Here is a 115343-nt window from a genome sequence, read left to right as displayed (position 1 = left end):
ATGAGCGCGGCCAGCGTTGAAATCAGAATGACCGCCGAAGTGATCGCGGCCGGGCGGCGATACAGTTCCGCCAGCATGAATGGGCCGGTGCCGGTGGGAAGCGCGGCCAGCAGCGTTGCCATGATGGCAAGCTGGGTTGGCACACCTAACAGCATGGCGATGAAGAACGTCAGCGCCGGATGCAGGATCAGCTTCACCGCGCTGAGCGCTACGGCAGCGCCGGTCTCAGCGCGCGTGACAGGGCGCGGGCCGGCCAGAAACAATCCGATGACAACGAGCGCGGCAGGGCTGGCAGCGCCACCCAGCAGCTTCAGAAATGTTTCCGCAGGCTGCGGCACTGCCAGGCCGGTGGCGTTGTAAAGCGCTCCGGCGACCGGCGCGATCAACAGCGGATTGCGGACCAGCGCACCACCCACCTTCAGCGCCAGCCGCAATGGATGGGGCTCGCGCTGACTGCCGATCTCGATCAGCACGATGGAGGAGGCAAACAGCACGCAGACGGTGATGATTGAGGCAATGGTGACCGGCACCAGGCTGTCGGGCCCGTAGACCATGAGAAACAGCGGAAAGCCCATGTAAGCGGTGTTGGAATAGGAGCCGAGCAGGCCGTCAATACCGCCATCGGCTAAAGGCCGCCGCAGCAGCAGACTGATGCCGACGCTGGCATAAAAGACGATGCCGCAGGAAAGCCCGAAGGCAAGCACGAACCCCGGCTGATACAGCTGCTGCCAGCTTGCGTGCGCCATCACGTCAAACAGCAGCGCGGGCAGGGCCAGATAGACGACGAACTTGTTGATCTCGGAAACCGCCGCAGCGCCGATGGACCCGCCGCGCCGCGCGATGAACCCGCACAGGATGAGCGCGAAAATGGGGGCGACGATGGCGAGCAGGGATAGCAAGGCGATGTCCGGTTGGGGATGTCGGTTCAGGACGACTCTAAAACGAGCTGGGGTGAGAACCAATGCGTCGTCCTGCGCAGCGCCAATAGCGACATTGCGGACGCCGATGATTGCTCCGATTGCAGCAGATTCACCCGACTTGGGTTAGGCCATAGAAGGCTAGAACCGATTTAGCAAAAGAGAAACGACGATAACCGGTTATCTTGCAACGTGCCTGGCGGTTTTGCCGATCGACGCCATGTCGTCGCTGGACCCGCGTCGCGAGCGGTCCTAAATCATCACAAATGTGATACGTCCCCGACGACACCCTTGAAGCAAGCGCGAGCAGAACCCCGTGCCATCCACCCTCAAGATTGCCCTCGCCCAGGCCAACGCCACCGTCGGCGATATCGATGGCAACATCGACGCCATGCGCAGGATGCGGGAACGCGCCGCTGGGATGGGCGCCGATGTCGTGGTGTTTCCCGAACTGTTCGTCACCGGATATCCGCCGGAAGATCTGGTTTTGAAGCCCGCTTTCGTCGCGGCAGCCAAGCACAGCGTCGAGCAGTTCGCTGCCAGCATGGGCGATGGCCCTGCAGTTCTCACGGGCACGGTTTGGCCGCATGAAGGCAAGGTCTACAACGCCGTTGTGCTGATCGATAACGGCGCTGTCGAAGCGGTGCGTTTCAAGGTCGATCTGCCGAACTACGGTGTGTTCGATGAAAAGCGGGTGTTTGCCGCTGGCCCGATGCCGGGACCGGTCAACGTGCGCGGTGTGCGCATCGGTGTGCCGATCTGCGAGGACATCTGGGGGCCGGACGTTGTGGAATGTCTGGCGGAAACCGGCGCGGAAATTCTCATCTCGCCGAACGGTTCACCGTTCGACTGGAAAAAGCCCGATGTGCGCATGAACATTGTTGTCAGCCGTGTCGTCGAGAGCGGTTTGCCGATTGCGTATGTCAATCTTGTCGGCGGGCAGGACGAGCTTGTATTCGATGGCGGATCGTTCGTTCTCAACGCCGACAAATCGCTCGGCGTGCAGCTGCCTGAGTGGGAAGAGGCACTGGTGCTGACAACGTGGCACCGCGAAGATGATGGCTGGCGCTGCGCAGCGGGTGAGTGTGCGGCACTGGAAACCGATGCCGGCGCCGCATACCGCGCGTGCGTGCTTGGCTTGCGCGACTACGTCGACAAGAGCGGCTTTCCCGGTGTGCTGCTCGGCCTTTCCGGCGGCATAGACAGCGCCCTCGTGGCGGCAATGGCCGTTGATGCGCTGGGGCCTGCGCGTGTGCGCGCCGTGATGCTGCCCTACCGTTACACCTCGCAGGAAAGTCTGCGCGATGCCGAAGCGTGCGCGAAGGCGCTGGGCATCGATTACACGGTGCTGCCGATTGAGGATGGCGTTGCAGGTGTTACTGCAAGCCTTGCACCGCTGCTTGCGGGCACCAACGCCGATGTCACCGAAGAGAACCTGCAATCGCGGGTGCGCGGCACGATGCTGATGGCGCTGTCGAACAAGTTCGGCAGCATGGTCGTCACCACCGGCAACAAGTCGGAGATGGCGGTCGGCTACGCGACGCTCTACGGCGACATGAACGGCGGCTTCAATCCGATCAAGGATCTTTATAAAACTGAGGTCTATCGCCTGTCGCGCTGGCGCAATGAAAACCTGCCGAAAGGCGCATTGGGGCCGGCGGGTGAGGTGATCCCCGAAGCGATCATCATCAAGGTGCCGAGTGCGGAATTGCGGCCGAATCAGACCGATCAGGATTCGCTGCCGCCCTATGATGCGCTGGACGATATTCTCATTTGCCTGGTCGAAAACGAGATGCCACTGGCTGACATTATTGCACGTGGCCATGCGCCCCAAATCGTGCAGCGCATCGAGCGGCTGGTGTATCTGGCGGAATACAAGCGGCGGCAGTCAGCACCGGGCGTGAAAATTTCATCGCGCAACTTCGGTCGTGATCGCCGCTACCCGATCATCAATCGCTTCCGCGAAGGCGCTTAAGGTCATCGCATTGCACGTTTCATTATGTTGGCCCTGTAACACTTCTGCACAGGCCTACACTTCTGCACAGGAAGCTGCTCGGTTTGTCAATTTGGTGACGGGAAAACCAAGGCTGACCGGGGCGCCCGACCATTGAGATCAGCTCTCAATATCAGCTCAGAAAACCAGCCCGGTATTGCGGCGTGGTGGATGGAGGCGGTTGTGAGCTGGAATTTGAAGCCCGTGCGTAATGCTGCGGTAGGGGGTATCGCGGTTGTGGCGCTTGGCGCCGGGGCGGCGGCTCGAGCAGACAATACCGATCAGCTTGAAGCGCAGCTTCGCATTATGCAGGATCAGATCCGGCATCTTCAGCAGCAGATCGAAGAGAACCGGGCTGAGACTCGAGCGCGGGCGCAGGCAGACGCCGAAAAGCAGGCCGCGAAGAAAAAAGATGACCTTGACCTGAAGGTGAAGTGGAAGGGCGCGCCCGAGCTGTCCAGCAAGGACGGAAAATATAAGATGAAGGTGCGCGGGCGCCTCAACGTCGATTACAACGCCATCAATCAGGATCAGGCTATTACCAATTCGCCTGATGTCAGCGCCGCCGAACTGCGCCGTGCCCGCCTTGGCGTTGAAGGTGTCATCGCCGAAGACACCAAGTACAAGTTCGAAGTCGATTTCGCGAGCGATACGACGGCGGTGAAGGACGCTTATTTCGAATACACCGGCTGGGGGCCGGACTTCCGTCTGCGCGTCGGCAACTTCAAGACCTTCAACTCGCTTGAGCACATCATGAGCGCGAACTTCATCGAGTTCATGGAGCGCGCCGCGTTCGTCGAGGCGTTTGGCCTCGACCGCCACGTCGGCATCGGCGCAATCTATGCACGCGAGAACTTTACGCTTTCCGCCGGTTTGTTCGGTCCGACAGTGTCCAATCAGGTTGATTGGCATCAGGATGTTAAACTGGGATCAGCGCGTGTTACGGTCGCTCCCATCAATGAGGAAGGGCACGTGCTGCATCTGGCGGCGAGCTGGCGCCAGCGCCACGGTGCGCAGGAATTGCGTACGAATATCGCGCCGCTCAATGACCAGTTCTTCACCTATCGCGCCCGCGGCGCCAATCTGCACCTTGCCAACCGCTTCATTGCCACGCCGGTGATTTTCGACCGCGATACGTTCTGGGGTCTTGAGGCGGCGTATGTGTGGGGGCCGTGGTCGATCCAGGGCGAATACGCGCAGTTGCATGGCGATGTAGCGCCGCTGTTCGCGGGGCAGGATCCCACCTATACCGGCGGATATGTCGAAGTGAGCTGGTTCCTGACCAGCGAGACGCGACCCTACAAGGAAGGCGAGTTTGTCCGCCAGCAGGTGCTCAATCCGGTGAACGAGGGCGGGCACGGCGCCTGGCAGCTCGTAGCACGATATGACACGCTGAACCTGAAGGACAACGCCACGACGATTGCGGCGTGCGTGACTTGCGGCATCCAGAATACGTGGCAGGCAGGTGTCAACTGGTGGTTGAACGACTACACGCGTGTGATGTTGAACTACGGTGAATCATCGATCGGTGGCGGGTTCCTCGCTGGCGCCAATCGCAACGACGATGCCAAGATCAAGGGCTTCGGTTCACGCCTGCAAATCGACTGGTAAACCGCTTCACGACTTCCGAACTTCGCGAAGCCCCTGGGTGACAGCAATGATAGCTTCGGGGCTTTTTGTGTGCGGTCAGTTGTGCCTTCAGCGCGCTAGGCCCGCAGACCGCCGCGAGCCCTTTGCTGGCATGCAGCCGGGGCCGAGCTCTGGGCCGCCTTAAACCACCTGTTGAATTTCCATCACAGCCAAGCCGGCATCGGCGTTCGCCGCCGCGTTCCATTATAGCGAACGCATTGAAATAGAACCAAAAAACCTATCATCATCGGATTTTTCATAAGCTCTGCATTTCTTGTTGGTTCGGTTTGATCCAGCCGCTGACTAATTCTCAGCTTCCCGACTTGGGGTCAGGCAAGCAGAGGATAGAGCGATGAAGTTGACGATCACGCGCCGGCAGGTGATTGCGCTGGCAGTTGCAGCGGGGCTGGCGAGCGGTGCCGTTGTGGCCAATGCGGCGGAGAAGTCGCTGCTCAATGTTTCCTATGATCCGACGCGCGAACTTTATCAGCAGTTCAATGCGGAGTTCGTCAAGCACTGGAAGGAAAAGACCGGCGAGACGGTCAAGATCAACCAGTCACATGGCGGCGCTGGAAAGCAGGCCCGCGCGGTGATCGACGGCCTTGAGGCTGACGTCGTTACGCTTGCTCTTGCCTATGACATCGATGCGATTGCTGAGAAGACCGGGAAGTTCCCGCAGGACTGGCAGACGCGCTTGCCGAACAACTCCTCACCCTACACCTCGACCATCGTGTTCCTCGTGCGCAAGGGCAATCCCAAGGACATCAAGAATTGGGATGATCTGGCGAAGCCGGGTATCGGCGTCATCACACCAAATCCGAAAACGTCGGGCGGTGCGCGCTGGAATTATCTCGCAGCGTGGGCCTTCGCTTTGCAGCAGCCCGGCGGCAATGAAGAGAAGGCCAAGGAGTTCGTCTCCGCTGTGTTCAAGAATGTGCCGGTGCTCGACTCTGGCGCCCGTGGTTCAACCACGACGTTCGTGGAACGCAATATCGGCGACGTGCTTCTGGCGTGGGAAAACGAGGCATTTCTCGCCATCAACGAGCTTGGTCCTGACAAGTTCGAGATCGTAGTTCCCTCCCTTTCCATTCTCGCCGAGCCACCTGTGACGCTGGTCGATGAGAATGCGAAGAAGCACGGCACGACTGAGCTGGCGCAGGAGTATCTGAACTTCCTGTACTCCCCGGTGGGGCAGAAGCTGGCGGCCAAGAACTATTACCGCCCGTCAAAGCCGGAGCTGGCCGACCCTGAGGACATCAAGCGTTTTCCGGAAGTGAATCTCATCACCATCGATGACGTGTTCGGCGGCTGGCAGAAGGCGCAGAAGGATCACTTCAACGACGGTGGTCTGTTCGACCAGATCTACGGTCGGAGCTGACGAGATCACTCCATCTGCGGAGCGGTGTGAATGCACCGCTCCGCAGGTCCGTGAAGATCACACGCACGCTAGCTATTCGTCAGCATACGCAGATATCAGCAGACGCAAATAGTGGAGCAGGACCATGACCACGTATCTCATCGTTCCAGGTCTTCACGGCAGTGGCACTGACCATTGGCAAACGTGGCTTGAAGCGCGCCTGCCGAATGTTGAGCGCGTGCATCAGGCGGATTGGGGAACGCCAAATCTGGAATTGTGGTCGGCACGGGTGCGCGCTGCCATCGATCGCGCGGATGGTCCGGTTGTTCTGGTGGCGCATAGCTTCGGTTGCCTCGCTTCGGTCGAGGCTGCGGCGCAAAGGCCGGACCGCGTAGGCGCATTGATGCTTGTCGCACCGGCAGATCCCGAACGGTTTGATGTCGGCGTGTTCCTTCAGGATGGGCGGCTGCGCGCACCATCGGTCGTTGTTGCCAGCACCAATGATCCCTGGATGTCATTTGATGGCGCGGCCCATTGGGCTTCGGCATGGGGCGCCGAACTGATCAATCTTGGCCCGGCTGGACACATAAATGCTGCCGCCGGTTTTGGCGCGTGGCCGCGTGGGCTCAAAATTCTGGCGGACCTGCGCAATCGCGTTTCGCCATCGGCACCCAGATCTATTCGTCGCGACGCTGTGGCCTGCGCAATAGGGCAGTGAACGGAGCATCGCCGGTAGCAAGGTGGGACTGTCTGGGGAAAGGGGGGAGCAGGTCAGTTAGGGGAGTGAGTTGATATTCGGCGGCGTGTGTTTCGCGCCGCCTTACGGTTTTTAGTTGCGTAGCGTAGCTTAGGAGTAAGCGTAATGTATGGGGGAGTATCAGGCGGGGGTAGCTTGCGGGCTATCCTGGTCTCGGTGGGTTTATTAGCGGCGGCAGTCCCGGCATGGTCAGCCGATCTCGGGGGGGATTGCTGCTCGGATCTTGAAGAACGCGTGGCCGAGCTGGAAGCGACGACGGCACGCAAGGGCAACCGCAAGGTTTCGCTCGAAGTCTCCGGACACATCAACGAGGGCGTGTTGTTCTGGGACGACGGTTGGGAGAGCAACGCTTATGTTGTCACCAACGACAACTCGCGCTCCCGTTTCCGCTTCCGCGGTAAGGCCAAGATCAACAGCGATTGGGAGGCGGGTTATCGCCTTGAGATCGGTGTGCGTTCGAGCAACTCGAAGCGCTTCACCCAGAGCGGCACGGTGGCCGCAGCCTTTGATTTGCGCGACTCCCATTGGTACGTGAAGAGCAAGACCTACGGCACTGTCGCGGTTGGTCTGCAGAGCACGGCAACCGATGGCATCACGGAAATCAATCAGGCGCAGACGCGTGATTTCGCCAAGTATTCCGATATCGAAGATACCGGACTGGGTCTCAATCTGCGTCGTAGAGATGGTGCGTTGGCTACATCAACCGCGGGTGGTGCCAGCGCGTATTCCTATTATACGTTGCTGGGCGGCTATGGCGATCAGCCGGGCGATGGTGAAAAGCGCTTCAATGGTGTGAGGTATACGACGCCGGAAATTTCCGGCTTCACCGCTTCAGCCTTCTGGGGCCAGGACGACTACTGGGATATCTCGCTGGCATATTCGGGCGAGCATGCGGGCTTCAAGATTGAAGCCGGGCTCGGCTACGGCGAAATCACCGATGGCACCCAGACACAGACTGCATGCGCTTCAATCGGCGGTGTTGTTGTCGGCAGCAACTCTGATGCGAAGTGCAGTCAGTTCGGCGGCTCGGTCAGTGTTCTGCACACGGACACCGGTCTTTATGCCAACTTCGCTGCCGGCATTAAGAAAGACGATCTGATCAACCAGACAAATCTGTTCGCGTTGCGCAATGCAAATGACGAGCAAACGTTCTGGGCGGCTGAGGTCGGCATCGAAAGAAAGTGGAACTCGCTGGGTAAGACGACCGTCTACGGTCAATATTACCACTACGAGGGTGGCGCCAGCAGCCGACGTATCGCCGGTGCTTTCGCAGGCACCGCAAATGCTGCGGCAGTGGTGGAGACTGGGGTTGAATCCTACGGCTTCGGTCTGGCGCAAGGCATCGATGCAGCGGCCCTGACGCTTTATCTTTCGTACCGCCATGTCGAAGGTGAACTCGGCGTGGTCAACACCGATGGCGCTGGCAGGGCAGTGGCCGGTGCCGCATCGGGCGTGCCGCTGGAAGACCTGAACCTAGTGTTTGCCGGTGGCATCATCAAGTTCTGAAGCACCAGCAACATCAGAACACGAAAGAGAGCCCCTCGGGGCTCTCTTTTTGTATGCGCGTGCCGGTTACTCTATCGGCAGCAGGTTGTCGTGTAGTGTTCGCTATATGCGCAAATGTGAAAAAGAAATCGGAAATTGATTGTTCGTTGCAGGGGCTCGGCTGGCTAGTTGTGGAGATGGGAGCGGGGGCAACGAATTGGAAACCTCCTCGTCGGGGCTGCTTTTGTAGAGCGGCTTGCCGCGATGGAGCGGTATTTTCAACGGCGCAACCTGTTCCGCTTAGGCAACGTAGACTGAGGGTGAAATGCCTGGCGTCCGATCTCCTAGAGTACTGCCCGGCTTCGGCCTATCGGTTGGTTTTACGGTTTTCTACCTGTCGCTGATCGTTCTGGTGCCACTTAGCGCGGTGTTCATCAAAAGCGCTGAATTGAGCCCCTCCGAGTTCTGGTCGGTGGTGACAGCGCCGCGTGTGCTGGCTTCGTATCGGCTGAGTTTCGGCGCGTCCCTGTTGGCCGCTGCAATCAATGTCGTGTTCGGCTTGCTGCTGGCGTGGACGCTGGTGCGCTACAGTTTTCCAGGCAAGCGGATCGTCGATGCGCTGATTGATCTGCCGTTTGCGCTACCGACGGCCGTTGCTGGTATCGCGCTAACCGCGATTTACGCTGGTAACGGCATGGTTGGTAAATACCTTGAGCCACTGGGCATCAAGGTCGCCTACACCCCACTGGGTGTGGTTGTGGCGCTGATCTTCATCGGCGTGCCGTTCGTGGTGCGTACGGTTCAGCCGGTGCTTGAAGACCTCGACGTCGAGTTTGAAGAGGCCGCGGCATCACTGGGTGCAACACGTTGGCAGACTGTACGCCGCGTTGTTCTACCCATGTTGGCGCCGGCGCTTCTGACAGGCTTCGCCATGGCATTCGCGCGCGCCGTCGGCGAGTACGGATCGGTGATCTTCATTGCCGGTAACATGCCGATGGTTTCGGAAATCACGCCGCTCATCATCATCACCAAGCTTGAGCAGTACGACTATGTCGGGGCCACAGCTGTGGCAGCGGTCATGCTGATCGTGTCGTTCGCACTGCTGCTGATCATCAATGGTTTGCAGGCATGGACAGCCCGCAATAATCGGAGTGGACGTTGATGGCCGGGGTTGCTTCACACGCTTTCGGTTCCAGCGCGCACGCCGCGCGGTTCGAAAGAAATCCGGCTGCTCGCGAGCCTGCGGCCGTCAAGTGGCTCATCATAACAGTCTCGATGCTGTTCTTCGCGGCGTTCCTGCTGTTGCCGTTATACGCCGTGTTTTCGGAGGCGCTGCGTAAGGGTTGGCAGGCGTATTGGGAAGCACTGGTCGAACCGGACGCGGTGGCATCCATGCGTTTGACGCTGCTTGCGGCCGCAATCGCGGTGCCCCTCAATCTGGTGTTCGGCATCGCTGCGGCGTGGGCAATCGCGAAGCACGATTTTCGCGGCAAGCACGTGCTCATCACGCTGATCGACTTGCCGTTCTCGGTGTCGCCGGTCATCGCGGGTCTCGTTTATATTCTCGTGTTTGGCGCGCAGGGCTGGTTCGGACCGTGGCTGTCGGAGCACGATATCAAGATCGTGTTCGCAGTGCCCGGCATCATCCTAGCGACCATCTTCGTCACGGTTCCGTTCGTTGCGCGCGAACTCATACCGCTGATGCAGGCGCAGGGCCGGGAAGAGGAAGAGGCGGCGTTGGTGCTTGGCGCAACCGGATGGCAGACGTTCTTCCGCGTGACATTGCCGAACATCAAGTGGGGCCTGCTGTATGGCGTCATCCTGTGTAATGCGCGTGCGATGGGCGAGTTCGGTGCGGTGTCGGTTGTTTCGGGTCACATCCGCGGACAGACGAATACCATGCCGCTACAGGTAGAAATTCTCTACAATGAATATAACTTTGCTGCGGCTTTCGCGGTGGCGTCTCTGCTGGCTTTGCTGGCGCTGGTGACGCTGGTCATCAAGACCGTGATTGAGTGGCGACTTGGACGCGAACCACATCCGATTGGGGCACCATGAGCATCAGAGTTGAAAATATCCAGCGATCCTTCGGTGCATTCAAGGCGCTTGACGGTGTAACGCTCGATTTTCCCACCGGCGAACTCGTCGCTTTGCTGGGCCCGTCCGGCTGCGGAAAAACGACGCTGCTGCGCATCATTGCCGGCCTCGACTTTGCCGACAGCGGCCGCATTCTGCTCGACGGCGAGGACGCTTCGTCAACGCATGTGCGCGAACGTAAGGTCGGGTTCGTGTTTCAGCACTACGCGCTGTTCCGGCACATGACCGTGTTCGAGAATGTCGCCTTCGGTCTGCGCGTGAAGCGCAAAGACCGGCCGGCAGATAAAGTCATCCGTGCCAAGGTGACGGAGCTTTTGAAGCTTGTGCAACTCGACTGGCTGGCGGACCGCTATCCTTCGCAGCTTTCGGGCGGCCAGCGCCAGCGTATCGCCTTGGCGCGCGCACTTGCGGTTGGTCCGAGCGTGCTGTTGCTCGACGAGCCGTTCGGCGCGCTCGATGCCAAGGTTCGTAAAGAGCTGCGGCGCTGGCTGCGCCGCTTGCATGACGAATTGCACATCACGTCAATCTTTGTGACGCATGATCAGGAAGAAGCACTGGAGCTCGCCGACAGGGTTGTGGTGATGAACCGAGGCAAGGTCGAACAGGTTGGGGCTGCCGAGGACGTTTATTCGAACCCGGCGACGCCGTTTGTCTATGAGTTCCTGGGCGCGGTGAACGAGTTCCGTGGCAATGTCGTGGGTGAAGGGCTGCAAGTCGGCACCGACGTCATTCCCCAGGTTGGGCGCGGCTTTGGCAACGGGCAGCAGGTCGTCGGTTTTGCGCGTCCGCACGAGCTGGATATTGTGGTCGATCATGCAAACACGAACATCGGTGTGCCCGCACGTGTGAGCCGTATTTTGAGCTTCGGACCTGTGGCGCGGATCGAGTTGTCCCGATTGAACGGTGGTGGACAGACGACTGAGCAACAGTATGAGGTTCAATTGCCGGCACAGCGCTTGGCGGAACTTCAGTTGACAACCGGGCAAGCCGTGCGCCTCTTGAGCAGCCGCTTGCGTCTATTCGATCAAGGATCAGTGAAGTGAACTTTCAGCAGCTACGCATCATTCGCGAAGCAGTACGACGCAACTTCAATCTTACCGAAGTGGCCAACGCGCTTTACACGTCGCAATCCGGTGTAAGTCGCCACATCAAGGATCTCGAAGACGAACTGGGCGTTGAGCTGTTTGTCCGGCGCGGCAAGCGGCTGATCGGGCTGACGGGGCCGGGGCAGGAGCTGGTTCCGATTGTGGAACGACTGCTGCTCGACACCAAGAACATCAAGCGGCTTGCGGACCAGTTTTCGAAAACGGACAGCGGCGATTTGACGATCGCCACAACGCATACGCAAGCGCGTTATGCCTTGCCGCCGGTTGTGGTGCAGTTCAAAAAAGCGTTTCCGAACGTGCGCCTGATCCTGCATCAGGCCAGCCCGAAGGAAATCCTGTCCATGCTGATGGACGGCAGCGCTGACATCGGCGTTGCAACGGAGGCGCTTGAGGACAAACCTGAGATTGCAGCATTCCCGTACTATTCGTGGGAGCATGCGGTGATCGTTCCGCCGGGGCATCCGCTGACGCAGGCCAACCCATTGACGCTGGCAGCGATCGCAGAGTGGCCGATCATCACCTACGATGCTGGCTTCACTGGCCGTTCGCACATCGACGCTGCGTTCGATGCCGCAGGCCTTGAGCCCGACATCGTGATGACCGCGCTCGACGCTGACGTGATCAAGACCTACGTCGAGCTGGAACTTGGCGTCGGTATCATTGCGTCGATGGCCCACGACAAGGGCAGGGATTCTGTCTCGCTGTTGTCGGCCGATGGGCTGTTCGCGCGTAACACGTCGCGCATTGCCGTGCGTCGCGGCCGTTACCTGCGCGGCTTCGCCTACAAGTTCATCGAGCTGTGCTCGCCTGAACTGACCGAGCCGGTGGTGCGCGCCAAGCTCAACCCCAAAGATGCCGCCGAGCTTGCATATTGATAATGGTTTCGTCCGGGACCCGGCCGTTGCCGGGTTTCGGGCGGCTCAGCCACGCTTGTGTGCGAGGCGCCAACACGCGCGTGCACGCAGGACGCCTGCAACCCAAGCGATCGGCCAAGCGACCGGTAAGAAACGCATCGGATGTGCGGCAGGTTCAACCGAGGCGCATGGCCCCCGATAGAATCCTCGCTCGATAGCCCTACAGCGCGCGCAGATAAATCGTGTTTACGGAATGCCGGTCCATCGTGACAATTCGGCAACCGGTACGCTAATTGCGCGCATATACAGCGCTTGTCGACCAGTTAGCCAGTCGGTGCGACAGCCTCCGGCGATCGGATGTGCTACTCGAGCACCTACGACTAACTTGACAAAAATAGTCATATATTGTGTTGAACAGTTGTGCTGGATTGCCAGCACGTTCGACGGTGCACGTTGAGTTCAAAGTGATGCGCGTTATGGCGTCATGGGGGAAGCAACGATCCTCACCGGTTTTTCCCATGATGAGGGAAGGGCGCGATGCAAGAGGACGATATTCGGTGGGGCGTTTTTATCAACCACCGGGGGCCGCTCGTTGATTACGCAGCACCGATTGTTGGTTCGCGCGATATCGCCGAGGACGTGGTGCAGGATGCGTTTCTGCGTATTTCTTCGGCGGGTGTGCGTGCGTGCAACAGAGAACAGGTCCTGGCATACCTCTATCGCATCGTGCGCAATCTCTCGTTTGATCTGATCCGGCGGCGACAGATCGAGCAGAAGCATGTTCAGGCGGATGCGCCGTACTGGGTGCAACCGCAAACCGCTGCAAATCCGGAAGAAGCGGCGGTGCTTGCCGACGAAATGAGGATTGTGGCTGAAATTCTGGCGGATCTTCCGTTGGAGGTCCGCATTGCGGTCGAGATGCACCGGTTCGGGCAGTTCACGCTGGAAGATATTGCGCGGCATCTGGGGATTTCGGTGCCGAACGCCCATCGGTATGTGAAAATGGCGATGTTGAAGATCGCCACCCGGCTCGAAAACACACGGAGCTGATGCCTGGCAGCCGTCAGGCAGTGAATAAAATTCCATGCAGATCGTCTCTATCAGGCACATTGATGCGCTGCCGATCCGATTCGGCGCCATGCTTGCAACGAAACGACGAGACCGATCTTGAGCGAGGACGACAAACAGGATCCATTGCTGGAGGATGCGATCGATTGGTTGCTGCGTTTGCAGGACAAACCAAACGACGCAGCGTTGCGGCGCGCTTTCGCACAATGGTTGGCCCAATCTCCCGCGCATGCCGATGCCTGGCAGCAGGCCAGCCGGGGCTGGGATGCGCTAGGCAGTGCGCCGCCCGCTTATGATCATCTCTGGCGAGGCGCCCAGGCCGCAAAAAACCTCCCCGTCCGGGTCGAGGCAACATCGGCGCGACACGCGCGGCGTTGGCGCGGGCGCATGGCGCTCGGTATCGCCGCTGCCGCCTGCGCCGCAGTGCTGGCCGTGTTCGTGCTGCCGGTGGTGTCGCTGCATATGCGGGCCGACTACATGACCGCAACCGGCGAGACCCGTACGATACAGCTGGAGGACGGCAGCACAGTTACGCTTGCGGCGGGCAGTGCGATGGCGACCCGTTTTTCCAGCGGCGAACGGTTGGTGGACCTGCTGGCCGGTGAAGCCTTCTTTGATGTCGATCCCGATGCGGCGCGGCCGTTTGTTGTCAACACGGGCGATGTGAAAGTCCGTGTTGTGGGCACGGCATTCAATCTGCGGCTTTCGTCGCGGACGGCAACCGTTGAGCTTGAGCGCGGTGCAGTTGAGGTGCAACTCGACCAGAACGGACGGCGCGCTGACGAGCTGCTTAAGCCCGGCAACATGATGGTTGTCGATCTCAGCACCGGAGCAACGGTGAGGCGCGAGATTGCACCGGAAGACATCGGCGCGTGGCGAGATGGAAAGCTGTTCGTGCAGGATGCAACGATCGGTGAGGTGATCGAGCTGCTGCAACGCTATCAATCCGCATGGATCGCTGTGCCCGACCCAACACTGGCCGATCAACCGGTCACAGGTCTTTACGATCTATCGGATCCCGATCGAGCTCTGCGGGCGCTGCTGCAGCCCTATGGCGGACAGGTGCGACAGTTGTCGCCTTACCTGAAATTTGCAACGCGCTTCTGAGCAGCGCGGCCGTGCGTGACATGCGCGCGTAAAAAAATCGTTCCGCCCGTGTAAAAAAAATCCGAGCTCTTCGTCTTTGCCGTAACAGCGCGTGTGTGCTTGCGCGCTGAAGTAAACGCGGTGAGTGAGTTCGTACATGCGTATGAGTAAGCGTAGAATTGGACTGATTCTACATAGTTTGACGACGACCGCCATGATGGGGCTGATGCCGGTGGTCGTTGCGCCCCATTCTTCGTATGCGCAATCGTCGACCGTTGACGGCAACGCGCGCAATTTCAACATTCCAGCGCAACCGCTAGCTTCAGCGCTCAATGCGTTCGGACGGCAATCCGGATTTCAGGTGACGTCCGCTGCTGCGGCTGTGCGCGGTGTAACATCGCGTTCGGTCAGCGGCACGTTTACGCCCCAGGACGCGCTTTCGCAGTTGCTGGAAGGCACAGGCATCTCGTTCACTTTCAACGGTGATGGCACTGTGCTTATCGGCGGTCAGGTTTCGACGGGAAACGATGGCGCTTCCGTTGATGGTGCCATTGCGCTGGATACGATTGATGTTTCCGGCGGCGCGGAAGGTGGCTCCAGCGGCGATGCGCCCTATGAAACCGCAGCGCCCGTGAGCACGACCACCGCGGAAAACCTGCAGGTTCGCTACGGCGGCGACGTGAACCAGGCGATGCGTAACACGCCTGGCACGTTCACCCGGCAGGGCGGTTCGCAGCCGGCATACTCCGTCAATATTCGCGGCATGAGCGGCTATGGCCGCGTCAACAGTCTGATCGACGGCGTGCCGCAGACATTTCGCAACGCTGCGGGCCACGGTGCTTACGGCGGCACGTATCTTTACATGCACCCGGAGTTCATTTCCGGCATCGACGTCACGCGCGGCGTCGTTGCTGGTGCGCATGGATCTGGAACACTGAGCGGCGCTGCGAATTTCAGCTCGCTCGGCGTCAATGACGTTCTTGCTCCGGGTGAGGATCTGGGCGGGCTGACACGCTGGAAAGTTGGCTCCAACGGCTGGAACTGGTCCGGTCTCGCCGCGGCAGGTGCGCGTCACACGAGCGAAGATGGCGGTGAAATCAGCTTCATCACTGCGTGGGCGATGACCGAAACCGAAAACTATCGCAACGGTGACGGCGATTTCATGCGGGTGAATGTCGATGGTGCCCGCGCGCCGGCGCAGAACAGCCCGGGCTCACGGCTTGCAAAACTGCAAATCAAGCCGAACGACACCCACAACTTCAATTTCGGCTATCTGAAGTACGAGAACGAGTTCACTAACTCGTATTACGATTGGCTGATCGACAACAACACCTACTACATGAATTACGCGCTGACGCCGGGCAACAATCTCGTCGATGCGCGGGTAAACCTCTACTACAATCAGACCAACCTGCTGTACGAGCCGAACAGCACCAGCAGCAGCTATCGTGGGCGCACGACAGAAGCGTTGGGCTGGGGCGGCGACTTCAGCAACACAAGCCGTTTCGCGTTGTCGGATGAGCTGGGGCTCAAGCTCTTTTACGGCGCCTCCTACAACATGGACGATTACAGCGTGACCTATCGCGGCGCCAACGCGCCCGGAACGCTGGAGAAGGCGAGCGGTTTTGCCGACGGTACGCTGTCGTGGGGCATGTTCGATTTCATCGGCGGCCTGCGCTACGACCGCTACGACCTTGCAGGCATACGCCAGGAGCGCACGCAGGGCACGGGCGGTGGCTGGCTTGAGGAATGCCCTGCCGGTCCCACGAACTGCCCGGCGGAAGACGTCGAGAAAACCGGCAGCCAGTGGAATCCGAAGGGCACGATCGCGGCGAAGCCGTTCGATTGGCTGCAGCTGTATGGCACCTATGCGCATACGTTCCGGCCGCCGACCGCGCAGGAAGCGTTCTGGGGATTGGTGCCGTTCTATGACGATGTGGGCTCCGGCATTTTCAACAATCTCGGACTGCTGCCGGAGAGCAGCAAAGGCTGGGATATCGGCGCCAATTTCACCTGGAACAACGTGCTGCGCCGTGATGACCGCTTTCGCATGAAGGTCGGATATTTCCGCAACCATATCGAGAATTACATCACCAACGATCTGGTTGATATCGATCGTCGTGCGGGCACGGGTGTTTTGTATCAGACGTCGGCAGTCTGGGTGAACGTGCCCGGCATCACGACGATGAGCGGCATCGAAATAGAAGGCGGCTACGACGCTGGCATCGCGTATGCCAACTTCTCCTTCACCGCATCGGAAACCAATCTTCCGCACGGTTGGGGCATGGGTTCCGACATCGGCAACGGCGATATCGACATGCTGCCGGACAACTATGGCATGCTCGATCTCGGCGTGCGGCTTCTCGATCGCAAGCTGACGCTGGGCGGCAAGGTTCGATACACCGGCGGCAGTTCCTTCCGTCGCGTGATCGATGGCGAATACTACGACGTGCCGGCCTATGCGTTGCTGGATCTCTATGGAACGTACAGTTTCAGCAACTACAGCAAGGTGTTTTTCTCGGTCGAGAATCTGACCAACAAGCTTTACGGACTGGCGTTGAGCGGCGACGGCCTTTCAACCGATTACACGCGTGTCAATCCAACAGGCCGCGGCCTGACGTTCATCGCTGGCTTCGAGACCAAGCTCGGTCATCCACTCGACATTTCCGGAGCGGGCAGCATCTGGGAGGCGTTCTCGAACTCTCGCGGCGCGGCAGCAGATACCTATGACTGGAGCGGCGCCTACACCGGTTTGAGCATCGGCCACAACTGGAGCAATACTGCGGCCGATTTTTCGTTCACGCAGCCACGCCCGCTGAGTTCATCAATCAACTCTAGCATCGAGACTCTCAAGGGTGGTTTCTTCGCCGGCTATAATCAGCAGTTTCAGAACAACCTCGTTGTCGGCATGGAAGCCGATGTCAATGTCGGTGCATTCGGCGGCGGCGGGCCGGATCGATTCTATTCCTACTATTACAACGCCAGCAATTACCTGCGGGGCATGATCACGACGCATCAGGACTTCTCTGCAGGCCTGCGTGCCCGCGCAGGACTGGCGTTCGGGCGCTATCTGCCATACGTCACGGCCGGCATCACCGTTTCGCGTTACTCGCATGAGGAAATAACGCGGTTTGAGAAGGGCCAATACACGAGCGCGACACCCGTGCCGTTCGGCGGCGGCAAGGACGTGCTTGTTGGAATGACATTCGGCGGCGGCCTTGAGCATGCGCTAACCGACCATGTGACGTTCCGAACCGAGTATCGCTACAGCGACATCGACAGCCTGAAAAGTTTCTCATCGAACGGTGTCGAGTACGACATTGAAACAGGCCCGTCGCACGATCTCGGCTTCGGCGTCAGCTACAAATTCTGACAACTGAACAATGGTGGTTCCTTGCATGGAATCGCCGCCCACCACGCATGTGAAATCCGCGGAGCTACAAGCTCCAGCATCGAGAGTTCAGTAAAGGTAGAGTTCCATGTCTCGCGTTTCATTCAACAACGTAGCTGTATCCACCAACAACGTCGCTGCGGGCTTTCGCCTGAGCAGCTTCCGGCGCGCCTTGCTGTTGAGCGCAGCCACGGCATTGACGTTATCGTCAGCGCAGGCGGCGACCTGGACCGGTGGCGCCGGCAATGATGACTGGTTCAATCCGAACAACTGGCGCAGCTACAGCGGCAATCCGATCAGCCCGTCCGCTGAAGCTGCGATCATCGATAATGGCGCCAGCGTCATGATCAACGGACAGAATGGGTCAACGTCACAGCTCAATCTCACCAAGGGTAAGCTGACCATCATGGGCGGCAGCGTGTTTACGCTGACCAGCAACAACATTCGTCTGGCTGAGTATGGTGGCGGCGAGGCAACGCTGATCGTTACTGGAACCGGAACATCCGTGACGATGAACTCCACCATGCATATCGGCGGCCGCGATGGTGGTAACGCGCTGCTGCAATTGGCCGATGGCGCGTCACTGAAAGCAAACACGCTTTCCATCGGTGCCGAAACTGCCGGCAGCTCTGTCTTCGCTATCGGTGGTGTCGAGGGGGCAGCGGCGGCAGGTACCGGCACGCTGACGCTTGCCAGTTACGGTAGCGTGCTGTTCAACGGCAAGGGCACTGTTGTTTTCAATCACACTGGCACTGACTACCAGTTCGGCACGGCCTTCGCCTCACAGGGCCTTCTCGCTGACGATTCACAATCCGTGATCCGGCATATTGCTGGCACGACGACGTTTAGTGCTGACAGCGCGCGCTTCAGAGGTGGCACGGAGGTTTCTGGCGGCACACTTTACGTCGACGGTGCTCTGGGCGGCACGATGGACGTCAGCGGCACCGGTACGCTGGCTGGCACCGGTACGGTCGGCAGATCGACACAGGCAACATCCGGCGGCACGGTTGAACTGCTCCGCACTACGACGATCGGCAACGGCGGCACGCTGGCTCCGGGCGGAACCACCACCATCGGAACCATGAACGTCGCGGGCGATCTCAATTTTGAAGACGGATCGAATTATCGCGTGCGCATCGCCGAAGACGGTGTGAGCGACAAGACCGTCGTCGGCGGTAACCTGTCGATCGACAGCGGCGCGAACGTTCAGGTCGCATATGACAGCGGCATCACCTATCAGAGCGGCTGGAAATACAACATTCTTGAGTACGGCGGCACGCTGACCGGCCAGTTCGCGGCGATCCAGGATTCGATCCTGCTCAGCTATGCGCTCGATTACAGCGAAGCAGGTAAGGTCGGCCTTAAAATTTCGCTGGCCGGTGAGAACGGTGGCGGCGTTGTGGGTGACTGGTTTACGCCGGAAACATGGACTGACGGCATCGTTCCAGACGCGACGCACACGGCAGTCATAGACCGTGACCGCGACATCGTCGTTGATGGACGCACCGACGCGGTCACGCAGAACATTGCATTCGGCACCGCGGATGGCGGCGGTACGCTGACCATCAAGAACGGCGGCAAGCTGCAGGCTGGCGGCCAGCACATCTTCGGCGACTACTATTACGCCTACCTCGGCAATCACGTGGATGGGCCGGCGCAGATCTTCGTGCAGGGCGCCGGTTCGACGTTGTCCTTTATCAATCCGGCCAACGACAAGTCGGTGCCGGTTGTGTACGTCGGCTATCGTACAGGCAGTTCGATGACCATCTCGGCCGGTGGTAAAGTCATCGACGCCGAGAGCGTCTACTTCGACAATCACGGCGCTTCATCGACGATGCTCACGATTACGGGCGCGGGATCCGAGCTGGCGCTTTCGGGAACCGGCACATCGCCGGGAACTGTGGGCATCAAGCAGGCGCGCATTGCAAACGGCGGCCGGATCGACACCAAGGGCGGAACGATCACCGTCGGCCGCTCCGCCATCGGCGAGCATTGGATGGAGGTAGATGGCCAGACAACCACGGTGGATGCGGGAACGCTTTCCATCGCGCGCGCCAGTCCGCCTGTTGGTGGTGAAATGCATGCGCACGTGACCGTATCAAACGGCGCGACTGTAACGGCAACCAAAGTTGACATCGCGAGTGGATTTGCGAGCTCCAACAGCACCAACACATTTGGCACATTGAACATCGGCGCCGCCGCGGGTGAAGCAGCAAAGGCTGCGGGCAAGATCGTGATTGCGCCCGATGCCAACCCCGCCAACTATTCCGGTCTGACTTTCGGGCAGGGCACAGGTGCGCTTGTGTTCAATCACACAAACCAGAATTATGATTTCGCGGCCAACATCCGAAAGGATGGCGTGCCGGGCAGCGCAAGCATCCAGCATCTTGCCGGCAACACAACCTATAGCGGCGATGGTTCTGCATTCGTTGGCACAACGACGGTGAGCGGCGGCACACTACTGGTAACCAACAATCTTGCCAGCACGTTTGCTGTTTCGGGAACCGGCATTCTCGGCGGAACAGGCACGATTGGTTCCGCAGCGGCGGGCACCGAAGCCAATCCGGTTGCAGCTTCGCTTGTTACCATCGGCAACGGCGGCACGCTAGCGCCAGGTCTTTCTGCGACGATGGGCACATTGAATGTTGCCGGTGATCTGGCGTTCGAGGCAGGGTCGACATATCGGATGCGCATCGCGGAAGAAGGCGTCAACGATAGCGTCAGCGTTGGTGGCGACGTCACAATTGCGCAAGGCGCGAAGATGACGGTTGCCTACGGCAGCGGCATCACCTTCGCTGACGGCTGGAAATATCAGGTGCTCAGCTATGGCGGCGCGCTGACCGGTAGCTTCGACGACATTCAGGATTCGGTGCTGCTCGCCTATACGCTGACGCATAAGGAGGATGACAAGGCGCTGGAGTTGGCCATTGCGCTGGTTGACGACGGTTCGGAGCCGTCCGGTCCCGATCCAGATGCAACATTGAAGCCCTTCGGCAAAACCGCCAATCAGATTGCAACCGCGGGCGCGCTCGATTCACTTGGCCAGTCGAATGCGCTTTGGCTTGCTGCTGCCAGCACGCCCGATGAAGAAACCGTGCGCAAGGCATTCGATCAGCTTTCGGGTGCACAGCACGTCTCAACCCGTGCCGCCTTTGTGCAAGACAGCCGCCTTGTTCGTGAGGCCATCAATAACCGGCTGCGGTCCGACGATCTTCACACCAAACGCGACGGTGGCGAGCGGGCATCGTTTTGGGCTAGCGGGTTTGGTTCATGGGGTGAAACGGAAGGCAGCAATGGCATCGACACCGTTGACCGCACGGTAGGGGGCTTCCTGGTTGGTGCCGATGCGCCCACCGTCGACATCTGGCGCATGGGCGTGCTGGGCGGTTACAGCAATTCATCCTTCAACACCGCGCTTTCCGGCACCAAGGCCGATACGTTCCACTTCGGTGGCTATGCTGGCGCGCACTGGGAGAAGCTGGCGTTTCGCTCCGGCGTACATACGCGTGGCATGACGTTTCCAGCCAGCGCGGGGTCGGTTTCGGCACGGTGTTAGGTGACTTCGCCGAGACGCTGAAGGGCGAATACAATGGCCACTCGCTGCAGGCTTTCGGCGAGCTTTCCTATAGCTTCGACGTCGCCCGCGGTATGACCATCGATCCTTACGCCAACTTCGCCCATGTGCAGGTCATCACCAACGCATTCACCGAGGCCGGCGGACTGGCCGCGTTATCGGTGGCCCGCGATACGCTGAACACGTCATTCTCGACCATCGGCATGCGCTTTGCTTCGGCCTTGACCCTTGGCGGTGCGACGGCGGTGGTACGCGGCGGCATCGGCTGGCAACACGCTTTCGGTGACGTTGCACTGCATTCGGTGCACACGTTCGCGGCCGGTGGCGATGACTTCACCGTGGCGGGCACGCCGATTGCGCAGGATGCAGCCGTGGTGGAGGCCGGGCTTGACCTCAAGCTTACGGCGGCTGCTTCTGCAGGCGTATCATACAGTGGGCAGTTCGGCGATCGCACGACTGACAACAGCTTCAATGCGCGGCTGAAGGTCGGCTTCTAAAATCGCGAAAACCGTTGCCGCCGTCGAACGCTCCGATGGCGGCAACGGTCTCATGACTATCTGCGTGGCAATAGCTAAGTGGGCAGTCGGCTGACCGTTAATACCTAGAGAGCAATCCCTGCCGCCACGCCGCTGGCCCACGCCCATTGAAAATTGTAACCACCGAGCCAACCCGTTACGTCCACGGCTTCGCCGATTGCGTACAGCCCCCGGACATTCTTGGCTTCCATCGTCTGCGATGACAATTCATCGGTGCTGATCCCGCCGGCCGTAACCTCAGCTTTGGCAAAGCCTTCTGTGCCGTTGGGACGAAACCGCCAGTCAGAAAGCTGCCGCTGAACGGCTTCAAGAACCCGGTCGGGGCTGTTCGCCAGCTCTCCACCAAGTCCGATGCGTTCATCCAGAGCCTCAGCAAGACGCGCTGGCAAAGTATGCGCCAGCACCGAGCGCAACGCGGAACGGGGGTGCGTGCGCTTTGCGTCGACGAGCCGAGCTGATCCGGGTGGCAGAAAGTCGATTCCGATCTCCTCGCCTTGCTTCCAATACGAAGATATTTGCAGGATGGCTGGGCCGGACAAACCTCGGTGAGTGAACAGCGCAGCTTCGTGAAATTCGACCTTGCCGCAACGTGCAACGACATCGGTAGCGACGCCGGACAGCGACTTGAACAGGGCTTCGTCGCTGCCAAGCGTCAACGGTACGAGCGCGGGTCTGGGTTCAACGACCGTGAGGCCGAACTTGCGGGCGATGTCATAGGCAAATCCAGTCGCGCCCATTTTCGGAATGGACGGACCGCCCGTGGCGATAACGAGTGCGGGCGCGGTCACCATCTCATCGCCGCAGTTAATGCGGTAAACGCCGTCGGCATGTTCGAGCTTGCTTACTTGGCGCCCCAACCGCAGCTCCACGTGCCCTCTTGCGCATTCGTGCAGCAGCATGGCGACGATCTGTTTGGCGGAGCCGTCGCAAAACAGCTGACCCAGCGTCTTCTCGTGCCAGGCGATGTGATGGCGCTCGACCAGCTCGACAAAATCTTCGGGGCGAAAGCGTCGTAGCGCCGACTTGGCAAAGTGCCGGTTGGCGGAAATGAAGCGCTCCGGCGACGTGTGCAGATTGGTAAAATTGCAGCGGCCGCCGCCAGAAATGAGGATTTTCTTCCCGGCCTCATTGGCATGGTCGATCAGCAGAACGGAGCGTCCGCGCTGGCCTGCGGTGGACGCGCACATCATCCCGGCCGCGCCGGCGCCGATCACGATCGCATCATAGTTTCTGGGTGGTGTCTGGCTCACGAACCGAGCTTGCCTCATTGCTTTTGCGAGTGGCTAAGGCAAATCCGTGCGGCAAGCCCACGGATCGTCCGCCTCTTTGATAAACCTACACGCTGTTGGGGTGCGGTCATACGCGCCTGAAGAAGGCGTGGAGATAACAGAGCTACAGGACATTGGAGAAGGGCGGAAATCACCGCGGCGGGAGCGTCGATTGCCACGATCTGCTCCATCGACGATCCGCTTCGTGACCACGCCCGAGAATGGTCAGAGTACCCATATAGAGCGCAGTTTTTATTTACACAACCAGGGTGACGAGCGCTCATCAAACCATCGGCCGCTTCGACCGGTCTGCCTCGAATAACGGATATGATTGGCGGCGGCTGCAATAGCCCGCAGACGCAGCAATCGCAAAAGCACCATTGCGATTGGCCATCGCATGTACGCACAAGCTTTTCATGTTGACGACGAAGCAGTGAAGGGCAGGGCGGGCACTCGGCGTTTTGAGATATCGACGGCGCGTCGATATCGGACCTTGACTTCAGCAGGCATTCTGACCGAGCTCAGGATAATGTATAACAGTCAGTGGACTGTGTGAATTTTGCGACGATACTGATTATAACGCTTTGGTGCCGCTAATCGCAGATCTGCGCGTTTGGCGAATCACTGATGCTGTTCTGTGTTCAGATCAGTTGGAGTTCGCTCCATGGCGCACGATGACGTCCAGTGCTCTAGCCACGTTCATAGCACGCCCAGCTAGCGCGTCAGGCACACTGATGCGATGCACAGCGCCGCATTCCCAGCTTTCATCGGCATGGCCGGACACTGTTTTCCGAGAGGAACGGTCATGATGCGTTCATGGCATACGCACGGCTGTGCAGTTTCGATCATCGCGATGCTCGCAGCAATGCAGGCGTCCGGCACGCAAGCGCAGCAGGTCAAGGCCGACACGGGTCAGAATCTAACGGCCAATGGCCTCATTGATACAAGTCCGGCGACGGCAAGCGCAGGATACGCCCTATGGGCACTCAATGGTGGCACGATTGTCACCGACGGATTGTTGACCGCGATAACAAGCGGAGGTCATGCGCATGCCGTCTATTCAGAATTGGGCGGAAGCATCATGCTCAATCAGCCGGGCTCAACGGTTACCACTTCGGGCGATGATGCAGACGCGCTTTTTGCATTTACCGGCGCAAGTATCACAGCAGACGCGGTGACGGTTAGCACTTCGGGGCAACGAGCTTTCGCAGCCATAGCGCTGAATTCTGGTTCGACCGTCATGCTTGGCAACGGGGTGGTGATCACCACAACCGGAATCGGCGCAGACGGTCTCTATGCTTTTAATGGCGGGCAGATCACAGGCAATTCGATTACGGTGAACACTTCAGGCGCAGGTGCATACGGCGCGCGCGCAGCAGATGCCGGCTCGCTTATAGCATTGAGCAACGGGACCCAGATCACCACCACAGGTGACAGCACCTATGGCCTGTTTGCTTCTTTGGGCAGCACGATTGCCGCCGATGGCGGCGCAGTTCGCACAACCGGTCTTGGGGCACACGCGGCCGTTGCATCCGATGCTGCTGTCATGGTCTTGCAGAGCGTTGAGATCGAGACTGGAAACGATAACGCGTATGGATTGAACGCAACGTCTGGCGGGCTCGTCACCGTTTATGGGGGTCAGGTGAGCACGGCGGGTGGGTTGGCTTTCGCTATTCGTTCAGCGGGAGACAATACGGTTGTTTCGACGTATGACGCCGAAATCTCTACCCAGAGCGACGGCAGCCATGCGCTGCATGCGGAAACAGGTGGAACAGTCAGTGCGGCAGGCGGCACCATAAATACAGCCGGCATCGATGCCCACGGCGCATGGTCCTCAGGCGTGGGCGCGGTTGCTTCGGTATCGGGCGTCGAGGTGTCCACCCAGGGTGTCGGCGCACATGGCCTGCATGCTGAAACAGATGGCCACGTCGCCGCGCAGGGCGGTACCACCGTTAGTACTGCGGGTGCCAACGCCCATGGCGCGTGGGCATCGGGGGCAAATACGATTACGTCGCTGCAGGGCGTTGAGGTGTCCACCCAGGGTGTCGGCGCGCATGGCCTGCATGCCGAAACAGGCGGCTTAGTACTCACTGACGACAGCACCATCAGTACTGTGGGAAATAGCGCCCATGGTGCGTGGGCGTCGGATGCCGGTTCGCTTGTTTCTCTGGAGCGCGCTCAAGTCTCCACCCAAGGCGACGGTGCCCACGGTGCGCATGCGGAAACAGGCGGAAGGGTGAACGTCAACGCAAACAGCGCCATCAGCACTGTAGGCACTAACGCCTACGGAGCCCACGCGGTCGGTTCCAGTTCGGCGATTTCTATCCTCGATGGTACACAGATCACCACTTCGGGTGGCAGTGCATATGGCCTCCATGCTTTGAACTCCGGTGAGATCTTGGCCGATGGTGTCACGGTCAGCACCTCGGGCTCTGGATCGGACGGCGCACGGGCTGAAGGTTCGGGCAGCAAAGTGACACTTCTGAACGGAACAGACATCATCACTACGGGGAGCGGCAATGGCCTTCATGCTTTTGACGCCGGCGAGATCGTGGCCGATGCAGTTACGGTCAACACCTCGAGTTCAGGCAATGGCTATGGCGCTTATGCGTTTGGAAGCGACAGCCTGATCACGCTGACAAACGGTACGCAGGTTACGACCTCAGGTGACAGCTCCTCAGCACTTTATGCGTTGAACGGTGGCAGCATAGTAGCCGACGCCGTTGTCGCTCGCACATCAGGCGATTTTTCGACCGCAGCCAGCGCAGGATTTGGCAGCAACATTACGTTGCGGAACGGCACTCAGATCTCGACGACTGGATATGGCGCGTCTGGTCTTTTTGTAATGAGTTCCACAGCCCAAGTTTTAGGTGGCTCTTCCATCGTGACAAGCGGCGGTGAAGCAGCGGCGATAGCTCTTTACGATGCAAGTGTAACGATCGCGGACGCCACGATAGCCACATCTGGAGCGAACTCTGCAGCCGTTTATGCTGTTGGTCCCGATCCAAGTAGCATCACCATAACCGACAGCACTGTGACAGCGGCTGACGGTGCCGGTTTCAATGTTACTGGCGGGACGTTGCAAGCGTCCCTCACAAGCTCGACGGTGACCGGTGGCAACGAGTTGCTGAATGTCGGCGCCGCAGCGACTTTGGGCATCGACGCGACGGGATCGACACTGAACGGTTCAGCAACCACGGCAGCTGGCGGCGTCTCCATTGTCGCTCTTACCAACTCGCGCTGGAACGTAACGGGCGATTCCAACATCTCATTTCTGGATAACGCTGCGGGCAGCCTTGTGCAGTTCACGCCGCCGGGTTCGAGCGCGGGACCGTTCAAAACCTTGACGGTCAACGATTACCTCGGCGCGGGCGGCACGCTTGGTGTCAATACACATCTTGGCAGCGATGGATCGTCATCCGATAGGCTGGTGATCGATGGCGGCAACGCGATTGGCACCTCGTTGCTGTCGGTCAATAACGTCGGCGGTGGTGGTGATCTCACGCGGTTGGACGGCATTCTCATTGTTGACGCACTTAACGGAGCGACGGTGCCAGGCTTGTTCGCGCTGGCCGGCCCCGTCGTCGCCGGTCCGTATGAATATTCGCTCTACCGCGGCGGTGAGAACGGTGCCAATCCCGATAATTGGTACCTGCGTTCAGAGCTCGATTGCGCGCTGGATCCATCAGCACCGGTGTGTGGCGACGACATCCCTGATTGGCGGCAGGAAACCTCGCTCTATGCAGCCGTGCCGGCGATGACGCTGCTCTATGGCCGTCTGATGCTGGACACACTGCACGAACGGCGCGGTACGGCGGTCAGTTCATACGCTGAAGGCGCACCAAATGCAGCGTGGGCGCGTGTGATCGGCCAGCATGGGGATCGCGACGGCGGTAAGGGTGGCATCTACGGCGCCGGCCCGAAGTACGACTATGACTTCTGGGCCTTCCAGGGCGGTATGGATCTTTATCGCGACGGCGATGTCGGGACATCACGCAATCATGCCGGTGCGTTCTTCGCCATTGGTCACGGCTCCGGCGATGTGCGGCACATCGGCGATGGCAAGGCGGGCGAGAACAGCTTCATGGCGTACTCATGGGGCGTTTACTGGACCCACTACACACCTGAGAACGCCTACGTCGACGCGCTGCTGTTAGGATCGTGGTACGATATTGACGCTAAGTCCAACCGCATCCCGAAGATGAAAACAGATGGCGGCGCCTTCGGTGCATCACTCGAAGGTGGCTATCCGGTTTACACCGGACCCGGCGGCTTCAGCATCGAGCCACAGGCGCAGCTCGCCTATCAGACCGTCAACCTCAGCAACGGATCCGATGTCGCCGCACAGGTGCACTTCGGTAACGTCAATTCACTGGTGGGGCGTGTGGGTGTGCGCTTTGCGCAGGACTTCGGCACCCCGACCTGGCTGACCGGAGCACCATCTACCTTCACCGCATGGGTGCGACCCAACTTCTGGTATGAGTTCCTCGGCGATCCAAAGACGAAGTTCTCGTCTGCCACCGGCTTCATTCCGTTCGCGGCTGACATGGGCGGCACCACGTTCGAGATCAACACCGGCTTTTCCACCGACATCGGCGACGGCGCGGCCATCTATGCCAACGCATCCTATCTCGTCGGCATCGGCGAACATGCAGACGGCAACGCCTACGACGGCAAACTCGGCGTCAAAGTCGCTTGGTGAGCCGGAGAGACAATCGCCCTGACGCTTCGAGAGGATAAGCGGACGCCGCGGCTCGAAGTTGCCGACGAGCGCTGCCGCCGCGATGATCCCGTAGTTCGCGACCAACGTCTTCAGCAAAAGACAAGGCTACCTGAGACGGCAGAAATCTCAAATGCCGCCGAAGCTGCCAGTCCATTTTCGGGATCATCCTCCGCGCCTCAACCGAACGGTTGAGGCAGCGCGCCCGCGAACCTGAGAAGATCGCAGGCAGCGAGATGTCAGGTCTGGCGGAGGGTTGGAATGCAGGTGTCCCGATGGATGGCTCCGGTTGGAGCCGCGGTCGTAGTCGCATTTTCAACTTTCGTGATGAGTGGCAGCTCCCCCGCCGAAACCGTTGGCGAAGCGCCGGCTACTGCCGCGATTAAGGCAGGCGATGTTGCCGTCACCGGCTTTTCCGGCACGGTGCTGGCCAGCGACAAGCTTCCCCCAGGCGTTGATCCTCTGGATCGAACCTTCATCGACGTGAGCGCGCCATCCTTGCGCATTTTCGATGCATCGAGCCTCAACGGCACGCTCGCCGGCCAGTTGGTCAATGCGCCGTTGCGACTGGCTGTGCCTGCCAAGGACATTGGTCAGGTCTTCGCGCTGGCAATCGATCCGAGCGACAACGGCGGCCCACCACGCATCTTTGCGGCAGCAACGTCCGCCTTCGGCCTGCGCATCGTTGGTGGGGGGCGCGCCGCCGACGGGCACCCGAACCGTTTGAAGGCTGGCACACCTGACGCGACCTTCATGGAGGGGCAGTTCGGCAGCCTGTCCAGCAATAGCCCTGGAGCGATCTACAAGATCGACGGCGCAACTGGCGCTGTCTCGTTGTTAGCCGACACCGCTTTTTCCGGCATCCCCAACACGGGACCAGGCATCGGCGGATTGGCGTACGACCGCAAAACGCGCACGCTCTATGCGTCCGACCTCGACACCGGCCTGATCCATCGCTTCAGCCTTGAATACAACGCCGCCGATCTCGGACAATACGACCACGGAGTTACCGGACTGCGCGCGGCTGGCAAGGAAGCAGTGTCAGACGATGGCAAGCGCCTTGAAATCATGAGCAACGCGTTCAAGGCGGACGATCCCGCAACTTGGGGCTTCACCCAGACCGCGCGTCGCATCAATGCGCTGGCCGTGCACGACGGTCGCCTCTATTACGCCGTCGCTGAAGGCCCTGAGATATGGTCCGTCGGCCTAAGTGGCGGCGCTTTCCTCGGCGACCCGAGGTTGGAGGTTACGGTTGATGCGGCCAAGCCGTTTCCCGTCACCAGCATCGCCTTTGACGCCACCGGGCGGATGTTGCTCGCGCAGCGCAGCCCGGTGCAAAACCCCTACGATTACGGCAGCTTCACCGAACCCGGCGCGCAGGTGCTGCGATACGTGCAGGAGACACCAGACGACCCCGGCACGCCCGGGTTATGGAGCAAGGTTCCCGCTATCTACGCCATAGGCACCGCCGATGACAGCAATGCAGCCAGCGGCGGCGTCAGCCTGCAATACGGCTACAAGCCCGACGGCTTCCTTGACCTCAACACCTGCTCCGCCACCGTGGCGGCCACCGGCGACACGCTTGCAGGCATCGCCAGCGGCGTGCAGTTCAACGCCTTGGAGTTGGTGCGCCCGGCGAACGTCCCACCGACGCAGAGCGCATTTCTCGATTACACTACGGCACAAGATGACTCCGCCATTCGCGGTCACGTCGGCGCCGTGGCGGCACTGTTGCTATGTGGCGTCGACGCAGGGTTTCCGCCCATCGCCGAAGGCGGCCCACCGGTCGAGGGTGGCGGCGCATTTCCTCCGGTTGCGGAGGGCGGCACCGAAGGAGGTGGCGGCGGAACGTTCCCACCGGTCGAGGATAGCGGCGGGGGTGGTACGACTGCCGATGGGGGCGGTGGCGAAACCTTTCCTCCTGTCGAGGGCGGCGGCGGCACGACCGATCCTAACGCGCCCAATCTCGCGCCGACCAAAACCCAGACCTGCAAGCTGGTCGCGGCCGACAAGGCCGAGTGCGAATACCTCATCAACCTCGCCAACACCTCGCTAGTGCCGTTCGTTGCCAACGACGTGATCTTCGAGGACCGCTTCTCGGTTGCACCGCAGTCATTCGATATCGGCTTTTCAGCCAACAAGACGGCAACGGGATTCACGACAGAGCCGAATACTTTCGGGGCGACGACGATCCCGCCTGGCCCGCAGGACTTCAGCAACCAGATCAAAGCCACCTTTGCGGTTCCGCCCGGCGGCCTCACGGTCGAAAACTGCATTACCGTGAAGCCCGGCAAGGGCGGCGAACCGGCAAGGCCGGACCTTGCGAAAGCCCAGGAGCCGCCGCCGCTCCCCGATCTTCCCGCCAGCACGAGTAACGGATTTGATCGTGCCGTCGCCATCTCTGGCGTGCCCCAGTGCATCCAGCGCGGTTCGGTGCGCGATTGCTCGTGGATCGTGACGCTTTCCAATTCTGGAACAGTGCCGGTCGGCGCCAACTTCTCCGTCACGATAGCCGGAACCAATCCGGGTCTGGGTGCCGGTCCCGGCGTCGCTACGAACCAGGAAGGAAACACGACGCACTTTACAACTGCGCCCCAACTGCCACCGAAAGGGCAGAGGAGTTTTGAAGTGCGGGGGACGTTCCCTGCCGAGCCTGCGGGGCCGATCACAGCTACTGCAACTGTCAGCAACGGGGACGCCGCGGACGTCAATGCCGCTAACAATGCCGCATCGGCAGCGTCCGGCACGGCCGCGCCTCAGGTCGTTCCATCGACCGGCGTGACAAGCGAAGACGCCAATCCCGACGATAACACCTCGTGTATCGCGTGGAATTCCAACACGCCCGACGATCAGGGTACGCCAACGAACGAGCCGACGCTTCCCCCGCCCGTTGTGGACGAGCAGCCCGAGCCATCCGTGGCCGGACAGCTCTCCCTGCTGAAAACGGGCGTGGCCTGCCAGGCCAAGAAAGCCTGCACGTTCACGTTCGCGATCAAGAACACATCTGCCAACGACTTCGACGGCGACGTTGAGTTCGACGATTCCATCACTGGCGATGGTGCCATCTTCGGCGCGACTGCGATCACACCGGCGCCTGCTGCGCCATGGTCGTGCGCCAAGAACGGACAGGGCTTCAAATGCGCGGCGAAACTGAAGATCGCGGCCAATGGCGCCGCTCCGCCGTTGAGCCTCACGTTCGATCTCGGCGCCGGGATTGGCGCCGTGAAAGAAGTGAAGAACTGCGCCACGTTGAAGGGTGCTGCGGCTGCATCGTGCGCCACGCTCCCGCTTGAACCGGAGCCGAACCCAGCCGGAGGACAGCCGAAGCTCACCATCACCAAGACGGGCCCCGCCGAATGCTCCGACCTCGGGGGCTGCAACTTCACCATCGCAATCAAGAATGAAGGCGATGCCCCGTTCAACGGCCCGGTCGTCGTCAACGAGGAACTGACGCTCGACGGCAAGGCCGCGCCCGAGGCCGTCCTCGTTCCCAACCAGACCTGGACGTGCACGCCGGGAGGCAAATCCACCTGCACCAGCATTCCGGCAATGATCATCGGCCCGCAGGGGACGGCGACGCTGAGACTGCGCACCGTCTTCAGTAAGCAGACCGGTGCCAAGGTGATGCAGAACTGCGCCAGCGTTGTCGGTGCAGCGGCGAAGTCGTGCGTCTCCGTCAATCTTCTTCAGGGTCCCAAGCTCGTTCTGAAAAAGGAGCGCGTCGACAGCGTTTGCGATCCCACCTGCACGTTCCGCGTCACGGCTACGAACGTTGGCAACCAGACGATCAAGGGGCCGATCAAGATCGTCGACTTCCCCAGAAACATAAAGAACGACTTCGGCCTCACGGATATCAAGGCCGAAGTTGTCTCCGCGACTATGGTCGCCTCGGTGGCCAAGGTCTCGTGCAACAAGCCCGGAAACATCTGGTGCGATATCAACTCTGACTTGCCGCCCGGGGTTTCCACGACATTCGACCTAACGACGACGGTCGGTCTCATGGAATTCACCGGCGAGAACTGTGTGCTGCCGCGCGACCAGATCGCCGGCACGGTGCCGGCGGTCTGCACCGCGATGTCGGGCCAGCGAGCCGCAGGACCCAATCTCGCCATCGAGAAGCGGAACTTCGGCACGTCGAAACAAGGCGTGGACCACTGCGAGCTGAAGGGGGAATGCCTCTTCATCATCCGGGTGACGAACACCGGGAAGAGCGATTTCGTCGGGCCTATCAAAATAAATGACACCATCTCACTGGGCGCACCGGAACTCCTCCAGGAGGGGCCGGGCGGCAACGTGGGATGGAACTGCACGAAGGCTGGGGCGGGCGGCATTGGCGCCGCCTCTATCGACTGCACCATCCCAGGTGCACCCAACCCGCTTAAACCGGGCACGTTCGTCCCCTTGGCCCCCGGCAAGTTCATCGAGCTTGGAATTTCCGTAAAGCCCGGAAAGAGCTGGAAAGACAGCAATATTCTCAAGAACTGCGCCGAGCTTGTCGGCGCCCCGCCCAACATGGGCCCGATCAAGAGCTGCGCCTCGCAGAAGCTCGATCCGTTTAAGGTAAAGGTTACAAAAACCGGCGACCAGTCATGTCAGCCCGGTAGCGAATGCCGCTTTGAACTCGACATTTTCAACGACGAGCAAATCGTCCACGACGATCCCGTGACCGTGACGGATAAACTGTCAGGACTGTCGTCGGCGCAGATCGTATCCATCACTCCGGCAGCTGGCGCAGATCCGTTCCCGTGCACGCCCGCACCGACGCATGTCCCATTTACATGCACGGGCCACATGAATCTGACACCCGGTGAGCACAACAAATACGTCATGATCGTGCGGCTGCCCGCGGATGCGAGCGCAACATCGTTCTCCAACTGCGCGACGGTGGGTAGCACTGATACGTTAGGTGCTGCATCCGAGCCGGCTTGCCACAGCGTGCAGCTCGCCCCGCCCGATCAGCCGTTCAGCCTCAAGATTGATAAGACGGGCCCAGCCACCTGCGCACCCGGAAGCGAATGCGTCTTCAATCTCACGCTGACCAACACGGGACGGGCTGAGCACAAAGGCGCAGTGACACTCACCGATGGCCTATCCGGCATAGATTCCATGCCCATCGTGTCGGCTGCTCCGTCACTGCCGTGCACACAGCAGCCGCAGGCCATTCCGTTCAACTGCAGGACCGGTGACGACTTCACGTTGCCGGCCGGGGCCGCGCGCAAATTCACCATCACGGCGCGTGTTCCGCGCAGCGCCGACACCTTCACCAATTGCGCATTCGTCGCCGGTGGGAAGGCCTCGGCACGTGATGGTGCCCAACCGTCATCGTCATGCGTGACGGTGAGGTCGCCTGAAAAAGCCGAACCAACCAAGCCAGAATGCAAGGGCGGAATGATGCTGACGGACGACGGCCTTTGCGCCTGTCCTTCTGGCACCACGTGGAACGGTCGCAATTGCATCACCCGCGATCCAACGCCTCAACCCGTATGCAAGGGTGCACGCCCCATCGGCGTCTTCCCGAACTGCTGCCCACGCGGCACGCACTTCGAGCGCGGTGCCTGCCGCCCTGACAAGTCTGATGACGGCAAGCCGGACGGCGGTGCAAGCGGCGTCATACTCCCGCCGACGGTTTGCGATGGCGCACGCCCGATCGGCAATTGGCCTAACTGCTGTCCGCGCGGCACACACTTCCGACGCGGCGCATGCCGGCCAGACAAAGACGACGCTGGAAAAGACGGCGGCGGTTCAAGCGGCACCAAGCCACCGCCGGCCGTCTGCGAAGGCGCGCGTCCGATCGGCAACTGGCCGAACTGCTGTCCGCGTGGCACGCACTTCCGCCGTGGCGCATGCCGCCCCGACAAGACCGATGACGGCAAGCCAGACGGCGGCGCAAGCGGCATCAAGCTGCCGGTTTGTGAAGGCGCACGCCCGATCGGTAACTGGCCGAACTGCTGTCCGCGTGGCACGCACTTCCGACGCGGCGCATGCCGGCCCGACAAGCCCGATGACGGCAAGCCAGACGGCGGCGCAAGCGGCATCAAGCTGCCGGTTTGTGAAGGCGCACGTCCGATCGGTAACTGGCCGAACTGCTGTCCGCGCGGCACACACTTCCGACGCGGCGCATGCCGGCCCGACAAACCAGATGGCGGCAAGGAAGACGGTGGCTCAAGCGGCACCAAACCCGGCTGTCCGATGGGCATGACCGGCACGCCGCCGAACTGTTGCCCACCCGGAACTCGCTTTCAGAATGGCACGTGTGTGAAGCCTACGATCAAATGCCCACCCGGAACACACTTGTCCCGCTCCGGGCAATGCGTGCCCAACGCAGAGCCAACACCCACGCCTTCCAAGACAGAGGAGCCGAAGAAGGCCAGATGCTCCGGTGGTAGCCGCGGGACGCCGCCCAATTGCTACTGCATCCCACCATCGAAATTCCTTGGCGGGCGGTGCCGCTATATTCCGATCCCTGGACCTTCGAAGAACGAAAGCGACAAGATCATCGTGAGGTGATGCAATCATCTCATCGCAAAATCATTGAGCCGCGCGCAGCGGTCCCTGCGCGGCTCAATGGCATGGTGACTTTGCTCATCTCCGTTGTAAGGCCTTGCAAAATTCAGCCTTGCGGTACGTGGCCACTGCTGCCATTTCCCTTCTCATCAACTGGCCGGGCGTGCGAATATCATCCGGTCCGCGCCATTCGCGATGGGGTTTTGATCCGTGCTTCAGGCTTGGCTTTCGATTGGTTTTGTCGTCCTTATTGCCGTTCTTTTGCTCGCCTTCATTCTGTGGCGCAGGGACAATCACATCGTTGCTGTCGCCGCGCTGCTTGTTGGTGTTCCGCTCTGGTTTGCGTGGGAGTACGCGCGTCCGACGTGGACGACGGGCGTCGTCACCGGAACTGAAGTACGCCGCAGCGATCCCGATGCCCGCGGCAACACCACCGACGTCCAATACATTTACATGCGCAACCGGTCCGACCGCGGGATGGAGCTGACCAACGAAGATTCCTGGTGGTGGCTGAAGCGGAACAGCGAGCGCATTTTCAATGATGCCAAGACCGCCGACACGCGCCAGACTGAAATGACTGTGATGTGGAACCGGTGGCGCTCCACGCTCTTCAGCTGGTATCCGAACGTGATCGCCATCGGTCCGGCCGGTTCGTGGCCGTTCTGGTCGTTGCGCACAATCGGCTTCTACAGCGTCTCGATCGCTCTTTGGCTCGCGTACTTCTACGGCTTTGTCTGGCTAACCCGGTCGCGCTCACCGGAGGAGTGAGTGAGCGTTCGTGCCGGCTCATGCCGCCATTGGTGAGGTTTCAACATGCGCATTGTACTCGCTGTCCTCGTCCTTGCTGGCCTTTTCGGCAGCGGCGCACTTGCCGAACCAACAGCTTGCGAACTCGTTTCCGCCGCCGACATGAGCACCGTTCTTGGCAGTGCGGTCGGCGCTGTGGCCGATGATCGGGGCGGGCAGACCAAGTGCACCTATGAAACCGCTGGCGGCGAACTGGGTGCTCCTTACGCTGAGGTGCAGTTGAACTGGGGCGACGGCGAAGCTGGTATGAAAGGTGCGGGCATCATGGAATCGGAACTCGGACCTGCCATGGGAGACCTTGCAGGTCTTGGCGATCAGGCTACGACGGTCGGTCCGATGATCCTGATCCGGAGAGGCGATGACCTGATCACGCTCGTGATCTCCGGCATTCCCGACAACACGACCGCGGCCAGGAGTATCTACGGTTTGATCGATGCGGGACTGACTAAGGCTGCGGCGCCCTGATGAGCCACTAGCCAGCGTGGCTTGCGAATAGGCAGATCGGGGCCGTAGCCATCGACCCCACATGGGCATGGCGCTTGCACGCTTGGATGGCTGTAGCGCGCGCCTCCGTTACCGCTTGCGGCAAATCCTGCTTGAGCACCGCTGGCTCAGCGACCAGTGCTGTTGCACATATCGGCGCGCGGACTATAGGTCAGCAGCAATGCAACTAGACAAAACAAACAACGTTCACGGATCATTATCGACGAGCTACGGCTCGTCGGATGCATTGCGGCGTGAAAACAGCGTAATTAGGATTGCAGCTTCTTTACAAGCAACGTCGACTGTTAGAGCACAAGCATCATAGCGGCGAATTTGGAGCAGATATTCCTTGAGCGAAATTGAAGCGCTCTCGTCGACCATCGAGAGCCTCTATGATGCGGCAGTGGATCAAGATCGCTGGGCGCATGCGCTGGAGAAAGCCACTCTTTTCGTGAAGGGAACGGCCGCCAATCTTTTTTGGCAGGATGCGGCTACGAACGAAGCGATCACGTTCCACTCTTGGGGATGCGATCCCGTCTACGAACAGCTCTATTTCGAAAAATACGCGGGCCTCAATCCATTTTTTCCGGCGTTGGCGTTCGTCGAGGTAGGCCGAGCGGTGGCGGCGGAAGACCTGCTTTCGCACGAGGAGTTCCGCCAGACGCGCTTCTTCAAGGAGTGGGTTGAGCCACAGGGTTTGATCGACGTCCTTGGGGTAAATCTCGAGCGCACTGCTACAAGCACTGCGTTTTTCTCCATTCGCCGCAGCAAGGAAGATGGCATCGTCGACCTTGCAGCGCGGCAGCGATGCGCGCTCATCGCTCCGCACATTCGTCGGGCAGTGTCGATCGGCAAGGTGGTGCAGAACGCGAAGTCGGTGCGTGGCATGCTGAGAGCGGCGCTGGAGCAGGTGCCGGCAGCCGTGGTGTTCGTTGCTGCGAACGGGCAGATCGTGTTCGCCAATCAGGCCGCAGAGGACATGCTTAAATCTAGGCAGATCCTGATCACACGCCGCGGCGTGGTCGGCGTCACGAGCCAGGCGGCGGACAAGCATCTGCGTGCGGCTCTCGCAGCGGCCGCGCGCGGTGATGCGGCACTCGGCCTGAAAGGCATCGACATCCCGCTGGTGGACGCGGAGGGCCGCCACTATCTGGCGAACGTGCTCTCCATCGTCTCCGAAGCTCGGCGGGTGGCTGATGCAGGCGAGGCAGTTGCCGCGCTATTCATCCGAGGAACGACATTCGCAACGCGGACACCACTAGAGGTGGCGGCGCAGCATTATGGTTTGACGCCGAGTGAGCTTAGAGTACTCGCAGCGGTGCTGGAGGCCGGAACGGTCTCTGACATCGCGGATCGGCTCGGTGTTTCCAAATCGACCGTCAAGACACACCTAAACCACCTGATGGCGAAGACCGGAACACACCGGCAAACCGATCTTATCAGGCTGATGCTCGGTGCCGGCCCCTAGCGACGTAGCACGGCTCGTCGGCGGCCAAAGATTGAGCAAGCATAACATTGGACGTTGCCGCCGTCTGACACCTCTGTCCAGCGACCGTGGTCCGAGCGCATGGCGCTCGTCACTGAGGGACACAGCCGACTTGGCAGCTGCAGGAAAAATCAAGCCGAACAATAGCTATGCGATCGACAGGATCGAAATAGAGGGAAATTGAATCGGCGCCATCCTTGCACGGGGACAACCTGCACGAAATACCGTCTTGGGCAGCGAACAGAAACACGCGTCTTCCGACCCTCGGAGCCCATCGACGGCCCAATTGGGGATGTCGGACATTGCCGATGCGCCTGCAGGCCGGGTGATGTATGCCGGCCGCAGCGTCATTTGCAGAAGTTGGCAGTAGGGCCGCATTCGCTCAAACCGTGCGAGCAGAGCGCACACAACGGTAGCTCTGTCCCAAAAAGCTGCGGTCGAACATCAACGCAGGGTTCTTAGAAGCGCCAAACAGAGGCCGCGACATGAGCGGGCATTATGCCTGCCGTACGCAGGTGCCATGCCCTTGCCGACCACTCCCCAAATAATCACGCTTCCCTCCGTGCTTACGCACCAAAACAGAAAGAAAACGGGAGGAATGCATGACTTTGGACTCTTCAATTCCGGAACACCTTAGATGCCCGCGCACGCGTCATCGTCGGATGACGGATACTTGGAAACCGCCTTATCCGGCATTTTCTGCGAAAGTTGACCCGACCGTCGAGCAGATGGTTATGGCCTACCTGGGTGTTCAGTCGAAAGACGAAGCCAGTAACGGCAAAGCTTGCGCCGCCTTTCAGACAATCCGCGAAAGCCTGAAGCTTCCCGACGGTCCAGCCCGGCACGACCTTGTCCAATTCGTCGACGCGGTCGGCTGCCTCAATCTCATCATCGTGGCCTATTGGAAGGCTCCGGAGACGTACGCCAAATGGAATACGAGTCCTGAAATTGCCGGATGGTGGGCATCGGACGATCGCTTGAATGATGGCGTTGGCTATTTTCGAGAGATCTTCAGCCCGCGCATGGAGCAGTTCGAGACGATCTTCACCCACGACTACGGTCCATTCGAGGGCGTGAGCGTTCTTTTCGGAAACATGAGCGAGCCGATTTTTGAGCATGGATATTGGGGTTCCATGCGAGATCGTTTGCCGATTTCACAGAACGATACGATAGAACCGTCCGGCAGCCTGACTGTTGTGCAAGGGCGGCCTGCAGCAGGCGGCCGCGTGATCATCAGTGGGCATCAGAATCTGACGCTTATACGCTCAGGCGAAGACTGGCGCCGAACCGAAGGTGAGGAGCGCAGAACCCGGTACGAAGAAATTGAGCCTGTTTTGCACCAGGGCATGGATTTTCTTCGTGATGACGGACTTGAGGTTGGCTGCTACTCCAACCGCTATTGCCATCATATCGATGAAAACGGCAACCTGGAGGAGCGTGGATTTGGTGTCAGTTTCTGGAATTCTCTGGCTGCACTAGAGCACTGGGGCGAATCCCATCCGACGCATCTGCAGATCTTCGTGACCTTCATGCGCAACGTGAAGAAGTTCAAAGAGCTGACGCTCTATCATGAAGTCTCTGTGTTCGACGCATCCAATCAGTATTTTGAATACATCAACTGTCATCCAAAGACAGGCCTGCTGCGCGCTGTGTAGTCGACATTGGTGCGGCAGCTGTGTCGGCTGCCGCACCTCAACATCGCTCGTTGCGCTGGGCAACATTTGATTGGCTTAGAGAGATATCATGGGCACAGAGACAAAAGTTGCGGTCATCACCGGTGCGAGCAGCGGCATCGGCCGCGCCATCGCCGAACGATTTTTAGAAAACGGATATCGGCTTGCTCTTATGGCGCGCTCGGAGGAGGGACTGCTCGAAATCAAACGAAAATCGCTGGAGAACGTGATTGTTGTTCCAGGTGACGTAACCAAAGCTGAAAGCCTCGACCGGTTGGTGGAGCAGGCGATCAAGACCTATGGAGCAGTCGACGTTATCATTCCGAATGCTGGCGCTGCGAAGGTTGTGCCGTTTACGGAGAGCGGACCTGATGCGATAGCAGAGCAGTTCAACTTGAACTTTGTTGCGGCGACTGAAACCGTCAGAAAATTCCTACCGCATATCGCCCCTCAGGGCAGCGTAATATTCATCACCACTTTTTTGACGACAGTCGGCTTCCCAGGGCTTGCGATCTACAATTCGAGCAAGGCTGCACTGAAGTCATTTGCACAGACGCTGGCTGTTGAACTTGCGCCGCAAGGCATTCGCGTGAATAGCATCGCCCCCGGCCCAATCGGCACCCCGCTGTGGGGCAAAGTCGGCCTGCCCGCCGATGTGCTGGCAAGCGTTGCGGAAGCGGTGAATGCCCGTCTTATGCCGGGAAGATTTGGCGAACCTGCTGACATTGCCGATACGGCTCTGTTCTTGGCATCGCCCGGTGCCAAGAATATTTATGGTCAGGAGATTGTTGTCGACGGCGGCTATACGATCGGCTGAGGCATAGCCTCCCGCTGCGCAATGCTCAGGCGTCTTTGCAATTTTATCCCATCGTTATCGTGTAGCGGAATTGAAGGCGGCCTGATCACCACGATCGGCCGCCTTCATCACAATGAGTCCTAGCTTGAGATAGGCGCCAAGATAGGCAAAACACCGAGCATTCAGCGCCGCACAGTGCACAGGCAGAAACGAAGACAATAATAGTCGCCGTTTCAGTTGACAGCCGTAACGGGGATCAATACAGTCCGCGTTATGGCTCACATCACCGTCAGTGTCGAATACGCAATTCACTGCTTGCTCTGGCTGGCGATTTCCGATGATCGCGCCTTGAGTAGTCGGGACCTTGCCGAGTTCCAGGGCATTTCGCCGACCTTCCTCGCCAAAATTCTTCCTAAACTGGAGAAGGCTGGGATCGTCGGCGCGCATGAGGGCGTGCGGGGCGGCTACCGTCTTGCCCGCCCAGCATCTCAGATCAGCTTTCTTCAGATCGTTGACGCCATCGAGGGTGAAAAGCCGCTCTTCGATTGTCAGGAAGTGCGTCGGCGATGCGCTCTTTATGGCGATTGTCCGCCTAAGTGGGCGTCCGGCGGCGTGTGCGCAATCCATGCCGTGATGCTGCAGGCTGAGAAGGCGATGCGCGCCAGTCTTGCGCTTCAGTCGCTCGGCGACATCGCAATGCGTTTCAATCGAATAGCGCCAGCAAAATTCTTCGATGAAATCGACGAGTGGGTCGACGAACGCATGGCTATCCGGACAGGCCGGAGCGGCAAGCCGGAAGCTTAACTGGACTGGTGTATGATCATGAGAATGTTGCGTCCTCGCGTAAGCAGAGGCCTGTTCGTTCGCGGGTTGTTGGCGATTGCTATCGTTGGCTTTTTGGCGGTCGAGTTGCGTTCGCCTGCGATGACAGCCGAGCCGCAGCGCGTCAGCGTTGATGTTGCGTCTGTCGTCGCCAAATCCATACGTCAATGGGATGCATTTAACGGGCGTGTCACCGCCGTTGAATCCGTCGAAATAAGACCTCGCGTCAGCGGTTACATCGACAGCATCGCCTACCGTGAAGGTGAGGAAGTTCGCCGCGGCGACTTGCTGTTTAATATTGATCCGCGGCCGTATCGGGCAGCAGTCGACAGCGCAAAGGCGCGATTAGAGCGTGCCCGCGCTTCTGTACTGATCGCCAAGCTCCGCGACCAACGGGCAAAAAAACTGCTGCCTAACAATACGATCTCGCAAGACGAAGCTCAGTCCCGTCACGCCACTTATCTGCAGAGCCAGGCGGACGTCCTGGATGCGGAGGCGGTGCTCGCCATTGCTGAGCTCAATCTCGAATTCACGCAAGTGCGGGCACCTGTGGACGGCCGCGCGGGTCGTGCCATGTTGACCGTGGGGAACCTTGCAATTGCAGATCAATCGTTGCTGACGACGGTTGTCTCGCAGGATCTTGTGTACGTGGATTTTGATCCCGACGAGCAAAGCTATCTTCGCTACAGCGCCAAGGCGAGCAAGGCCGCAGCAAATGGGCTGCCGGTGCGCATCGCTTTGGCCAATGAAGAAGGCTACCCAAGTGCCGGTACGGTCTATTTCATCGACAATCAGGTGAATCCAACCACGGGTACGATCAGAATGCGTGCGCGCGTAGACAATGCGCAGCGCAAGTTCACGCCTGGACTGTTCGCGCGCGTAGAATTGGCCAACGTAGATGAGGTGCAGGCGGTACTTATAGACGAGAAGGCGGTGCTAACCGATCAGGACCGCAAGTATGTGTACGTACTCGCAGCCGACAGCACTGCACAGCGCAAGGATGTGCAACTTGGACGGTCTGCTGAAGGGCTGCGCATCATCACCTCCGGTCTATCGGCTGGCGATAAGGTGATCATCGGCGGCCTGCAAAGAATCTACGCGTCCGGCACCCCCGTGGAAGCATCCGAAATTCCCATGTTCGTAACATCGAAAGTGGGGACACTATGAATGTTTCCAGCTTCTTCATCGCACGGCCGATCTTCGCGATAGTTCTCTCGATTATCATCTTTGCGCTTGGCTTGATTGCGATGCCGATGCTGCCTATCGGCGAATATCCGGAGGTGGTTCCGCCAAGCGTGATAGTGCGCGCGACCTATCCGGGCGCGAATCCGAAAGAGACTGCTGAGACGGTCGCGACGCCGCTGGAAGAGGCGATAAACGGCGTCGAAGGCATCATGTACATGAAGTCTGTGGCCGGTTCCGACGGCAGCTTGCAGATCGTTGTTACATTCACGCCGGATGTAGACCCCGATACTGCTGCGGTGCGTGTGCAAAACCGAGTCGCTCAAGCGCTAAGCCGTCTACCGGAGCAGGTGCGCCAGTTCGGCGTGACGACACAGAAGCAGTCGCCCACGCCGCTTATGTACGTGAGCCTGTACTCGCCTGACAACCGATACGATACGCTGTACCTGCGCAATTACTTGATCCTCAACGTGAAGGATGAGCTTTCGCGCATTGTCGGCATTGGCGACGTCGGTGTGTACGGAGCGGGCGACTATGCGATGCGTATTTGGCTGGATCCCGATAAGCTTGCTGCCCGCGGGCTTGCCGCCAGCGATGTGCTCGGTGCGGTGCGTGAGCAGAACGTACAAGTATCGGCCGGTCAATTGGGCGCTGAGCCGTCTCCGGCCACGACCGATCTGCTGTTGTCGATCAACGTGCGAGGCCGATTACGCACGGAGCAAGAGTTTGGCGCCATCATTATCAAGACCGGAGAAGATGGAGAAATCGTTCGTCTCTCCGACGTCGCACGGGTCGAACTTGGTGCCGGCAATTACACGTTGCGCGTCTTTCAGGGTGACCGGAATGCAGCAACGGTTGGCATCTTTCTGTCTCCGGGTGCAAACGCGCTAGGTGTCGCCGATGCCGTCTATGCAAGGCTGGATGAACTCGCAGAAAGCTTTCCGCCCGGCATTACGTATCGCGCTGTCTGGGATCCGACAATTTTTGTCCGCGAGTCCATAAGTGCCGTCCAGAGTACGCTTGTTGAGGCCGTTCTTCTGGTCGTGCTGGTCGTCATCGTGTTTCTGCAGACTTGGCGCGCTTCCGTCATTCCGCTTCTCGCGGTGCCGGTGTCAGTCGTTGGAACATTCGCGTTTCTCTATGTGCTCGGCTACTCAATCAACACGTTGACGCTTTTCGGTCTCGTGCTGGCGATTGGCATCGTGGTGGATGATGCAATCGTGGTTGTAGAAAACGTCGAGCGTTACATCGAGCAGGGTTTTTCGCCGCACGAAGCAGCCCGGCGCGCCATGCAAGAGGTTTCCGGGCCGATCATCGCAATCTCTCTGGTGCTGTGCGCAGTATTTGTGCCGATGGCGTTTATGTCTGGCGTGACCGGACAGTTCTACAAGCAGTTCGCAGTCACCATTGCGATCTCAACAGTGATATCGGCAATCAACTCTCTGACGCTATCACCTGCTTTGGCGGCAAAGCTGCTCAAGTCGCACGCGGAACCGAAAGATTGGCTCTCCCGGTTGATCGAAGGCGGGTTCGGATGGTTTTTTCGTCCGTTCAACAGCTTCTTCCAGCGCTCCGCGCGTGGCTATCAGGGAGCAGTGCGTGCCTCACTTTCGCGGCGTGGCATAGTGTTCATCATCTACTTCGGGCTGCTGTCTATGGCAGTACTGTTGTTTCAGCTGGTGCCGGGTGGATTTATTCCGACGCAGGACAAGCTCTATTTGTTCTCCGGATCCAAGCTGCCTGAGGGGGCATCGCTTGCGCGAACTGTGGAAGTGACGCGCAAGATGGATGAGATTGCTCGCAGCGTCGATGGGGTCGAGTTCGTTCCAGCATATGCCGGATTGAATGCGCTGCAGGCGGTGAATACACCGAACGTCACGACCTCATACGTCATTCTCAAACCTTTCGATCAGCGCGATCGTACGGCCGGCGAGATCAACAAGGAATTGAATGCCAAATTTGCCGGCATCAAAGACGGATTCTCATACGCATTGATGCCACCGCCCATTCAGGGTCTCGGCAACGGCTCAGGTTACTCGCTTTACCTGAAGGATCGCGGAGGGCTCGGATTTGGCGCACTTCAGCAGGCGCTGAATTCATTCCAGGCCGAGATCGCGCAAACGCCAGGGATGACCTATCCGGTGAGTTCGTATCAAGCGAACATTCCGCAATTGGAAGTCAACATCGATCGCCTGAAAGCGAAAGCGCAGGGTGTGTCGTTGACTGCATTGTTTGATACGCTGCAGGTTTATCTCGGCTCCGCGTATGCCAACGACTTCAACCAATTCGGGCGAGTGTACCGCGTGATGGTGCAGGCCGATGCGCCTTTCCGTCAGCAGGCCGAAGATATCCTGAGCCTGCGAACGCGCAATGACCGCGGGGAGATGGTTCCTATCGGTTCAATGGTTAGCATTGAGCCAACTTACGGCCCCGACCCAGTCGTCCGATACAACGGTTATCCGGCGGCAGATGTAATCGGCGATGCCGACCCTAGAATTCTGTCTTCATCGGAAGTCATCGCAAAAATCACGGATATTGCCGAGCGGGTTTTGCCACGCGGCATTCAGCTTGAGTGGACTGATCTCAGCTATCAGCAGGTTAATCAGAGCAACGCGGCCGTCATCATTTTTCCGGTTGCGGTGATGCTGGTCTTTCTGGTGCTGGCTTCACTGTATGAAAGCTGGACTTTGCCACTGGCCGTCATCCTGATCGTTCCGGTTTGCATTTGCGCAGCACTGCTGGGCGTTTGGTTGAGCGGGGGTGATAACAACGTGTTTGTGCAAGTTGGTCTGGTGGTGCTGATGGGGCTGGCTTGCAAGAACGCAATTCTGATCGTGGAGTTTGCTCGCGAGCTTGAACTGCAGGGCAAAGGCGTCATCGAAGCCGCGCTTGAGGCATGCCTGCTGCGCCTGCGTCCGATCATAATGACATCGGTGGCCTTCATTGCCGGATCGGTGCCATTGCTCCTCAGTTATGGAGCGGGCAGCGAAGTTCGCCAGGCGACTGGCGTGACAGTTTTCGCAGGGATGCTTGGGGTCACCCTTTTCGGTTTGTTCCTGACGCCAGTCTTCTACGTGGCCCTGAGGTCATGGAATCGTAAGCAGTCAACGCCAGAGCTCAAGGCGATGCAATCTTCGGCGCAAGATCATTCGGATGCGAGTATTGCGCCATGACTGTAAAGAGCGCGCGTGTCGGGGCCGCCGATCTGTTTGCCGATACGCCCTATGACGCAGTGACGTTGGCGTCGATGATGGAAGCTTATGCCGGCGCCTGTCACGAATTGACGACAAGCCACGGCGCACCAGCCTGCTGGGACAGTGAGACCCAGTTCAAGCTTACTGCACGAATACTGAAGGCGGTGGCCTCCGGGGAACGCGATCCGGACCGCATCAAACGTCTGGCGGTTCTTGCTCTTGATCGTGATGGCAGCGAAGGCCGACAGCGAACGAATGAGGAAAAGGAAGTCTAACAGACCGTGCGTAGTGCGCGGCTAAAATAAGAGGAGTCAGCTATGAAAAAGCTCAAGTCACTCCTGATCATCGCCACGATGATTACGGCCACCTGTGCTGCGGCTCACGACACAGGCGAACCGAGCGCAAAGGTATCCATCGTGTTCGACCAAGCGCTGCCTAATGTTCCGGGAAAGAGCATGCGCGTCGTCCTGGTGGAGTATGATCCGGGCGCGGAAACTCCCTCCCACCGTCACCCCGGTTCAGCGTTTATCTACGCGCGCGTTCTGGAGGGAGCAATCCGTAGTAAGGTCAACGACGGTCCCGAACTTACCTATCGTGCCGGCGAGAGCTGGACTGAGAAGCCGGGCGATCATCACCAAGTGAGTCAGAATGCCAGTAACACTGAACCTGCCAAGCTTCTGGTCACGTTCATAGTCGACACGGACGATAAGCAAATCGTTATTCCGGACTGATCGGCGATGGTTGATTTCGTCAATCAGCGCGAGGTTTGAACCACCTCGCGCAGCAGAGGAAATGCCGCGAGCCGATATGTCGACGCCCTGCGCGTTCGGCGTTGTCCAGTCGAAAACTGGCGGATTGCTCGATCGCGAAGGCCTCACGTCTGCCATCTGACCGCCCAGAGTTTCCGCTGTGTCCTCATTAAAAGACGCCGCGTCGTCGCCAGTGTGTCTGCGCGTCTTTGTATTTCAGAAACGGCGGATCGCTTTCCTGGTCGGCGGCAATTTTGTCGTTGAATGAATCGTTCGGCGAACTCTCGGCAGGTTTCAGCGTTGAGGCGGGATGAGGAAAAGCAAGGATCGCTCCCCGATAGAGAACACTCTGCTCGCTGCTATTCCGGCGCGAGAATTGGAAACGTTGGCTCGCAAGCTGACAGCGGTCCCGCTCGACTACAAGACCATTCTGATCGACGACGAAGACCCGCTCGATTACGTCTACTTTCCCTCATCAGGTATAATATCGGTGCTGGCCGTATATGCCGACGGCAACACCGCCGAGCTCGCGACCATCGGGCGAGAAGGCAACAGCGGTTTTCAGGAGATGCTCGGCGCGCGCAGTTCTGATGTACGGCTGCTGGTCCAGATCGCTGGTACGGCCATGCGGTTACGGCGCGCGGATTTCAAGAAGGCGCTCATTGAGCTCCCCGGCTTTCAGGCCATGATGAACTTGCACCTGCATACGTTTTTACATCAGGTCATGCTGTCCGGGGCCTGCAACGCCACCCACTCGGTTTCCAAGCGCCTCGCCAGATGGCTGTTGACCATGGCCGATCGCACCAATCAGGATACTTTGCATATTACCCATGACCTGATTGCCGAAATGCTCGGAATCTATCGCCCCACGGCCTCCAAAGCGCTGGCCACCCTCCAAAATCAGGGCTTTGTCCGCGTTCTGCGCGGTCGCATCGTCATCCTTAATCGGCCAGCCCTCGTCGCCTACACGTGCGAGTGCTACCGCCTCATCCGGCTGAAGACCGAACGCAATCTTCCTTCGACAAAGTAATCTAGAATACCGACAGCGACGCCCGTAGCCACTACTGCTTGCAACTTAGGTATGCAAGGATACGTAGATGCGCGCACGGCGGTTGATCGAAGACAGCGCCTTGACCTCTGAACGTTTGAGCGAACTTTTCAAGACGTTCGATGAGGTATGGTCTGAAGTCGCGTCCAAGTATTCCGGCGCGGAGGAGGACGCACGAACGCGGCTTGCTCAGGCCATTCTGACGGCCGCAAAAGAGCACGGCGATGATCTGCAAAAGCTCAAGGCGGAAGCGATGCACATTCTCCAGCAGACGGATCCCAAGTCATAGGTGCTGGATGAGAAATGGCGGCTGTGGGTAGGCTGTCATTCGTGTTCTCGGATTGAATTCCGCGGGTGGAAAAGAGGCTCTGCGCTTGGCGGGCGCAGAGCTCCTCAATCGCTTGCTCACAAATTCAAGTCAGGCGGCCCGCTCCATCGCGTGCTCGTTGACAGCGCCTTCCGCAATTTTTGTCAGCAGTGCATCTGCTTTGATTTCTTCCTGCAGATTCTGATCGAGCAACTTCACGGCATCTGGCATGCCAAGCATTTCGGCCCAACACTTCAGAGTGCCATAGCGTGCAATCTCGTAGTGTTCGACAGCCTGAGCCGATGAAATGAGCCCTGCGTCCTGTGCCGGCTGGCCCTTGAACTCTTCCAACACTTCCTCACCCTCGGCGATGATGCCCTCAATCGCTTCGCAGGTTTTGCCTTGGGCGCGCTTGCCGCAGATCTCGAACACTTTCTGCAGTCGCTCGACCTGACGCTCGGTCTCGGCGCAATGGTCGTTGAATGCCTTCTTCAGTTCGGCCGTTTCGGCGCCACGCGCCATCTTCGGCAGCGCCTTAAGGATTTTCCGCTCGGCGTAATAGATGTCTTTCAGGGTTTCATAAAACAGGCGATCCAGCGCTTTTTCCTGCATGCTCGTTACTCCGTGGGGTTTGGCGTATCAAACGCATCTCGCGCCTATCGCGTCATGCTTTTGTGCCCGACCGTTATGATCGATCCCAAAGGCGCGTAGGCTGATGTTCATCCGCGTTCGCTAAACTCATCGCGAGCTAACCGGTTGCAGCAGCTGACGGATTAATTTGTAAAAACCATGTCTCTTGGTTGCCCGTCATGGCGCAGGTTTTCGCGTGTTCAACACAAGAAGGCAGCAGGATTCACGAGGAAGCCTGCCACCCTTTTAAGACGCGGGGCTGGGACTTTAATCCCAATACGTCGATGCGCCGTAGTGTTGATGCGTCTGGCTTTCCCAGGATCGATCGGACCATGCATCGTCAGAAAAATCGGGCGCGTCGCGAAGCTGCGCTTCCGTGATGCCGGTGCGATAGCCGTCAAGGGTTGAGTCGTAGCGCAACGCGGACCATGGAATGGGATAATGGCTATGCGCCAACCCCAAAAATCCGCCGAAGCTCATCACCGCATAAGCTACGCGGCCGGAAAGTTTGTCGATCAGCAGATGATCGACCTCGCCGATGTTTTTGTTATCGGCGCCATATACGACAGTACCCTGAACATCCTCGCTAGAAATGAGTCGATGATCGGGATGCGCGGTTGCTCTTGCCATTGGTTCGTCTCCCTTTAGTTTCGAGTTTACAACCGCATTCACGGTGAAAATGTTCCCCGATGGCTAAAATGATAGCGTGCGCAACTGGTCCAGCGTCGGCAGCGCAAGTGCTATTGCTTATGTAGCGAATAACGCCTGCGCTTCGCGAGCGGGCACAGTGGCCACTTTCGGCGACGTACTGTGGTTTTCACATTTGCTTTGTAGTCGCCCAGCTATCAACACGCGCTTCTGAAAGCTGCGGGTTGATGCGCGAACGTCCAGATAGTTCGTGCATGACCTTCGATCCTTATTCCACCGGTATCATGACTGTGAGATCAAGAGCCTCGGGGTTCTGCAAATGTCTTGACACAGTATGCAGTTCGAGAGCTGGGTCGGCTGCCGGTGTGCGTCCGCTGGGAATGATCCAGCCGTTGCAAAGACGATCATACGTCGCCGGAAGCTCGAGGTGGTGGCCCACGTGTTGCCTCTCCTATAACGGCGAGCTTTCCAGCAACATTGAGGATCACGGCGTCTCGGGCCGTCTCAACTGGCGATTTTAAGTCGCGCTGATTTTGGCCGCATCCGTGTGAGGCATCTCCGCGGGATGACTTTCGCGGCCATATGCCTGGCCGCAACACATGAGAGACTGCGGGCAGGTAACGCCGGTGCGGAGCTGTCGCACTCGGGTTTGGCGACGTGCTCAACTATTGAGCGCGTTGTCGTCGTTTTGGGCACGGGGAACCGCAGTTTGCAATTGCGGCCAGCCGCCGTGGCGTTGTTTCATCGGAGCTGAAAGTCGTCTGAACAGTTGGCATGACGCTTGCTGTTCTGATGGTGTTCAAACTTGCGGCGTTCAACGAAGGGCGCCCTAGTCAGGCAAAGCTGCCACAGGAACCGGTGTCGCTGTTTCTCGCGATTCACGGCTCCGTTGGCAGCTTTTTTGTTTTTGGCTGATCCGGGGAAACGTCCGTGCGCCTATCCGATGACTTTGAAGGGCAGGAAATGGAGGTTCGTGGCTTGGGCTCCGGTGAGCGCAGGCGAACGCAGTTGTGTGGGCGCAGCGCACGACGCTGGCGGTGTTGCATTCGACCAGGAAGCACATGATGACGGCCAGCAGCGCGAAGCGCGCGGTTAGAAGCGTCTGCCCCTATTGCGGCGTTGGCTGCGGGATCGTGATGGAGGTGGCCAACAATCGGATCATTAAGGTATCCGGCGACAAGCAGCACCCGGCGAATTTTGGACGCCTTTGCACCAAGGGAAGCACATGCGGACAGGCCGTTGCAGCTAGTGGCCGTGCCGAGCGGGCGTATGTTCGCATGCCGAAAGGCAACGATCAGGCGCCTGTTGCAATCGATCTGGCCATCAAGAAGGTGGCGTCCGGGTTGCGTGCAATCCTTGATCGGGATGGGCCCGATGCGCTTTCGTTTTATGTATCTGGGCAGATGTCGCTTGAGGCGCAGTATCTGGTGAACAAACTCGCCAAGGGATATGTGCGCACCAACAATATCGAATCCAATTCACGCCTGTGCATGGCAAGCGCCGCGAGTGGCTACAAACTTTCGCTTGGAGCCGATGGGCCACCGGGTTCTTATCAGGACTTCGACAAGGCCGATCTGTTCTTCGTCATTGGTGCCAACATGGCCGACTGCCATCCGATCCTGTTCCTGCGGATGATGGATCGGGTGAAGGCGGGGGCGAAACTCATTGTTGTCGATCCTCGCCGCACCGCGACGGCTGAAAAGGCCGACCTCCATCTGCAGATAAAGCCCGGCACCGATCTCGCATTGCTCAACGGGCTTCTACATCTTCTCGTCCGGAACGAGCACATTGATCGCGACTTCATCGCAGCTTGCACGGAAGGTTGGGAACAGATTGAGCCCTTCCTGCAGGACTATCCGCCCGCGAAAGTGGCTGAAATAACCGGACTATCGGAAGACGATATTCGTACCGCTGCGCAGTGGATTGGCGAAGCGCCGGAGTGGATGAGCTGCTGGACGATGGGCATCAACCAGAGCACGCACGGCACCTGGAGCACAAATGCGATCTGCAACCTGCACCTGGCGACGGGAAAGATCTGTCGCCCCGGAAGCGGGCCATTCTCTCTCACCGGCCAGCCAAACGCCATGGGCGGTCGCGAGGTGGGATACATGGGGCCGGGCCTGCCGGGCCAGCGTACGGCGGCAAGCCTGTCAGATCGTACATTCATGGAAGATCTCTGGAATATCCCGCGGGGCGCGGTGCGCGCGGATGTCGGCGGCGGCGCGGTGAACATGTTCGAGGACATGGCGCGTGGCCGCATAAAAGCGTGCTGGATCATCTGCACCAATCCCGTCGCGTCAATGCCGAACCGGAAGACCGTTATCGAAGCCCTTGAAGCGGCCGAACTTGTCATCACCCAGGATGTCTACGTCGACAATGAAACCAACGTCTACGCGGACATCATTCTGCCGGGCGCGCTTTGGGCGGAAGCCGACGGCGTGATGATCAACTCCGAGCGAAACATTACGTTGATGCCGAAGGCCGTTGATCCACCCGGCGATGCGTTGCCAGACTGGGAGATCATCGCGCGAGTTGCGCGTGAGATGGGGTACCATTCCGGCTTCAATTACACCTCGGCGGAGGAGGTGTTCGACGAGATCAGACGGACGTGGAATCCGCGTACAGGATACGACATTCGAGGTGCCAGTTACGAGCGATTGCGCCAAACGCCGTTACAGTGGCCCTGTGCCGCGATGAACGGAACCGATCGCAATCCGATACGGTATCTGAACGATGGTGTCAGTCAGAGCGAGTTTGTGAACGGCGATGGTACGCGTCCGGCAATTGCATTTCCTACCGAAAGTGGCCGCGCAGTATTTCTGGCGCGACCGCATGTGCAACCCGCGGAAATGCCCGATGAAGATTATCCGTTCGCGCTCAACACTGGCCGTCTCCAGCATCAGTGGCACACGCTCACCAAGACCGGAAAGATAGAAACGCTTTGCAAGCTCAACCCGGGGCCTTTTGTCGAGATTAATCCGCACGACGCGCAACGCCTTAACATTGTCGATGGCGGTAAGGTGGAGTTGCGCTCCCGACGGGGCAAGGCGGTGCTGCCGGCCAGTGTCAGTAGTCGCGTGCAGCCGGGAAATTGCTTTGCGCCGTTCCACTGGAATGACGTGTTCGGCGAAGACATCACAGTTAATGCTGTGACAAACGATGCCGTGGATCCGATCTCACTGCAGCCGGAATTCAAGTTCTGTGCCGTCGCGATAGCGCGGGTTTCAAGTTCAACTGAAAAGAGGCCCGCGCCCATGGAGGCAGACAGAGCAGAACGCTTCAATGTAATGGCGGGAGAGGAAGTGTTAGTTGGCGGCATGCAGCATCAAACGGTGGCGCTGGACGCACTTGCCGTGACATTGAAGCTCAATAATAACGCCACGCCATCATTGGATGAGAATGAGAGAACCTATCTTGCAGGTTTTCTGGCGGCGCTGAGAGGGCATGAAAGCTGGCAGCGCACGGATGGTGTTCCGGTTCTGCCGTCTGCAGCCCCGTTGGATTTGGCGAAGCAGCTCTATGTAAACGGCTTGCTGGCCGGGCTGTTCTCACGGGCGGACGTGGCGCCGACGCAGAATGCAGAAGCAGTGCGCGCGTCCGGTGTCGGCATTGGTGATGCGCAGGCTGATCGGAACGCGGTGCTTGTCCTGTGGGCGTCGCAGATGGGGACTGCGGAAGCGGTTGCGCAGCGTTGCGTCGAACGTCTAACGGCGGAAGGACGCGCTACAAAGTTGATTGCGATGGATAGTGCGACGCCTGCGGATCTTGCCCAGACGCGCTTTGCGTTGCTGTTGACGAGCACGTTCGGCGACGGTGATCCGCCGGACAACGCGGTCGCGTTCTGGAGCGCGTTAAGTGCTGAAACAGCACCGCAGCTTGCCGGGCTTCGCTTCGCAGTGCTGGCGTTTGGAGATTCAAGCTACGATCAATTTTGCGGCTTCGGACGCAAGCTGGATGCTAGACTGGCGGAACTCGGCGCATTGCGGTTGATGTCCAGAACCGAATGCGAACCGGATTACGAACACGTTGCCGCTGTCTGGCTGGATGCGATGGCGGCTTCACTTCCCGCGTCAGAAGACCGAGCCGTTGAACAATCAGATAGCGGTGCCGACGATTCATCCCGATCGCGTAACAAGCATGCGGTCGGTCATCAGGCGGTTGCTCCTGACGTCTTGGCAGCAGCGCCCGCAAAATTCGGACGAAGTACGCCGCTTGAGGCACGGCTTGCGTTCAACCGGCTGTTGAGCGGGCACGGCTCCGCCAAGGAAGTGCGCCAGTTTGGCTTCGATGTGGGCGAGTCAGGCTTCACGTATTCTGTCGGGGATGCGGTGGGCGTTTGGCCACGTAACTGTCCGGACCTGGTTGCTGAGATCCTTGCGGTGCAGGATATATCGGCAACAACGCCGGTGCGCGTAAATGACCGCGAAATGCCGATAGCTGAAGCGCTGCAGCAGCACTATGAAATCGCCCGCGTCACCCGCCCGTTTCTGGAACGTGTGCGAGACTATCGGCCGGATGCGCCGTTCGTGCCGTTGCTTGACGACGCGCGGAAGGATGAACATACCCAGTGGATGTGGGGGAAACAGATCGCCGACGTTATGGGCGACATGCGAGGCCGGATGTCAGCCGACGAATTGCTCGCGGCGCTGAGGCCGATACAGCCACGCATTTATTCGATATCTTCCAGTCCGGCGGTGAACCCGCACACTGTTGAAACGACAGTGTCGGTTGTCCGATATGCGTGCGGCGATCGAATCCGCAAGGGCGTTTGCTCGACGTTTCTCGCTGACCGGAGCGAGACCGCTGATGTGCGGATCTTCCTGCAGCAGTCGCCCCATTTCCGGCCGCCGCGCGACCCCGATGCACCCATCATCATGGTGGGACCTGGTACGGGGATCGCGCCATTCCGCGCGTTTCTGCAGCAACGTCAGGCCGAAGGGTGCCAAGGAAAAAATTGGCTGTTCTTCGGCGAACAACGGCAGGCCAGTGACTTCTATTACCGCGAAGAACTGGAGACCTGGTTGCGCGGTGGCCATCTATCCCGTCTTGCGTTGGCGTTTTCGCGCGATCAGACGGACAAGCTTTATGTTCAGCACCGGATGCAGGAGGACGGGGCAGAACTCTGGCGGTGGCTGGAGCGGGGCGCACATTTCTATGTGTGTGGCGACGCAAGCCGCATGGCGAAGGACGTTGATGCAACGCTTAAAGATATCGTTGCCCGTCACGGCACCATGTCTGTTGAAAACGCCGCGGCTTATGTCGCCGCAATGTCGCAGGAGAAGCGTTACGTCAGGGACGTCTACTGACGGGTGTCTAAGAGATATGCCGAATGCAGAGTAATGCCAGCTGCTGCGGCACCCTAGATAGGGCTTCCGGTGTGTTGACACTGTCCAGCATGCGACAGCGTCTCGCCCTTGCGCCGCCTTTTTGGCTCACGCAATATTGCCCGCCGCAAACCGCAACGGTCGAAGACATTGCCAAAATCAAACTCTGACAATCCGGGCGAACTGCTGAAGATCCTTGTCATTGATGAGAGGCCGATCCGCCGTGCTATCCTCGAGGAGGGATTGCGGGAGGCTGGGTTCAAGAACGTCATGTCACTTGATACCGCCGCAGCGCTCGTCCAGCAGATCTACACGCTTGACCCCGATGTGGTGCTTATCGACCTGGAGAACCCCAGTCGTGATGTGCTGGAGCAGATGTTCCAGGTCAGCCGAGCCGTGCGGCGGCCGATCGCGATGTTTGTCGATCACAGCGACAAGGCAACGATTGAAGCGGCTATCGACGCGGGCGTCTCGGCCTATATCGTAGACGGATTGAAGAAGGAACGGGTTCGTCCCATCCTCGATATGACCATCTCGCGATTTCGCGCCTTCGATCGCATGCGCACCGAGCTTGAGGAAGCGAAGACGGCGCTGAAGGACCGCAAGTTGGTCGAAAAGGCAAAAGGTATCCTGATGAAATCGCGCGGCCTAGACGAAGCTGCAGCGTATGCACTTTTGCGCAAAGCTGCGATGGCGCAGGGCAAGCGGATCGCCGACGTGGCTGAAGGGCTCATCACCACTTTCGATCTTTTGAAGGACTGAGACACCCATGGCAGAGGACACGACTGAGCGCAGGGTGGTGGATCGTGAAGTCCACGCAGGTTTTATTCCGCTTGTCGACTGTGCGCCGCTGGTGATCGCAAGTGAGTTGGGTTTCGATCGCCAGTTTGGTTTCACGTTCCACCTGCATCGTGAGGTTTCGTGGGCAAACATTCGCGATAAGCTCGATGTGGGCGTGCTGGACTGTGCGCACATGCTGGCCCCGATGCCTATAGCCGCGACGCTGGGGCTCGGCCGCGCGACGGAGCCCGTTATTGCGCCGATGTCACTCAGCCTCAACGGTAATGCGATTACGGTTTCACGCGCCCTTTATACAGAGATGTGTGCGCGCGACGTCGCCGCGATGGGCGGCGATGGCATGGCTGCGGCGCGTGCTGTCGCGGCCGTGGTTCGCAGCCGTGCCGGAAGCGGGCAGGAGCCGCTGACGCTCGGCATGGTCTATCCGTTTTCGTGCCACAACTACGATCTCCGCTATTGGCTGGCTTCCGCAGGCGTCGATCCTGACAACGACGTCAATCTGGTTGTCATTCCGCCGCCGCTGCTATCCGAGAGCCTAAAAGCTGGTCGTGTTGATGGGTTTTGCGTCGGCCAACCATGGAACAGCGTATCCGTTGCCGAAGGTCGCGGTGTCATCGTTGCGACCAAGAATGAACTCTGGCCAATGAGTCCGGAAAAGGTTTTGGGTGTGCGTGAGGCATGGGCCGATGCCAATGGAGAACTGCTCGCCGACATCGTACGGGCGCTGACGTTTGCTTGTCGGTGGCTGGATGTGCCAGCAAATCGTGTTGCCGCCGCTGCTATTCTGTCGCGACGTGAGTATGTGAATGTCAGTGAGGATATACTGTTGCGGCCGCTGACCGGACGGTTGGACAGCGGGCTGGCTGAGCGACCCATCGTCGACGAGGACGCTGTGGTGTTCCATCGCGACGGGGCGAACTTTCCCTGGCGTTCACATGCCGTGTGGATCATCACGCAGATGATCCGCTGGGGACAGGCGCGCGAGCCTTTTGACATCATGGCGCTCGCTGAGCGTGTTTATCGTCCGGATATTTATCGCGCGGCGGTTGATGCGCTTGGCGTTACCGTTCCCGAATCCGATTTTAAAGACGAAGGTAAAGTCGCCTCAACGTCATTACCGCAGGCATCGTTCTTCGGTGGCGATGAATTCGATCCCGCCCACGCGCTTGGCTATCTCAAGGGCGTTCCGATCCGGGCGGTAACTGCGGACATTGAAGCGTTCGCTGAATATAATCCGTAAGCTGAACAGCATCTTGGCGCGGGAAGTGGCAATTGCCCTGTGCGCTGCACGTTCTTTACGCACCGCTGTAGGTGCGACAGGATTTCAGGAGACGCGCAACGCATTGTTTTTGAAGTATAATGCCAACATCTCCAAACTGGCACGCATCTTGATTAGTAGATAGCGACTGAGGGGGAAGACCTCCTCGATCTGACGCGGTCCAATGGCGGATCGCCTGGGCAACGCTGCCTCGAAGTTCGAACACCACGTGGTGGCCGGACTCTCGAAGCAGCGTTTTTTGCATTTTGGCGTCCGCAATTATCGCGACGTCCTGGGGAGAAGAGCATGGGGTTTTCTCGAGTTCTGCGCGGTAGCGGCACACTTATGGCAACGCTCGTTGCTGCGCTCGCTGTGATGACTGGGGCGCCTGCGCGTGCGGGCGAGCCTGAGAAGGATGTGCTGAAGTTTGGCTTCATCAAGCTCACGGACATGGCACCGCTGGCCATCGCGAAGGAGAAGTTCTTTTTCGAGGATGAAGGCCTGCAGGTCGAGCTGGAGGCGCAGGCCAACTGGAAGGTGCTGCTCGACCGTGTGATCACCGGCGAGCTCGATGGTGCGCACATGCTGGCGGGCCAGCCGCTAGGCGCCACCATTGGCTATGGCACGCAGGCGGATATCGTCACGGCATTTTCGATGGACCTCAACGGCAACGCCATCACGGTTTCGAATGCTGTCTTCGAGGAGATGAAGCCGCATCTGGAAGCAGGACCGGATGGCAAGCCCAAGCATCCAATTTCGGCGGCGGCGCTGAAGCCCGTAGTCGAGCGCTTCCGTGCCGAAGGCAAGCCGTTCAACATGGCAATGGTGTTTCCCGTCTCCACCCATAACTACGAACTGCGGTATTGGCTTGCGGCGGGCGGTCTTAGCCCGGGGTTCTATTCACCCGACAATACGTCGGGGCAGATCGTTGCCGATGTGCTGCTTTCGGTAACCCCGCCACCGCAGATGCCTGCCACCATGGAAGCCGGCACAATCAACGGCTACAGCGTGGGCGAACCGTGGAATCAGGCGGCGCTGTTCAAGCGTGTCGGTGTGCCGATCGTCACCGATCATCAGATCTGGGCTTACAATCCCGAGAAGGTGTTTGGCGTCACGTCCAAGTGGGCCGAAACTAATCCCAACACGCACGTCGCGGTGGTGAAAGCGCTGATCCGTGCGGGCATGTGGCTCGATGATCCGAACAATCGCGCCGAGGCTGTGAAGATCCTGTCGCAATCGAACTACGTTGGTGCCGATGCCGAAGTCATCGCAAATTCGATGACCGGATCGTTCGAATTCGAAAAAGGTGATCGGCGTCCGGCGCCCGAGTTCAACGTCTTCTTCAAGCACTTTGCAACCTATCCGTTTTACTCCGATGCTGTCTGGTATCTCACGCAGATGCGCCGCTGGGGCCAGATACCGACGGCAAAGCCCGACGAGTGGTATTTTGAGACCGCGCAAAAAGTATATCGGCCAGCGATCTACATGCAGGCAGCTGAAGCGCTGATCGCTGAGGGGAAGGCTAAGCCAGAAGATTTTCCTGTCGGCAGTGACGGCTTCAAGCCTGCAACTTCAGCCTTCATTGACGGTCTTGAATACGACGGCCGCAAGCCGAACGCCTACCTCTCAAGCTTCCCCATCGGCCTCAAGGGCAACCAGACGGTGAGCGGCAATGGTGTAGCCGGCGGCTGAGCCGGAAACCCGTCATTCTCCCATACGCGAATTTTACGAGAGGGACTTCGTATTATGGCAATCGCCAACGACGCCGCGTCTGTTCCAACGGTGCCGCTTAAGGACCGTTGGGCGCCGGCACTGGAGAAGCTTGAGCGCACGCTTTCGCCGCTCGGGTTGGGCTGGATTGTTCCGATCATACGTCTCATGATCGGTGACCGCCCGCTGCAGCAGGTGAGGGAAATCTGGCGTGGCGTGCTCATTCCGGTAATCGCAATCGCATGTTTCGTGATGCTCTGGGCCATGCTTGCACCCCGTGTCGTCACGTCTTTGGGGGCCGTTCCAGGTCCGCAACAGGTCTGGTCGCAGGCACAGGTGCTGTGGGCAGATCACCTGACGGAGCGCGGCAAGGAAGCGGCGTTCTACGAGCGGCAGGAAAAGCGCAACGCGGAGAAGCTGGCGGCCGAGCCAAATGCAGAGGTGAAGTGGCGCAGCTACGTCGGACGTCCAACTTTCATCGACCAGATCGTGACGTCGCTGAAAACGGTTTTCTTCGGCTTTCTGCTCGCCAGCGTGATCGCAATTCCGCTCGGCGTGCTGTGCGGGCTTTCCAGCACGTTCAACGCGGCGCTCAATCCGATCATCCAGATATTCAAGCCAGTTTCGCCGTTGGCGTGGCTGCCAATCGTGACGATGGTCGTGTCGGCGGTTTACGTCGAGGACGCGGCGGGTTTCCCAAAGAGTTTCATAACGTCGGCGGTCACCGTCACGTTGTGCTCGCTGTGGCCGACGTTGATCAATACCGCTGTCGGCGTTGCCTCGATTGATCGCGACCTCATCAATGTCGGGCGGGTCCTCAAGCTGTCGTGGACCACCAAGGTGTTCAAGGTCGTGCTGCCATCGGCGCTACCATACATATTCACAGGACTGAGGTTGTCGCTGGGCGTGGGCTGGATGGTGCTCATTGCGGCGGAAATGCTGGCGCAGAACCCAGGCCTTGGAAAGTTCGTCTGGGACGAATTTCAGAACGGGTCATCTGACTCGCTGGCTCGCATCATGGTTGCGGTGTTCACGATCGGCATCATTGGCTTCCTGCTCGATCGAGTGATGGTTGCGCTGCAAGCCGCCGTCACCCATGGCCCCGCGCGTTGAGAAAGGTAGTCGTATGAATATTCTGGAACTCAACGGCGTATCGGCGGGCTACGGTCCCGCAGCGGCACGCACCGAAGTGCTCAAGGACATAAACACGGCGGTGCAGGAAGGTGAATTGCTGGCCGTGCTGGGGTTCTCCGGGACGGGTAAAACCACGCTGATCTCGTTGCTGGCCGGATTGCGCCAGCCGGACAAGGGTGAGGTGCTGTTCAAGGGCAACTTCATCACCGGGCCGGGTCCGGAGCGCGGTGTCGTCTTTCAGAGCTACGCGCTGATGCCGTGGCTCACCGTTTGGGACAACATCGCACTGGCGGTCAACGCGGTCCATGTCGGCAAGAGCCGCGCCGATCGCAAGGCGCTGGCTGAAAAGTACATGGCGATGGTCGGGCTGTCGCACGCCCGCGACCGCAGACCGGCGGAACTTTCAGGTGGCATGCGTCAGCGGGTGTCGGTGGCACGCGCGCTCGCCATGCAGCCGGAGGTTCTGCTGCTCGATGAGCCGCTGTCGGCGCTGGATGCACTGACGCGCGCCAAGCTGCAGGATGAGTTTGCGGTCATTCGCAGCGAGACCGATGCCACGATGGTTCTCGTAACCAACGATGTGGACGAAGCCATCCTGCTTGCCGACCGGATCGTACCGCTGAACCCAGATGGTACGCTGGGGCCAATTTACAGCGTCGATATTGTGCGCCCCCGCAGTCGCGTCGAGATGAACCACGATGTTGCGTTTCATCGGCTGCGGGCGGACATCACGCATTATCTCATGCAGGCCGGTGCGTTGCGCGACGAGCGGGAGAGCGACGGCGTGGTGCTGCCGAATGTTGTTCCGTTCTTCAGCAAGGAGGGCCGGCTGCCGGCGGCCTACGTCAAGGCTGCGGCCGAAAGCAGGCGCGAAGATCGCTACCTCGATTTCAGCCAGATATCGAAAACGTTCGCAACGGCGAAAGGCCCTCTGACCGTCGTTGACGGTTTCGACCTCAAGATGAAAAAGGGCGAATGTGTTTCGCTGATCGGTCACTCCGGCTGTGGCAAGTCGACGGTATTGTCGATGGCCGCCGGGCTGCAGGATGTCACGGCGGGCGGCATATTCCTCGACAACCGTCAGGTCCACGGCGCAGGGCCAGATCGCGCGGTCGTGTTTCAGGCGCCATCGCTGGTACCGTGGCTGACGGCGGAGCAGAACGTGGCGCTCGGCGTCGACCGTGTCTATCCGGATGCGACACGCTCTGAGCGCCAGGATGTCGTCCATTACTATCTGCAACGCGTTGGCCTCGCAGATTCCATGCACCGCTACGCGTCCGAGCTCTCCAACGGCATGAAACAGCGCGTCGGTCTTGCGCGAGCGTTTGCCCTCTCGCCCAAGCTCCTGTTGCTGGATGAACCGTTCGGCATGCTCGACAGCCTGACGCGTTGGGCGCTGCAGGAAGTGTTGATGGAGGTGTGGGCCCGCACTTCGGTAACTGCAGTCTGCGTCACCCATGACGTTGACGAAGCAATCCTGCTGGCTGACCGCGTCGTGATGATGACCAACGGGCCTAACGCACGCATCGGACGCATTGTCGAGATTGATATTCCGCGGCCCAGAACGCGGGAGGCGCTGCTCGCCCACCCACGTTACTACGAATATCGTGAGGCGATACTCGGATTTCTCGATGAGTTCGAACACGGGGCCGTATCCAAGGCGAAGGCCGAGAAGGTTATGGAGGTCGCAGCATGAGCGATGTAGACGCGAAGGTGGAGGCCATCGCTCAGGAATTCTCCGGCGAACAAAAGCGTTATCTGGAAGGATTGGTCACCGGGCTGCAGGCGGGTCGCGTAGCCAAGGGACTGCAGCCGGTTGGAGCGGGTGCAAATGCGATGGCAGCGCCCGCGCCGCCGCAGACCGGCCCGGATGCGGCGCATTTGCAGGCGCAGGCTGCCGTGGAAGCGTCCGGCAAGAAGCTGGTCGATCCGGAAAAGTGGAAGCGCGAGGAGCATCCGTTCGATGCCTACGCGCGGTTTAGGGAGCAGGCAGCGGCCGGTGAGTTTCCCAAGCCGCACGATAATTTTCGCTGGCGCTATTACGGCCTGTTTTACGTCGCGCCGACGCAAAACAGCTACATGTGCCGTATGCGCATTCCAAATGGCATTCTGACCGCGGCACAGTTGGAAGGTGTGGGCCGGATCGCCACGAAGTACGGCGGGGATTATGCGCATGTAACGACGCGCGCTAACCTACAGATCCGCGAGATTGCGGCGGACGATGCGATCAATGTGGTCGAGGCGCTGCAGGATGTCGGTCTCACTTCACGTGGTGCCGGCGCTGACAACATTCGCAACGTGACCGGCACGCCGACTGCCGGCATCGATCCGCAGGAACTGCTCGACACGCGTCCGTTTGCGCGCGCGTGGCATTTCCATGTGTTGAACGACAGGTCGCTCACGGGACTGCCGCGCAAGTTCAATGTAGCATTCGATGGCGGCGGCCGGATTGCGGCACTTGAAGAAACGAATGACATCGGCTTTCAGGCTGTGCAGGTCGACGAAGGAGCCGCCGTGCCGGCAGGCACCTATTTCCGTCTCGTTCTGGGTGGCATCACCGGCCACAAGGATTTGGCGCGCGATACCGGCATTGTGCTGAAGCCGGAGTATGCCACCCGCGTCGCCGATGCCATCGTGCGTGTTTTCATCGACAGTGGCGATCGTACAAATCGCAGCAAGGCGCGCCTTAAATATGTGCTCGACGACTGGGGTTTTGAAAAGTTTCTCGCCGCCGTTGAAGCCAAACTAAATCACAAGCTGCTGCGGGTTGCGGCGAACGATGTGTTGCCGCGGCCGGAGCCCGATCGCATTGCGCATCTGGGTGTTCATCCGCAGAAGCAGAGCGGGCTGAACTGGATTGGTCTCGTCCTGCCGATGGGGAAGCTCACTGGCGATCAGATGCTCGCCATTGCTGCGCTTGCGCGAGATCTCGGCGACGGCGATATCCGTTTCACAGTGTGGCAAAATCTGATCGTTTCCGGGATTGCGGACGACGCAGTTGACATTGCCTTGCAGCGCATCGCGGCGATGGGACTATCGGCAAAGGCGACGGCCATTCGGGCCGGTCTCGTCGCCTGCACCGGCAACACTGGATGCAAGTTTGCGGCCGCGAATACCAAGGGCACGGCGGAAGCCATTGCAGCCCACATCGAAGCTCGGATGGAACTCGACAAGCCCGTCAACATACACCTCACCGGATGCCACCACTCGTGTGCGCAGCATTACGTCGGCGATATCGGGCTTATCGGCGCCAAGGTGCCGGTGAACGAAGACGGCGACACGGTGGAAGGATTTCACATCGTCGTCGGTGGCGCGACCGGCGGCAATGCCCGGATCGGTCGCGAGATCATCCGTGATGTGAAGCAGGAAGATTGTCCGCGCAAGATCGAGCAAATTCTCCGGGCCTATCATGCCCACCGGGCAAGCCACGACGAGGCATTTTTCGCGTTTGCCAATCGTCTTGAGACGGCGGAGCTCAATCGCCTGATAGAGGAGCAGACGCCATGACGTTGCATGCGGCGGCGCCTGCTACGCCACTCATTCCGGAATCGGCGCCGTTCACGATCGAACAGCGCGCATGGCTAAACGGTTTCTTCGCCGGTCTGCTGTCGCTCGATGTGTCGGGCATGCCCGCGCCGGCCAGCGCCACACCTCTGCTTGCCGCTGGTGGCTTACAGCTCGTGCCGGGCGATGACGGTGCTGTGCCGTGGCACGATCCCGCGATGGCTATTGATGAGCGAATGCAGCTTGCTGTCGGGCGCCCGCTGCGGCGACGCATGATGGCGGCCATGGCGCAGCAGGATTGCGGGCAGTGCGGATACAATTGCGAAGAGTATGCCGACGCTATCGCACAACAATCCGAGGGGCGTCTCAATCTATGCGTACCCGGCGGCAAGGCAACTGCTCGGATGCTGAAGTCGCTTGTCGAGGAAATGGGTGGCGGCGTTGCCGAAGCGAATCCCGCAACCGCCGAGCCGCAAGCGACGGGCGACGCGGCTGTTTCAGTTCGCGCAGGCTATGCGCGCGAATGCCCGGTAGAAGCTCAATTCATCGCCAAACGGCGGCTCAATGCCGTTGGATCGGAAAAAACCACCAATCATATCGAGATTGATCTCAGTGCTAGCGGTCTCACCTATCAGGTTGGCGACAGCCTTGGCGTCTATGCGCGGAATGCACCGTCATTGGTAGACAGCATTCTCGATCTGCTGGCTGTGCCCGCCGATTTTCCGATCGCAGGTAAGCCCATTCGCGATGCGCTGATCGACGACACGTCACTTTATCCCGCGCCGGATTCCCTATTCGAGCTCATTTCCTACATCACTGGCGGCGATCGCAAGGCGAAGGCGCGTGCGCTGTCTAAGGGCGATGATCCCGATGGCGATGCGGCGACGCTCGATGTTTTGGGTGCGCTCGAAAAATTCCGCGGCATCCATCCCGATCCGGAAGCCTTCATGGAGGCGCTGGAGCCGTTGCAGCCAAGACTCTATTCGATCTCGTCGTCGCAGAAGATGGAGCCCGGGCGTGTATGTCTTACGGTCGATGCCGTGCGTCAGGAAATAGCTGGCCGAATGCGCGAGGGTTTGGCCTCGACCTTTCTGGATGACCGGATCGAACCTGGCCAATCGCTGCGTGTCTATGTGCAGAAAGCGCATGGATTTGCGCTCCCGGATGACACGTCGCGCCCCATCATCATGGTCGGGCCGGGCACCGGCATTGCGCCGTTCCGCGCGTTTCTGCAGGAGCGCAAGGCGACCGCCGCGACGGGTGCGGCTTGGCTGTTCTTCGGTCACCAGCGACGTAGCACTGACTTCCTTTACGAGGACGAACTCGACAATTTGTGCGCGGACGGAACGCTCACCAGGCTGTCATTGGCTTGGTCGCGTGACAGCGATCGCAAGGTCTATGTGCAGGACAAAATGCGCGATGAGGGCGCGGAACTATTTCGATGGCTGGAGCAGGGCGCGCACTTCTACATCTGCGGTGACGCCAAGCGCATGGCCAGAGATGTTGAGGCAGCATTGGTCGACATCGTCGTAGAGCACGGAAAGGCTTCGCGTGAGGACGCGCAGGCCTATGTTGCGGCGCTGAAGCAGACAGCGCGCTATCAGGCGGACGTCTATTGATCCCGGCGCAACGGGGGCTGCGCCGTGGAGGTGCAGTGCTGGATTGGGTTGTTGCGTCGGTTCGGAATACAGCAATTGCGGAGTGTAAGCAGGTGGGTATGCCAGTTCGGAAAACGGCGTTGTCGGCAGTGGCATCAGTTGTGTTAGGCGTGGGGTTCACTTCCGTTACGGTGAACGCGGCAGATCTCGGCGGCGATTGCTGTGCGGATCTTGAAGAGCGCGTCGCTGAACTGGAGGCGACGGTGGCGCGTAAGGGCAATCGGAAGGTCAGCCTTACAATCTCGGGTTACATCGCCAAGCAGGTGATGTTCTGGGACGACGGCGCAGAACAGAATGCCTACGTGACAGACATGGGGCCGACGCAGGCGTCGAATATTCGCTTCTCCGGCGAGGTCACGATCGCGGCCGGATGGAAGGCGGGCTACCTGATGCGCATACAGGATCTCGACAGCAATCCCATGGCTCTCAGCCAGACCGCACCGAGCGCAGGCACAGGGCTCAATGTCCAGATGTCTTACTGGTACATCGCCAGTGATACGCTCGGAAAGATATCGGTCGGCAAGAACGCAATGGCGGCTAAAAGCGCGGCAATGTTCACCGATCTTTCTGGAACACAGGTCATTGCCAATTACGTGCTGTTCGACGGCAACGCGTTCTTTCTGCGCCAGAACGGACAGCTGTCGAACCTGCGCTGGGGTGACTTCGGATATTGCTATTCACAGCAACGGCCGTGGGGCGGCGATTGCGACGGCATCGTGATGAGCGGTGTGCGTTACGACAGTCCCGTGTTCGGCGGCTTCTCGGTTTCCGCGAGTTGGGCTGAGGATGACGATTGGGAAATTGCGGGGCGTTATACTGGCACCGCGGCAGGCTTCAAGATGGCGTTTGGCATTGGCTATTCAGTCAACTCGGACGAGCAGACGCAGCCACCGCCCGTATCATTCCGCAAACAATCGGAGTTTTTCCAACTTGGCGGCTATCTGCAGCACCTTGCGTCTGGCGTGTTCGCACACGGCATCTACGGTGCCGAAAACAACAACAGCGAAACGACATTTGCAGGCTTCACGGAGCCTGACACGCATCAATGGTATCTGAAGGCGGGCGTGCGCAGGCAATGGCTGAAGCAAGGGCACAGCGTCGTCTTTGCCGAGTATGGCCAGTATTTCGATCAGTTATCGCCTGCGGCGCTCTTGGCCGGTACGACATCGAGCGAGTTCACGCGCTGGGGCTTCGGCGTGGTGCAGGAGATTGACGCCGCTTCGATGTCGCTATGGGTCAAGTACCGGCAGCAAAGTGTCGACATTGACGGCGGTAACCTCGGCGACATTGAAGACTTTCGCTATGTGAGTACCGGCGCGATCATCAACTTCTAGCCAAGTGTACAGAGGGCTCGGTCAGGCGCGCTAGACTGCTCTTGCCAGTCGTCAGCGCAATGCAGTCGTCAGCGCCGCGCGGCTAGGCCGAACAACCTGGCACGGGGATCATTGTTACGGAGGTGCGATCTGCGTATTTGTTCATGGCGCCGGTCGCGGCATCCACGCCCAATCCAATAACGCCGCCTGCGATGATATTGCCGGCAGCCATGCCTTCCGCATACGACGGAATCATCGCCACGCTGTCTTGAAAACAGGGCTTGCGACAGGTCACAGCGATATTGTGCTGGCTCTTGTCTAATTCGATCGTGGCCGGTGTCACCACGCTCCGAGCGCCAATGGCCGGCGAGGACAGCTCGCAACTGGCACCTGGTGCTCCGGGAGTATCTATCGCGACCATCTGCGTCGTACCCTTGACGATGGTAGCGCATCCAGCCGCGAAAACGATCGCAAGCGAAAGCAATAAGAAACGCATGACAGCCTGGCCCCCGACAGATGTACGAGATTACAATCAGCGAAATGCTCGCGCCATGCTTATCCAGCAACATGGGGGTGACATGAGCTGAGATGGTAAACGGTCGCGAGTTTCGGAGAGGCCGGAGCTGCTTAGAATTATTCGATTGTGGCTGCAGGCACTGCAGGCGAACAATCAAGGTCGATCGCAAGCTCAGTCATTGATTGGGGAGCTTTGCTTCAATGCAAGTAGTTAGTGAGTTTCTTCGTATTCACGCTCCCACCGTTGCAATAGCATTGATATGGATTGCAATTACAGCGTGGTGGCTATCGAGAAACATCAGAATGGCTGCGCTTATCAAGCGGCGTTACGGGGTCGACTCAAGGCTCACTCTGAGAGGACTTAAGATCGCGACAGCGATCAGGGCCGAAATAGGCGAGCTGGAAGCGGAGATGAATTCTTTCGAGAATAGGGAAAGAATTATGAACGTGATTTCTGTTGTGGGAGCCATTATGTTTTTCTACCTGTTCCCGACTTTGCAGGAGTGCATCGGAATTATTTAAAAATAAGGGGGATGACGTGGCGTAAGGTGCACACTCGGGCCCCATAGGTGGATTGATCGACGCCGGCGCAAATGAGAATGCCGGTGCGTTTGAGATGAAGATATCAGGGTTGGAATAGGGCTGAGGGAAATGGCTAGTAATAGATGCACCCCAGTTCAACTCGAAATGATCAGTCGCATGAAAACAATTGATAAAAAAAACGCGAGAGCGGTTGTTTGATGCGATTTGCGCGGATTCAGAAATCGTAAGTCTTATAATTCGAGGCTCATCGTTTGAGTCAATTGATCGCGAGCCTGTATATGAGCCTGACAAATGCTATGTAAGTAGAGAAATAGACGAAGCTCGCGCGAAGGCAAAATCACTTGTGCGATCTCTCGCACCGGAAGTCGACACCAGCACGATCGAATTTGACAAGCTATTTCTTGAGGTTCGCTTCAAGCTTACAGAGGGACTGAAAAAGTAGTTTAAAAAAAATCTCTTTCCAACGCGCATCAGAGGCGAGTTTTTCTATGGCCGAAATAGACTGGCAAATGCCGGCGCGTCGATTGTCGTTTTAGGCTGGAATCTGCACGGGGTAAGGTGCACACGGAGACGTGCGTGGCGGATCGAGCCGAGTGTCCGCGCGCTCCCTGAGACCTCAAGAGCTTTCGCAATCAGCGATGCCCACCTCCCCGCATGAACATAGGTTCGGTTGGCATACTCGGGCTCGAAGCACCAGTCAGCCCGCTGCGAAACGACAAATCCACAGCCAAACCAACACACTGAGCGACAATGTCTGCGGGATTCGAATCTGCAGCAAAACGATAAAGGTCGTTATATTTCAATGAATTATGGTGGGCCCGCCAGGATTCGAACCTGGAACCAGACGGTTATGAGCCGTCAGCTCTAACCATTGAGCTACGGGCCCGATCTGGGGTCGGCCGATCGGCCGCCAGTCGAAGCGCGCGCTCGTCATAGCAGAATTCGCGGTGAAACCCCAAGATGACGATTTGCGCAACAAAACGTCCTATGTGTCGCGAAACGTCCCATATGTTCGGTTAGTCGACACAGGATCGGTGCCTCGGCAACGGAAATACCCCCCGTAATCACTCAAGGTTCGAAACTATGCGCTTTTTCACGGCACACTTCCGGCCCGCGATGGCCGGCCTCGCGCTGCTGGGCTTTGCTTCCGGCGCCCAGGCAGATGACGATAAATCGCGCCGTACTGTCACCGTCACGGCAAGCGGCAGCGTCACCGTTGAGCCGGACCGTGCCCAGATCTCGTCCGGCGTCACCGCCGAGGGCAAGACCGCGCGCGAGGCACTGACCGTCAACTCGGCGGCGATGCGCAAGGTGATCGACGAACTGAAGGGCGCCGGCATCGACGCCAAGGACATCCAGACTTCGCAGTTTCGTGTCGAGCCCCGCTACACACGGCCGATGGAGGGGCAAGCGCCTGCCATTGACGGCTACACGGTCAGCAACGAGGTGCAGGTGCTGGTGCGCGACCTCGACAAGCTCGGCGATATTTTTGACCGGCTGGTCACAGCGGGTGCAAACCGCAGCGCGGGGCTGAACTTCGAAGTCAGCAAGGCCGAAACGCTGCTGGACGATGCGCGCAAGGAAGCGGTCGCCAATGCGCGTCGCCGGGCAGAGCTGTTCGCGGCTGCGGCCGGTGCTTCCGTGGGCGAGGTGCTGACCATCACTGAAGGCGGCGGCGAGGGCCCGCGACCGGTGTTTATGTCGGCGCGCGCGATGAAGGCCGATGCTGCACCCATCGAGCGCGGCACGGAGACGCTGGAGGCCAGCGTCACCATCACGTGGGCGCTGAAATAGTCGCCACGCGCGCACTGGTATGAAAACAAGAATGCGCCGGGAGACGAGATTCTCCCGGCGCATTTTGCGGGCGTCTGTTGCTTACGCCAGCGCAATAACCTCAACCCTGTCGGAAAGCGATGCAGCGCCAGCCTGGTTCGACCAGTCAGAGTAGTTGCGCATTTCGCCCGACGTTCTGAGATGGCGCAGACGCGCAAGGTCGATCTCGCCGACAACCCATTCCGGTGCGTTCATCGTGCCCTGCACCAATACGCCGGTGTCGGAAACTGTCTGCTCCGCGGGCACATAAATGCCAGCCGATCCGGAATTGAAGTCGACTGCGGGCGACCACGGCGCTTCACCCACTGTAGGGCTGACAATCGCCGCAATCTGATTTTCCAGCGCGCGCGCGCGCGAACCGGTACGCACGCGGTGATAGCCTGAAACGCGCTCGGTGCACGATGGCACGAGCAGGATTTCGGCGCCTGCCTCCACCATTGCGCGCGCCAGCAGCGGGAACTCGCTGTCGTAGCAAATGTTGATGCCGATACGGCCGATCTCGGTGTCGAACACGCGTGCGTCGGAGCTGGCAGTGATGCCCCAATCGACCTCAAACGGCGTCATGATCAGCTTTTCCTGCACGCCGACATTGCCTTTTGGCGTCACCAGCGGGGCAGCGTTGACATAGCGGCCATCCGGTTTGCGCGACGGGCCACTGCCGACCAGAATGAAAACGTTGTGACGCATCGCAAGTTCGCGATGAAAGTCGATGCGCGACTGCTCAAGCTCCGCAACCGCATGCAGCGTAGCGGCCAGATCGCTGTAGACGTGCTCGCCAAGCGCAGCAGCCTGTTCGATGGCGGCATATTCCGGGAACACCAGAATTTCAGCGCCGGTCGCGGCGCCGTTGGCAACCCAGCCCGCAATCTTGTGGCGCCATTCGTCAAGATTGGCGGGCTGGCCGATTGGATACTGCGCGCTGGCAGCCTTGAGGGTGGTACGAAGGCTCATGACATTCTCAAAGTTTCAGGCGTTGCAACGGAGGGATGATCGCGCGCGCAATCGGATCGGCGTGCTGCATCACAGCGGCTTCATCCAGAACTGCATCTGGTGCGTTGTTTCTTCCGTCTGGTCGACGTCCTTCCAGTCGTAGGTGGCAACCAGACCGTCGACCTGCGCGTAGCCGCGCTTCTTCCAGAAGCCGTCGAGCGGCAGATAATCGGCCGGCTTCAGCGGATGATCGTCCGGGCGCACCACGCGACAGAACGTGGAGTGCGTGAAGCCGCCGAGCTTGCGCGCGTGCGCCTCGCGACCATCGAAGAACGCGTGGCCGAGGCCATGACCGCGATGCGATTTCAGCAGCACGGATTCGCCGCAGTAAAAGATCTTGTTGAGGTCGAAGCCGGCCTTCTCGAACGGCTCGGCGAATTCATCGGCGTGCTCGATCATCGGCGCGGCCGTTGAGGCGCCAACGATCTCATCGCCATCCTGTGCAATGATGCACACCGCGCCGGGCGCAGCGGCGAACTGGGCCAGATACTTCTCTTCGTATTCCAGCGTGCCATCATACAGATACGGCCAATCGCGAAACACGATGATGCGCAACCGCGCCAAAGCCGGCAGCACGTCGTGCAGCTGTTGGCCGGTGAGGGATTTCACTTCAAGCGCCATTTCAGGTTCTCCGGACCATGATCGCTTCGCGGCCTATCGGTCGGAAGCGTGAATGATCGGTCCAAATCATTGGCCAGAGCCGCATTGCGATTGTGAGCAAAGCCATCGTGCTCTGACGGGTGAAAGACAAATCGCCCCGGACTTTATCAGCCCGGAGCGATTTGGCATCAGCTTCATGCGGTGCGGTGGAGCAGCCTAATCGGCCGACGGGCTGTCCGTCACACCCGTGATCTTGTTGCCTTCGCCCAGCAGGACAATCTGCGGGTGATGGTTTTTGGCCTGCTCAAGATCGAGCTGCCCATAGGCGCAGATGATGATCTTGTCGCCGTTGCACGCCATACGCGCCGCCGCGCCGTTGAGACCGATGACACCGCTGCCGGCTGGCCCTTCAATCACGTAAGTGGAGAAGCGCTGGCCGTTGTCGATGTTGTAGACCTCAATGCGTTCGTTCAGCAGCAGGCCGGCGGCTGCAATGAGGTCGGCGTCGATCTTCAGCGAACCCTGATAATGCAGGTCGCATTCCGTAACGGTGGCCCGGTGCAGCTTGCACCTCAGCATAGTGACGAGCATGGGGCGTTGGTCCTGTCGCGAACGAAGGTCAGCCGGAAACCTGCGCGATCCAGTCGGTCAGGTTGTAATAGGTGGTGACGCGGGCGATCTTGCCGTCGCGAATGGCGAAGAACGTACCGGCCGGCAGAATATAGGTCTGGCCGTTGGCGTCGGGAAGGCCGCTGTCGGTGGCCTTGTAAACGCCGTGCACGTTGAATTCAGCGGCGGCGCGGGTGCCGTCCTCGTTTACCATCACGGAGATGTTCTCAAGCTTCTCCTGATAGTGGTGGTCCATGCGCGCGTTGAACGCCTTGAACTTGTCGAGGCCGACGCGGCGCTCGCCCTGATTGACATCATGAATGATGTCATCGGCGAGGCATGCGATCATGCCTTCACTATTGCCGCCGTTGAAGGCTTCGTAATAGCGGCGGATGAGGGCGGCGGTTTCGTTCCGCGCCGTGCTGTCGGCGTCGCTCATGGCAGCTCCAGAAAGGTTCGAGTTCGGAAGCGCTCATTAGCAGGTCAATCGCCCGACTGCTACCCTGCGAGCAGCGACATTGAGCGCGATTTTCGCCGGCCAGAAATTAAGGCTGTCAACGGCCCGATTCACGCTCGGATCAGGCGTGGCCGCGATGCCGGGAGATCAGATCTCCCATTTCGCCGATCGTGCGGCTGGCTGCTCGGGTGATCTGCCGGATCCAGCGGGGCAGGCGCTGGTCGGCAACAGCATCTTCGAGCCGATCTTCAATCGCGTACAGGAAACGGGTCATATTTTTACTCAGAATACTGTGCGGTCAGCGACTGGCTGCCGTAACTGGACTGCCGCGAGTGGCCAGCGGGCTGACGCCCACATTCTGGACAATAGCTGTATTGATAGCGCGGTCAAACACAGAGTTCAGACTGTCAGAGGGCATCAGAAGACGTCTGGCTGCCCTCCATGGTCTGGTTGCTCAGCGGCTGGCGGAGCGACGCGAAAGGCGCGACTTCGGCACGTATCCAGCGTCGGCGAGGGCGGCGATGCAACCCTTGGACAGGCGTGCACCTACGGCGCGCATGCACCGGTTGGTCTCACGGCTGTTCGGCGGATTGCTGCTGCAATGGGTGAAGTAGTCGTTGGCGCACGCGCTGCGGACTTGCGGGCTTACGGCCTGCGCCGAAGCCGTGAGAGTGACGGAAGCAACAATGGCAACTGCTGCAACCAATTCCGCGCGGCTGGCGTGAAGACGGAGGCGTGAGGAGGGGCGAGCGAACATCATGCGTGTTCTCTTTCATCGTTGCACGCGCCGCCACGGAGAGTCGCTGATCGGGCGGCGGCTGCAGTCCGGAAATCCGGATGAAGCCGAAACCGGCAAAAAGCGATCGTGCCTTGGGGGCGGTAGACGTCTCAGGCGTCTACAAACAATGATGAACTGTTAAGGTAACCGACCGGTAAACGTCTGATCCCGCAACCTGTTTTGTTTGCGCCAAATGCGTGATCTGATCCCCGCGAGCCGTTACCAGACAAGCTTTTCCATCACCGCGATGGGTTGCGGTGCGGGTGGAGCGAACAGGCTCTGCAGTTTTGCTTCCGACAGTGACGTTGCGCCCATCGTTTCTTCGCGGTGAATGCCTGATGCCACGAAGATGGCGTCGATGCCGTAGGCTTCCGCGCCCTTCAGGTCCGTGCGCAGGCTGTCACCCACGGCGATGATCCGCGACTTCGGCACCTCGGCGCCGCGAAGTTTGTTCGCGCTGGCGTGCGCCGCTTCATAGGCGTTGGCGAATGGCTTGCCGGCCCAGAACACCTCCCCGCCCATCCGCTCATAGAGATCGGCGATGGCGCCTGCGCACAGAAACTGCTTGCCGCCAACATCGACGACAAGGTCGGGATTGGCGCAGATGAAAGACAGCTTGCGCTCCAGTGCCTTTTCCAGCAATGGCCGATAATCGTCGGCCGTTTCCGTCATGTCGTCATTGAGGCCCGTGCACAGAATGGCTTCGGCCTCGTCAAAACCGGTGCGGGCCGCCTTGACGCGCAGGAACGTGGCTGCATCCCGCTGCGTCGGGCCTATGCAATAGATGGTGCGATAGCCCATCGCGTCGGCGTGCTGTAGCGCAAGCTCACCCGATGAAACGATGTCGTCCCATGTGTCGTCCGGCACGGCGCGGCTTTCCAGCATGGCGGAGACGCGCGGGCCAGGAACCGGCGCATTCGAAACCAGCACAACAGTGCCACCGTTGTTGCGGAACCGCTGCAACGCGTCGCACGTGGTGGGGAATGCCTTCAGCCCATCGTGCAGCACACCCCAGACATCGCAGAAGATCACGTCATAGTTGCTCAACAACGCACCGGCATGGGCGAGTATCGGTGGCGCAATAAGATTTTGGGTCATGTGAGGGGGGCACTCTTTGCGATGGGTCGCGGGGCGGGGGCGGCTTCAAACAAGGGGCAGAGCTAGTTTCACTATTTTGCGCGCAAAGGCTAGTGGCTGCGACTGCCGCGCTTTTCGAAGTGCATTGACGGATTGCACAGCATTTGTGCGGGTGCGTTTACTTTCGGTGAGGTCGGGGATGGCTTCAGCGCACGATGTTGCGCCGCCGCGTAACGATCTGGCCGACGTCACACGTTGGTTGCTTGACTGTGCGATGAAGCTGGCGGCGACCGCGCATCAGCATCTGATCAGAGCAGGGGGCTGAGCATGCGTGGTGATTGTACATCGCAATACGATGCGCCTGTAGTTTGCGCGTCAGCGCGATTTGTCAGCAAACTGGATGATGATCGCTGCCCGCGGTGCGCAGGCGCGTAATGTAATCCAGACACGGGTAGCTGCATCGCAATAAAAAAACGCGCCCGCCGAAGCGGACGCGTCATATTTTGCAACCAACAGCTTGTCGCCGTTGCAGCGCGATCAGATCACGCCGAAAGCGCGCATGGCTTCGGCAACGCGCGTGAAGCCCGCCACGTTGGCACCGAGCACGTAGTTGCCCTCGTCGCCATACTCCTTTGCCGTGTTGGCGCAGGTGTCGTGGATGTTGTGCATGATGTTGGCGAGACGCGCTTCGGTGGCCTCGAAGGTCCAGGAATCGCGCGACGCGTTCTGCTGCATTTCGAGCGCGCTGGTGGCAACACCACCGGCGTTGGCGGCCTTGCCCGGTCCGAACAGCACCTTGCCCTCGACGAATGCGCGGATGGCTTCCGGCGTGGAAGGCATGTTGGCGCCTTCACCGACGGCGATGACGCCGTTGCGGATCAGGGTTGCAGCGTTCTGGCCGTTCAGCTCGTTCTGCGTCGCCGAAGGCATCGCAACGTCAACCGGAACATCCCAGATCGATCCGCCCTGGACATACGTAGCCTCCGAACCGCGCGCGGCGGCATAGTCGGCAATACGGCCACGGCGCACTTCCTTGATCTCCTTCAGAAGAGCAAGGTCGATCCGGTCTTTCTCGACCACGTAGCCGTCGGAATCCGAGCAGGCGATGACGCGACCACCGAGCGAAGCAACTTTCTCGATGGTGTAGACGGCGACATTGCCGGCACCGGAAACGGAAACCGTGCGACCGTCGAAATCCTGGCCGCGCGTCTGCAGCATGCGCTGGACGAAGTAGGTGCAGCCATAGCCGGTCGCCTCGGTGCGCACGCGCGAGCCGCCCCAGATGAGGCCCTTGCCCGTCAGCACGCCCGACTCATAGCGGTTGGTCATGCGCTTGTACTGGCCGAACATGTAGCCGATCTCGCGCTGGCCGACGCCGATGTCGCCCGCAGGCACGTCGGTGTATTCGCCGAGATGACGGCCCAGCTCAGTCATGAACGACTGGCAGAAGCGCATGATCTCGTTGTCGCTGCGGCCCTTGGGGTCGAAGTCCGAACCGCCCTTGCCGCCGCCGATCGGCATGCCGGTCAGCGCGTTCTTGAAGATCTGCTCAAAGCCCAGGAACTTGATGGTTCCAAGCATCACGCTGGGATGGAAGCGGATGCCGCCCTTGTAGGGGCCGAGGGCCGAGTTGAACTGTACGCGGAAGCCGCGGTTGATATGCACCTGGCCTTTGTCGTCCACCCACGGCACGCGGAAGATGATCTGGCGCTCGGGCTCGCAGATGCGTTCGATCAGAGCGCCCTGTGCATAGTGCGGATGCTTGGCGACGACGCGACCAAGGCTGTCCAGCACTTCGCGGACGGCCTGATGGAATTCCCCCTCGCCAGGATTGCGGCGCAGCACGTCGGCGTAAATCGGCTCAAGTTTCTCATCGAGCATTGTTCTTGTCCCAGCCTAACTGACATTCTCAAAGGCAGCCGGAAGGGTCCGGCCGCCGGGTGACGTCCGCGGACAGTGGCGACACTCAGGGCCGGATTAATCGTGCGGGGTCGACTGGCTCGGCGAGGCAGTATCGGTGTGCGAACGGCTAGCTAATGGCCCGCCACTGTCCCCTTCGCAATCTATTTCTGCTGTTATTTCGTGCGATATGAGCAGTTAACGGGCAGCACGAGGCGGATGCGGCGGCGCAGCAAAGGCTGAATTTTGGGCTTATCGCTCGTCAGGTGGGCAGGTTGGGTCGTTGCCAGCGAGACAGGGCAGGAGGTGACCGCCGTATGACAAACGCCATTCCGCGCGCAAAAGTCGCAGCGATCTGCGCAGGCAGATTGGCAACGGCGGGCAGGTGAGCGGAGTGAAGCCATGCCGGCTGCAGGTCGCCACCGTGATCGCCTTTCAAGCGCGTATTTTAGTCCGGCGGTCCCATACCAAAAGCGTCGGGTTGAGCCCGGCTTTCTCGTTCTGACCAATGTGGGGACTGGTTGTCCGGTACACCCGGCGTCTTTGTCCAGCTGGCACGAATTGCGCCAAAGCCCCAAAATGGCTATAGCGGCCCTCGGGCGTACAGGCGGGTCTGCCCGTGTTGGGAGCTTTGAATGGCCGTATCGGCAAACACGAAAAAGGGCGGGGGCTGGCTGGAAACGGCCACGATCGTCATCGAAGCGCTGGCCATTGCCATGGTGGTGCGCACCTTCCCGTATCAGCCCTTCAATATTCCTTCCGGCTCGATGAAGGAAACGCTGCTGGTCGGCGATTATCTCTTCGTGTCGAAGCTGTCGTACGGCTACTCGCGCTATTCGTTCTACAACCTGATCCCGTTCGAGGGTCGCATCTTCGGCGCTGAGCCTAAGCGCGGCGATGTCGCCGTTTTCAAGCTGCCGCGCGATAATTCCACCGATTACATCAAGCGCGTGATCGGTCTGCCGGGCGATGAAATCGACGTTCGCGGCGGGCTGCTGTTCATCAACGGCGAGGAAGTGCCGCGGCGCCGTATCGGCGATTTCGTCACCCACGAGGATGGCGGACCTGCACGGCCTATTCCGGCCTACGAGGAAACGCTGCCCAACGGCGTGAAGTATACCGTGCTGGACGCCGAGCCCAACGGTCCGTTCGACAATGTCGGCCCCTACAAGGTTCCCGAGGGCCATTACTTCATGATGGGCGACAACCGGGACAATTCCACCGACAGCCGCGCCACATGGGGCGTTGGTTACGTGCCCTATGACAATCTGATCGGCCGCGCCGAGATCATTTTCTTCTCCGCTGCCGTCGATGAGCCGGGCGCGTTCAGCCTGTGGCAGCCGTGGAACTGGCCGGCGGATATCCGCTGGAACCGTTTCTTCAAGCTGGTCCGATAGTCTGCGTTCAGCCGATCCACCCGACCGCCGCGCAAATGCTCTGTGCGGCGGCCAAACTGCTTTCAGCCGTATGGCTTTCAGGACGTGCAGCGTGTCGTGATCCTGCGCCCGAGAAAATTCAAAGATCTTGAAAAGGCGCTGGGGCACCGGTTCCGGGATCAGCAGCTTGTCGAAGTTGCGCTGACCCACGCCAGCATGCGCGGCGGCAAAGTGCACCGCAGCGACAACGAACGGCTTGAGTTCATCGGCGACCGTGTTTTGGGGCTGGTGATCGCTGAAAAGCTGATCGCGCAGTTCCCGACTGCGAACGAGGGCGAGCTGGCGCGTCGCTTCAATCGCATGGTGCGCGGTGAGGCCTGCGCGCACGTGGCGCGTGCCATTGGCGTCGGCAAACATCTCATTTTGTCCGAAAGCGAAGCGTCGAGCGGCGGGCGCGAGAAGGGCACAATCCTGGCTGACGCGATGGAAGCGCTGCTCGGCGCAGTGTTTCTCGATTCCGGGTTTCCCGCGGCGCGGTCGGTGGTGCTGCATCTCTGGCAGGATCAGGACGATGTTCGCCCGGCGGCTGCGCGCCCTGATGCCAAGTCGGCGCTGCAGGAATGGGCGCAGGGCCGGGGCTTGCCGCTGCCGGAGTATACCGAGATTGGCCGCACCGGGCCGGACCATGCCCCCAGCTTTACGTCCGAGGTGCGCATCAACGGATGTGCGCCTGCGCAGGGCACGGGGGCTTCCAAACGCGCGGCCGAGCAGGCAGCGGCGCAGACATTATTGAAACGCGAAGGCGTTGTGGCAGGAGCGGAAAGCGATGAGTGACGGAGACGAAGTCGGGGCCGTCCATGCTGACGGCGATGGTCAGCGCTGCGGTTTCATTGCGGTGATCGGCGCCCCCAACGCGGGCAAGTCGACGCTGGTGAATGCCATGGTTGGCGCCAAGGTTTCCATCGTCTCGCACAAGGTGCAGACGACGCGCGTACCCGTGCGCGGCATCGCAAATGTAGGCAACAGCCAACTTGTCTTCATCGACACGCCTGGCCTGTTCGCGCCCAAGAAGCGGCTCGATACCGCGATGGTGGAAGCAGCATGGGGCGGCGCGCGCGATGCCGATTTCGTAGTGCTGGTGATCGACGCCGCGCGCGGCATTGATGCCGAGGTAGAAAGCATCCTCACCAAGCTGCACGATGTGAAGCTGCCGCGCATTGCGGTGCTGAACAAGGTCGACAAGCTCACCGACAAGAGCAAGCTGCTGGAACTGGCAACCGCGGTGCAGGAAAAGGCGGCGTTCGAGCATGTGTTCATGCTGTCCGCTACCGATGGCGACGGCGTCGAGGATCTGAAGCGCTATCTCGCTGACAAGATGCCCGCGGGTCCGTGGCACTATCCCGAGGACGATCTGACCGACGCGCCGCTGCGGCTGCTGGCGGCGGAGATTACCCGTGAGAAGATCTTCCATCGCCTGCACGACGAAGTGCCGTATTCGTCGACGGTGGAAACAACTCAGTGGACAGAGCGCAAGGATGGCTCGGTGCGCATCGAGCAGACGATCTTCGTCGCCCGCGACGGCCAGAAGGCGATCATGCTCGGCAAGGGCGGGACGACCATCAAGCAGGTGTCGATGGATTCACGCCGTGAGCTGCAGGAGATACTGGAGCGCCCGGTGCACCTGTTCCTGTTCGTGAAGGTGCGCCAGAACTGGCAGGACGACCCCGAGCGTTACCGCGAAATGGGCCTCGAACTGCCCAAGAAATAGTAGGTTCTTTGCTGGCACGCGGCGACTCCCCTGCGGGGAGCCGGCCGCCGCGTGCGGAAGATCACTTTCATGGCAGCCGTCTTGTGGACGGAGTTCCTACATGCGCCGTGCCGTTACGCACGTGGCGGCCGGCTTCGCGGAGCGAAGTCGCCACGTGCCAAAACAAAAGCGCGCCGCCACGAATTAACCTCTCGACTTGACATCGCGGCGGCGCGCGCGCACATACCGCCCGCATCTTACCTGCTTGGTATGCAGCGATTGAGAGGAGAGAGGTCATGGCCGACACGGCTCACGATTCCGCGCCCAATTCTTCTGCGGCGCCCCAGATCACCCTGACATTCCCCGACGGCGCCAACCGCAAGATCGACAGCGGTACGACCGGCTTTGAGGTGGCGAAGTCCATCTCGCCGTCGCTGGCCAAGCGCACCGTGGCCATGAGCCTCAACGGCACGCTGTCGGATCTTGCCGATCCGATCACGGCCGACGCCGAAATCAAGTTCATCTTGCGCACCGATCCGGAAGCCCTGGAGCTGATCCGGCACGATGCCGCGCACGTGATGGCGGAGGCGGTGCAGGAGCTGTGGCCCGGCACGCAGGTGACGATCGGCCCGGTGATCGAGAACGGCTTTTTCTACGACTTCGCCAAGCAGCAGCCGTTCGAGCCCGACGACATCCCGAAGATCGAGCAGAAGATGGGCGAGATCATCGCCCGCAACGCGCCGTTCACGAAGGAATTCTGGTCGCGCGATGAGGCGAAGAAGTTCTTCCGCGACAAGGGCGAGAACTTCAAGATCGAGCTCGTCGATGCGATCCCGGCCGATCAGGATCTGAAGATCTACAAGCAGGGCGACTGGCTCGACCTGTGCCGCGGCCCGCACATGACATCCACGGGGCAGATCGGCAAAGCCTTCAAGCTGATGAAGTTTGCCGGCGCCTACTGGCGCGGTGACGCGAACAATCCGCAGCTGCAGCGCATCTACGGCACGGCGTTCGCAACCGAGCCTGAGCTGAAGGAATATCTGCATCGCCTTGAGGAAGCCGAGAAGCGCGATCACCGCAAGCTCGGCCGCGAGATGGACCTGTTCCACTTCCAGGAGGAAGCGCCGGGCAGCGTGTTCTGGCATCCGAAGGGCTGGACGTTATTCCAGAGTCTCATCGCCTACATGCGCCGTCGCCTCGACAAGGATGGCTATCAGGAAGTGAACTCTCCGGACATGATGGAGAAGCACTTCTGGGAGCTTTCCGGTCACTGGGAAAACTACGGCGAGAACATGTTCACGACCACGCTGCCGGACGAGCGCGTGTTCTGCTGCAAGCCGATGAACTGCCCTGGCCACGTGCAGATTTTCAAGCACGGCCTGAAGAGCTATCGCGACCTGCCGCTGAAGATCGCCGAGTTCGGCAAGGTGCACCGCTACGAGCCATCCGGCGCGCTGCACGGCATGCTGCGCGTGCGCCACTTCACGCAGGACGACGCGCACATCTTCTGCACCGAAGACCAGCTGATGCAGGAATGCCTGAAGATCAACGACCTGATGTTGTCGATCTACAAGGACTTCGGCTTCGAGGACATCTTCATCAAGCTGTCGACGCGGCCTGAAAAGCGCGTTGGCTCCGATGAACTGTGGGACAAGGCCGAGCAGGCGCTGCAGGACGTGCTGGACGAGGTGACGAAGCGTTCCAACGGCCGCGTGAAAACCGCGCTGCAGCCGGGCGAGGGTGCGTTCTACGGCCCGAAGCTTGAGTATGTGCTGAAGGATGCCATCGGCCGCGAATGGCAGTGCGGCACCACGCAGGTGGACTTCAACCTCGCCAATCGTCTCGGCGCGTTCTACATCGACGAGACATCGGACAAGAAGGTTCCGGTGATGATCCATCGCGCCATGTTCGGCTCGCTGGAACGCTTTACGGGCATCCTGATTGAGAACTTCGCCGGTCACTTCCCGCTATGGCTGTCGCCGTTGCAGGTTGTCGTCGCGACGATTGTATCGGATGCCGATGATTATGCGGTGGAAGTGGTCGAGAAGCTGCGTGCCGCTGGCATCCGCACCGAGATCGATCTGCGCAACGAGAAGATCAACTACAAGGTGCGCGAGCACTCGCTGGCCAAGGTGCCGGTGATGCTGGTGGTCGGCAAGCGCGAGGCCGAGGAGGGCAAGGTGTCCATCCGTCGTCTCGGATCGCAGGCGCAGCAGGTGATGACGCTTGAAGAAGCCCTTGCCGCCCTGAAGGCCGAAGCAACGCCGCCGGATATGCGCGACGAAAGTTGAGCAGACAGTGCGTGCTGGACGTGAGGCATTAACTCACTCAGCCCGGACATCGACTAAAGATCAGGCGCGGTGGCAACTATGCCGCCGCGCTTTTTCATTCGGGCTGTGCAACATTCCGCCCGCATCTGCTTCGAAGCCCTGCGCCGCTTCCTATAGCGCTCCGCCTCGGACCAGACCCCACTTCGGCGCAAAGAACAGCCCATGCCCGCAAAGCCGCTTTCCCTGCGTGACGGATTGCTTGCGCTCGCCGTGATGGCGGTGTGGGGCTCGAATTTCGTCGTCATCCGGATGGGGCTGGATGACCTGCCGCCGCTACTGTTCGCGGCGCTGCGTTTCACCTTCGTAGTGTTCCCCGCCATCCTGTTCCTGAAGCGTCCGCCGGTGCCGTGGCGCAACCTTGCCGCCTATGGCCTGTTCATCGGCGCGGGGCAGTTCGGGCTGTTGTTCCTCGCCATGAGCGGCAGCATCACGCCGGGGCTCGCCTCGCTGGTCATCCAGTTGCAGGCGTTCTTCACCATCGGCATCGCGGCCGCCATGACCGGCGAGAAGGTGCGCCCGTTCCAGATCGCGGCGCTGCTGCTGGCCGCCTTCGGCATCGGCATCATTCTATCGCATACCGATGGATCGACCACGCCGCTTGGCCTTGCGCTGGTGCTGAGCGCGGCACTGAGCTGGGCCATCGGCAACATCGTCGTGCGCGCAACGCCGGGTGTGAACATGCTGGCCTATGTGGTGTGGGGCAGCATCTTCTCGGCGCCGCCGCTTTATCTGATGTCATTGATATTTGAAGGTGTGCCCGCGATCCGCGAAGGGCTGGCTCACGCCGATCTCAACACCGCTGCCGTCCTCGCCTATCAGGCCATCGGCAATTCGCTGTTCGGCTACGCGATTTGGGGCTGGCTGCTGTCGCGTTATCCGGCAGCAACGATTGCGCCGATGTCGCTGCTGGTGCCGGTGTTCGGCATTGCCGCGTCGGCGCTGTGGCTGGCTGAGCCGTTGCAGGACTGGAAGCTGGGCGCGGCGGCGCTGGTGATGGCGGGGCTGTGCCTCAACGTGCTGTGGCCACGCTTCGCTGCCATCCGCGGTGCCCGCACCCCGCCCGCTGCTTAAAGCCAACCGATCGCGACGCAGTGCGCGCGGTTGACTCGAGCAGGTTGACGCGTAGGTTGTGCTGAAAAGAATTTAACTGACAGATGCATTCTGATGGCGAAAGCTTCCAAGGCAGCTCCCAAACTTTTAACGGCGGCCGGAAACATAAATCTGCCGTATCAACCGATCGGATTGGTCTTCGCCGTAGTTTCGCGCCAGGAGGCGGGTTGCAGCGGCGGGCTGCCCATTGCGCAAGCCATACAAGAAGCTACTGATGACCTTCAGGTGCAGGCCCAACAGCGTGGCGGCAACGCAGTGCTGCACATATCCTACATGCACCGTGTTTCGGCATCGCCCGGGTGCGGTGGCGCGAAGTCCAACATCGAAGTTTATGCTTGGGGTACGGCGGCGCTCGTTTAATGCGCGTCATTGCATCCAGTCTGCGGCGCGCGCTTGTTGGCGCATTCCATCGTGCGGCATCCATCAAGTTCGGTAAGCGGTTCGACGTGATCGCTGCTCAAATCATGCTGCGCATCATCGGTCTCTATCAGGTGCTGCTGTCGCCATTGCTGGGGAAACAGTGTCTCTTCTCGCCCACTTGCAGCAATCGATCAGCCGCCGTTATTCGCAAACACGGATGGTCGATTGGCATGCCGCTGGCCAGCGCGCAAATCCGGCGATGTTGCGGAAATTTCCGGGTTGGATTGAACGCTGACGAGAAAATTGAACTGCGATGCTCTGACGGAACTGTTTTTGCCGAAGAGGAGCTGTCGCCTGCAATTTTGGAGCGTTACGGCTTTTTTGTGCGCTCCGTTCGGACCGAGAAGTCGTAGCGAGCGCTGTGGCGCTATGGGGCAGAGGCCTCACGCGGATCGTTAGCCACAAAGCTGATCCCGCCGGCAATTTCTTCCAGAGGATCGATGCCGGAAAAAAGGTTGCGGCCTTCGCAGCCAGGATTCAGCGCCTGCAACAGATAGGCATGGCCAGCCGCCTTCACGCAGATGACAACGCCGCGCGGCGTCGCGTTGCGGCAGCCCGTGTGCGCATCGAAGCGCTCGCCGGTTTTGCCGCCGATGCTAACCGGTTTGGGTTCAAGCGAACGGGTTTCGTAATGGCCAATTTCAAACGCTTGCCGCGCCAGATCGGAGCACGTCGCGGCATCTTCCAGAACGCGCAGTTCCACCGGGTCCAAGCGCGGTTTGGCGGTAGCAAGCGGCGTGAAGTTGATCCGACCCGGCCGGTCGTTTGCCTGCCAGCGGGCAGTGTCGTAGCGCACGCGGGCCGCGCCTAATTCGGCTACAGCTTCGCCAGCACTTGCCGATGTCGGTGTCAGTGCCACCGCCACCGCTGCACAGAGGGATGCCAGAAGTGCGCGCCGCCACATCAGTTGGCAGCGCGCCGCGCACTGCATCAGAAGCCGCCGCCCAGCGCATTGCCGACCATATCGACAATGGTCGTCGACTGCTTCTTCTGCCGCTGCTGCGCTGTCGGGCGGTTCGACGACGTCGAGAAGCCGTCGCTGCTCGCCGGGGCCGCACCTACAGGCGCCAGATGATCGCGGCCGACATCGATTTCATCCCACTTACCGTCAAGCGCCAGCGAGATGCGCTTTTCGTGGCCGTAAATATCGCTGAATGTTTGCAGCTTCCCGTCGCTATCCACCCAGGTGGTGAAATAGACCATGTGCATCGGGATGCGCTTTTCCAGCATGATTTCCTGATCGCGCGGTCCGGTCTTCATTTTGGATTGCACGGTGTCAGCGTCCCAGCCCTTGTCTTCGCCCAGGATGACCTCGGCCATCTTCATCGGGTTGCGCAGCCGCAGGCAGCCGTGGCTCAGCGTGCGCACCTTTTGCGCAAACATCCATTTGTCCAGCGTGTCGTGCATGAAGATGGTGTGCTGGCTCGGGAAGGTGAACTTCACTACGCCCATCACGTTCTTGGGGCCGGGCGGCTGCACCACCTCATATTTGCGGATGTCCGCCGTGTGCCAGTCGATCGAGCGATAATCGATCGGCGCGCCGTCCTTCGTTTCCAGCTGCAGGCCGTGCTGACGGAACAGGCTGGCGTTGCGGCGCAGGTCCGGCTGCAGCTCCTTCACCTTGATGGATTCCGGCACGCGCCACATCGGTTTGAAAACCACGGCCCGCAGCGGGCGGGTGTAGATGGTGGTCTGCTTGTCGGTTTCGCCAACCACGATGCGTTCGGTGTGAACGGTATCGCCATCCTTGAACACGCGGATGATGAACTCGGGCACGTTGGCCATCACATGCATCTGGCCCAGATCCGCCGGCATCCAGCGCCACTGTTCCATGTTGGCCAGAATGCGCTTGCCCAGCGGCTTGGTGCGGTTGGCAACATAAAGCTCGCGCAGCTTCTGGAACTGGGGATGCTGCGGGTGCAGGCTGCGCAGGTATTCAGCCGGATTGGACGTCGCGATGGCGTCGCGGAAAACAGTCTCGGCGTCCAGGAACTGCGGACGGCGATCGAGATTGGAATTGAGCAGGATCGACGGCGCGGTGATGCGGCCGCCGCGGGCATAGCGCGCGTACTTCAGCAGCGCCTTGGAGATTTCGACATCGGCCTTGCCCAGGGTCGCAGCGTCGAGCTTCGACGGCGGCGGGATCACCGGCAGATGAAAATCGGCGGGGTTCAGCCCCCAGTCGGCGGCCTTCAGAATTTCGGCACCCAGCGCGGCGCCGCGGTCTGTCAGACCGCCTTCGGTCAGCCAAATCGGCACGTCTCTGCGCGCGGCATACACGTCGGACAGGACGCTGCGCTCTTTCAGTTCCTCAGCCGAGCCTTCAACCGGCAGCGCGTTCAGCTTTGAACGTACTGCGCTGGCGACGGGATTGGTGTCGGTGGGCGGCAGCATCGGCGGCGTGATCGCCGGATCGGTGGCGATGGCTTCCTCGGACATCGAGGGCACGGCGACGGCCGAAGGGGCGGCAGCGAGCAGCGCCGAGCCTGCAGCAAGCATGAGAAAAGCTAAGCGAATCATTCCCCCTCCACACCGCTCAAGGCTAACTGAGCCATGGCAATCTGGCTAGACCATGATCGCCCCGGCCCCGGTCAGTCTGAAGCGTAAATCATTGGTCTCATCAAAGGGCTAGAGCGGCAGCCCGAGACCTGGAACGGCGGATCGCGGGCTTGTGAACGGGCGTTAGCCCGACGACGACGCCTTCTGAATAGCACGCCACTCAAATGTTGCTGGCGCGAGGTCGTCAGCGGAAAATAAGTCAGCTAACTGATAAACAAGCTTGCCGGCCATCGAACTTAGGCGCAAAGCTTCGGCTTCAGGTTTGGGGGCATTGCGGTGAAAACAGCGCTGTCGTGGTCAGTCATTGCGGCGGCTCTCGGCACCGCAGCTTTTGTTCTGGCAGGTGCTGTTCTCCCCGCTCCGTTTAGCACTCCTGCCTTGGCCCAGGCGGAGAGCAACGCTGAAAAGGATGCTTTCGCTGCCGCCAAGGAGCTCGGCACCGCGGATGCCTGGAACGCTTTTCTCGCCAACTTCCCGACCGGCTTCCATGCCGATCTCGCCCGCGCCTACATCAAGAGCCTTTCCAGCGAAGCGCAACCGGCTGCAGAAGCGCCGATACCGGAAGCGACGGTTGGTGCCCCGCAGGATGATCTTCCCATCCCGGCGGCAAGCTGGGGTGGCATCGTGCGCGACGGGCCGGGGCAGAACCACGGCAAGGTTGCCAGCCTGAGCGAGGGCGAGCCCGTTATATTGATGGCGCGCACGGAGGTGGTTGAGAACGGTTTTCCCTGGTTCAAGATCGCCTTCAGTTCAGGCAGCAAGACGGGTTACCAGTGGGGCGGCATTCTCTGTTCGACCGGCGCTGAGCGGCCGGACATCTTCAAGACCTGCACGGTCAAGAAGCCAGCGCCACGGGCGGCCGCCGCAACGGGACAGGCGCGCGCCAAATGTTCCAGCGGGCAGGTGCGCATCGACGGCAAGTGCATCAAGAAAAGCGCTGCGGCGGGCTATTGCGGCCCCGGCTTCCGACCCGAGGGTGGTAAGTGCGTTCAGGGCTACAAGCCGCCGCCACAGCAGGCAAAATCTTCCCTGTCGGGTGAGCAGCGCAAGGCGCTGAACAAGGGCTGCCCGCGCGGTCAGGTGTGGAGCGCTGCCGAAGGCTGCCACGAGGACGATTGAACGTTGCGGGGGCGCGAGGCGGCGCGGGCGAAGGGGAGGCAGGCGTAAAAGCGTGCCTCAGCCGCGACCGCGATAGGGCGGTACGCCCTGATCCGGCAGCCAGACGCCCTCCGGCACCGTTCCCGTCTGCCAGAACACATCGATGGGGATGCCACCGCGCGGATACCAATAACCGCCAATGCGCAGGTAATGCGGCTCCAGCAGCTCCACCAGCCGCTTGGCAATCGCGACAGTGCAGTCCTCGTGGAACGCGCCGTGATTGCGAAACGCGCCGAGATAAAGCTTCAGCGACTTTGATTCCACCAGCCAGTCGCCCGGCACGTAGTCGATCACGATGTGCGCGAAATCCGGTTGGCCGGTTACCGGACACAACGAGGTGAACTCCGGCGCGGTGAAGCGGGCCACATAGCGGGCATCGGGATGCGGGTTCGGCACCCGCTCCAGCACGGCCGCTTCCGGGCTTTCCGGCAGGGCCGTCATTTGCCCCAGTTGCGTGACGGCAAGTTTCTCGTCGGCCATCTGGCTTTACTCCGCCGCAATGCGCGTTGCCGGCGAGGGACCGCAATAAATCGCGCCCTCGCGGCAGCTATCGCGCGCGATCTCGATCTGAGCCAATCCCGGCACGCGGTTCTGCAGCCGGTTCCACAGCCAGATGGCGACGCGCTCCAGCGTTGGCGCCTCCAGCCCTTCGATCTCGTTCAGCAGCCGATGGTCGAGCGCGTCCTGCGCCTCGGCCATCATTTGCGACAGCTCATCGAAGTGGAACACATAGCCTGTATCCGCCCCCGGCGCGCCCTCAACCGTGATCCGCGCGCGGAACGAATGTCCGTGCACGCGCGAGTTTGGGTGCCCTGGCGGAGCGGTGGGCAGGTAGTGGGCGGCTTCAAACAGAAATTCTTTGTAGATGCGCATGGGGCGTCTCTAAGGGATTTTCTCGTTTAATTCCAGTCGCCTTGCGCAAATGCTCTCCGCCGAGAGAACATCTAGCGCCGTCCGTCCCTCGGTGGGGCTGCGGGCGACTGTTACGGAATACCGAGCAGCTTGTGGGTCTGGACCGACAGCCGCCAGCGGGGGTTTGCCTTGCAGTATGCGATGGCACGCGCGGTATTGGCTGCCTGCTGCGGCCCGTCCATTGGCTGCAAATAGCAGTGGCTGAAATCTACCTCATCGAGGGTGGCGGGATCGAGTCCCGCCTGCGGGTAGACAAGCTTCAATTCGTCGCCGGTCCGCTGGCGGAGGTCGGTGCCAGCCTTGGGGCTAACGCAGATCCAGTCGATGGCGCGCGGCACCGGCAAGGTGCCGTTGGTCTCGATGGCGATGGTAAACCCGGCCCCGTGCAGGGCGTCGATCAGTTCGGCATCCACCTGCAGCATAGGTTCGCCGCCAGTCAGTACGATGAAGCTGGCGCCCGCATCGCCTGTTGATGCAACACAGGCCGCGGCCAGCGCCTCAGCGGTGGCGAACTTGCCGCCGCCGGGGCCATCGGTGCCGACGAAATCGGTGTCGCAGAACTGGCAGTCGGCCTTATGGCGGTCCCGTTCGCGCCCGGACCACAGGTTGCAGCCCGCAAAACGGCAAAAGACGGCGGGGCGACCGGCATTCGCGCCTTCGCCCTGCAACGTGTAGAAAATCTCTTTCACCGCGTACATGCGGGCGATCCGTAAAGCTCCGCACGGGACCGTTCAAGGCTGCCGCTGCCGGTTGGCGCTGCCGCGACGTCGCAACGCCGAAAAATCAAGGCCGAAAATCAGGCCACCGCATCATAGGGCAGGGCGGGGCCCGAGCCTGCGCCGGTGCGCTCGATGGTGTCGGCGATCTGCTGCCGTTCCGCGCCGGACAGAATGAGGTTCGCGGCCGCCAGCCAGCCATCCACCTGCTCAGGCGCCCGCGCGCCGACGATGGCTCCGGTGACGCCCGGCCAGGCCAGCGTCCACGCGATCGCCACCGCTCCGGCCGTGACGCCGCGCTTTTCGCCGATCTTGCGCATGGTTTCCGCCAGTTCGAGATTAGCCTTCAGCTTGTCGCCGGAGAACTCGGCATTGCGCGAACGCCAGTCATCGGCGTTGAGCTTCGCCGCTCGCTCGGCGGTGAATGCGCCCGACAGCAAGCCGGCCTGCATCGGGCTGTACACGATCACACCGGTGTCGTGCGTGATGCACCACGGCAATTCGGTGGCAGCAAAGTCGCGGCGGATGGCCGGGAACGGCGGCTGCAGCGTATCGACGTGGCCCAGCCGCTCGGCGGCTTCCAGTTGTGCCAGATTATGGTTCGAAAGACCGACGGCGCGCACCTTGCCTTCCTTTTTCAGGTCGAGCAGCGTCTGCCAGTATTCCTCGATCGGCGTGCCGTCCTTGGACGGCCAATGCATCTGATAAAGGTCGATCCGCTCGACGCCCAGACGGCGGAGCGAGGCTTCAAGCTCGAAGCGGATGCTGGCCGGGTCGCCCACCTGCTGCGGCGGCGCCATGCGGTCAGCCTCGTCCCAGCGCAGCCCGCACTTGGTGAAAACATAAGGGCGCGAAGATTTCGGAATATTGCTCAGCGCCTCACGCACGATCTCTTCCGAATGACCCAGGCCGTAGATCGCGGCGGTGTCGATCCAGTTGATGCCGCAGGCGACAGCATGGCGAATGGCTTCAACCGACTGGCGGTCATCCTGCTTGCCCCAGCCGACGGCCCAGTCGCCGCCACCGATAGCCCAGGCGCCCAATCCAACCGGCGTGATGAACATATCCGTGCGGCCAAGCCGATGCCTTGGCAGGGGGGCTTTGATGCTCATGACGGTATCCTGAACTGATGACTCTGGGCGATAACGCGGCGGGCTTGAGAATGATCGGCGGCGATTTGCGTTCGCCGCCGATTGTTCGCGAGAAGCTCCCCGCGTACCGGTTATGGCGCGTGCGCCGAGCGGGTCGATTCAAACAGGAACCAGACGCGGCGTTCGGTTTCGTCGATCCAGTTCTCGATCAGGCTCGCGGTCGCAACGTCGCCGTGCTCATCGCACAGGTCGTGCACTTCGCGCAGCCGCTCCACCATGTCCTTATTGTCTTCGCGCAGTTCGGCCAGCATGTCTTCCGGCGTTACGAATTCTGCGTCGTTATCTTCGATGCGCTGCTGGCGCGAAACTTGGCCGATGGAGCGCAGCGTCGTGCCGCCGATCTTGCGCACGCGCTCGGCGATCGGGTCGGTCATCGCGAAGATCTGGTCGGCGTGCTCATCGAACAGCAGGTGATAGTCGCGGAAGTGCGGACCGCTGACATGCCAGTGAAAATTCTTTGTCTTGAGATAGAGCGCGAACGAATCGGCGAGCAGGGCGTTGAGCGCGCCCGAAAGATCGCGGATGGCATTCGAATTATAGACGCTTGGAGTCTGCAGCGGAGCCTTGCGGCGCTCAGCTGTCTTCTTGGTCACCGTACCCATGGAAAATCTCCTTGGCCGTGATGCGAGGGAAATAATACGCGCTTCACATATGGGAATACCGTGGCAGCCTTACGACCCGCCTAACGGAGTGTTGACATGCGGCCTTTGCGCAATCGCTTGGACGCATTCTGGAAGACTTTAAAAAACCTTTTGCACCTGCACCCGGCGACTGCGCTTTCAGCACCGGCGGCCGGCGCCCCGCAGGGGTGTCGCCGGTGCCAAACAAAGACTCTACCGCCCGAGCACGACGGTGCGATCGCCCAGCGCCTGCACCGGCCGGTTGTTGTGCGGATAGAGTGCTGCAAAGGCCTTGATCTGCTCAGCCGATGCCTCGATCGGGTCGGCATACACAACCCATTCCACGATCTCGCTGCATGGCGGGGTCGTCAGCGACCCGGCATAGCGATAGAACTTGCCGCCAGCGGGGATCATCCGGGCGAAATCAATCGCCTCTCGGGCGTTCGCTTCGCCTTCAGCCTTCGGCATCACCTGCCAGACTTTTTCGATCTCGCTGTTGGCTGCGCCTTCGTTGATCATCACCCCCAGCACCAGCAGTTTCCCATCCGCGCTGCGGTTGACGAAATGCGCCTCCAGTGGGGTGTGATGGCCGTCGAACGTGTGCTCGCTGTCATGGTGAAAGTGCATCTGCACAAGCTTGAACGTCTCATCACCAAGCGTCGTTGTCTGATCGCCCGCGGCGTTCGCCTGAATGGTGTGCCCGTTGTTGACGACGCCCGGCGCGAACGGCTTCCAGTTCACAGTCGGCGCGTGGGCGCTGGAAGGCTCGGCGGTCTTGATGTCGATGGGCGACTGTTGCGCGCCCTTGGCGCAGGCGGCGAACTCATGGCTCAGTTCACCCCAGTGCGTCGGCCCGCCATGGCCCTCATAGGACCAGTGTGCGTGATCGTCTGCGGATAGCGTGCCAACGGGAGTGAGAGCGGCGAAAGCGGCGAGGGCCAGCGGTGTAACCGACCGGAAATTGAAGCTGAGCAGCATGGGTGTATTCCTGTCCAGGATATCCCATCCACTTATGCCTGTTTCGATTAAAGGACCGACAACCTAACGCTTGCGATTTTAGACGTCGGAAAGCGCTCTAACGATTGCGCCATTCTTCCCAGCCCTTGCGGCGCAGGGCGCAAGCCGGGCAGTGGTTGCAGCCATATCCCCATTCATAGCGTCGCGTGCGCACGCCGAGATAGCAGGTGTGGCTTTCCTCGACGATCAGATCGATCAGCGGCTGTCCACCGAGGGTGTCGGTAAGCGCCCAGGTCTCAGCCTTGTCGATCCACATCAGCGGCGTCTCGATCACGAACGGCGCATCCATGCCCAGCGCAAGCGCCTTGGCCAAAGTCTGCAGTGTGTCGTTGCGGCAGTCGGGATAGCCGGAGAAGTCCGTCTCGCACATGCCGCCCACCAGCGCGCGGATGCCGCGCCGATAGGCGAGGGCGGCGGCATAGGTGAAAAACATCAGGTTGCGGCCCGGCACGAACGTCGACGGCAGCCCGGCCGCTGAAATCTCAATTTCCGCTTCCCGTGTCAGCGCGGTGTCGCTCAGGCGGCCCAGCTCCGGCAGGGCCAGCATGTGGTCATCGCCAAGCCGTTCGCGCCATGCCGGTTTCAACGCGGCCATCGCAAGGCGCAGCGTTTCGCGCTGGGCTAGCTCTGCCACATGCCGCTGTCCGTAATTGAAGCCAACCGTTTCGACGCGGCTGTATCGCTCCAGTGCCCATGCAAGGCAGACGGCTGAATCCTGCCCGCCGGAGAACAGCACCAGTGCGGCGTTATCGCGGTCGGTCATGGGATCCTCAACTTGCAGCGGATCAAAGGCTCGCGCCGTCAAATTTGCGCAGGTTGAGACCATCGAGGTCGACGCCGTCGAGGCAGCGCACATTGATGGCAACGGTTGTCACGCCGTCTGGCCGGGTGCCGCGACCAAATGCGCCGACGCCACAGCGGCTGCAAAACAGATGGTGCACCACGCCTTTGTTGAAGGTGTAATCGGTCAGGACATCGGCGCCTTGCGCGAGGCGGAAATTTCCTTCCGGAACAAAGGTAAGCAGCAGCCCCGCTTGCGGCAAATAGAACAGTTGCACGAGATTACCCGGCTGAGGTCGGCTTCAACCTCATAGGCAACCTGACCGCAATGGCAGCTTCCTGTGTAGGTTTTCGTGTCGGACATGCGTGGATGGCTCCCTGGGCTAACCCGCCGCAGCCCGCCCTTTAACAAAGCAGCAGCAACGGGTCTTTGCGCATCTACCAAAGAGGGGCTAAAAGGCGCCGGAACCTCACCATGCCCGACTGCGGCCTGCAACTAATAAGGTAACGACCATGACCGCCATTATCGATATCATCGGCCGTGAAATTCTCGACAGCCGCGGCAATCCAACGGTCGAGGTGGATGTCGTGCTGGAAGACGGCTCGCTGGGCCGTGCCGCTGTGCCGTCCGGTGCATCGACGGGCGCGCACGAAGCGGTTGAGCTGCGTGACGGCGATCCGGCCCGCTATCAGGGCAAGGGCGTTGAGAACGCGGTCGCTGCCATCAACTCCGAGATTTATGACGCGCTCGCCGGCATGGATGCCGAGGATCAGCGCGGCATCGACGCAGCGATGATCGATCTCGACGGCACCCGCAACAAAAGCCGCCTCGGCGCCAACGCAATCCTTGGCGTGTCACTGGCCGCCGCCCGGGCCGCCTCGCTGGCTCGCGGTCTGTCGCTGTACCGTTATCTGGGTGGCGCTGGCGCCCATGTACTGCCGGTGCCGATGATGAACATCGTCAACGGTGGTGCGCATGCCAACAACCCGATCGACATCCAGGAATTCATGATCATGCCGGTGGCGGCGGATTCGATCGCCGACGCTGTGCGGGTGGGCGCGGAAGTGTTCCACACCCTGAAGAAGAAGCTGCAGGAAGCTGGGCACTCTACCTCGGTGGGCGATGAAGGCGGTTTCGCACCGAACCTCAAGTCGGCCGATGACGCGCTGGGCTTCATCATGAAGTCGATCGAGGCTGCCGGCTATCGCCCCGGTGAGGATGTGATGCTGGCGCTCGATTGCGCTTCGACCGAATACTACAAGAACGGCAAGTACGTGCTGGAAGGCGAGGGCAAGACGCTCGATGCCGGCGCCATGGTGCAGTATCTGGAAAGTCTCGTGTCGCGCTTCCCGATCATCTCGATCGAAGACGGCATGGCCGAGGACGACTGGGACGGCTGGAAGGCACTGACCGAAGCCATCGGCGATCGCTGCCAGCTGGTGGGCGACGATCTGTTCGTCACCAACACCGAGCGGCTGGAGCAGGGCATCAAGGCTGGCGTCGCCAACTCGATCCTGGTGAAGGTCAACCAGATCGGTTCGCTTTCGGAAACCCTCGACGCCGTGTCGATGGCGCAGCGCGCTGCCTACACCGCCGTCATCTCGCACCGTTCGGGCGAGACCGAAGATTCCACCATTGCCGACCTCGCCGTCGCCACCAACGCTGGTCAGATCAAGACCGGTTCGCTGTGCCGTTCGGATCGTCTGGCGAAGTACAATCAGCTCATCCGCATCGAAGGTGAGCTGGGCGACACGGCCAAGTATGCGGGCAAGAGCGTCATCCGCGGTTACACCGGCGCCTGATCTGGCGACGCGTTCTACTTCGCAAACAACAGCGCCGCTTCGGAGAATATCCGGGGCGGCGTTTTTTATTGTCCGACGGATGGCTCAGCGTTTGCCGTCTCAAAAAACGCGATATGCATCGCGGCACTGTCGCGCGCTGTTGTGCGGGCGACGAAAAAATCAGCAAATGCCATCGCGATCGACACAGCGCTTTACCAGCCATTAAGCACCGCATGGCATAACAGCGGTGTCCACAATTTCAGTGCAGCGTAAAAAATCCAGTGCTGCGTCAGCCAAAAAAACATGATCGACGGTCTAGGCCACGGCAGGCGACGGTGTTGCTTCTCTGCTTGGGTTTAACGGCCTACTTCGCCCATCATGCGGTCAATGGCAGGCACGGCTTCGAGGCGCGATCTCGGCTGATGGAACGATCAGCTTTGTTGGAGTTTGAGATCAAAAGCCTCGAAGCTGTGCGAGCCCGCCTTGAGCGCGATGTCGCTCTGCTGGGCGCTAAAAAACCCGATTCCGATCTCGTCGAAGAAATCGCCCGCGAGGTGCTTGGTTTCGTGCGTCCTGACGATCAGGTCGTAACGCAGCGCTGACGCTTGCCGCATCGCATGCGGCGCGATGCATGCAATTCAATCATCCAAATTTTGCATGGGTCGATGTGGTGCAGTGCGCCACTTCTGGCGTTTGCGCTGTGCCTCTAGTAGGCTCCGAATCCGAACACAAACATATGGGGCCATTCCGGTCCGCCTCCGGCTGCTGAACAACGGGCTGCTTGCAAAATGGCCGCTGAAAAAGCCACCCGCTCCCGATCCGCCAAGCCCGCGAAGGGCGGCGATGCTGTCCAGCCAGCCGCCGCTACCGGCGTTGCCGCAGCTTTCACGCGCGATGAACGTCTGGATGCCTATCGGCATATGCTACTGATCCGCCGCTTTGAGGAAAAAGCCGGCCAGCTTTACGGCATGGGGCACATCGGCGGCTTCTGCCATCTCTACATCGGTCAGGAAGCCGTTGTTGTCGGCATGCAGATGGCGCAGCAGCCGGGCGATCAGGTCATCACCGCGTATCGCGACCACGGCCACACCATCGCAACCGGCATGGAGCCGAAGTCCGTCATGGCCGAGCTTACCGGGCGCCGTAACGGCTGCTCGCAGGGCAAGGGCGGATCGATGCACATGTTCGCGCCCGACAAAGGTTTTTATGGCGGCCATGGCATCGTCGGCGCCACCGCCCCGCTCGGCGCTGGCATTGCGTTCGCCAACAAGTATCGCGGCAACGACCGCGTCTGCGTCGCCTACTTTGGCGATGGCGCCGCCAATCAGGGCCAGGTGTACGAAGCGTTCAACATGGCGGAGCTGTGGAAGCTGCCGGTCGTGTTCATCGTCGAGAACAACAAGTACGCGATGGGCACCTCGATTGAGCGCGCGTCATCAACCACCAATCTTTCCCAGCGCGGCCTGTCGTTCGCCATTCCCGGCGTGCATGTTGATGGCATGGATGTCGAGCAGGTGCGCGAGGCCGGAGCACGCGCCATCCAGTTCGCGCGTGGAGGGTAACGGGCCGACCATCCTTGAGATGATGACCTACCGTTATCGCGGCCACTCGATGTCAGATCCGGCCAAGTACCGCACGCGTGAGGAAGTGCAGCACATGCGGGAAACCCACGATCCCATCGAGATGATCCGTGCACGCCTGCTTGCCGATGGCGTTAGCGAGGATGATCTGAAGGCGATTGACCGGAAGGTGCGCGATGAGGTGAACGCCGCGGCTGAATTCGCGCTGTCCGATCCAGAACCCGATGCATCAGAGTTGACCACCGAAGTGCTCATCTGAGCGCATGACAACTCCGTTCCGCTTTTCAGATTTCGTCAGATCCCAGGGCCTCGCACTATGCCGATTGAAGTTCTGATGCCTGCCCTGTCGCCCACCATGGAGGAGGGCACGCTGGCCAAGTGGCTGGTGAGCGAGGGCGCGAGCGTTAAGTCCGGCGATGTGATCGCGGAGATCGAGACCGACAAGGCCACGATGGAAGTGGAGGCGATCGACGACGGTCGGCTGGCGAAGATCCTTGTGCCCGCTGGCACCGAAGGCGTGAAGGTCAATACACCGATCGCCCTGATCGAAGGCGAGGACGAAGCAGCGACGGACAGCGCTCAGCCCGTAGCTACAGCGCCCGTGCAGCCGCCGCGGGAAACACAACAGTCAAAGCCAGAGAAATCCGCATCGACGGAGGCGCCGCAGCAGGATGCAGCGCCTGCGCGCGACGCAGCCTCTGCAACCCATGCGCCGGAGCCGCAAGGGACGCCCGAAATTGCGCCCGGCACTGAAATGGTTTCGCAGACGATGCGCGAAGCGCTCCGCGATGCCATGGCCGAGGAAATGCGCCGCGACCCGGACGTGTTTCTGATGGGCGAGGAAGTCGGCCAGTATCAGGGCGCCTACAAGATCAGTCAGGGCCTGCTGGAAGAGTTTGGCGAACGCCGGGTGATCGATACGCCGATCACTGAATATGGCTTCACCGGCGTGGGCGTCGGCGCGGCCTTCACCGGCCTCAAACCTATCGTCGAATTCATGACGTGGAACTTCGCCATGCAGGCGATCGACCACATCATCAATTCAGCCGCCAAGACGCACTACATGTCGGGTGGCACGGTGCGCTCACCGATTGTGTTCCGCGGCCCCAATGGCGCGGCGGCGCGGGTTGCGGCCCAGCACAGCCAGTGCTTTTCGGCATGGTACGCGCATGTGCCCGGCCTCAAGGTCATTGCGCCATCAACGCCAGCCGACGCGAAGGGACTGCTGAAAGCTGCCATCCGCGATCCCAACCCGATCGTGTTCCCTGAAAACGAAATGCTCTACGGCACCCACGGCGACGTGCCGAAGGGCGACGACTTCGTGCTGCCCATCGGCAAGGCGCGCATCGCCCGCGCGGGCAAGGATGCAACCGTCGTCTCGTTCGCGCGCGGCATGACTTACGCGCTCGCCGCCGCCGACCTTCTGGCCAAGGACGGCATCGAGGTCGAGGTCATCGACCTGCGCACGCTGCGCCCGCTCGATCTTGAAGCGGTGCTGGCGTCAGTGCGCAAAACCAATCGCATCGTCACGGTCGAGGAAGCGCGGCCGGTGTGCTCGATCGGATCGGAAATCTGCGCGCAGGTTGCGATGCAGGCGTTCGACGATCTCGACGCGCCGCCGGCGAAGGTGTCCGGCGCCGATGTGCCGATGCCGTATGCCGCCAACAGCGAAAAGCTTGCGCTGCCGACGGCGGAGCAGGTGGTCGCCGCCCAGTCAATCAGTGCTCTATCTTTAACGCGCGCAGGGCGCATGCAGGAAGAAGCCAATGGGCGCTGCTGCGAACACGACAACGAACGATAGCGGTGCGCCGCGCCGCAGAGTTTCTCCGCTCGCGCGCAGGCTGGCGAAGGATGCCGCGTTGTCGCCTGATGCGCATCGCCGGTTCAGGGCCGCATGGCCGCATCATCAAGCGCGACATCGAGAAGGCGCTTGCAGGCGGTGCGCCGTCATCCGCATCGCAGTCGCAGGCCGCACAGCCGGTGTCGGATACAACTGCCAGCCGCGCAATGACGCCGTCGGCGCAATCGGCAGCGCTGAAACCGCAGCCGTCATCGCCATCGGGCATGCCCGATGAAAGCGTGCTCGCGCTTTATGACAAGGGCAGCTACGAGGTCCAGCCGCACGACAAGATGCGGCGCGTGATTGCCGAACGGCTGACGCTCGCCAAGCGCACCATCCCGCATTTTTATCTTTCCATCGATTGCCGCATCGACGAACTGATGCGCGCCCGCGAGCGCATGAATGCGTCCTCGCCGCCGGAGGGACCGCGCGCCTATAAGCTGTCGGTGAACGACTTCCTCATCAAGGCGCTGGCGCTCGCGCTTCAGCATGTGCCCGATGCCAACGTCACGTGGACGGATGAGGGCATGCTGCGCCACAAGTATTCTGACATCGGCGTGGCCGTCGCCATCGAGGGCGGTCTGTTCACGCCCGTCATCCGCCATGCCGAGATGAAGTCGCTGTCCGAGATATCCAACGAGATGCGCGACCTGGCGGAGCGGGCGCGCAAGCGCCGGCTGGCGCCGCATGAATATCAAGGCGGCACCACGTCGATCTCAAACCTCGGCATGTATGGCATCAAGAACTTCGACGCCGTCATCAACCCGCCCCACGCCACCATCCTGGCGGTGGGCGCTGCCGACCGCCGTCCGGTCGTCGCGGGTGATTCGGTTGAGGTGGCGACGGTCATGGATGTGACGCTGTCGTGCGACCACCGCGCCGTCGATGGCGCTATCGGGGCGGAGCTGCTGCAGGCGTTCAAGGCCTTCGTGGAAGACCCGGTGCGCATGCTGGTGTGAAGCACACGCCAAAAAACAGCTGCACGTCATTCCGACAAGGAGACGGGATCTACGCCCAGTCTGACCAAGCTCGTCTGGAGTGAGTCGGCCAAATCGCGTGTCACAAATCGCCTATGGCACCATCGCGGGCGCTACAACCTGTGGCCGCCAGAGCACGCATTGGCGACTTTCCCCAGCTAAGACCATTCCGTGAACGGTCATTCGGGATAAGAATAAGGCAGTTGCTTGCCGCTGTACGAGGCGAGGACTAGAAGCGAAAAACCAGTGTGGGCGTACCTTGGTGATGGCTCTAGCCTTTGGAGTGAACCCAAAATGATGGCGCGCTCAACTGCCCTAGTCGCGACGGCGCTCGCCTGTCTTCTATCTGGCTGCGCTGACGGCAGCCTAGGTTCCGGCTTCACAACCGGATCAATCAACCCCGCCAATGAGACCAAGCAGGCCGAGGCGCGCTCGAAAGAAGCCCTCTGTCTTACGCTGACCTCCCAGATCGAGGCGCTGAACAGCGAAGGCATCTCCGAGAAGGTCTCCAAGGCGGCGGCCAAGAAATACAAATTGAAGTCCGGCGACCTGGCCAAGGCCGACGAACTCAACAAGGCCAATACCGAATTCCAGGCCAAGTGCTCCAGCTATCCGCCGCGCAACGTCGCGGAGATCGAGCCCAAGGCCGATGCGGCTGCCACGACAAAGGCCGCTGCAACGCCTCCGCTGCCGACGCAGAAGTCGGATGCTCAGGCCGACAAGAGCGCATCGGCGGATGCATCGCCAGCGCGCACCGCTGCGGCTACCGGGACACAGGTTCCGGGTGAAAGCACCACCGCTTCGACGCCGTAATGATTTGCATCTGATTAACTTCCGGGCGCCGGTCCTGTCGCATGGCAGACGGCGCAACGGTTGTTTATGCTGACGGTGATCTGGGGGCTTGCACGCGGGTTTGGCCTGTGGTGAAAACGCCGAAGCTTCCCAACCGTGGGATGGAGGGCATGGTGTCAGGTAACGGTCGGCGCGCGCGGTCCTGTAAGAGAGCCTCTGCAGGCATTCTCTTTGTTGTTCTGGCCGGTTGTGCGGGTAATACCGGAACCGGTGGAGACCCAGGGCCCCAGCAATTGAGCGGTGGCGATACCTGCCAGTCTGTCCGGGCCGATCTCAATCGGCTGGATAAGGAGGGCGTGCCTGCCCTCGTGGAGCGTCAGAGCTCGGGACAGAAGCTGTCCGGCGCCCAGAAAGACAAGGCGGATCTCTACAACCGTCTGCTCAACAAATACCTCGGCGCGCGCTGTCACGTCTGATGACACGCGCGGCCGGTTTGGCTCGCGCACATGGCCTGCCCACGGCGGCGTAATGTTTTCAGCAACGGACCGTGGCAATACACTGCGGTACCGTAGCTCGACGACATAGCGAAAGGCGCCCGCCCCATGGTCAGCAGCAGCCAGAGCAGCACTGAGCATAAGGCAGCGGGCGATGGCGCATCTTATGACGTCATCGTCATCGGGGCGGGTCCCGGCGGTTACGTGGCCGCCATCCGCGCCGCTCAGCTTGGCCTTCGCACTGCCGTCATAGAGCGGGCGCACCTGGGCGGCATCTGCCTCAACTGGGGCTGCATTCCCACCAAGGCGCTGCTGCGCTCCGCCGGCATCCTGCATGACCTGCGTGAGGCTGAGGCTTTCGGCATCGTCATCGATGCCAAGCCGCGCATCGACATCGCCGCCATGGTTGAGCGGTCGCGTCAGGTCTCGCGCGAGTTGAACACCGGCGTCGGCTTTCTGCTGAAGAAGAACGGCGTCGATGTTATCTGGGGCAGCGCCAGGCTTTTGGGCGATGGCCGCATAGAAGTATCGCCGCCCAGCGCTACCGGACGCCCGGAAACGTCGCCGCCCAAGGACGTGCTTGGCGCTGGCACCTACGGCGCTCGCCACATCATCATTGCTGCCGGCGCCCGACCGCGCGCGCTGCCGGGGCTGGAGCCGGACGGCGACCGCATCTGGAGCTACTTCGAGGCCATGCTGCCGCGCGAGGTGCCGCGCTCGCTGCTGATCGCCGGATCGGGTGCTATCGGCATCGAGTTCGCATCATTCTATCGCGCGCTGGGGTGCGAGGTGACGGTCGTCGAGGTGCTGGATCAGATCCTGCCCGCTGAGGATGCCGAGATCGCCGCGCTCGCCCGCAAGGCGTTCGAGAAGGCAGGCATCCGCATCATCACCGGTGCCAAGGTTGCAGCCGTTGCCAAGGGCAAGGACGCGATCACCGCCACCATCGAACACGGCGACGGCAAGCGTGAGGACATCACCGCCGACCGCCTCATCTCCGCTGTTGGCGTTGTCGGCAATGTCGAAGGGCTGGGCCTTGAAGCGCTGGGCGTGAAGCTGGAGCGCGGCCACATCGTCGCCGACGCGTTGAGCCGCACCGATGTCGAAGGCATCTATGCCATCGGCGATGTCGCGGGCGCGCCGATGCTGGCCCACAAGGCCGAGCACGAAGGCGTCATCTGCGTCGAGGCGATTGCGGGGCTGAAGGTCGAACCGCTTGACCGCACGCGCATTCCCGGCTGCACCTACAGCCATCCGCAGATTGCGTCCGTCGGGATGACGGAGGCCAAAGCGCAAGCATCAGGCCGCAAGCTGAAGATCGGCCGCTTTCCGTTCCGCGCCAACGGTAAGGCGCTGGCTATGGGCGCCCGCGAGGGTCTGGTCAAAACCATCTTCGATGCTGAAACCGGCGAGCTCATCGGCGCGCACATGGTTGGCGATGAAGTGACGGAACTCATCCAGGGTTTCGTCATTGCCATGCAGCTTGAAGCCACCGAGGAGGATCTGATGCGCACCGTCTTCCCGCATCCAACCCTTTCGGAGATGATGGGCGAGAGCGTGCTGGACGCCTATGGCCATGCGCTGCATCTGCCGCCATCGCGGCCTGCATCGGGCCGACCAGCACCGGAAAAGTAGAGGCACCGTCCGCAACTGCCCGCGCTGCCGAACCGGAATAGGGAGAAACACATGAACGCCGACACACGTGCGCTGATCGTCTTTGCCATCGTCGGCATCATTGCCGGCTTTCTCGCCTCCATTCTGCTGGGTGGCGGTGGCGGCATCCTGCGCTATCTCATCACCGGCATCGTCGGCGCGTTTGTTGGCGGCTATCTGTTCGACGCGTTGAAAATCAATCTCGGCATCGACAATCGCTTTCTGTCCGAGGTCGTGACAGCAACAGCCGGTGCCGTCATCGTGGTGCTGCTGGCGCGGCTTATTGCCTAGACCATAATCGCTTCGGACCTTACCAAGTCCGAGGCGATGAATCATCGGCACCACCAAAAGGCCCACGATCGCTTCGGACGGTCGTGCTCTAGACTGCTCTGGGTGCTTCGGCATCAGCAACTGCCCAACGCACGGGCGAGGGAACAGGTGATGGATCAATACGCAGCCTATGCACCGTGGATCATGATGGTGCTGAACGGCTTTGTCGCCGGCTTCCTCGCATCGCTGCTGCTCGGCGGCCGCGGGGGCATCATCCGCGATATATTCGTCGGCATCCTGGGCTCGTTCGTGGGCGGCGCACTGGTGCAGGCCGGATGGCTCAACCTGCCCTATTTCACCGACAGCCCGTGGCTGCATCTCATCGCCATATCGACTATCGGCGCTCTTCTCATCATCGTTCTGGCCCGTATCATCGGCCGCTGAGGCATCGCGGGGTTGGTTTGCATCGCCGCCGTGCCAATCTAACATGGGTTGATTGAGGCCGGAGCATCGTCCATTGAGCGCCACCGCCAACACGGAGCAGGTGTCACCCGCGCGGCCCAGCGCCGAAGGCAGCGGCGGCGTGCGGACGCGCCTTCCCAAGCCGGACTGGATTCGTGTGCGCGCACCGGGGCCGGGGGCGCACGCCGAAACGGTCGACATCGTCCGCCGCCATGGCCTGACCACCGTGTGCGAGGAGGCGGGCTGCCCCAACATCGGCGAATGCTGGTCCAAGCGCCACGCCACCTTCATGATCATGGGCGACACCTGCACGCGCGCCTGCGCCTTCTGCAACGTGCGCACCGGCATGCCGCGCCCGCTCGATCCGCTCGAACCGGAGCGCGTGGCGAAGGCTGCGGGCGATCTCGGCCTCACTCACATCGTCATCACTTCGGTTGATCGCGACGACCTTGCCGATGGCGGCGCGGCGCATTTCGCCAGGGTCATTTCGGCGCTGCGCGTGTCGTCACCACAAACTACCGTTGAAATTCTGACACCGGATTTTCTGCGCAAGGATCGTGCGCTGGAGACCGTGCTGGCCTCAGCACCGGATGTCTTCAATCACAACCTTGAGACGGTGCCGCGTCTGTATCTTTCGATCCGCCCCGGCGCGCGTTATTTCCATTCGCTGCGGCTGCTGCAACGGGCCAAGGAAATCGATGCCAACGTCTTCACCAAGTCCGGCATCATGGTGGGGCTGGGGGAAACGCGTGAAGAAATCATGCAGGTCATGGATGACATGCGCTCCGCCGGGGTAGACTTCTTGACTATCGGCCAGTATCTGCAACCCAGTCCGCGCCATGCGCCTGTTGTGCGCTTCGTGCCGCCGGCGGAATTCCAGTCGTTGCGCCAGATCGGCATGGCCAAGGGATTTGCGCTGGTCGCCTCCAGCCCATTCACGCGCTCGTCGTACCATGCGGGCGATGATTTCGCGAAGCTGCAGGCGGCGCGCCGGGCAGCAACGGCCCGCCTCTGAAGCGGCGGCGAAGAAGTTCAAGGAGCCAGACTCTCTTGCCCACGTTCGAGACCACCCGGCGCATGCCGTTCACGGCCGATCAGATGTTCGCTGTCGTCGCCGACGTGCAGCACTATCCGCTGTTCGTGCCGCTGTGCGAACGGCTGGAGATAACCGCGCGGCAGGACAACGGCGCCGAGCAGGTCATCACCGCGATCATGGCCGTGGGCTATCAGAAGATCAGCGAGAACTTCACCAGCCGTGTGACGCTACGCCCCGACGCGCGCGAGATCGATGTCGTCAAGGTCGATGGTCCGTTTCAGCGCCTCACCAATCGCTGGCGTTTTCGCGATGTGCCGGGCGGTTGCGACGTGCACTTCTTCATCGACTACGCGTTCGCATCCAAAATGCTGTCGCTGCTGATGGGCGCGGTGTTCGATAAGGCGGTGCGCAAATACACCGATGCGTTTGAAGCGCGTGCGCGTACGCTTTATCCCGCCACGCCAAACACTATGATGGTGGCGAACACCGATGCCGAGGACGCGTCGCGCCTTCGCGGGCGTGCGGATCGAAACATGCGGACCTAACGAGCCCGTGCCCGGTTTCGGCGAGTCGCGCCCTCACGGAAACCTTAGACTGCGCAATCAGCGCTGTGAGGATGGCTGCTGTCGCGCCAGCGCCTGCGTGTCAGTCAGTCCTGCAGCGCGCTGTTCAGCAACTCGACCGCCGTGCGCACGCTGGCAATCCGCACCGCCTGTCGGCCGGGATTGCCAAACCGGCACTCGCGCGTTTTCGTCGGCCGGTCGCGCACGGCCAGGCCGAAATAAACAAGCCCCACCGGCTTGTCGGCCGAGCCGCCGTCCGGTCCGGCAATGCCAGTGACGGAAACCGCAACATGCGCGCGCGAGTGGTTCAGCGCGCCTGCCGCCATCGCGCGCGCAACTTCCTCGCTCACCGCGCCGACGCGCTCCAGCATCTCTTCCGGAACGCCGAGAACATCGCTCTTGGCGACATTCGAATAGGTGACATAGCCCCGCTCGACAGCGGCGGAACTGCCGGGAACTTCCGTTAGCAGTCCGGCAATCAGGCCGCCGGTGCAACTCTCCGCCGTCACGATGCGCAGGCCGCGCTTTTCATAGGCCGCAAGCATGACGCGCGCGGTCTCATAAAGGTCGGACGGAAACAGCGAATCCATGGCGTAGCCTCACAGTGAAACGGCAGTGTCGGCACAATGATGCGCTGGCCGCTCGCGTTCCCGCAATGCTGCATCGATGCATGCTAAAGCCAGCACGAAAAACGGGCGACACCAATGGCGCCGCCCGTCGATTTCGTAGCGATCAGACTGAATGCCTGCGATTGCGCTCACACGGGCGCAAGCTTCTCGGCCTGATCCAGAAGATTATCGAGCACGTTGCGGCTCTCAGCACCCATCACCGAGTAGGCACGCTTCTGCGCGTCCTGCCAGATGGGGAATGCTTCCTTCAGCACCGCTTGGCCTTTCGGCGTCAGGTGCAGGCCACGGCCACGGCGTCCGGCGGGCGGATCCATGTTGATGTGGCCCAGCGCCAGCAGACGCTTGAGGTTACGAGACAGCGTCGACTTCTCGATATCGAGTTCGTGTCCGATCTCCACCGCCGTGATGGCATCACGCGCGGCAAGCTGCGCCAGCAGAGTGTACTGGCTTGCAGTGATCCCCAGCGGACGCATTGCGTCGTCGTAGACGCGCGTCACGATGCGAGAAAGCTGACGCACCCGCGTCGCAAGACATGCGTTCGCAGTGGTCTCGGCGATGTCGGCAATGCTGGCGGTTTCGACCGGCTTGCGTTCCAGCGTGTTGGTCATCACGTTCATGTCGGCCCCCGAGTTCGTGGTCATACAACCACCTTGAGGTGTTGATGCCGCGATTCTGTCGCAGGGTCAAATGACCAAAGGCATTTTTATGGCGCGTCAGCTCGCCGCCGTTGGCAGCTGCACCGTCGCACTCGCCATCGCGGCAATTCCTTCGCCACGGCCAATGAAGCCAAGGCGCTCCATCGTTGTCGCCTTGATGCCAACGCGATCGACGCCAATGCCCAGTATTTCCGCGATTGTCGCGCTCATCGCCGGGCGATGCGGGCCAACCTTCGGCGCCTCGCACAGCAGTGTCACGTCGACGTTTGTGATGCGCCCGCCGCGTCGACGCACCAACTCGACGGCATGCGCCAGAAAAATACGCGACGCCGCGCCGCGCCACTGCTCATCGCTGGGCGGGAAGTGGTAGCCGATGTCACCGTCGCCGATTGCGCCGAGCAGGGCGTCGGTAAGTGCATGCAACCCGACATCGGCATCGGAATGTCCATCGAGGCGATGGGTGTGCGGGATTTTTACGCCGCACAGCCAGACATGATCACCCTCAGCCACGCGGTGTACATCGAAGCCCGAGCCAACGCGCGTTTCCCATGCTGCAGCGGCGCTGGAATTGGCGGCGCCAAGAATGCGTTCGGCGAGATCCATATCGGCGGCGGTTGTCAGCTTCATGTTGGTTCCGGAGGAGGCGACAAGGTGTACCGGCAGTCCGATCCATTCGGCCAGCGCGGCGTCGTCGGTGAAGTCATGGCGGTTCGCATCGGCGGCCTTGCGGTGGGCATCGCGGATCGCGTCGAAATGGAAGCCTTGCGGTGTCTGTGCGCGCCACAACGCTGAGCGATCAACCGTCTCTGCGATGCGACCGCTGGTGTCGGCGCGCTTGAGCGTGTCGGCAACCGGTTCGGCGGCTATCGCACCGGGCGATGCATCTAACGCCGCCATCAGATCATCGATCAGCGCGGCGGAGAGAAACGGACGGGCGGCATCGTGGATCAGCACGCGATCGGGCGCGCCACCGGGCAGGGTGCGCAGCGCTTCAAGCCCCGCGAGCACCGACGCCTGCCGTGTTGCGCCACCGGCAACGGGCGCCACCAGCTTGCCGGCATAGGGCGCAGCGGCTTCCTCATAGAGCGCCTGGTCATCCGGGTGGCGCACCACCACCACTGCCGTAATGGCGGGATGGCCCGTCAGCACCGCCAGTGAATGGCTCAGCACCGGGCGCCCGGCCAACAGGTGATACTGCTTCGGGCGCGCGCTTGCGTTGCCGCCATCGGGCCCGCCTTCGACGTCGGACCTGGACCCGCCCTTAACCCGCGTCCCCCGACCCGCCGCCACGACCACTGCCGCCGTTGTTGTCATTGTCGCACCCGCTGCCCCGTTGCGGGCCCTGCTTAGCCATATCCCCGGACAAGGGCAAATCGCTCTGCAATGGTTAACAGGGTGCCCGGATAAGCGTCAGGCTCTAAACGAGGCTGAAAAACAGGCAAAACTGACGCTGCCTTTCATCTTGCCAATTGCCCGTGCTGCCTCCTGAGGGTGCAGTTCAGGCACGATCGATCGTCCAAAAACGCGATCCGGGCGCAGGGCCCCGCGCGTTTTTCGCGCTTGCACACAGCGTGGCACCCGCCTATCGTGCCCAAATCAACAGCAAAACAAATGAATGCCCAATTCATGAGCATGCAGGACGCCGACACGAAGCCGGACGCCAAGGTTCTCGCCATCGGCGATGTCCGCACGGCAAACCGGGTTGTGCTGGCACCCATGTCCGGGGTCACCGATCTGCCTTTTCGCAGGCTGGCCAATAGGTTGGGCGCGGGTCTCGTCGTGTCCGAGATGGTCGCGAGCGAGGAGGTTGTGCGGCAGCGCGCCGATGTTCTGCGCCGCGCCGAAGGCTCCGATATCGCGCTTCGTTCCATACAACTCGTTGGCCGCGAGGCAAACTGGATGGCCGAGGGCGCGCGCGTCGTTGAAGATCTCGGCGCTGACATCATCGACATCAACATGGGCTGCCCGGCGCGCGAGGTGACCGGCAAACTTTCCGGCAGCGCCCTGATGCGCGACCTCGATCATGCGCTTTCGCTGATCGAAGCCGTCGTCGGTGCGGTGCGCGTTCCCGTTACGCTGAAGATGCGTCTTGGCTGGTGTGAGAAGACACGCAACGCACCCGCACTCGCAAAGCGCGCGGTTGAAGCGGGCGTGCGGATGATCACGGTGCACGGCCGCACGCGCAATCAGTTTTTCAAAGGCGAAGCGAACTGGCACGCGGTCCGCGAAGTGAGCGAGGCCGTATCTGTTCCGGTCATCGTGAACGGCGACATCACCAGTGCCGGTGATGCAGCGCAAGCGCTCGAAGCGTCAGGCGCTGACGGCGTGATGATTGGGCGTGGCGCCTATGGTGCGCCGTGGTTGCCGGGCCGTGTCGCAGCGTTTCTCGATGACGGTTCGCAGCAATCACAATCCGCCCCATCGCTGGCCGAGCAATCGGCAATCGCGCGCGAGCACGTTGAAGCGATGCTGAGCCATTACGGCGCTGATCTTGGTCTGCGCAACGCCCGCAAGCATATCGGCTGGTATCTGGAACAGAGCGGAAGCTCGCCCGAGCAGGTGAAGGCGTGGCGACGCAAACTGTGCACGGAAGAAAACCCTTCACGGGTGCTGAGCGGACTTGCTGACTTCTACGCCAGCGCGCAGGAGGCCGCAGCATGAGCCGACGTGCCACGACAGCAGCGACGCGCATTGCCGCCAACGTAAACACCCGCCGCCCGATCGAGCACGATCTGCTGCTCAGCGCGCTGCCGCATCCCATTCTCGTGTTGGCCGATGACAACCGCATCGTGTTCGCCAATGCCGCCGCCGAAGCGTTTCTTTCGATCGGCGTTGCGCTGCTGAAGCGCGCGAAGCTGGACGAGGTTGTAGCGTTCGGGTGTCCGCTGCTTCAGCTGGTCGATCAGGTGCGCACTTCAGGCGTCACGCTGAATGAATACGGCGTCGAAATTGCCAGTCCGAAATTCCAGATCCCGAAGCTGGTGGACGTGTACGGCGGCCCGATGCCGGAAAGCCCCGGTTACGTCGTGTTGATGTTCCAGCAGCGCAACATGGCGCAGATGATCGAGCGGCAGCTCACGCACCGCGCAGCGGCCCGTTCTGTGTCAGGTTTGGCATCGGTGCTGGCGCATGAAATCAAGAATCCGCTTTCCGGCATTCGCGGCGCAGCTCAGTTGCTTGAGCAGGGGCTGAACGATGAAGATCGGGCGCTGTCACAGCTCATCTGCTCGGAAACGGATCGCATCCGCAACCTGGTTGACCGCATGGAAGTGTTTGGCGACGAACGCCCGCTGGCCAAAGAGCCGGTGAACATCCATGACGTCCTCGATCACGTCCGCAGGCTGTGCGAATCCGGCTTCGGTCGCGGCGTGCGCTTTGTGGCCGATTACGATCCTTCGTTGCCGCCTGTTCCGGGCAATCGCGACAAGCTCGTGCAGGCAATGCTCAACTTGGTGAAGAATGCGGTCGAAGCCATTGGTGACAACCGCACCCAGGGCCGCATCATCATCCAGACTTCGTTCCGTCCCGGTGTGCGCCTTTCGGTGCCCGGCTCCGACATGCGCATCAGCCTGCCGCTCATGATCCAGATTGAGGACAATGGCGGCGGCGTGCTCGACGACATCAAAGAGCACCTGTTCGATCCGTTTGTGACCACCAAGCTCAACAGGACCGGACTGGGGCTCGCACTGGCTGCGAAGATCATCAACGACCACGGCGGTGTGATCGAACTCGATAACGAGCCGAACCGCACCATCTTCCGCGTGCTGCTGCCGATGCAGGCGCGCGATCGTTCCGGCGACACACCCGAGTGAGAGGTAACCCATGGCCCGCGGAACCATTCTCATAGCCGACGATGACACCGCGATACGCACGGTGTTGAATCAGGCGTTGGCGCGCGCGGGCTATGCGCCACGCGCAACCAGCAACGCGACCACACTGTGGCGCTGGGTTTCGCAAGGTGAAGGTGACGTCGTGCTCACCGATGTGGTGATGCCGGACGAAAACGCGTTCGATCTCATTCCACGCATCAAGAAGATGCGCCCCGATCTGCCGATCATTGTGATGAGCGCGCAGAACACGCTGATGACGGCGCTGACCGCTGCGGAAAAAGGGGCCTACGAATACCTGCCCAAGCCGTTTGATCTCAACGAAGTGGTCGCGGTTGTCGGCCGCGCCTTGACCCAGCCGGGCCGGCCGCTGCAACGCTCAGCCCCCGACATGGATACCGAAGAGCTGCCGCTGATCGGACGCTCGCCGGCGATGCAGGAAATCTATCGCGTGCTGGCGCGGCTGACGCAGACCGACCTCACCGTGATGATCAATGGCGAGAGCGGCACCGGCAAGGAACTGGTTGCCCGGGTGCTGCACGACCACGGCCGCCGCCGTCAGGGACCGTTCGTACCGATCAACATGGCGGCGATTCCGCGCGAACTGATCGAGAGCGAGCTGTTCGGCCACGAGAAGGGCGCGTTCACCGGCGCGCAGACCCGCACGCAGGGCCGCTTCGAGCAGGCAGAAGGCGGCACGCTGTTTCTCGACGAGATCGGCGACATGCCGCTTGAGGCGCAGACGCGTCTGCTGCGCGTGCTGCAGGAGGGCGAGTACACAACCGTAGGCGGCCGTACGCCGATCAAGACCAACGTGCGCATCATCGCCGCCACCCATCGCGATCTGAAAGCTCAGATCACGCAGGGTCTGTTCCGTGAGGATCTCTATTACCGCCTCAATGTCGTGCCGATCCGCATCCCGCCGCTGCGCGAGCGCATGGAAGATGTCGGCGATCTGGTGCGCCACTTCCTGCGTCAGGCCGCCCGCGAGGGGCTGGGGCAGAAGTCGATCGAAACGGCGGCCATCGACCGGCTGAAGGCACACCCGTGGCCGGGCAACGTCCGCGAGCTGGAGAACTTCGTCCGCCGGCTGGCGGCGCTATATCCGCAGGACACGCTCACCCGCCAGATCATCGAAACCGAACTGGCCGAAGCACTGGCGTCCAAGCCTTCAGCGCGCGACGAGGCAGACCCTAAGGATCTTTCGGAGCAGGTCGAGCGCTATCTCAACCGTTACTTCGCCGGCTTCGGCAAGGATCTGCCGCCGCCCGGTCTCTATGACCGAATCATCCGGCAGGTCGAACTGCCGCTGCTGACGGCGGCGCTGGCCGCAACCCGGGGCAACCAGATCCGCGCGGCAGAGCTGCTCGGGCTCAATCGGAACACGTTGCGGTCCCGCATTCGGGCGCTGGATATCCCGATTTTCCGGCATCCGCAGGGCTAGATCCGGCCGCAACACGCCCAGATCATCCGTGTCCCCTTGAAAGTTAAGGCGGAATGGCCCCTCCGCCTTGCGTTCTCGCACGCCTGGCGTTACCTATTCGCCACGTCGCGAAAATGTCACAGTCTGTTGTTTCCCTGTGGTCTCGCATCCGGTGGCTGTTTCCGCGACGGATAAATGCAACAGGCTCTCCCCCGGGCCGTTCACATGAAAGCACGCTGATGTCGGCCGCAGAGGTTGCGTCACAGCGAGGCCAGCGTCTGGAAGAGGGACCATCGTCTCTCAATCCGGGTAACCGTGCCTTTTGGATCGGGTTCAGCATCGTTCTGCTGTCCCTCGTATCCGCGCTCGCGACCTATCTCATCCTCACCGATCTGACGCCGATCAGAGCGCGCAACGACGTTGTGCTGGTCGTGCTGGCGATCAACGTCCTGCTGATCATATCGATGATCGCGCTGCTGACATGGCAGGTGGCGGGGCTGGCGAAAGCGTGGAAGCGGCGCATTCCCGGCGCGCGCCTGCACATCCGCATCGTCGCGCTGTTTTCGGTCATCGCTGCGCTGCCGACGCTGTTGCTGGCGCTAGGCGCAACGATCACCTTCTCGCGTTCGCTGGATGGCTGGTTCGCCTCCAGCACGCGCGCCATCGTGGCGAGTTCGGCCGATGTGGCGAACGCCTATCTCGACGAGCACGGGCAGGTGATCCGCACCGACATCGTCAACATGGCGCGAGATCTGGACATGGCCGCGGCGTCGGTCGCAGGCGATCCCGTGCGGCTACAGCGGCTGGTAATGGTGCAGGCAGGCCTGCGCGATCTGCCGGCGGCTTACATCATCGACGGTAACGGCCGGCCGGTGGTTGAGACTGCCGTCGACAGCCGCTTGCCGTATGTCAGTCCGCCGCAAAGTGCGATGGAGCAGGCGTACGAGGGGCAGGTGGCGCTGCTGATGCCGAGTGCGCGCAGCTATCGCGTTGGCGCTGTCACGCGGCTGGAGCGCTATCCCGGCAACTATCTTTACGTGATGCAGGGCGTGAACCCCCAGGTCATCGAGCATCTGAAGCTGACGGCGCAGAATGCCGATCAGTTCAACCGGCTGCGCAAGGCGCGCGGCGGACTGAAGATCGCCCATGGCCTGATGTATCTGATGATTTCGATGACGGCGATGCTGGCGGCGATCTGGGCCGGCCTGTGGTTCGCCGGACGATTTGTGGCGCCCATCCGCCGCCTGATCGGCGCTGCGCAGGAGGTTTCGACCGGCAACCTGAATGTAGAGCTGCCGGAAAAGCGCGGTGAGGGCGATCTGCGGCGTCTATCGCAGACCTTCAACACGATGACGCGCGAGTTGAAAACACAACGCGATGCGCTGGTCACCGCCAACGAGCAGTTGGTGGAGCGCCGCCACTTCATGGAGGCGGTGCTTTCGGGCGTATCTGCGGGCGTCATCGGTCTGGACAGTCAGGATCGCATTACGCTGGTCAGCCGTGCGGCGTGCGAACTGTTGGGCGCGGGCGATGGCTCCGAGCTGGTGGGGCAGAAATTGCGCGACGCACTGCCGGTGTTCGGCGATGTGCTGGACCGGCAGGACACGCTGCGGCAGCGCTCGCAGGAAGAAATCCATCACATGGTCAACGGCGATGAACGCACCTTCGCCGTAATGGTCACGCGCGAGCGAGCTAGCGATGGCGACGTCGGATCGGTGGTGACGTTTGACGATGTCACCGATCTGGTGGTGGCGCAGCGAACCGCCGCCTGGGCCGATGTGGCGCGCCGCATTGCGCACGAGATCAAGAATCCGCTCACGCCGATACAACTCGCCGCCGAGCGGCTGCGGCGCAAATACTCCAAGACCATCGAGAATGATCGCGAAACCTTCGACCGTCTGACGATGACGATCGAACGCCAGGTCGCCGACCTCAAGACGATGGTTGATGAGTTCGCCGAATTCGCGCGCATGCCGAAGCCGGAAATGGCGTCGAGCGATCTGCGCCAATCGGTGCAGGAGCCGGTGGTGCTGTTCCGCGAGGCGCATCGCGATATCGAGTATGTGCTCGTGCTGCCGGAAAAGCCGCTGCACATGTCGATCGATCGACGGTTGATCACACGCGCAGTCACCAACCTGGTGAAGAATGCCAGCGAGGCGGTGGAGTCCCAGCGCGATGCGGCGCTCAAGGATGATCCGGAATGGAAAGGGCGCATTGAAACCATTCTCAGCGTGCTGCCCGATCGCGTCACCATCGAGGTGATCGACAACGGCACCGGCCTGCCGAAGCAGAACCGCGGGCGCCTGACCGAGCCGTACGTGACGACCAAGGGACACAAAGGCACCGGGCTCGGGCTGGCCATGGTGCAGAAGATCACTGAGCAGCACGGCGGCGCGCTTTCCATGGAAGACGCGCCGCCGGCACCCGGACGCCCGCAGGGCGCACATGTACGCATCACGTTGCCGTTGCCCGAAGGGCAAGGCGCAAACATCGATACGCGATCCGAACAATCCATCACGCCCGCCGCACGGGCTGCGGCCCATGAGGCCAGATTTTTGACGTAGGAGCTTTGACTGATGGCTGCAGACATCCTGATCGTCGATGACGAGGCTGACATCCGCGATCTCGTCGCCGGTATCCTCGAAGACGAGGGCCATAGTGCGCGTCTTGCGCGTGACAGCGACGAGGCTTTGAAGGCCATCGAGGAGCGGCGGCCGCATCTGGTCGTGCTCGATATCTGGCTACAGGGCAGCCGGCTCGATGGTCTTGAGGTGCTCTCGTATATCAAGCGCACCTATCCCGATCTGCCGGTGGTCATCATCTCCGGCCACGGCAACATCGAAACGGCCGTCACCGCCATCAAGCGCGGTGCCTACGACTACATCGAAAAGCCATTCAAGGCCGATCGCCTCATCCTCGTCACGCTGCGCGCGCTGGAAGCTTCTCGGTTGAAGCGCGAGGTGAAGGAGCTGCGCGAACGCTCGACGTTCTCCGCCGACATGGTTGGCAAGTCGCCTGCCATCAATCAACTCCGCAACGCCATCGACCGCGTGGCGCCGACCAACAGCCGCATTCTCATCCGCGGTGCTTCCGGTGCGGGCAAGGAGCTGGCGGCGCGCGTCATCCATATGAAATCCGCGCGCGCCGAAGCGCCGTTCGTGGTGTTGAACGCCGCCTCCATGGCGCCTGATCGCGTTGAGGAGGAACTGTTCGGCACCGAGGATCGCACCGGCGGCGGTCCGCGCAAGGTGGGCGCGCTCGAAGAGTCGCATGGCGGCACGCTGTATATCGACGAAGTTGCGGACATGCCGGTCGAGACGCAGGGCAAGATTCTGCGCGTACTGGTGGAGCAGAAGTTTCTGCGTATCGGTGGTAACCAGAAGGTGGCCGTGGATGTGCGCATCATTTCGTCGACCAGCCGCGATCTGGAGCGCGAGATTGCCGAGGGCCGCTTCCGCGAAGACCTCTATCACCGCCTCAACGTGGTGCCGCTGCGCGTGCCCGGTCTGGCCGAGCGGCGCGAAGACATTCCCGAGCTGATCCAGTTCTTCGTTTCGCAACTGGCGAGTGCGTCGGGCCTGGCGCCGCGCCGGATTGGAGAGGATGCGATCGCCGTGCTGCAGGCCCACGACTGGCCCGGCAACGTGCGCGAGCTGCGGAACAACATCGAGCGCCTGATGATTTTGGCGGGTGGCGATGCCGCAACCATCATCACCGCCGAAATGCTGCCGGAGGAAATCGGCTCCAACGTACCGCTGCCGGTCAACGGCGGTGCGGAGCATCTGATGAGCCTGCCGCTGCGCGAAGCGCGCGAAATCTTCGAGCGCGAATATCTGCTGGCGCAGATCAACCGCTTCGGCGGCAACATTTCGCGCACTGCCGAATTTGTCGGCATGGAACGCTCGGCACTGCATCGCAAGCTGCGCGCGCTGGGTGTTTCGTCGGAGCACCGGGGACTGGACACGCGGCCGATCTGATCTCCGGCTGCGGTGCATGGCCCGATGGTCATCAGCACAGAGGGGCAGGGTGAATTGTCATCGAAGCTTCATAAATCCAGCGGCGCTTTTGCACGTGCCGCTGTCCGTGGCATTCTGATACGAAACTGAATGCCCGCGCTTAGTTCGCGTCGGGAGCCCACCCCGACAAAAACATCGCATCCAAGCGAGCCCGCAAATGACCCGCATCGTCTACGTCAACGGCCGGTATCTTCCCTACGGAGAAGCGGCGGTGCATGTCGAGGACAGGGGGTTCCAGTTCGGCGACGCCATCTATGAGGTGTGCGAAGTCATCGGCGGGCGACTGATCGATGAGCCACGCCACATGGCCCGCCTCGAACGCTCGTTGAATGAGCTGCAGATCCCGCAGCCGATGGCGCCACGGGCACTGGCCCATGTGATGCGTCAGGTCATCAAGCGCAATCGCGTGCGGGATGGTTTGGTTTATCTGCAAGTCAGCCGCGGGGCGGCACCACGCGATTTCTATTTCCCGGGCCCCGATGTGCTGCCGACGGTTGTCTGTCTGGCGCGCCCGATGTCACGGGCTGTGCCGGCCGCCAATGCGCTGAAGGGCATCGCCATCAAATCGATGCCCGATATCCGCTGGCAACGGTGCGATATCAAAACTGTGATGCTGCTGCCGGCGTGTCTGGCCAAGGAAGCCGCGCGCGCCGATGGCGCCAAGGAAGCATGGTTCGTCGACGGCGACGGCTTCGTGACCGAAGGCGCCTCCAGCAACGCCTGGATCGTGGCGGAGGACGGCACGCTCGTCACGCGCCAGCTCGGGTCGGCGATTCTCCCGGGGGTTACGCGCACAACGCTACTCGACGTGTTGCATGAAGAGGGTATGGTGCCTGTTGAGCGCCCGTTCCGGTTGAACGAAGCCTATGCAGCGCGCGAAGCGTTCATCACGTCTGCGACTCAGACGGTGATGCCAGTAGTTCGCATTGACGGAAATACTGTCGGCGATGGCAGACCTGGGCCGATTGCACAGCGTCTGCGCAATAAATTTCACCAGTTTGCCGCTATTTCAGGCACGTAAGTCAGCTTCTTTTTGGTGCCGAACTTGTTATACCTTTTATACTGCACTGCGGAATAATGCAACTATATTAAGGCCGGGGTAATCTAACGTAGGCGGCCGCATATAGCCCAGCAGACCTAGAACAGGCGGATAAAAAAATGGGCGCTGAAAGAGTCCAGAACCTTCAGGACACATTCCTCAATCATGTGCGGAAGAACAAAACGCCCTTGACCATATTTCTGATCAATGGCGTCAAACTGCAGGGGATCGTGAGCTGGTTCGATAACTTCTGCGTGCTGTTGCGCCGCGACGGCCACTCGCAGCTCGTGTATAAGCACGCGATATCGACAATCATGCCCGGTCAACCGGTCCACCTGATGGAGACCGAGACCGACGCCTAATTTCCCGGACGGCTAACATAGACGACAATAACGACAAGGCCGGGCAAAGGGCAGGGGACAACGAGCGGCGCCGGGTTCCGACGCGCGCCCTCGTGCTTGTGCCTGACCTGAAACGCTCCGCGCGACCGCTTTCCGATGCCACCTCTGGCGCCGGCCGCACCGCTCCGCTGCATTCTCCGCATGATCGCCTTGAGGAAGCCCGTGGGCTTTCCGAAGCCATCGATCTGGATGTGCGCGATGCCATGCTGGTGCCGGTGTCCAGTCCGCGACCATCAACGCTGTTTGGTTCCGGCAAGGTCGAGAGCCTTGGCGCGCATATCGAGGCGGATGAGATCGGGCTGGTCATCATCGATCATCCGGTGTCGCCGATTCAGCAGCGCAACCTGGAGCGCGCCTGGAAAACCAAGGTGCTGGATCGCACCGGGCTCATCCTTGAAATCTTCGGCCGCCGTGCGCGCACCCGCGAGGGGCGCCTGCAGGTCGAACTTGCGCATCTGTCGTATCAGAAGAGCCGGCTTGTCCGCACATGGACCCATCTTGAGCGCCAGCGCGGTGGTTATGGCTTCCTCGGTGGTCCCGGTGAGGCGCAGATAGAACTCGACCGGCGCATGATCGATGAGCGGATCATGGCCATCCGCAAGGAGCTTGAGGTTGTCGTGCGTACGCGCGACCTGCACCGGCAGGGCCGTCGGCGCGTGCCGTATCCGGTCGTGGCCATCGTCGGCTACACGAACGCGGGCAAGTCCACGCTGTTCAACCGCATCACCGGCGCGTCGGTGTTCGCCAAGCATCAGTTGTTCGCGACGCTCGATCCGACGATGCGCGAAGTACGACTGCAAAGCGGCCGTCGCATCATCCTGTCCGACACGGTGGGTTTCATTTCCGATCTGCCAACCATGCTGGTCGCGGCGTTCCGCGCGACGCTGGAGGAAGTGATCGAGGCCGATCTCATCTTGCATGTGCGCGATATCTCGCATGACGAGACAGAGAGCCAGGCGCAGGACGTTGAAGCTGTGCTGCGTGATCTAGGCATCGATACGCTGGCCGTCGACGCGCCCATCATTGAGGTCTGGAACAAGACCGATCTGCTGGAGGAGCCGAAGCGCGAGGAGATCCAGAGTCAGGCGCGCTGGACGGAGCGACCGCCGGTACTGGTTTCGGCTGTGACCGGCGACGGCATCGACGCTTTGCTCAGTGCAATCGATGGTCGGCTTGGCAGTGGCGATGCCGAGCTGCAACTCGACATTCCGCCGGAGGGCGGGCGTTTGCTCAACTGGCTTTATGAGGAAGCCGAGGTGCTCGCGCGCGAGGCGCAAGATAGCGGTGGCGTGCGCGTAAGGGTGCGCGTGGCGGCTGAAAAGAAGGAACGGCTGCTGGCGAACGCGCGGCGCTCCGGCGTCGAGGCTGTGGCTGTGCCGCGGGTTGGCAGTTAGGCTTAGAGAGCGATAATCGCAACCAACATCGGGTTGCATAATGTTCTGTTAATTGGCCATCAACCATCAATCATTTTCCATAATATATATTATGCGAACGACGGGTGTGGGTTGGCGGGGCGGCTGGTTGCTGGGATTCTGGTGTACGGATTGGCTGACATGCCAGCCCCGCATCAGGCCGACAGCGCCCTTATCAGCCTACCAATCGACGCTCCCGCTCCAGCGATATCAGAAACCGCTCCAGTTCGCTGGGTGACGCGAAGCGATATGTCGTGCCGCTGAACCCGGCCAGACGCTCGATGATTTTCATCCTGACGTTCCGGCGGAACCGGACGACGTAGCGCAGGAACGCCGGGTCAAACCGTTCTGGACAACCGGGCGACAGTTCGTCCGGCCGTTCTCGCCCCAGGTTGCGCAGCGTTCGCCGCAGCACGCGGCTGATACA

91 protein-coding genes, 1 tRNA gene and 4 pseudogenes (2 of these 96 running past the window's edge) are annotated in these 115343 nt (G+C 60.5%); 68 read left to right on the top strand and 28 right to left on the bottom strand.

What is annotated here, in order from left to right:
• A protein-coding gene (locus QEZ49_RS05510) for an AEC family transporter (RefSeq protein ID WP_280384910.1) crosses the window boundary here: on the bottom strand, positions 1–899 show its 5' portion. 55 nt of this gene lie to the left of the window's left edge; the window shows 899 of its 954 coding nt (coding positions 1–899); its start codon is at positions 897–899; its stop codon lies off the left edge, out of view.
• Positions 900–1233: 334 nt separating this feature from the next.
• Between QEZ49_RS05510 and QEZ49_RS05505 the strand changes: the two genes are divergently transcribed.
• The 15 genes and pseudogenes from QEZ49_RS05505 (at position 1234) to QEZ49_RS05435 (ending at position 21811) form a co-directional block, all read left to right on the top strand.
• Positions 1234–2892 carry an NAD+ synthase gene (locus tag QEZ49_RS05505; protein ID WP_280384908.1) on the top strand — a complete coding sequence of 553 codons (1659 nt, stop codon included), beginning with the start codon at positions 1234–1236 and terminating at the stop codon, positions 2890–2892.
• Between the two features lie 201 nt (positions 2893–3093).
• Entirely contained in the window at positions 3094–4521 is a 1428-nt protein-coding gene (locus QEZ49_RS05500) for a porin (RefSeq protein WP_280384906.1), read from the top strand.
• 370 nt (positions 4522–4891) lie between these two features.
• A complete protein-coding gene (locus QEZ49_RS05495; RefSeq protein WP_280384904.1) occupies positions 4892–5917 on the top strand; it encodes a sulfate ABC transporter substrate-binding protein in 1026 nt (341 codons plus the stop codon).
• A gap of 124 nt (positions 5918–6041) precedes the next feature.
• Entirely contained in the window at positions 6042–6614 is a 573-nt protein-coding gene (locus tag QEZ49_RS05490) for an alpha/beta hydrolase (RefSeq protein WP_280384902.1), read from the top strand.
• Positions 6615–6887: 273 nt separating this feature from the next.
• Positions 6888–8159 (top strand): hypothetical protein, encoded by a 1272-nt coding sequence (locus QEZ49_RS05485; protein ID WP_280384900.1) that lies wholly within the window; start codon positions 6888–6890, stop codon positions 8157–8159.
• Between the two features lie 304 nt (positions 8160–8463).
• Entirely contained in the window at positions 8464–9300 is an 837-nt protein-coding gene (cysT, locus tag QEZ49_RS05480; RefSeq protein WP_280384898.1) for a sulfate ABC transporter permease subunit CysT, read from the top strand.
• Complete coding sequence (gene cysW / locus QEZ49_RS05475; protein WP_280384896.1) at positions 9300–10196, top strand: sulfate ABC transporter permease subunit CysW; 897 nt, start codon at positions 9300–9302, stop codon at positions 10194–10196. The genes cysT and cysW overlap by 1 nt, the downstream gene beginning before the upstream one ends.
• Positions 10193–11278, top strand: coding sequence for a sulfate ABC transporter ATP-binding protein (locus QEZ49_RS05470; protein ID WP_280384894.1), 1086 nt, complete (start codon positions 10193–10195; stop codon positions 11276–11278). Before cysW ends, QEZ49_RS05470 begins: the two co-directional genes overlap by 4 nt.
• Complete coding sequence (locus QEZ49_RS05465) at positions 11275–12216, top strand: CysB family HTH-type transcriptional regulator (RefSeq protein WP_280384892.1); 942 nt, start codon at positions 11275–11277, stop codon at positions 12214–12216. Before QEZ49_RS05470 ends, QEZ49_RS05465 begins: the two co-directional genes overlap by 4 nt.
• Before the next feature lie 516 nt (positions 12217–12732).
• Complete coding sequence (locus tag QEZ49_RS05460) at positions 12733–13245, top strand: sigma-70 family RNA polymerase sigma factor (RefSeq protein ID WP_280384890.1); 513 nt, start codon at positions 12733–12735, stop codon at positions 13243–13245.
• Between the two features lie 117 nt (positions 13246–13362).
• Positions 13363–13509 (top strand): annotated as a pseudogene (locus QEZ49_RS05455) (DUF4880 domain-containing protein); the annotation flags it as partial.
• A 141-nt stretch (positions 13510–13650) separates the two neighbouring features.
• The gene (locus tag QEZ49_RS05450) at positions 13651–14370 is read left to right on the top strand and encodes a FecR domain-containing protein (protein ID WP_280385100.1); all 720 of its coding nucleotides are present in this window, start codon (positions 13651–13653) and stop codon (positions 14368–14370) included.
• Positions 14371–14548: 178 nt separating this feature from the next.
• Entirely contained in the window at positions 14549–17722 is a 3174-nt protein-coding gene (locus tag QEZ49_RS05445) for a TonB-dependent receptor (protein ID WP_280384889.1), read from the top strand.
• A gap of 106 nt (positions 17723–17828) precedes the next feature.
• Positions 17829–21296 (top strand): hypothetical protein, encoded by a 3468-nt coding sequence (locus QEZ49_RS05440; protein ID WP_280384887.1) that lies wholly within the window; start codon positions 17829–17831, stop codon positions 21294–21296.
• Positions 21209–21811: an autotransporter outer membrane beta-barrel domain-containing protein gene (locus QEZ49_RS05435; protein WP_280385098.1), complete on the top strand. Its 603-nt coding sequence runs from the start codon at positions 21209–21211 to the stop codon at positions 21809–21811. Before QEZ49_RS05440 ends, QEZ49_RS05435 begins: the two co-directional genes overlap by 88 nt.
• Before the next feature lie 104 nt (positions 21812–21915).
• On the opposite strand, the gene QEZ49_RS05430 is transcribed toward QEZ49_RS05435, so the two are convergent.
• On the bottom strand, positions 21916–23100 hold the full coding sequence (locus QEZ49_RS05430; RefSeq protein ID WP_280384886.1) for an NAD(P)/FAD-dependent oxidoreductase: 1185 nt from the start codon (positions 23098–23100) through the stop codon (positions 21916–21918).
• Positions 23101–23923: 823 nt separating this feature from the next.
• Here QEZ49_RS05430 and QEZ49_RS05425 point away from each other — a divergent pair.
• The 14 genes from QEZ49_RS05425 to QEZ49_RS05360 all read left to right on the top strand — a co-directional run bounded on the left by QEZ49_RS05425 (position 23924) and on the right by QEZ49_RS05360 (position 46871).
• Complete coding sequence (locus QEZ49_RS05425) at positions 23924–27820, top strand: autotransporter outer membrane beta-barrel domain-containing protein (RefSeq protein WP_280384884.1); 3897 nt, start codon at positions 23924–23926, stop codon at positions 27818–27820.
• A 279-nt stretch (positions 27821–28099) separates the two neighbouring features.
• Positions 28100–34345 (top strand): hypothetical protein, encoded by a 6246-nt coding sequence (locus QEZ49_RS05420; protein ID WP_280384882.1) that lies wholly within the window; start codon positions 28100–28102, stop codon positions 34343–34345.
• Positions 34346–34552: 207 nt separating this feature from the next.
• Entirely contained in the window at positions 34553–35110 is a 558-nt protein-coding gene (locus QEZ49_RS05415; RefSeq protein WP_280384880.1) for a DUF1523 family protein, read from the top strand.
• A gap of 45 nt (positions 35111–35155) precedes the next feature.
• The gene (locus QEZ49_RS05410; RefSeq protein WP_280384878.1) at positions 35156–35614 is read left to right on the top strand and encodes a hypothetical protein; all 459 of its coding nucleotides are present in this window, start codon (positions 35156–35158) and stop codon (positions 35612–35614) included.
• Positions 35615–35981: 367 nt separating this feature from the next.
• Positions 35982–37100 (top strand): LuxR C-terminal-related transcriptional regulator, encoded by a 1119-nt coding sequence (locus QEZ49_RS05405; protein WP_280384875.1) that lies wholly within the window; start codon positions 35982–35984, stop codon positions 37098–37100.
• Positions 37101–37720: 620 nt separating this feature from the next.
• Entirely contained in the window at positions 37721–38773 is a 1053-nt protein-coding gene (locus tag QEZ49_RS05400) for a phenylacetaldoxime dehydratase family protein (RefSeq protein ID WP_280384873.1), read from the top strand.
• An 88-nt stretch (positions 38774–38861) separates the two neighbouring features.
• Positions 38862–39608: an SDR family oxidoreductase gene (locus tag QEZ49_RS05395; RefSeq protein ID WP_280384872.1), complete on the top strand. Its 747-nt coding sequence runs from the start codon at positions 38862–38864 to the stop codon at positions 39606–39608.
• Positions 39609–39860: 252 nt separating this feature from the next.
• Positions 39861–40391 (top strand): Rrf2 family transcriptional regulator, encoded by a 531-nt coding sequence (locus tag QEZ49_RS05390; protein ID WP_280384870.1) that lies wholly within the window; start codon positions 39861–39863, stop codon positions 40389–40391.
• A 69-nt stretch (positions 40392–40460) separates the two neighbouring features.
• Complete coding sequence (locus QEZ49_RS05385; protein ID WP_280384868.1) at positions 40461–41576, top strand: efflux RND transporter periplasmic adaptor subunit; 1116 nt, start codon at positions 40461–40463, stop codon at positions 41574–41576.
• Positions 41573–44764 (top strand): multidrug efflux RND transporter permease subunit, encoded by a 3192-nt coding sequence (locus QEZ49_RS05380; RefSeq protein WP_280384866.1) that lies wholly within the window; start codon positions 41573–41575, stop codon positions 44762–44764. Before QEZ49_RS05385 ends, QEZ49_RS05380 begins: the two co-directional genes overlap by 4 nt.
• Entirely contained in the window at positions 44761–45060 is a 300-nt protein-coding gene (locus tag QEZ49_RS05375; protein WP_280384864.1) for a hypothetical protein, read from the top strand. The genes QEZ49_RS05380 and QEZ49_RS05375 overlap by 4 nt, the downstream gene beginning before the upstream one ends.
• Positions 45061–45138: 78 nt before the next feature.
• Positions 45139–45516, top strand: coding sequence for a cupin domain-containing protein (locus QEZ49_RS05370; protein WP_280385097.1), 378 nt, complete (start codon positions 45139–45141; stop codon positions 45514–45516).
• 328 nt (positions 45517–45844) lie between these two features.
• Positions 45845–46564 carry a Crp/Fnr family transcriptional regulator gene (locus tag QEZ49_RS05365; protein ID WP_280384862.1) on the top strand — a complete coding sequence of 240 codons (720 nt, stop codon included), beginning with the start codon at positions 45845–45847 and terminating at the stop codon, positions 46562–46564.
• A gap of 67 nt (positions 46565–46631) precedes the next feature.
• Positions 46632–46871, top strand: coding sequence for a hypothetical protein (locus QEZ49_RS05360; protein ID WP_280384861.1), 240 nt, complete (start codon positions 46632–46634; stop codon positions 46869–46871).
• A 129-nt stretch (positions 46872–47000) separates the two neighbouring features.
• Here QEZ49_RS05360 and QEZ49_RS05355 read toward each other — a convergent pair whose 3' ends face one another.
• Together QEZ49_RS05355 and QEZ49_RS05350 are read right to left on the bottom strand one after the other, a co-directional pair.
• The gene (locus QEZ49_RS05355) at positions 47001–47501 is read right to left on the bottom strand and encodes a ferritin-like domain-containing protein (protein WP_068461532.1); all 501 of its coding nucleotides are present in this window, start codon (positions 47499–47501) and stop codon (positions 47001–47003) included.
• A gap of 285 nt (positions 47502–47786) precedes the next feature.
• Positions 47787–48149, bottom strand: coding sequence for a PRC-barrel domain-containing protein (locus QEZ49_RS05350; protein WP_068461531.1), 363 nt, complete (start codon positions 48147–48149; stop codon positions 47787–47789).
• Between the two features lie 792 nt (positions 48150–48941).
• On the opposite strand from QEZ49_RS05350, the gene QEZ49_RS05345 reads away from it, so the two are divergent.
• From QEZ49_RS05345 to QEZ49_RS05300, 10 genes are all read left to right on the top strand, one after another.
• The gene (locus QEZ49_RS05345; RefSeq protein WP_280384855.1) at positions 48942–49082 is read left to right on the top strand and encodes a hypothetical protein; all 141 of its coding nucleotides are present in this window, start codon (positions 48942–48944) and stop codon (positions 49080–49082) included.
• Between the two features lie 149 nt (positions 49083–49231).
• Positions 49232–53473, top strand: coding sequence for a bifunctional nitrate reductase/sulfite reductase flavoprotein subunit alpha (locus QEZ49_RS05340; protein WP_280384853.1), 4242 nt, complete (start codon positions 49232–49234; stop codon positions 53471–53473).
• Positions 53474–53641: 168 nt separating this feature from the next.
• Positions 53642–54253, top strand: coding sequence for an ANTAR domain-containing protein (locus QEZ49_RS05335; RefSeq protein ID WP_280384851.1), 612 nt, complete (start codon positions 53642–53644; stop codon positions 54251–54253).
• Between the two features lie 7 nt (positions 54254–54260).
• A complete protein-coding gene (locus QEZ49_RS05330) occupies positions 54261–55529 on the top strand; it encodes a CmpA/NrtA family ABC transporter substrate-binding protein (RefSeq protein ID WP_280384849.1) in 1269 nt (422 codons plus the stop codon).
• A gap of 363 nt (positions 55530–55892) precedes the next feature.
• Positions 55893–57239 (top strand): CmpA/NrtA family ABC transporter substrate-binding protein, encoded by a 1347-nt coding sequence (locus QEZ49_RS05325; RefSeq protein WP_280385095.1) that lies wholly within the window; start codon positions 55893–55895, stop codon positions 57237–57239.
• Between the two features lie 54 nt (positions 57240–57293).
• A complete protein-coding gene (locus QEZ49_RS05320; protein WP_280384848.1) occupies positions 57294–58370 on the top strand; it encodes an ABC transporter permease in 1077 nt (358 codons plus the stop codon).
• A 13-nt stretch (positions 58371–58383) separates the two neighbouring features.
• A complete protein-coding gene (locus QEZ49_RS05315) occupies positions 58384–60087 on the top strand; it encodes a nitrate ABC transporter ATP-binding protein (RefSeq protein WP_280384847.1) in 1704 nt (567 codons plus the stop codon).
• Positions 60088–60113: 26 nt separating this feature from the next.
• The gene (locus QEZ49_RS05310) at positions 60114–61898 is read left to right on the top strand and encodes a NirA family protein (RefSeq protein WP_280385094.1); all 1785 of its coding nucleotides are present in this window, start codon (positions 60114–60116) and stop codon (positions 61896–61898) included.
• Positions 61895–63514, top strand: coding sequence for a sulfite reductase subunit alpha (locus QEZ49_RS05305; RefSeq protein ID WP_280384845.1), 1620 nt, complete (start codon positions 61895–61897; stop codon positions 63512–63514). The genes QEZ49_RS05310 and QEZ49_RS05305 overlap by 4 nt, the downstream gene beginning before the upstream one ends.
• Before the next feature lie 98 nt (positions 63515–63612).
• Positions 63613–64887 carry a porin gene (locus tag QEZ49_RS05300; protein WP_280384842.1) on the top strand — a complete coding sequence of 425 codons (1275 nt, stop codon included), beginning with the start codon at positions 63613–63615 and terminating at the stop codon, positions 64885–64887.
• A gap of 82 nt (positions 64888–64969) precedes the next feature.
• Here the strand turns inward: QEZ49_RS05300 and QEZ49_RS05295 are convergent, their stop codons facing one another.
• The gene (locus QEZ49_RS05295; RefSeq protein ID WP_280384841.1) at positions 64970–65362 is read right to left on the bottom strand and encodes a hypothetical protein; all 393 of its coding nucleotides are present in this window, start codon (positions 65360–65362) and stop codon (positions 64970–64972) included.
• A gap of 1373 nt (positions 65363–66735) precedes the next feature.
• A tRNA-Ile gene (locus QEZ49_RS05290) sits at positions 66736–66811 on the bottom strand.
• 197 nt (positions 66812–67008) lie between these two features.
• On the opposite strand from QEZ49_RS05290, the gene QEZ49_RS05285 reads away from it, so the two are divergent.
• Complete coding sequence (locus QEZ49_RS05285; RefSeq protein WP_280384839.1) at positions 67009–67719, top strand: SIMPL domain-containing protein; 711 nt, start codon at positions 67009–67011, stop codon at positions 67717–67719.
• 81 nt (positions 67720–67800) lie between these two features.
• Here QEZ49_RS05285 and QEZ49_RS05280 read toward each other — a convergent pair whose 3' ends face one another.
• The 8 genes from QEZ49_RS05280 to gdhA all read right to left on the bottom strand — a co-directional run bounded on the left by QEZ49_RS05280 (position 67801) and on the right by gdhA (position 74150).
• Positions 67801–68709: a carbon-nitrogen hydrolase family protein gene (locus tag QEZ49_RS05280; RefSeq protein WP_280384837.1), complete on the bottom strand. Its 909-nt coding sequence runs from the start codon at positions 68707–68709 to the stop codon at positions 67801–67803.
• A gap of 69 nt (positions 68710–68778) precedes the next feature.
• A complete protein-coding gene (locus QEZ49_RS05275) occupies positions 68779–69369 on the bottom strand; it encodes a GNAT family N-acetyltransferase (protein ID WP_280384835.1) in 591 nt (196 codons plus the stop codon).
• A 195-nt stretch (positions 69370–69564) separates the two neighbouring features.
• A complete protein-coding gene (gene panD / locus QEZ49_RS05270) occupies positions 69565–69939 on the bottom strand; it encodes an aspartate 1-decarboxylase (RefSeq protein WP_068463133.1) in 375 nt (124 codons plus the stop codon).
• A 28-nt stretch (positions 69940–69967) separates the two neighbouring features.
• On the bottom strand, positions 69968–70396 hold the full coding sequence (locus QEZ49_RS05265) for a ketosteroid isomerase-related protein (RefSeq protein ID WP_173953813.1): 429 nt from the start codon (positions 70394–70396) through the stop codon (positions 69968–69970).
• Between the two features lie 139 nt (positions 70397–70535).
• Entirely contained in the window at positions 70536–70688 is a 153-nt protein-coding gene (locus tag QEZ49_RS05260) for a hypothetical protein (RefSeq protein ID WP_280384831.1), read from the bottom strand.
• A 180-nt stretch (positions 70689–70868) separates the two neighbouring features.
• A complete protein-coding gene (locus QEZ49_RS05255) occupies positions 70869–71174 on the bottom strand; it encodes a hypothetical protein (protein ID WP_280384829.1) in 306 nt (101 codons plus the stop codon).
• Between the two features lie 237 nt (positions 71175–71411).
• A complete protein-coding gene (locus QEZ49_RS05250; RefSeq protein WP_280384827.1) occupies positions 71412–72290 on the bottom strand; it encodes a TIGR01459 family HAD-type hydrolase in 879 nt (292 codons plus the stop codon).
• Positions 72291–72806: 516 nt separating this feature from the next.
• Positions 72807–74150, bottom strand: a complete 1344-nt coding sequence (gdhA, locus tag QEZ49_RS05245) for an NADP-specific glutamate dehydrogenase (RefSeq protein ID WP_280384825.1) — start codon at positions 74148–74150, stop codon at positions 72807–72809.
• A 653-nt stretch (positions 74151–74803) separates the two neighbouring features.
• Between gdhA and lepB the strand changes: the two genes are divergently transcribed.
• From lepB to yidD, 7 genes are all read left to right on the top strand, one after another.
• Entirely contained in the window at positions 74804–75565 is a 762-nt protein-coding gene (lepB, locus tag QEZ49_RS05240) for a signal peptidase I (RefSeq protein WP_280384823.1), read from the top strand.
• 84 nt (positions 75566–75649) lie between these two features.
• Positions 75650–76378: a ribonuclease III gene (gene rnc / locus QEZ49_RS05235; RefSeq protein ID WP_280384821.1), complete on the top strand. Its 729-nt coding sequence runs from the start codon at positions 75650–75652 to the stop codon at positions 76376–76378.
• Complete coding sequence (gene era, locus QEZ49_RS05230; protein ID WP_280384819.1) at positions 76371–77312, top strand: GTPase Era; 942 nt, start codon at positions 76371–76373, stop codon at positions 77310–77312. Before rnc ends, era begins: the two co-directional genes overlap by 8 nt.
• A 275-nt stretch (positions 77313–77587) precedes the next feature.
• Positions 77588–79582 (top strand): threonine--tRNA ligase, encoded by a 1995-nt coding sequence (gene thrS / locus QEZ49_RS05225; protein ID WP_280384817.1) that lies wholly within the window; start codon positions 77588–77590, stop codon positions 79580–79582.
• A gap of 201 nt (positions 79583–79783) precedes the next feature.
• Complete coding sequence (locus QEZ49_RS05220; RefSeq protein WP_280384815.1) at positions 79784–80692, top strand: EamA family transporter; 909 nt, start codon at positions 79784–79786, stop codon at positions 80690–80692.
• 93 nt (positions 80693–80785) lie between these two features.
• Positions 80786–81091, top strand: a complete 306-nt coding sequence (locus tag QEZ49_RS05215; protein ID WP_280384813.1) for a hypothetical protein — start codon at positions 80786–80788, stop codon at positions 81089–81091.
• Entirely contained in the window at positions 81091–81504 is a 414-nt protein-coding gene (yidD, locus tag QEZ49_RS05210) for a membrane protein insertion efficiency factor YidD (RefSeq protein WP_280384812.1), read from the top strand. Before QEZ49_RS05215 ends, yidD begins: the two co-directional genes overlap by 1 nt.
• A gap of 14 nt (positions 81505–81518) precedes the next feature.
• Here the strand turns inward: yidD and QEZ49_RS05205 are convergent, their stop codons facing one another.
• Together QEZ49_RS05205 and QEZ49_RS05200 are read right to left on the bottom strand one after the other, a co-directional pair.
• Positions 81519–82010 (bottom strand): hypothetical protein, encoded by a 492-nt coding sequence (locus QEZ49_RS05205; protein WP_280384809.1) that lies wholly within the window; start codon positions 82008–82010, stop codon positions 81519–81521.
• A gap of 71 nt (positions 82011–82081) precedes the next feature.
• On the bottom strand, positions 82082–83671 hold the full coding sequence (locus QEZ49_RS05200) for a L,D-transpeptidase family protein (protein WP_280384808.1): 1590 nt from the start codon (positions 83669–83671) through the stop codon (positions 82082–82084).
• Between the two features lie 315 nt (positions 83672–83986).
• Here QEZ49_RS05200 and QEZ49_RS05195 point away from each other — a divergent pair, with 315 nt between their 5' ends.
• A complete protein-coding gene (locus tag QEZ49_RS05195; RefSeq protein WP_280384805.1) occupies positions 83987–84829 on the top strand; it encodes an SH3 domain-containing protein in 843 nt (280 codons plus the stop codon).
• 57 nt (positions 84830–84886) lie between these two features.
• On the opposite strand, the gene queF is transcribed toward QEZ49_RS05195, so the two are convergent.
• The 8 genes from queF to QEZ49_RS05155 form a co-directional block, all read right to left on the bottom strand.
• Positions 84887–85348: a preQ(1) synthase gene (queF, locus tag QEZ49_RS05190; RefSeq protein ID WP_280384804.1), complete on the bottom strand. Its 462-nt coding sequence runs from the start codon at positions 85346–85348 to the stop codon at positions 84887–84889.
• Positions 85349–85354: 6 nt separating this feature from the next.
• Positions 85355–85741, bottom strand: a complete 387-nt coding sequence (locus tag QEZ49_RS05185; protein ID WP_280384802.1) for a 6-carboxytetrahydropterin synthase — start codon at positions 85739–85741, stop codon at positions 85355–85357.
• Positions 85742–85851: 110 nt separating this feature from the next.
• Positions 85852–86478, bottom strand: coding sequence for a 7-carboxy-7-deazaguanine synthase (gene queE / locus QEZ49_RS05180; protein ID WP_280384800.1), 627 nt, complete (start codon positions 86476–86478; stop codon positions 85852–85854).
• A 98-nt stretch (positions 86479–86576) separates the two neighbouring features.
• Positions 86577–87608, bottom strand: coding sequence for an aldo/keto reductase (locus QEZ49_RS05175; RefSeq protein ID WP_280384799.1), 1032 nt, complete (start codon positions 87606–87608; stop codon positions 86577–86579).
• Between the two features lie 110 nt (positions 87609–87718).
• On the bottom strand, positions 87719–88240 hold the full coding sequence (locus QEZ49_RS05170) for a DNA starvation/stationary phase protection protein (protein ID WP_068463182.1): 522 nt from the start codon (positions 88238–88240) through the stop codon (positions 87719–87721).
• A 240-nt stretch (positions 88241–88480) separates the two neighbouring features.
• Positions 88481–89245: a carbonic anhydrase family protein gene (locus QEZ49_RS05165; RefSeq protein WP_280384798.1), complete on the bottom strand. Its 765-nt coding sequence runs from the start codon at positions 89243–89245 to the stop codon at positions 88481–88483.
• A gap of 97 nt (positions 89246–89342) precedes the next feature.
• Positions 89343–90047 (bottom strand): 7-cyano-7-deazaguanine synthase QueC, encoded by a 705-nt coding sequence (queC, locus tag QEZ49_RS05160; RefSeq protein WP_280384796.1) that lies wholly within the window; start codon positions 90045–90047, stop codon positions 89343–89345.
• A gap of 22 nt (positions 90048–90069) precedes the next feature.
• Positions 90070–90342 (bottom strand): GFA family protein, encoded by a 273-nt coding sequence (locus tag QEZ49_RS05155; RefSeq protein WP_348534793.1) that lies wholly within the window; start codon positions 90340–90342, stop codon positions 90070–90072.
• A 235-nt stretch (positions 90343–90577) separates the two neighbouring features.
• Here QEZ49_RS05155 and eno point away from each other — a divergent pair, with 235 nt between their 5' ends.
• From eno to QEZ49_RS05095, 12 genes and pseudogenes are all read left to right on the top strand, one after another.
• The gene (eno, locus tag QEZ49_RS05150; protein WP_280384794.1) at positions 90578–91867 is read left to right on the top strand and encodes a phosphopyruvate hydratase; all 1290 of its coding nucleotides are present in this window, start codon (positions 90578–90580) and stop codon (positions 91865–91867) included.
• Positions 91868–92127: 260 nt separating this feature from the next.
• Positions 92128–92448: a septum formation initiator family protein gene (locus QEZ49_RS05145; RefSeq protein WP_348534792.1), complete on the top strand. Its 321-nt coding sequence runs from the start codon at positions 92128–92130 to the stop codon at positions 92446–92448.
• A 300-nt stretch (positions 92449–92748) separates the two neighbouring features.
• Positions 92749–93685 (top strand): annotated as a pseudogene (pdhA, locus tag QEZ49_RS05140) (pyruvate dehydrogenase (acetyl-transferring) E1 component subunit alpha); the annotation flags it as partial.
• Positions 93686–93742: 57 nt separating this feature from the next.
• A pseudogene (locus tag QEZ49_RS05135) lies at positions 93743–95164 on the top strand (pyruvate dehydrogenase complex E1 component subunit beta); the annotation flags it as partial.
• An 85-nt stretch (positions 95165–95249) separates the two neighbouring features.
• Positions 95250–96225 (top strand): annotated as a pseudogene (locus tag QEZ49_RS05130) (2-oxo acid dehydrogenase subunit E2); the annotation flags it as partial.
• A gap of 315 nt (positions 96226–96540) precedes the next feature.
• Entirely contained in the window at positions 96541–97056 is a 516-nt protein-coding gene (locus QEZ49_RS05125) for a hypothetical protein (RefSeq protein ID WP_280384792.1), read from the top strand.
• Between the two features lie 272 nt (positions 97057–97328).
• Positions 97329–97511 carry a hypothetical protein gene (locus QEZ49_RS05120; protein WP_280384790.1) on the top strand — a complete coding sequence of 61 codons (183 nt, stop codon included), beginning with the start codon at positions 97329–97331 and terminating at the stop codon, positions 97509–97511.
• A 126-nt stretch (positions 97512–97637) separates the two neighbouring features.
• Positions 97638–99164, top strand: a complete 1527-nt coding sequence (gene lpdA, locus QEZ49_RS05115; RefSeq protein ID WP_280384788.1) for a dihydrolipoyl dehydrogenase — start codon at positions 97638–97640, stop codon at positions 99162–99164.
• 51 nt (positions 99165–99215) lie between these two features.
• Positions 99216–99473 carry a GlsB/YeaQ/YmgE family stress response membrane protein gene (locus QEZ49_RS05110; RefSeq protein WP_280384786.1) on the top strand — a complete coding sequence of 86 codons (258 nt, stop codon included), beginning with the start codon at positions 99216–99218 and terminating at the stop codon, positions 99471–99473.
• Positions 99474–99623: 150 nt separating this feature from the next.
• A complete protein-coding gene (locus QEZ49_RS05105; RefSeq protein ID WP_280384784.1) occupies positions 99624–99896 on the top strand; it encodes a GlsB/YeaQ/YmgE family stress response membrane protein in 273 nt (90 codons plus the stop codon).
• 100 nt (positions 99897–99996) lie between these two features.
• On the top strand, positions 99997–100929 hold the full coding sequence (gene lipA, locus QEZ49_RS05100) for a lipoyl synthase (RefSeq protein ID WP_348534796.1): 933 nt from the start codon (positions 99997–99999) through the stop codon (positions 100927–100929).
• A 35-nt stretch (positions 100930–100964) separates the two neighbouring features.
• On the top strand, positions 100965–101495 hold the full coding sequence (locus QEZ49_RS05095; protein WP_280384782.1) for an SRPBCC family protein: 531 nt from the start codon (positions 100965–100967) through the stop codon (positions 101493–101495).
• A 104-nt stretch (positions 101496–101599) separates the two neighbouring features.
• Here the strand turns inward: QEZ49_RS05095 and QEZ49_RS05090 are convergent, their stop codons facing one another.
• The 3 genes from QEZ49_RS05090 to QEZ49_RS05080 form a co-directional block, all read right to left on the bottom strand.
• Positions 101600–102058 carry a CinA family protein gene (locus QEZ49_RS05090; RefSeq protein WP_280385090.1) on the bottom strand — a complete coding sequence of 153 codons (459 nt, stop codon included), beginning with the start codon at positions 102056–102058 and terminating at the stop codon, positions 101600–101602.
• Positions 102059–102270: 212 nt separating this feature from the next.
• Complete coding sequence (locus QEZ49_RS05085) at positions 102271–102783, bottom strand: MarR family winged helix-turn-helix transcriptional regulator (protein ID WP_245281781.1); 513 nt, start codon at positions 102781–102783, stop codon at positions 102271–102273.
• 72 nt (positions 102784–102855) lie between these two features.
• The gene (locus QEZ49_RS05080) at positions 102856–104112 is read right to left on the bottom strand and encodes a bifunctional 2-C-methyl-D-erythritol 4-phosphate cytidylyltransferase/2-C-methyl-D-erythritol 2,4-cyclodiphosphate synthase (protein ID WP_280384778.1); all 1257 of its coding nucleotides are present in this window, start codon (positions 104110–104112) and stop codon (positions 102856–102858) included.
• Between the two features lie 312 nt (positions 104113–104424).
• Here QEZ49_RS05080 and dusB point away from each other — a divergent pair, with 312 nt between their 5' ends.
• The 8 genes from dusB (at position 104425) to hflX (ending at position 114898) form a co-directional block, all read left to right on the top strand.
• Complete coding sequence (gene dusB, locus QEZ49_RS05075; RefSeq protein WP_280384777.1) at positions 104425–105459, top strand: tRNA dihydrouridine synthase DusB; 1035 nt, start codon at positions 104425–104427, stop codon at positions 105457–105459.
• Positions 105456–106610 carry an ATP-binding protein gene (locus QEZ49_RS05070; protein ID WP_280384776.1) on the top strand — a complete coding sequence of 385 codons (1155 nt, stop codon included), beginning with the start codon at positions 105456–105458 and terminating at the stop codon, positions 106608–106610. The genes dusB and QEZ49_RS05070 overlap by 4 nt, the downstream gene beginning before the upstream one ends.
• Positions 106611–106620: 10 nt before the next feature.
• Positions 106621–108069: a nitrogen regulation protein NR(I) gene (gene ntrC / locus QEZ49_RS05065; RefSeq protein WP_280384775.1), complete on the top strand. Its 1449-nt coding sequence runs from the start codon at positions 106621–106623 to the stop codon at positions 108067–108069.
• Positions 108070–108287: 218 nt separating this feature from the next.
• Positions 108288–110612: a PAS domain-containing sensor histidine kinase gene (locus QEZ49_RS05060; protein WP_280384774.1), complete on the top strand. Its 2325-nt coding sequence runs from the start codon at positions 108288–108290 to the stop codon at positions 110610–110612.
• Positions 110613–110624: 12 nt separating this feature from the next.
• On the top strand, positions 110625–112025 hold the full coding sequence (locus QEZ49_RS05055; protein WP_280384773.1) for a sigma-54 dependent transcriptional regulator: 1401 nt from the start codon (positions 110625–110627) through the stop codon (positions 112023–112025).
• Positions 112026–112221: 196 nt separating this feature from the next.
• A complete protein-coding gene (locus tag QEZ49_RS05050; protein WP_280384772.1) occupies positions 112222–113085 on the top strand; it encodes a D-amino-acid transaminase in 864 nt (287 codons plus the stop codon).
• 137 nt (positions 113086–113222) lie between these two features.
• On the top strand, positions 113223–113465 hold the full coding sequence (gene hfq, locus QEZ49_RS05045) for an RNA chaperone Hfq (protein WP_068459263.1): 243 nt from the start codon (positions 113223–113225) through the stop codon (positions 113463–113465).
• A gap of 107 nt (positions 113466–113572) precedes the next feature.
• Entirely contained in the window at positions 113573–114898 is a 1326-nt protein-coding gene (hflX, locus tag QEZ49_RS05040; RefSeq protein ID WP_280385088.1) for a GTPase HflX, read from the top strand.
• Positions 114899–115091: 193 nt separating this feature from the next.
• On the opposite strand, the gene QEZ49_RS05035 is transcribed toward hflX, so the two are convergent.
• Positions 115092–115343, bottom strand: the 3' end of a protein-coding gene (locus QEZ49_RS05035) for an adenylate kinase (RefSeq protein WP_280384771.1). The gene runs 273 nt beyond the window's last position; the window shows 252 of its 525 coding nt (coding positions 274–525); its start codon lies beyond the right edge, outside the window — the gene reads right to left on this strand; the stop codon is at positions 115092–115094.

The organism is Hyphomicrobium sp. D-2, assembly GCF_029872155.1.
In the GTDB taxonomy this organism is placed as follows: Bacteria; Pseudomonadota; Alphaproteobacteria; order Rhizobiales; family Hyphomicrobiaceae; genus Hyphomicrobium_A.
Note: the sequence above shows the minus strand (reverse complement) of the source record. Positions and strands in the feature narration are given on the sequence as shown.

Bases quoted from the DNA above. Each gene is read 5' to 3' on its own strand.
- QEZ49_RS05495 (WP_280384904.1), top strand. From the start codon at position 4,892: ATGAAGTTGACGATCACGCGCCGGCAGGTGATTGCGCTGGCAGTTGCA.
- QEZ49_RS05490 (WP_280384902.1), top strand. From the start codon at position 6,042: ATGACCACGTATCTCATCGTTCCAGGTCTTCACGGCAGTGGCACTGAC.
- cysT (WP_280384898.1), top strand. From the start codon at position 8,464: ATGCCTGGCGTCCGATCTCCTAGAGTACTGCCCGGCTTCGGCCTATCG.
- cysW (WP_280384896.1), top strand. From the start codon at position 9,300: ATGGCCGGGGTTGCTTCACACGCTTTCGGTTCCAGCGCGCACGCCGCG.
- QEZ49_RS05470 (WP_280384894.1), top strand. From the start codon at position 10,193: ATGAGCATCAGAGTTGAAAATATCCAGCGATCCTTCGGTGCATTCAAG.
- QEZ49_RS05460 (WP_280384890.1), top strand. From the start codon at position 12,733: ATGCAAGAGGACGATATTCGGTGGGGCGTTTTTATCAACCACCGGGGG.
- QEZ49_RS05450 (WP_280385100.1), top strand. From the start codon at position 13,651: ATGGCGCTCGGTATCGCCGCTGCCGCCTGCGCCGCAGTGCTGGCCGTG.
- QEZ49_RS05440 (WP_280384887.1), top strand. From the start codon at position 17,829: ATGTCTCGCGTTTCATTCAACAACGTAGCTGTATCCACCAACAACGTC.
- QEZ49_RS05425 (WP_280384884.1), top strand. From the start codon at position 23,924: ATGATGCGTTCATGGCATACGCACGGCTGTGCAGTTTCGATCATCGCG.
- QEZ49_RS05420 (WP_280384882.1), top strand. From the start codon at position 28,100: ATGCAGGTGTCCCGATGGATGGCTCCGGTTGGAGCCGCGGTCGTAGTC.
- QEZ49_RS05410 (WP_280384878.1), top strand. From the start codon at position 35,156: ATGCGCATTGTACTCGCTGTCCTCGTCCTTGCTGGCCTTTTCGGCAGC.
- QEZ49_RS05400 (WP_280384873.1), top strand. From the start codon at position 37,721: ATGACTTTGGACTCTTCAATTCCGGAACACCTTAGATGCCCGCGCACG.
- QEZ49_RS05395 (WP_280384872.1), top strand. From the start codon at position 38,862: ATGGGCACAGAGACAAAAGTTGCGGTCATCACCGGTGCGAGCAGCGGC.
- QEZ49_RS05390 (WP_280384870.1), top strand. From the start codon at position 39,861: ATGGCTCACATCACCGTCAGTGTCGAATACGCAATTCACTGCTTGCTC.
- QEZ49_RS05380 (WP_280384866.1), top strand. From the start codon at position 41,573: ATGAATGTTTCCAGCTTCTTCATCGCACGGCCGATCTTCGCGATAGTT.
- QEZ49_RS05375 (WP_280384864.1), top strand. From the start codon at position 44,761: ATGACTGTAAAGAGCGCGCGTGTCGGGGCCGCCGATCTGTTTGCCGAT.
- QEZ49_RS05370 (WP_280385097.1), top strand. From the start codon at position 45,139: ATGATTACGGCCACCTGTGCTGCGGCTCACGACACAGGCGAACCGAGC.
- QEZ49_RS05365 (WP_280384862.1), top strand. From the start codon at position 45,845: ATGAGGAAAAGCAAGGATCGCTCCCCGATAGAGAACACTCTGCTCGCT.
- QEZ49_RS05360 (WP_280384861.1), top strand. From the start codon at position 46,632: ATGCGCGCACGGCGGTTGATCGAAGACAGCGCCTTGACCTCTGAACGT.
- QEZ49_RS05355 (WP_068461532.1), bottom strand. From the start codon at position 47,501: ATGCAGGAAAAAGCGCTGGATCGCCTGTTTTATGAAACCCTGAAAGAC.
- QEZ49_RS05350 (WP_068461531.1), bottom strand. From the start codon at position 48,149: ATGGCAAGAGCAACCGCGCATCCCGATCATCGACTCATTTCTAGCGAG.
- QEZ49_RS05345 (WP_280384855.1), top strand. From the start codon at position 48,942: ATGACGCTTGCTGTTCTGATGGTGTTCAAACTTGCGGCGTTCAACGAA.
- QEZ49_RS05340 (WP_280384853.1), top strand. From the start codon at position 49,232: ATGACGGCCAGCAGCGCGAAGCGCGCGGTTAGAAGCGTCTGCCCCTAT.
- QEZ49_RS05330 (WP_280384849.1), top strand. From the start codon at position 54,261: ATGGCAGAGGACACGACTGAGCGCAGGGTGGTGGATCGTGAAGTCCAC.
- QEZ49_RS05325 (WP_280385095.1), top strand. From the start codon at position 55,893: ATGGCAACGCTCGTTGCTGCGCTCGCTGTGATGACTGGGGCGCCTGCG.
- QEZ49_RS05320 (WP_280384848.1), top strand. From the start codon at position 57,294: ATGGCAATCGCCAACGACGCCGCGTCTGTTCCAACGGTGCCGCTTAAG.
- QEZ49_RS05315 (WP_280384847.1), top strand. From the start codon at position 58,384: ATGAATATTCTGGAACTCAACGGCGTATCGGCGGGCTACGGTCCCGCA.
- QEZ49_RS05305 (WP_280384845.1), top strand. From the start codon at position 61,895: ATGACGTTGCATGCGGCGGCGCCTGCTACGCCACTCATTCCGGAATCG.
- QEZ49_RS05300 (WP_280384842.1), top strand. From the start codon at position 63,613: ATGCCAGTTCGGAAAACGGCGTTGTCGGCAGTGGCATCAGTTGTGTTA.
- QEZ49_RS05295 (WP_280384841.1), bottom strand. From the start codon at position 65,362: ATGCGTTTCTTATTGCTTTCGCTTGCGATCGTTTTCGCGGCTGGATGC.
- QEZ49_RS05285 (WP_280384839.1), top strand. From the start codon at position 67,009: ATGCGCTTTTTCACGGCACACTTCCGGCCCGCGATGGCCGGCCTCGCG.
- QEZ49_RS05280 (WP_280384837.1), bottom strand. From the start codon at position 68,709: ATGAGCCTTCGTACCACCCTCAAGGCTGCCAGCGCGCAGTATCCAATC.
- QEZ49_RS05275 (WP_280384835.1), bottom strand. From the start codon at position 69,369: ATGGCGCTTGAAGTGAAATCCCTCACCGGCCAACAGCTGCACGACGTG.
- panD (WP_068463133.1), bottom strand. From the start codon at position 69,939: ATGCTCGTCACTATGCTGAGGTGCAAGCTGCACCGGGCCACCGTTACG.
- QEZ49_RS05265 (WP_173953813.1), bottom strand. From the start codon at position 70,396: ATGAGCGACGCCGACAGCACGGCGCGGAACGAAACCGCCGCCCTCATC.
- QEZ49_RS05260 (WP_280384831.1), bottom strand. From the start codon at position 70,688: ATGACCCGTTTCCTGTACGCGATTGAAGATCGGCTCGAAGATGCTGTT.
- QEZ49_RS05255 (WP_280384829.1), bottom strand. From the start codon at position 71,174: ATGATGTTCGCTCGCCCCTCCTCACGCCTCCGTCTTCACGCCAGCCGC.
- QEZ49_RS05250 (WP_280384827.1), bottom strand. From the start codon at position 72,290: ATGACCCAAAATCTTATTGCGCCACCGATACTCGCCCATGCCGGTGCG.
- gdhA (WP_280384825.1), bottom strand. From the start codon at position 74,150: ATGCTCGATGAGAAACTTGAGCCGATTTACGCCGACGTGCTGCGCCGC.
- lepB (WP_280384823.1), top strand. From the start codon at position 74,804: ATGGCCGTATCGGCAAACACGAAAAAGGGCGGGGGCTGGCTGGAAACG.
- era (WP_280384819.1), top strand. From the start codon at position 76,371: ATGAGTGACGGAGACGAAGTCGGGGCCGTCCATGCTGACGGCGATGGT.
- thrS (WP_280384817.1), top strand. From the start codon at position 77,588: ATGGCCGACACGGCTCACGATTCCGCGCCCAATTCTTCTGCGGCGCCC.
- QEZ49_RS05220 (WP_280384815.1), top strand. From the start codon at position 79,784: ATGCCCGCAAAGCCGCTTTCCCTGCGTGACGGATTGCTTGCGCTCGCC.
- QEZ49_RS05215 (WP_280384813.1), top strand. From the start codon at position 80,786: ATGGCGAAAGCTTCCAAGGCAGCTCCCAAACTTTTAACGGCGGCCGGA.
- yidD (WP_280384812.1), top strand. From the start codon at position 81,091: ATGCGCGTCATTGCATCCAGTCTGCGGCGCGCGCTTGTTGGCGCATTC.
- QEZ49_RS05200 (WP_280384808.1), bottom strand. From the start codon at position 83,671: ATGATTCGCTTAGCTTTTCTCATGCTTGCTGCAGGCTCGGCGCTGCTC.
- queF (WP_280384804.1), bottom strand. From the start codon at position 85,348: ATGGCCGACGAGAAACTTGCCGTCACGCAACTGGGGCAAATGACGGCC.
- QEZ49_RS05185 (WP_280384802.1), bottom strand. From the start codon at position 85,741: ATGCGCATCTACAAAGAATTTCTGTTTGAAGCCGCCCACTACCTGCCC.
- queE (WP_280384800.1), bottom strand. From the start codon at position 86,478: ATGTACGCGGTGAAAGAGATTTTCTACACGTTGCAGGGCGAAGGCGCG.
- QEZ49_RS05175 (WP_280384799.1), bottom strand. From the start codon at position 87,608: ATGAGCATCAAAGCCCCCCTGCCAAGGCATCGGCTTGGCCGCACGGAT.
- QEZ49_RS05165 (WP_280384798.1), bottom strand. From the start codon at position 89,245: ATGCTGCTCAGCTTCAATTTCCGGTCGGTTACACCGCTGGCCCTCGCC.
- queC (WP_280384796.1), bottom strand. From the start codon at position 90,047: ATGACCGACCGCGATAACGCCGCACTGGTGCTGTTCTCCGGCGGGCAG.
- eno (WP_280384794.1), top strand. From the start codon at position 90,578: ATGACCGCCATTATCGATATCATCGGCCGTGAAATTCTCGACAGCCGC.
- QEZ49_RS05125 (WP_280384792.1), top strand. From the start codon at position 96,541: ATGGCGCGCTCAACTGCCCTAGTCGCGACGGCGCTCGCCTGTCTTCTA.
- lpdA (WP_280384788.1), top strand. From the start codon at position 97,638: ATGGTCAGCAGCAGCCAGAGCAGCACTGAGCATAAGGCAGCGGGCGAT.
- QEZ49_RS05110 (WP_280384786.1), top strand. From the start codon at position 99,216: ATGAACGCCGACACACGTGCGCTGATCGTCTTTGCCATCGTCGGCATC.
- QEZ49_RS05105 (WP_280384784.1), top strand. From the start codon at position 99,624: ATGGATCAATACGCAGCCTATGCACCGTGGATCATGATGGTGCTGAAC.
- QEZ49_RS05090 (WP_280385090.1), bottom strand. From the start codon at position 102,058: ATGCTTGCGGCCTATGAAAAGCGCGGCCTGCGCATCGTGACGGCGGAG.
- QEZ49_RS05085 (WP_245281781.1), bottom strand. From the start codon at position 102,783: ATGACCACGAACTCGGGGGCCGACATGAACGTGATGACCAACACGCTG.
- QEZ49_RS05080 (WP_280384778.1), bottom strand. From the start codon at position 104,112: ATGACAACAACGGCGGCAGTGGTCGTGGCGGCGGGTCGGGGGACGCGG.
- dusB (WP_280384777.1), top strand. From the start codon at position 104,425: ATGAGCATGCAGGACGCCGACACGAAGCCGGACGCCAAGGTTCTCGCC.
- QEZ49_RS05070 (WP_280384776.1), top strand. From the start codon at position 105,456: ATGAGCCGACGTGCCACGACAGCAGCGACGCGCATTGCCGCCAACGTA.
- ntrC (WP_280384775.1), top strand. From the start codon at position 106,621: ATGGCCCGCGGAACCATTCTCATAGCCGACGATGACACCGCGATACGC.
- QEZ49_RS05060 (WP_280384774.1), top strand. From the start codon at position 108,288: ATGTCGGCCGCAGAGGTTGCGTCACAGCGAGGCCAGCGTCTGGAAGAG.
- QEZ49_RS05055 (WP_280384773.1), top strand. From the start codon at position 110,625: ATGGCTGCAGACATCCTGATCGTCGATGACGAGGCTGACATCCGCGAT.
- QEZ49_RS05050 (WP_280384772.1), top strand. From the start codon at position 112,222: ATGACCCGCATCGTCTACGTCAACGGCCGGTATCTTCCCTACGGAGAA.
- hfq (WP_068459263.1), top strand. From the start codon at position 113,223: ATGGGCGCTGAAAGAGTCCAGAACCTTCAGGACACATTCCTCAATCAT.